This window comes from Streptomyces sp. NPDC059371 (assembly GCF_042751995.1).
Taxonomy (GTDB): Bacteria; Actinomycetota; Actinomycetes; order Streptomycetales; family Streptomycetaceae; genus Streptomyces.
In genome coordinates, this window is sequence record NZ_JBHYXD010000012.1 from 10272 (window position 1) to 104231 (window position 93960).

Consider the following 93960-nt stretch of genomic DNA (forward strand, 5'->3'; position numbering starts at 1 on the left):
GCCCCGCTGCCGCCCGTCCTCCCGCACGCCCGTCGTCTGCCGGACCACCATGTCCGAGAACGTCGTGCCCACCGACGAGACCACCGCGACCGGGCCCGCGCCCGCCCTCCAACTCCCACTCCCGCTCCGGAGGTTGCCGTGCCCGGTACGCAGTCCGTCGCCGTCCCCGCCGCCGGGGCCCGTCTGATCCAGGCCCGCAGGGGGTGGTGGTTCCTGGGCGCCGGCGGATACGCGCTGATGCGCCCCGGCCAGGTGGAGGCCGACGGCGCCCTGCGGCCCTCCGCCGAACGCTATCTCCGCGAGGCGGGACTGTACGACGTAAAGCCCTACAACTCGTACTCGCTGACCGTACTCACCAGCACGGACTGCAACCTCGGCTGCGGCTACTGCTTCCAGAACACCGCGCAGGACCCGAAGGGAGGAAGCCGGCCGCCGCGCATCCAGCACGCCCGGCTGACCCCCGAAGCCGTCGGACAGGTCCTTGACTTCACCCGTGAGCGCATGGCCGCGGCCGGCATGGACAGACTGTCGCTGCTGCTCTTCGGCGGCGAGCCGCTGCTCAACCCGCGAGGCTGCCGCGATCTGCTCACCAGGGCGGCGGAGTTGGGCACCCTCACCGCGTCGATGACGTCCAACGGCACCCTGCTCACACCACTGATCGCCAAGGAACTCAACGCGGCGGGCCTCGGCTCCGTACAGGTGACCTTCGACGGCGACCGCGCCGACCACGACGCCATCCGGGTACGCCGCTCCGGAGGCGGCACCTTCGACGTCATCGTGGCCAACATCGCGCGCGCCATCGAGAAGACCTCCCTGCGCTGGATGCTGCGCGTCAACGTCTCCCACCTGAACCGCCACGGTGTGGACGACCTGGTCGAACGGCTCGGCGCCCACCTCGATCCCGCACGCTGCGGCATCCACTTCGCCCGCGTCGGCGACGTCGGCGTCGGCTACGCCAACAACCTGATGCACGAGAACGGCCTCGTCGACGACTTCGTCCGCTGGCACGCCCGCGCGCTGGAACTCGGCTTCACGGTGGCCCGTCCGCGCGCCCATGTCCCCTGCCAGGCCTGCTCCTTCGCCGACGGCCGCTACGGCGCGGTCGTCAACGCCGACGGTGTGCTCGCCAGTTGCTGGGAGACCGCGGGGAAGCCCGGCATGGAGGTCGGCACCATCGCCGACGGCTACCTCGACGCCGAGCAGACCGAAGGCCGCTGGGTGAGCTGCCACGACCACTACCAGTACGACGAGGAGGCGGCCGTCCGCGCCGTCTTCCAGGACCGGGTCGACGCCGGAGTGCTGGACAGCCTCCACGCCGTCGGGCGACTGGGATGAAGAACGCCGGCATCCTGCGGACCAACGCCGACTTCCGCCGGTACTGGCTCAGCACGACGCTGTCCACCCTCGGCTCGCAACTGTCCCTGCTCGCCTTCCCGTTGCTCGTCCTCTCCATCGGCGGCAGCGCGGCACAGGCCGGTACGGTCGCGACCTTCTCGCTGGTGACCCGGACCCTGCTGCGCCTGCCCGCGGGCCAGCTCGCCGACCGGCTCGACCGGCGGATGATCATGGTCGGGACCGACCTGATCCGGCTCGTGGCGCTGGCCAGCATTCCCCTCGCGTCGGCACTGGGAGACCTCAGTCAGGCACACCTCCTCGGCGTCGCCGTGATCGAGGGCGCGGCCACCGCGCTCTTCGCGCCGGCCGCCACGATCGCCGTCCGCGACGTGGTCCCGGAGAAGGACCTCACCGACGCGCTGAGCCGCAGCCAGGCCGCCATCGCGACGAGCTCGCTCCTCGGCCCGTTCCTCGGCGGCTGGCTGTACACGATGGACCCCATGCTGCCGTTCGCCGCCGACGCCCTTTCCTATGGTGTGTCCGCCGTCCTCCTGCTGCGGATCGCCACCAAACCCCCTCGCCAGGTCGCCGCCACCGACCGCGACAACCGGCTCACGGCCGGGCTCCGGTGGCTGACGCACCAACGGACGCTCCTGGCCGCGCTGTTGTTCGCCGCGGGCATCAACGTCGTCTCGGCGGCGGCCCAGACGACCATGGTCGTCTCCCTGCGGCAGAGCGGCGCCGGCGGGACGGCGATCGGAGCGGTGATGGGCTGCGCGGGCATCGGGGCCATGCTGGGCGCCGCCGCGGCCCCACGGCTGATCAAGAAGATCCCCGCCGCCCGGCTGTTTCTGCTCATCGGCATGGTCTGGGCGATCGGCCTCGCCGTCTTCTCCACGACCACGCACCCCTGGACGATCGGCCCCGTGCTGGTCGTGGTCGTCTTCTTCAGCCCACCGGCCGGCATCGTCGTGGGCCGCGCCATGCTGGTGCTCGCACCGCGGGACATGCTCGGCAGGGTCAGTACCGCGACCGGACTGGTGATGGCCGGTCTCGCCTCCCTCGGACCGCTTCTCGCGGGCTCCTTCGTGGACTCGCTGGGGGCGAGCCACACCTGGCTGGCGCTCGCCGGCACCGCCGCGGTCGTCACGGTGGTGTCGTCGGTGCCTCTGCTGCGCGAGACGAGCCTCGACGCCGTGGCGGGCGACGCGAAGAAGACCGGCCTCGACGGTGTTGCGCGCGAGCGGAGCAAGACTGGGCTCGACGCCGTGGCGGACGACACGAAGGCCACCGCCGGTCCCGCCGGTCTCCTGGACGTGCCCGAGTTCGAGGACGCCCCATCCCCCTCCTCCCTTCCGGATTCTCCGGCCCTCGCAGGCGCGGGCCACGCCGACCGGCCGGCGGTCGAGGCGCACGGCGAGCCGACGTCCGGGGGTGCCGAGCGGCCGGCGGTCGAGGCGCATGGCGAGCCGACCTCCGGGGGTGCCGACCGGCCGGCGGCCGAAGCGCACGGCGAGCCGGAATCCAGCCCTGCCGACCGGCCGGTGGTCGAAGCACACGGCGAACCGAACCCTCCCGGAGACTCCGAGCCACAGGATCCGTCACCGGCGTCCCCCGCACAACGCCCGGGCCCCGGCGGCGCCTGAGCCGCGCGCCCCGCCCACACGCGACCGACGTGATCCGTCCCCCTGGAGCGCCGCGATGACCCAGTCCCCGCCCCGCGACGCCAGGCCGGCGCCCGCCCCGTACACCTACCCACCGGCCCCACGCAGCGGACCGGTGGAGATCCTCCACGGACAGCCGGTGGCCGACCCCTATCGCTGGCTGGAGGATCCGCGGGATCCCGCCACCGCCGAGTGGTGCGTTGCTCAGGACCTGCTCTACGCCGAGGAGGAGGCCCGCTGGCCGGCCCGCGAGGCGTTGTTCGCGCGGATGACCGCCCTGCTCGCCGCAGGCGGGAGCCGTCCGCCGGTGGCGCGCGGCGAGCGCGAGTTCCACACGCGCAGAGAGCCCGGGCGCGAACTCGCCGCACTGGCCGTCCGCGAGGCCGACCGGACGCGGATCCTGCTGGACCCGCTGGACGCCGATCCGTCCGGAACTACGGTGGTCGACGCCTGGGAACCGTCCTGGGAAGGCGACCTCGTGGCCGTCCAGCTCTCCTCGGGCGGCACGGAACACTCGGTGCTGCGTGTGCTCGACGCGGCGACGGGCGAGACGGTCGACGGGCCCGTGGACCGGGTCCGCCGTTCTCCCGTGGCCTGGCTGCCGGGCGGCCGGGCCTTCTACTACGTACGCCGACTGCCTTCCGGGCACAAGGCCGCCGGGGCCGGACCTTGCCGCCGCGTGTATCTGCACCAGCTCGGCACACCGGCCGACGAGGACGTGGAGATCTTCGGGGCCGGACGGTCGGACACCCAGTACTACACCGTCTCGACCGCCCCCGACGGCCGACTCCTGGTCGTCGGCGCCAGCGAAGGCACCTCCCCGCACACCGACCTGTGGACCGCCGACCTGACCAGGACCGGACCCGCCCGGCCCGACCTGCGCCGCCTTCAGCACGCCACCGACGGCCACACCGCCGTCCGTCCCAGACCGGGTGCGGGACCGCTGCTGCTGAGGACCACGGCCGGCGCCCCGCGCGGCCGGATCGCCGCGGTCCCGCGCGACGCCGCGAATCCGCGCCACTCTGATCCGCGCCACTGGCGCACCCTGGTGGCCGAGCAACCCGGCACCGTACTCCAGGACTTCGCGATCCTCGACGGCCCGGCACTGGACCGCCCGCTCCTGGCAGTCGTACGAACCCGGCACGCGGTCGGCGAGTTGACGCTGCACGACGCCCGGACCGGCGTCCGAACCGGAGCCGTACCCCTGCCGGGACGCGGAACGATCACATCACTGACTGCACGTCAAGAACCCGGTCATGAGCTGTGGTTCGCCTACACCGACCACACCACACCCACCCTCGTCCTCCACTACGACGCCGTCGCCGGGCACCTGAGCCCCTGGCCCGGCAGCTCACCGGAAGCGGCCCCCGTCGAGGGCGTACACGTCACCCACGAGGTCGTGCACTCCAGCGACGGCACCGAGGTGCGCATGTTCGTCATGTCCCCCACGGGCCACCCCGACATACCCCGCCCCGCCGTCCTCACCGGCTACGGCGGCTTCGGCGCCTCCATGACCCCCGGATTCACCCCCCAGGCCATGCCCTGGGTGCGCGCGGGCGGAGTGTACGCGGTGGCCTGCGTGCGCGGTGGGGGAGAGGAGGGCGAGGAGTGGCACCGCGCGGGACGCCGCGAGCACAAGTCCAACACGTTCGACGACTTCGACGCGGCGGCGGACCACCTGCTCCGAAACCGATGGGCCGCGCCCGGCCGGCTCGGCGTCCTCGGCAGCTCCAACGGCGGCCTGCTGGCAGCCGCGGCGCTGACCCGCCGACCGGAGACCTACGGCGCCGTCGTGTGCGCGGCGCCCCTCCTCGACATGGTGCGCTACGAGCTGTCGGGCATGGGGGCGAGCTGGCGCGACGAGTACGGAAGCGCCGCGGACCCCGCTCAGTTCGCGCACCTCCTCTCGTACTCGCCCTACCACCAGGTACGCGAGGGCGCGCCCTACCCGGCCGTGCTGCTCGCCGTCTTCGACGGCGACACACGCGTCGACCCCGCACACGCCCGCAAGATGTGCGCCGCCCTGCAATGGGCGGGCACCGGTCACGCGCCCGTCGTGCTGCGTACCGAGCGCGGCGTCGGACACGGCGCCCGCGCCTCCTCGCGCAGCGCCCGCCTCTACGCCGACGTCATGGCCTTCTTCGCCCACCACCTGGGCCTTCAACTGCCGGGAGACGGATGACATGAATGTGCTCCTGTGCCCGCTCGGCGACCCGGGCTACCTGTACCCCGCCCTCGCGGTGGGCCGCGAACTGCGCCGCCGCTCCCACACGGTGCACGTCCTCGCCGGGCCGCGAGCCGTGCCGGTGGTGACCGAGGCAGGCCTCGACCTGTCCGTCGCCACCGACGACACGACCCTGTCCGTGGCCCACTGGACGGTACGCGGCCCCGAGCAGTACACCGAGGTGGCACGGGCGGTCCGGCGGCTGCGGCCCGACGTTCTGCTCACCTCCGTGCTCAACCACGGCGCGCTCGTGGCCGCCGAGGCCGAAGGCCTGCCGGTGGTCGTGCTCGGATTCGCCGCACACCTGTGGCCCTACCGGTCCGGAGGCGCCGGCCCGGCGGACAGGCACGACCGCACGTGGCGGCTGACGGAGACCCTGAAGCACCACCAAGCGGTACGAGCAGCCGCCGGCCTCGCTCCACGGCACGACCGCCACCCCGACACCCCGCTGCTCGGCACCACCTTCCTGCTGCGCGGCCACCCCGCCCTGGAGCCGGACGACGCCGAACTCCCCCCGGCCGTACGACATGTCGGCCCCTGCTGGTGGGAGCCGGAGCCCCCGTCCGCCGAACCGCTGCCGGACTCCAAGCCTCTGGCCTACGTCCACCTCGGCCGTACGTTCGGCGGCTCCTCCCTGTGGCCGCGGCTCAACGCGGCGTTCTCCGGGGGCACTTATCGGGCCGTCGTGGAACTGGGACGCTCGGGTGCCTCCGAAGCCGCCGCTGACGCCGACCTCATCGTCGGCCACCGCCCCTGGATGGGCCCGCTGGTGGAACGGTCCGACCTCGTCCTGACGAACGCGACCTCCGCCCCCGTACTCGCCGCCCTCCTTCACGGCAAGCCCCTGCTGGTCGCCCCCAACGGCTCGGAGCAGCAGGTCCTGGCCGCCGCCTGCCTGCGCGCCGGCGTCGCCCGCAGGCTCCCGGAGCCCGGAACACCCGCCACGGTCCTGAACGCCGCGATCGAGGAGACAGCCCACGACCCCCAACTCAGGGCACGCGCTGAGGAGATCGGCGCCTCACTCGCCGACGGCAAGAGCGAGTCCCGCGCCGCGGACGCCGTGGAATCAGCCGCGGGCTGACCGACTGCGGGCCAGCACGCGCGTGGTGCTGCCGTCATCCTCCTCGATGTCCCGGAGATGCTCGAAGCCGATCCTGCGCAGCAGAGTCAGTGAGGCTTCGTTCGGCGCGGCCACGGTGGCATACACCTTGGCCAGTCCGAGAGCGTCGAAGCCATGGGCGACGACCGCCTCGGCCAGCTCCGTCCCCAGGCCGGACCCCCACGCCACCGGCGCCAGAGCGTAGATGATCTCGTAGCCTCCGACGACGTCGGTCGGCTTGATCTCGGCATGGCCGACCAGGAGTCCGTCGCGGCGGACAGCCCAGACGTCGAACAGGTCCTGGGCATAGACCTTCGTGAAGATCCGTCCGAACAGGGCCCGGTCCGCTGATTCGGAAGACGGGCCGTCGCCCATCCACCGCGACACTCCGGTGTCCTGGAAGAGAGCGACGAAGTCGTCTTCGTCCTCGGGGACGTACGGCTCCAGGAGAAGCCGCTCGGTGCGCAGAGTCGGGGTCACAGCCGGCGACGCTACCCACGCGCCGTCCAAGCCCGCAAACCACTTTCGCCTGCGCGGACCTCGCCCGTCTCAGCGCGATGGCGGGGCGGGGCGACGGGGCTACCGCCTCGAAAGGTACGGCAGCCCCCGCCCCGCCTCACCCCTCCTGCGACGTCTGTGGTGGCACTCCTTCGAGGAGTACGTCCCGTAGCGCGGCCACCAGTTCCAGGCCCCGCGCGCGGACCGCCGACGGTGCCTCCTCGTGGCGCCGGTCGGCGATGACCGCGAGAGCCGCCGCGGCCTGACGGGCGAAGAGTGCGAGCAGGTCGAGTTCGGAGAGGCTGGACCGGGACTGCTCGGCGGGGTCGAGTACTTCGAGCACGCCGAGCACCCGGTCGCGATGGGCGAGCGGTGCCGCCATGAGAGCGTCGGGCACGTAGCCGGTCGACTTCGCGACGTCCTTGGCGAACATGCTCTGTTCCCGGAGGTCGTCCGCGATCATGGGTTCACCCGAGACGAGCACCCAGCCCGCCAGGCCCCGGCCCGCAGGGAACCGCGAGCCCACGAGGGACTCCTCTCCCTCCCCCGCCACGGCCTGGAAGACCAGTTCGTCGGTCTCCTGGTCGTGCAGCAGGACGGAACTGGCCGCGGCACCGAAGATGGCCCGCGCGGTGTCGACGACGGACTGCAGCAGATCGTGCTCCGCGCTGCCGACGCGCGTCGCGGGGTCCACGCCGGTGGCGGGGACGAGGCCGGGAGACTGGGTCATCATTCACCTCGGGTTCCTGGTTCGCCGATGCGCACGTTCGCGGCGGAGAGGTAGAGCGCGTGTTTGATCTGAAAAGGTGTCAGCTTCGGGCGGGTGCCGAGCAGGCGGGCGCACATCCCGCTGATGAAGGGGGTGGCGAAACTGTTGCCCGTGGTGCGGATGGTCTTGCCGCCCGTCCAGGCCACCTGCACGTTCTGGCCGGGGGCGAAGAACTCGACGGGTGGCGCGGGGTTGTAGAGGAAGAGACCGGAGTCGTCCTCGCGGTGTGTGCCGACCGAGATGACGGACGAGAACCTCCAAGGGAAGCTCTCCACAGGTGTGTTGTGGGCGGAGGCCACGAGTGTGGTCCCGGTGAAGAACGCCTGGTCGGCCAGGGCCCGTAGCGTTTCGAGGAACTTCGGACGGGTCGTGGACAGACTGAGGTTGACCACGTCGAAGCCCTGGTCGACGGCCCACCGCAACCCGGTGAGGAGGGCCTCTCCCGTGCCGGTGAAGCCCTCGCCCAGCACCCGCACGCTGTACAGCTCGCATTCCGGCGCCACGCGTCGGACGATGCCGGCGCAGGCCGTTCCGTGCCCGCAGCCGTCACCGGCGCCGTCGGGCAACCGGCCGCTGTCGACGACGTGCAGGCCTCCGTCGGGGGTGGGCGCCACCTCGTAGGAGCCCTGGACGGTGCCGACCGAGGGGTGGCCGCACTCGACCCCGGTGTCGACCACGCACACCCGCACCCCGGCGCCGTCCGACCACGCCGAGGGATCGGCGGGCAGATCCGGCACCGTGTCGGCGAGCATCGTGAGGTCTTCTGGGGAGCGGTCACGCAGACTCCAGGTGAGCCCTGCCGCCGTTCCTGTGGTCATCCGGTCCTGCCTTCCCGTCCGGCCGGGCGTTCCGCGCCCCGGACCGTGACCGTCATCTCGTCGGCGAGCGCGGACGCGCGGTCCGTGCCCGGCCGGTGTCCCTTGGCGGCGAAGTGCTCCCGCGCTGTGCGTGCCTCCCGTGCCGCGTCCGCGGTCTGTCCGAGCGCGCGCAGAGTGTGCGCCCGGTCGAGGGCGGCGGTGCCCCGTACGAGCGGGGAGTCCGTCTCACCGGCGGCGGCGACGGCCCGGTCCGCGCAGGCGCGCGCGAGGTCCGGGTCCCCGGCGAGTGCCAGGGCGCGGGCTCGCAGTCCGTACGCGTCGGCGGACTCCGCAGGAGGCAGGCCGGACGGTTCGGGGTCCGGCAGGGTCTCCGCCTCCGCCGGTTCTCCCTGGTCCAGGAGGATGCGCGCCCGCTCCCGGGCGATGCCGGGCAGGGCGCCCGTGGCGCCCAGTTCGCGGCCGGCGCGTGCCGCCTCCTCAAGGAGGCTCAGACCCCGCGCCGGTGTACCGGTCAGCGCCTCGACCTCCGCGGTGAACAGCGGGATGAACAGCGCGCTCTCCGCGTAGCCGAGGCCGCGGGCCAGGCGCGCCGCCTCGGTCAGCCGCTCGTGTGCCTCCTCGGGGCGGCCCTGCAGGGCCAGGAGCACGGCGAGCGGGCAGCCGAGTGTGGCGCGGACGGTCGGCCGGCCGGCGCCGTGGGCGGTCAGCAGTTCCTCGCAGCGTGCCACGGCACGCGCGACCGGGGTGGGGCCGCGCCACAGGGAGATGGCGACCGCGCCGAGCGCCAGCGCGCGTTCGGGTTCGGCGTCGGCCCGGTCGGCGTGGTCCAGGGCCCGGTGGAGCAGTTCCTCGGCCTCGGCGTGCAGTCCGCGCCGCTGACGGTCCTGGGCGAGACGGACACAGGCACGGGCGATGCCCTGGTCGTCGCCCGCCCGGGTGAACAGCGGGAGCGCGGCCTCGGCGACCTCGGCCGCGGACCCGTGCCGGGGGTCGAGCGCGGTGAGGGCGAGCCGGGCATGGGCGGCGCCGAGCGGATCACCGGCCAGGTCCGCCGTGTCGAGTGCGTCCGCCAGCAGTTCCCGGCCAAGTTCCGGCTCGCCCCGGGCGACCTTCGTCTCGCCGAGCCGGCGGGCGGCCTCGCGGGCGACGGGCTCGCCGGGGGTCGCCAGGGCCAGCGCCTGAGCGAGCAGGTCGTCGGCCCACGGGAGGTCGGAGCGTGCCAGGGCGGCGGCTCCGGCCCGGGTGAGCAGACCGGCGGCGCGAGTACGCAACGTGTCGGTGTCGTCGTCGTTGATGCCCAGTTCGGTGAGCAGACGGTGGGCGCGGGCCAGATGGGAGCCGACAGCGGCGTCCCCCGCGTCGTGGCGGACGAGGACCCGGGCGGCGCCCTCGTGCCGCCGGGCCCGCACCTTCTTGGCCATCCCGCGGTACGCCGTCTCCTGCACCAGAGCGCTGCCGAACCGCAGGAGGGAGCCGGCGGACCGGGAACGGCCGCCGGACTCGATGAGCCGTCGTCGTACGAGGCCGCGCAGCAGACCGCCGGGGGACTCCGTCGGGCCCGCGGGTTCCTCGACGGTGGCCAGTTCGGTCAGGTCGGCGCGCTGGAACTCCCGGCCCAGGACGGCGGCCACCTGCAACAGAGCCCGTTCCTCGGGCGGCAGTGCGTCGATGCGGGCGCCGAGCAGGGCGTGCACGGTCAGCGGCAGGTCGTCGCACTCGGCGGCCATGGCCGTCAGATGTTCCAGGTACAGCGGATTGCCCTCGGCGCGGTCGAGCGCGCCCTCCAGTACGCCCTGCCGGTGGGCCGCCACCTCGACGAGCTCGCCTGCCAGAGCGGCGGCCTCGTCCCGGGTGAGGGGCGTGAGCATCAGTGACGCGGACCGCATGCGCCCGCTGCCCCAGCCGGGACGGGTCTCCAGCAGTTCCGGACGCGCGACGCACACCAGGGCCACGGGGGAGCGGTCGAGCTCGTCCAGCAACCGGTCCGCCATGTCGAGCAGTGGTTCGGACGCCCAGTGGCAGTCGTCGAGGACCAGCACCACGGGCCGTTCACGGGACAGCGCGTCGAGGAGGCAGGCCAGGGCCATGAGGGTGTCGTCGGCCGAGGGACTGGGTGTGCCGTCCGCGAGGAGGCCGGTCCGCAGCAGACGCAGGGCCTGTTCCGCCTCCGTCCGTTCGGCGGTGGGGAGTTGGGCGAGGGCCGCGTCCTCGCCCACGGTCGCGAGGACCTGACGTACGGCTTCCGCGAGCGGCGACAGCGAGCCGGTCTCGCCGTAGGGGCGGCACCGGCCCTCACCGTACGCCGGGGAGTCCCGCAGCCACTCGCGCAGCAGGCGCGTCTTGCCGAGGCCCGCCTCGCCGTAGACGGTCACCAGGTACGAACGGGGGTCCGTCTCCAACTTGCGGGACAGAAGCCGGAGTTCGGCCAGCTCCTGCTCGCGTCCGATGAAGGGGGTGTCGAACCGCCGTACCCGTTCCGGGTCGTCCTCGTGCAGGGCGACCAGGCGGTGGGCCGGGAAGGGAGCCCCGACTCCCTTGAGGGACAGCGATCCCGCCGACTCGGTGACCGCCGTGGGACCGGCGGCGTGCAACGTGGCCGGACCGATGAGGATGTCCCCCGCGTCGGCGTGCTGTTCGAGCCGGGCCGCGATGTTGACGACCTCGCCGGACACCAGAGCCTGCCGGGCCGCGGGATCGACGCTGACCACCACCTCGCCGGTGTTCACGCCGATGCGGACGGCCAGCCGCACGCCGTGTTCCCGCTCCAACTCGGCGTTGAGCCCGTCGAGGCCGGTGACCATGCCCCGTGCGGCGGCGAGCGCCCGGTGGGCGTCGTCCTCGTGGCGCACGGGAACACCGAACACGGCCATCACGGCGTCGCCGATGAACTTCTCCACCGTGCCGCCGTGTTCCTCGATCCGCGCCCGCATCAGCGCGAAATACCGGAGGGTGACCGTGCGCAGCGTCTCCGGGTCGAGCCGCCCGGACAGGGCCGTCGACCCGACGAGGTCGCAGAAGAGCACGGTCACCAGCCGGCGCTCCTCGGCGGTGGCGGCGTCGCCCGCGGCCACGCACGCGGTTCCGCATCGGGGGCAGAACGCCGCGCCGTCCGGCGGGGGTTCGGGGCACTGCGGGCACTTCATGCGCGTACCGCCGGTCATCGCCGCGGTCATCAGAACAGCGCTCCGCCGGCGATCTCGCTGTGCGCCTGCACCTCCGGCTCGGCCGCGTCCAGCCGCTGTTTCAGGTCCAGCAGCAGGGTCAACTCCTGCGCGCTGAGGTCCTGGAGCACCTCTCGCTGCTCGGGGGAGAGGCTGTGCAGCGGGAACCCGGCGTCCTCCAGCGCGCGGAGACGCTCGTGATCGGGTGCGGAGTCAGTCATCGGTGCTCTCCCATTCGGTTGGTGCCGCGGTGATGCGGTCGAACAGCTCGGCTAGGGAGGCGACCGTGTGCAGCGCGCTGACCGCGACGAGGGAACGCTGTGCGGTGTCCAGGGGCAGCCGCTGCAACAGCCGGTCCAGGTCGGCGCTGTGCCCGTCGTCGAGGTCCGCGTGGAGGCGTACGGTCTCGAAGGCGGCGTCCGGCAGTCCGGTCTCGCGCGCCAGCCGGCCGGCCAGGGCGGGCGCGGGCGCGTTGCCCTCCAGGACCGCGATGTAGCCGAGCAGGGCCACCGGATGGCTGTGCTCGAGCCAGTAGTACTGAGCCCCGACCAGGGCGGCCACCTGTGGCGGCGGCACGCTGCCGGTCAGCTCGTCGGGCGGCGCCCCGGTCGCCGCCGCGTCGGCGAGCAGCCAGTCGTCGTGCCCTCGTTCCTCCTCGGCGTGCGCCCGCAGGTACGGTCCGAGCGGCCGCGCCACCGGGTCCCGGGGCAGCGCCTCGCAGCGGGCGGCGGCCCGCTCCATCAACGGAACGGAGGCGCGGATCACCTGATGCATGGCGCGCAGGTAGCGGCGGTAGCGGCCGGGGAGCCCCGGGTCGGAATGCCACATGCGGGCGGAAGCGGCCCACAACACCGGCTGTACGAGGGACAGTTCGAGCCGCAGGCTCGCGACGGCGGATGCGCTCACGTGGCGGCCTCCCCGTCCTCCGGACCACCGAGCAGCACGAGCGGTGCGTACCGGTCGCTTCCGTACCGTCGCAGCAGCGAGGCGGCCCCGGCGTCGTGCTGGAGTCGCGCGCCGAGCATGTCCATCGCGCCGGCCGCGGGGCGCGAACCGGACCGTTCGGCCGCGTCGAGAGCCGCCGGGCGTCGGGCCAGGCTCCGGCAGTCCGTACATGATCCGACTCCGGCGGTACGGATGGTGCGCAGCACCGGCGACTCCACGCACCGGCGCCGTATCGCGGCCCAGTCGTCCTGCGCGATGTGCCCCAGGCGCAGGTGCTCCGGTACGGGGCGGCCGTCCACCACACGCTGGTTGCAGCAGGCCGCGACGGTGCCGTCGAAGGCCACCGTCGGCCAGGCCGCCATCGCGCACGGAGCGGGCGGCACCGCGGAGGGACTCTCGGACTCGGCGCCTCGAAGCGGACTCGGGGCCTCATCAATCCGGAGCGGCACGGTTCGCGCGGCCGCCCAGCCCGCCGCTCGCCCCACGGGTCGTATGTGATTCACGAGAACGGCCGCCTGGTCGTCAAATTCCGTACGAATGGACGCGGTGATGTCAGCGAGATAGTCGTCGTCCGCCGTGGTGCCCGCCACGTGGAAACTCACGGCGATTCCGCTTTCTCTGATGCGGTGCATCGCGCGAAAGACGGCGGCGCGCGGAACTTCACGTTCATGGAACACGTCGATGCTCGCCGAGAAGTGGGCGACGTGCCGCAGGGCGCTCAGGATGCGCGCGGGCACCCGGCCGTCGGCGGCGAAGAACATGCCGCTCAGGACCGACGTCCGCGTTCCGGCCGTCGCGGCGAGCCCCGCGAGGTCCGCCACGAGCGCGGGCCGCAACAGGGGCTCGCCGCCCGTGAGCATGAGGACTTCCGGGCGGTCGGCGGGAGTGAAACCGCCGACGAAGCGACGTAGCGCCTCCGCCGGCGTGTCCTCGCCGCGCGGCCCCGACGAGGTGGAGCAATGCGCGCAGCTCAGCGGGCAGCGCCTGGTGAGGGTGGCGAGGAGCCCGGCCGCCGGTACCGGACGTAGCTCGATGATCTCCGCCAGCCGCATCTCGTCACCTCCGTAGGCCACCTGGACGTGCGGCCCCAGCGTGCGTGGCACCGGTTCGGTCGCGGTTCGCGGGCGGTTCGGCGCCGGTACGCGGGGCGGCCCCGACCGGTGGCACGGACGGTCCTGGCCAGGGCCGATGGATTTACCACCTTTTGTGCTCCTATTCGCCTTCCATCCCGGCGGGTGCGTTGCTGCATGCACCTTGAGCCATCCTCGAGTCCATGGCCCCGGAACCGGCCCGTGCGCATCCTGTGAAGGCCGAAGGAATTCGATCGAATTCCCGAAGGTTCAAGGCTCCTCACGGATTCCCTCACCCCCTGCGGCTCCTCGGAGGCTTTCGTGCACAGAATTCCTTTCCTCTGTCAGAACTCCGACGACCCCGACACCGGCTGGGGAAGGGGCTGAGGGGCCGACATGGCTGATGTCCTCACGGAAAGCCGCGGCGTGGCGTCGGATCCCGGAATTCCGCGAGAGCCCGCCGGGGACATCGGCGGGGAGACCGCCACTGACAGCAGTGGGGAGACCGCCGTCGGCAATGGCAGGGAATCCGCCACCTCCGCCCTGTTACGGCTCACCCTCCTCGGTCCCCTGCGGGCCTCCCGCGGCGGTCTGCCGCTGGCGCTCGGACCCCTGAAGCAGCGCCTCGTCCTGGCGGTCCTGCTCACCCGCCCCAACGCCCCGGTGTCGGTGGAGGAACTGACCGACGCCGTCTGGCCGGACGACCCGCCCCGCACGGCCCGCAAGAACCTCCAGGCGTACGTGTCGACCCTGCGCCGGGTGCTCGACCCCGACGACCTCGGCCGGCTGAGCCACGGTCCCGGCGGATACGTACTGCACCTCACCGCGGAGGAATGCGACACCCTCCGCTTCGACGAACTCGCCCGGCGCGGCGACACGGAGGCACGCGCGGGCGCCCCGAGCCACGCGGCCCGTACGTACCGCCAGGCGCTCGACCTGTGGCGGCACGCCCCCTTCAGCGACCTGGCCCCCCGTGCCGACGTGCTGCGCGCCGCCGTCGAACGGCAGCACGCCCGGCTACTGGCCGTCTACGAGGCCTGGGCGGAAGCACAGCTCGAGATCGGCGACCCGGGCCCCGTCGCGGACACCGTGGACGAGATGGTGAGCCGCCACCCGCTGCGCGAACGGCTGCGCGCCGCCCAGCTCACCGCGCTGCACCACGTCGGCCGCAGAACCGAGGCGCTGGCCGCCTACGACGACTGCCGTCAGCGGCTGTCCCGGGAACTGGGCCTGGAACCCGGCGCGGCACTCCAACGCGCCTACCGCTCCCTCCTGGACGACATGGCCCCGCCCCGGCCGCGCGGCGACACCACCGGATCACGGCTGCTCCTCCCGCCGGACCTCGCCGACTTCACCGGGCGCACGTGGGAACTGGACGCTGTCCGAGCCCGGTTGGAAACCGAGGGCGGGCCCCCGGTCCTGATCACCGGCGCGGTCGGCGTCGGCAAGACCGCGTTCGCCGTACACGTCGCGCACCGCCTCGCCGCGCACTACCCGGACGGCGTGGTCGCCACCCGGCTGTGCGCCGAGGACGGCTCGACGCGCCCTTGGGCGTCGGTGCTGACGGAGCTGGCCCGCTCCCTCGGATGCACCGAGCGGCTGCCCGCCGACCGGGAGGAGGCCGCCACCGTCTGGCGTTCCTGGCTGTCCGGACGCCGCATCCTGCTCCTCCTGGACGACGCGCCCGACGCCACCGCCCTCGGCCCGCTGCTGCCGCCGTCGGGCACCGCCGCCGCACTGGTCACCTCCCGCGAACGGCTGCCCTGTCTGGAGTCCGCGCACCGGGTCGAACTCCCGCCGCTGGCCCCCGAGGACGGCCTGGACCTGCTCGGGGCGATCATCGGGCGGACCCGGCTGACCGCCGAGCACAGCGCGGCCGTACGTATCGTCGCCGCCGCGGGATTCCTCCCGTTCGCCCTGCGAGCGGCCGGAAACCGCCTGTCCGTGCTGCGCCACATGCCGCTCGGTCAGTACGCGGACCGCCTCGAAAATCCTCAGGAGGCCTTGGACGAACTCGCGTCCGGGGGTCTCGGGGTCCGCGCCCGGCTCGCCGGGGCCTGGGCCCGGCTGCCCGCCCCCGCCCGCGATTCCCTCCGCGCGCTGGCCGCACTGCCGGACGCGTCCTTCGCCCTCCCCGCCGCCGCCCGCGTGCTGGGCACGAACGGGCGGGCCGCACAACGCTCCCTGGAGGAACTGATCGACGTCGGCGTCCTGCCCCCGCCCTCCCTGCCCGAGGTGACCGCGCATCTGACGGCGGCCCCGGAGGAGGTGCGCTACGAACTGCCCTGGCTGACGCTGCTGTTCGCGCGAGAACAGGCGGCCGCGTCGGGAGAGCGGTGCTAGGGCGTGCCAGGCGTCGCCGGGCGGGCGAGACTTTGCGGACACGCCCTGAGCCCGTACGCGCTGCCGAGTTGTCAGGGCCCCAGCCGCCCGAGGCGTGCCCCGGCAGGCCGCTCAGGCTCCGCCCGTGGTCGCCGAGGCCGGACCGGAGGACTGCACGCGGGCCAGGTACCCGGCCTGGAAGCGGCTGGCCGCGCCCAACTGCTCCATGATCTCGGCGATGTGCTTGCGGCAGGTGCGCAGCGACATCCCCAGCCGTCGCGCCACCATCTCGTCCTTCATGCCTTCGGCCAGCAGCCGCACGATGGCCTGCTTCACCTCGTCCCGCGCCGAACTCTCCGTCCAGGCGGGGTGATAGGGCTCGGCCAGCGACCAGGCGTGATCGAAGGTCGCGCAGAGATACGAGACCGTGGACGGCTCCTGGATGACGATCGCCGCGTCCAGGTCGTCCTGGTGCGGGATGAACACGGTCTCCCCGTCGAAGGCGACCATCCGGCCGAACAGTTCGCTCAGTGTCCTGATCTCGGCGCCCTCGTCGGTCATGCGCCGCGCGTATTCCTGCGTGGGCAGGTGGTAGCGGGCCGTGTGCTGGTACAGCGTGCGCATGCGTATGCCCCGGCGCAGCATGTCGCGGTCCTGGATGAACGCCTGCTCCAGGAGCGCGGGGGAGCGGCCGCCGCCGGGGTGACAGGTGCGGACCTCCTTCCGGCACCGCATGGTCGCCTCGGTGATCATTCCCACGACGGTCTTCAGGTCCGTGACCTCCGTCAGCGGCGCCCGCCCCTGCCACTGCCGCCGGCCTTCCGCATAGAACGGCGCCAGGAGGGAAAGCTCTGCCCGCAGCCGATCGATCTCGGCGAGTTGCCGGCGCAACCCCGCCTCCCTGGGCGCGACCAGCGCGGCCAGGGCCGCGTCCGGCGCCACCGCCACGAACTGGTCGGGGTTCCCGGGCAGATGGCGCAGCAGCAGAAGCTCGGTCAGGGTCGCCACCGCCGAGGCCGCCCGGCTCTCCGGCAGCCCGAGCTTCGCGCCCAGCGTCCCGGCGTCGCACGACCCCTGGTCGCTCACCCACCGGAACACCCGGACGGCGTCCTCGGACAACTCCGTCTCGTGCGACGGCCACCCAGCCGTCGTACGAAGGTCCGGAACCGTGCCGTCCTCACCGATGCCGCCCACCCAACCCCCTCATCAGCCAGAAGACCTCAACAGCCCGCAACCGTGTCCATTGTTCAGATGTGCGATGGAGTTTCCCAGACCCACCTGGAAGGAATCACTGTGAAACCGGCCAAAGGCGCATTCACCCTGCTCTTCGAACGCTTCACCGTGCTCGGCCAACGGGTGCGGGGGCGGCAGCGCCGCGGCGGTGGCGAAGGAGTCACGGCCCGCGAGATCCTCGACCAGCCTCCGCGCCCGGTGCGCGAGGGCGACGACGACTCGCCGAGCGTGCCGACACCGCACTGGTGAGTGCCCACCGACCCGGGGCCGAGCCTGTTTCGCGTCATGGCGGCTCGGAATTCCCCTCCCGGCGTTCCGTATGCACTGGATGGCGGGTTAAAGTCAGGTTCCGCGAGGATCTTGACACGGAGGGCCCGGGGATGGAGAACAGTGCGCCAGTACGCCGGGGACGACCCCCGGGCGTACAAGCCGTCGAAGGTGAGCTGACCGCCCGCCAGGCGGCCATCGTCCGGTACATCACCGAGGCCGTCGCCCGGCAGGGCTACCCGCCGTCGATGCGGGAGATCGGCCAGGCCGTGGAGCTCTCCAGCACCAGCTCGGTCTCCCACCAACTGGGCGCCCTGGAGAACAAGGGAGTCCTCTACCGCGACCCCCACCGTCCCCGCGCCTACCGCGTACGTCCCTCCTGGGCACCCGACCTCGCCACCCGGAGCTCGGAGCCGGCCGAGGTGCCGCTCGTCGGACGGATCGCCGCCGGCGCGCCACTGCTCGCCGAGGAGATGGTCGAGGACGTCTACTTCCTGCCCCGCCAGGTGGTCGGCGAGGGCGAGCTGTTCGCCTTGACCGTGTCCGGCGACAGCATGATCGACGCGGCGATCTGCGACGGCGACATCGTGACCGTCCGCAAGCAGGACAGCGCCGAACACGGCGACATCGTCGCCGCCCTGCTGGAGGACGAGGCCACCGTCAAGGTCCTGCACCGACAGGACGGCCAGGTCTGGCTGATGCCACGCAACGCGTCCTTCGCCCCGATCCCCGGCGACGGCGCCCGCATCCTCGGCAAGGTGGTCGGCGTTCTGCGTCTGCTCTAGCCGTGCTTGGTGGAGCGATCACGGGGCTTGGACGGTCCAGGTTCGCCTTGCCGACCTCGCTTGGCACCTGACCGCGACAGAGTGCGGGAACGTCAACTGAAGTGTCCAGGAGGCCAGTAGGCGAGATCGCGATCTACGGCTGGAGTACTGGAGGCCCCGTTGTGGCTGGTGCCTGGCGACATCTGGACCTGCGGGGCATGGCGCGGCGGATGAAGCAGAACTGGCCCAGGCATGGGCCCTTGGGTACCGTGTGCCGGACATCAGGGGGGCGCATGGCTTCGTACATCTGCAAGGTCTGTCGTGAAGAAGTGGTGGACGAGCCAGGTCGCGAGAACCAGACCCCGATCGCGCACTCGTGCGGTCGGGCATTCGGATGGCGGTCTCGTGCATCGGCCATCGGGTCGCCCGATGCGCCGCGGCTGACGGTTTGGGAGCGCCGTTCGTGGCGGAAGGGCCGCTCGTCCCGGCCGGGCCCGTGGAGCCGGGTTCCCCGCAGTGTCAGGGTCCTGGCCCTGCTCAGCGCCCTGGCGCTCTCCTTCGCCATTGTTCTGCGGGTCGCGGACGTGGGCGGAGACCGGGTCACGCATTGCCCGGAGAACGTCTTCCAACACGACGTGTGCTGACCGGGTTCGGCCCGGCCGGTGTGTGGGCGTGGGGCCAGGATCACCCCGTCCGTGACCAGCCGCTACGGGGCAGCCCTCAGCAGTGGTAGCCGTCCGGGCACTCGGGGAGCAGCACTCCGAAGATCAAGAAGGCGAGAATCAGCACACTGGACACCGTGGCCATCGTCAAGAATCGCCCGCGCGCCTTTCGCCGGTCCCTGACCTGAGCCACCACCAATCCCGCTGCCGGCGCGAGCACGGCAGTGAACAGCGCCACCAGGCCGAACACCCAGCCGGTGTCTCGTCGCGCGTCCGGCAACCCCATCGCGTGCGCGATCGCCGGAGCGAACAGGAGGAGAGGCGCGGACGCCCACCAGCACGACAGTGCTCTGATGATCCCGTCCGTTCGTGCAGGCACCAGGCCGGTCAACCTCATTGCCCCGCGACGGCTTTCCGGAGCGTTCCCAGACGATGGCATGCCCGCATCGTAGGCAGCGGAGAGGAGCATGTGGCCGTTTCAGGCCTTGGCCTTTCCGGGAACGGATTTTCCAGGCCGGCTCCGAAGTCGTAGTTACGCCAGTCGCCCCAAAGGCATGTTGTTGTGGCCGGGCCGAACTCTTCCTCGCCTCGCCGCCGTCGCCTGCGCCCTATCCGCTACCCCCGGTTCACCAAGTGACGTGACTTCCAAGGGGTGATGGCCCCCCGAGGCCGTTGTCCCTGTTGAACCACCGGCTCAGTCCGACAGCTCCCACAACAGCCGGTAGTACATGATCCGTTCCCGGTCCGGCTCGACCCCGTAGGCATCGAGCAGCGGCTCTTCCCATCCCGGACCGTAGTTCCACTGCGTACTCCGTGTGGCAACCGCGAGGTCGGCCCAGCGGTCCGCGAGGCCGAGCGCGCCGAGGTCGACGTGGCCGCCGCACGTGCCGTCGGCAGCGACAAGGGTGTTGGGAGCGCAGGCATCCCCGTGGCACACCACGAGGCGGTCGATGGGCGGAATGTCGGCGAGGGCGCCGAGTGCGCGCTCGACCGTGCCGAACCTCTGCGTGTCTTGATGCCAGTCCGCCGGGTGCGTCCGGCCCGCCGCCGCTCGCGACCGCGCACGCTCCAGTCGCCTGTCGGCGGACCAGTCGAACGGGCAGTCCGCGACGGGCAGGGTGTCATGGAGAGCCCGGAGCCCGGAGCCGATCGCGCGTACGGCGGTGCCGGGGTCGTGCTTCCAGCGATCGTCCACCGCCATCCACCCGGGCAGGCCCTGGGTGATGATCCAGGACCCAGAGGCGTCGGCGCCCTCACCGAGCACCCGCGGCACCACGGTGAACCGCGCCGCCCATCGCAGTCGTGTCGCCTCGGCCGCGAGGTCGATTCCGCTGCCGGCCGGTGTCCACTTCACGAACTGCCGTGTATCGCCCAGGCCGACTTGGAACGTCAGCCCGCCGAGCTCGTTCTGCCAAACGACTCGTGCCGGCCGCCCCGCCGCGAGCTCGGTGACGATCAGTGGAGTGTCGACATGCCCTGTGGGTGCGCCGGCTGTCATCCGCCCAGTCTCGCCGGCGCGGTCGCTGGGAGGCGAACTGTTTGATCTCGCGGCGCTCGGCGGCTTATCACCGGGCAGCAGGCGAAATCCTCACTTCTGCCGTTTTGATCTTCCTCGGTTCACCCCCTGGAAAGACTTTCGGGGAAGGCGCGTTGGGCGCCCGTCCGGGGCTGTCGCCGGCCCAAGACCCCCTTTCGTTGTTCACCCCCGAGATCCGAGGAAGTAGATGCCCGACACGGTCAACTCACTGGCCGCCCGTGTTCATGAACTGCTGGTGGCGAACGTGGCCAACGCCGCCGCCGCGGTGGTACCAGGGCAGAGCGTGCTGTCCTCGCCGGCGCGTACGTTCCTCGGCGTCCCCCAGCGGGTCGACGTCACCGCGGGATTCCACGACGTCGTCGCGCGCGCCAGAGCGCTCGGCACCGACGGCACCTGGTTGGTCGCCGCCGGCCACGCGGGCCTCGCCGGGCTGGCCGTCGCGCGCGAACAGATCGAGCAGGCACTGTCCCACCTCGACGTAGCGGTGACAGCCGGATTCAACGACTGCGTGGCACTCCACATGGCCGCCCTGCATCCGCTGCACGCTGATCCCCGCTTCCGCGCCCTGTATCAGCGGATGCGCGTCACGCAGGCCGACCTCGACGAACTCCTCTGGCTGCATCTGGAGATGCACGTCATGTCACGGGACGCCAGGAGAGCGAGCATCGACAACATCAGTCGCCGTGACACCGGGGTGGCGCTGTTGCCCCAGGCGCCGATGCCGACCCGCACACCGAACAGCGTCGGCGTCCTGATCACCCGCATCGATCTCGCCGCGGCCCAGACCGCGCTCCAGCAGGCCGCCACGAAATCGGACATGCAGCGCAGCACCGGGAACGTCAGCCTCAGTGTCATCGACGACTCCTGGGACTACGCGCGCGCCAGGCGTGATGGCTGGCGAGCCGACGAGCTGGAATCCCAGCGACGCCAAGCCGCCGCGGCCCGGGCTTTCGTCGAACGCCCAGGCGCCGGCACCCTGCTCGGTCCCTGCCCGCCGCTGGGCTCGATCCCGTACCCGGGCTGAAGGGCCGGCGCCGGCTCGCCGCTCATCGCGGGTGCCGCCGAGTCTCCCGTCGCCGCCCACGCCCGCACGCGCGTGCGGTCCTGGTAACCCACTGTCACAGGATCGTCACCGCTGGTATGCGCGTCGGCCGGGTCTGCCAGCCTGACGGCTGACCACATATCTGGATATTTGGGGGAAACCTGTGTACTACCGTACGATCCCGGCCGTCCTCGCGCTGGCCGCACTCGCGTTCATCACCGGTTGTTCCGGCGATGACACGGCAGACTCGTCCGGTACCGACGGGCGGCAGACGCCGGGCGCCTCGGCCGGTCCGGGACTGCCCGGCTCGTCCGGCGGAAACGCGGACGGGGTGAATCCCGATGCGCCGGACGCTACGGCGGGCCAGGGCCAGGCGGACTCCGGGTACGTCGACCGCGTCGACCAATGCGCCGCCGCGATCGTCCTGCAACCGGACGGGAGCGTGCCCAGCGCATGCGAGGGCCTGTCGTCCGAGCAGTTGCGACAGGCGGCCGAGACCGCCGCGGAGGCCGCGGAGACGGGCGCGGAGCTGCAGGAGAAGGGGGATCAGGCTGCCATCGACGTGATCGGCTGATCCCGTCATCGACCTGATCGGCTGATCTCGCCGAGGGCCGGGCGTGCCGAGAGCCGCCCGGCCTACCGCCGCCCGGCCTACCGTCGGTCACCCCGCCGCGCGGGGACGGAGCCCTGGTGAACCGCCGGCTGAGCCGTCGGCCGTGCGAGAGGTCCACTGGCCCCACGAAGCCCAGCGGAGGCTCCGTGAACCCGTCCGGGAGCACGGACACTCCTTGTCGAGACACCTCTGCCACGCCCCCCGCCGCAGAGATCACCGACCTGAAACGCAGCCAGAAACCTCCGGGAAGACTCGTCGCCAGGCGCTCCACTCCTGCGGTCCACCGTCTCACCGGAAGGTGTCGAGGAAACCCATTGGGCCTGCTCATCCCATCAGCGGCATCATGGACAGATGTCGTCGACCGAACCAGCCGCCCGTGAGCTTCAGGATCGTGCCGTTCTCTGGAGTGTGGGTGAGATCCGCGCAACCGATGTCGTCGCCGCTGCCTGCGAAGCACTCGTTGCCGGCCTCGACACTCCCGCCCTACGGATCTTGGCCGCCTGTACGCGCGCCGAGGCGGACTACGACGTCCGGGACCTGTTGCCCCCAGCACTTGATGAACTGGGGCTCGCCTTCTACTCAGTGGGCAGTGTCGCCGGACAGGAAGCCGCCGCACGGGCACTCGCTGCCCGGATGCTGGCCGGTGAGATGACTCCGCGCGAGTTGGCCTTCCGGATCCACTCGCGCTTTGGACACGAGCTGCCCCTCGTCGAGGGGCTCGCCGAACTGGACGACGATTACGACACCCTCGACTACAGCAACAGAACCCGGGCACAGGTCGACGCCGATGTCACAGCCGAAGCGCTTCGGCTGGGCCGGCATCCAATAGCGCCAACGGAACTCACGGATGCACCAACCTGAACCCTGCCCTCTGTGCGCCGATTCAGCCTGAGGTACCTCGACCCAGGCGGGCGAGCTCGGATGCGGGCGCCGTACGACGGCGGCGCCCGCAGGCATCGTCAAAAGCGCAGGACCTCGACTCCCCGGTGTTCCAGCGACGGCACTTCGGCGTTCACGAACTCGGCCCTGTCCGCCGCTCCGCCGCCGACGACGACGGAGGTCGGAATGATCAACGGCCGCCCCTCCGCGACCACGTGGACGTCCTCATTGGAGAAGACGACGATCTGGGTGACCTGATCACAACGGATCCCCTGATCCTGTTCCGGTCCGTGCCGACCATGCCCTGGCGCGCGGACGGAAGCGGAGACAGCCGGGCAAGTGACGTTCGCAGCAAGCCCACTTGGTGCCGGACTTGTCAGTGACGGTCCATTTGGGCTCACCGGCCGCTTCCCCGGGCGCACCCCTGTCGGCTCTCGGCACCGGGGAAAGGATCGGGGTGGTGATCGCTGATCTCGACTGCGGCGGGGCGCCGGCCGGTTAGGCTTCCGACGGCGAGAACCTCCTCTGCGCCGAAGGCGCGGCTCGCACCGGACGAGGTGAGGCCGGCGGCCTGGCCGAGGGTCGGTTGAACGAAGTAGCCGGACTTGCCAGTTCGATGGTCCGAAGTGCTGGGCAGTGCGTTCTCTCGCGGGGGAGGATGGACGGCATGACGAGCGAAGGCACCTCGATCGACGCCACCAAGCCCAGCATTGCGCGTGTGTACGACTATCTGCTGGGAGGCAAGGACAACTACGCCGTGGACCGGGAGATCGGCGACGTGTTCAAGCGCGATCTTCCCGGCTCAGTGGCGATCGCCTTCGCCAACCGATCCGCGTTGACCCGGGCGGTCGCGGAGATCGCCACGACCACCGAGGTGACCCAGTTCATAGACCTGGGCAGCGGACTGCCCACCGCCGACAACGTGCACCAGGTCGCGCAGCGCCACACCCCGGAGTCCCGCGTGGTGTACGTCGACATCGACCCCCAAGTGCTCGTCCACGGACGCGCCTTGCTGGAGGAGAACGACCGGACCCGGGTCATCGAAGCAGACGTCCGTGACCCCGAAGCCGTCTACAACCATCCCGAAACCCGGGAAATGATCGACTTCGACCGCCCGGTGGCCGTCGTGTTCAGTGCCATCCTCCATCACGTCAACGACGAGGAGGACCCTGCCGGGATCGTCCGCTACTGGCGCGACCGCGTGCCCTCCGGAAGCTACTTCTTCGTCAGCCACTTCCGTTCCGGCAACAACCCGGAGACGGCCGAGGCGGAGAAAGTCCTCCAGCAGACGTTCGGGCGTGGCCGCTGGCGTACCGACGAGGAGATCGCTTCCCTGCTGGACGGTCTGGAGATCCTCGACCCCGGAGTCGTGGCCGCCTCGCTGTGGCGCCCAGCAGCGGTGGACATCGACAGCCCGTGGAACGACGGCGGCGCAAGGGAACTCACGGTCTGGGAACATCTCATCGCCGCGGGCCTGGCCCGCAAGCCCTGACGGCAACAGGCTGTTCGTGCGCCGGGTGCCGCGCGTGGGGTGGTGCCCGTGCCAGGCCTTCTACAGCCACGGCAGAACGACCTGCTCCAACTCCCCACCGCAGTAAGGGGCGGGGCCGCGTCCGCACGCGGGCCCCGCCGGGTTGGTGAGAGGTCAGCGGTCCTGGGCGAGTGCGTACAGCTCGCCCAGGAGGCTTCCCTCGGTGGTGACGAGGGCGTCGAAGGTGCCCTCCTCGCGGATGCGTCCCCGGTCGAGGACGATGACGCGGTCGGCCATTCTCACGTTGTCCAAGCGGTGCGTGACGACCACGGTGATCCGGTCCGGGGCCATCTCGCGGAGCTTGCGGAAGATCAGGTGCTCGCCGCGGGCGTCCATCTCGCTGGTCGGCTCGTCCAGGACGAGCACGGCCGGCTCGCGGTACATCGCCCGTGCGCAGGCCAGGCGCTGCCATTGCCCGCCGGACAGCTCGTGTCCGCCCCATACGGAGCGGGCCAGCAGGGTGTCGAGCTGGTCCGGGAGCCCTTGCAGGACCTTGGCCATGCCCACCCGTTCCGCGGCGTCCCAGACGCGTTCGTCGCCGTGCTCACGGGGCTGGCCCAGGGTGATGTTCTCCCGGGCGCGCAGGGGCCAGTGCCCGTTCTTCTGGGGGACGAGGCCGACGTGCCGCCAGACGGACTCGGCGTCGGCGGTGGCGAGGGCGGTGTCGTCCCACCGGACGGTTCCGCCGGTCGGTACGGTCAGCCCGGTGAGCAGGCGGATCAGGGTCGACTTGCCGGCGCCGTTCTCGCCGACCAGCGCGACGACCTCGCCGCGGTTGAGGGTGAGGGTGATCGGGTGCAGGGCGGGGGCGTCCTTGTTGGGGTAGGTGAACTCCGCCTCGCACAGGTGGATCTGCCGCGGCGCCTTGGCCCGGGTGGTGCCGCGGGCGGTGGTCGTGGAGCGGACTTCGTCGACGAAGGTGTAGTAGTCGCTGAGGTAGAGGCCGTGGTGGAACATCACCGCGCCGTACCGCACGATCGAGTTGAGGGCGCGCCCGGCCGTCTGGGAGGCGACGACAGCGGTGCCGGCGAGGGCCGTCGACATCGCTCCCGAGATGGCCAGCGCAGCCAAGGAGGCCCACATGCCGAGCGTGAACAGGCCCGCCAAGGAGGCCGCCAGGAGTGTCACCAGCAAGTACGGCCGGGCTCCCTGGAGTTCACGCCCCTCGACCCGGTCGCACATCGCCCGGTACCAGGAGTGCAGATAGGGGCGCATCGTGTTGGCGCGCAGTTCGTCGGCGAGCTCGGAGGTGGTGAGCCACCAACGCATCATGCCGCGCACGTTGCGGGCGGAGAGGGTGCGGTCATGGACGCGGTAGTCGATGCGCGCGGCGATGACTCCGCCCAGGCCTCTCGGGACGACCGACAGCAGCAACACGCCCAGGAGCAGGGGGTGGAGGGAGGTGAGGACGGTCGCGGCGGACACCAGTTGGACGAATCCGTTGGTCAGCGTCTTGGCGTCGTCGGCGAGGTCGACCGCGCGCAGCGCCCCGATCTCCGCGGCTTGGCTCCGGTCGGTGAACCCTTCGGTGTCGTACGCCGAGAGCTCGGCTCTCATGTGGAGGTCGACCAGGGTGAGATCCGCGGCCGAGGCGATCTTCGGATTGAGGCGGCGGGTCGCCCAGTCCGCGAGGATCCACATACCCGCGCCCGTGGCCATCGCGACGACCGCGACGGTCAGTGCCGGCCAGGCCTGCCGGAGGCCGGTGCGGGCGTCGGCGGTGGCGAGGTGGGGCAGCGCTCTGGAGACCGCGGTGAGCATGACGGCGGTGCCGAGGCCGGACAGCACCTGGCACAGGAGGATCGTGAGCGTCATGCGTCGGTCGACGGACCAGGCCAGCCGGGCCGACTGGGCGAGCGCCATCGGGATGCGGCGGGCCATCTCCCACAAGGTGGCGTCGTCCATGGCCCGGCGGTGTTTGCGCCCGTTGTAGTCCAGCTCGGGGGGAGCCGAGGGCTGAGGGGCCGCCGAGCGGGCGCCGGGAACGGCCGCCGCGGTGTCCCCGGCGGCGGACAGGGCTTGCGGATCGTCGGCGGACAGGGCCTGCGGCACGGCGGCCGTCGGCGGTCGGCCGGTGCCACGGAGCCGCTTCACGCGAACACCCCTGTCATCAGTCGGTGGAGGGTGCGCCGCCCGCGTGCGGCGAGGCATGGATCGTCGTACTCCTCGCCCCGGTTGAGGGCGCTCACCGCGTACAGGGCGGCCAGGCACTTCAGCACATGGAGCTCCGGTGGTGTCAGCTCACGTCCGTACCCGCTCAGGCAGGCGGTGCGCAGCCGCGGTCTGTCCGGCCACACCTCACAGGCAAGGGCGACGAACTCCTGGACGACGGGCGCGAATCGGGAGCGCTCGAAGTCGACCCAGGCCCCGCGCCCCGACCAGAGCAGGTTCCTCGGCCAGGCGTCGCCGTGGATGAACCCGAGCGGCAACGGCCCTACCCAGCGGAGTTGTTCGGTCAGGGTGCGTACGAGCGTGCGCTCCGCCTCCGTCAGTCGATCCCCGGCATCCTCCAGGCGTCCCTCCACGCCGTGCGCCGTCGCGCGCAAGGCTCCTTCGGCCTCGACACGCCAGGGGCCCCTCAGGTCGCCGGCCGCGTGCAGCCGGGCCAGGAGCAGACCGCCCTGGCGGTGTGCCTCGTACTCCTCGGCCGCCGTGAGCGTGAGCTCCTGCACCGGGCGGCCGGGCACGGCGGTCGTCAGCAGCGCCAAGTGCTCGGCGCTGGACGCCCGGAGCTGAGGCGCTCGGCCGGCTCCCAGCGCGGGCACCGCGTGCCGCAGGGCGAACGTCTCCCTCTCGTACGTCCGTGCCGTGCGGGAGACCTTCAGGTAGAACCGGCAGCCGTTGCCGCGTACGAGCTCCCACACCCGGGAGGTCCGCCGCGGGTGCGAGGCGTCCCGGACCTCGGCGACGGCCCCGATCTCCCGCTCGGCCCAGCCGCGCAGCGCCGTGGGAAGTGTCTTCGCGTCGCTCATGCCCCCCACCTCGGTGACGGTCGTGATGCCGATGCGAACGGGGCGCGGCGCGCGTCCGCCGGGCGCTGGAGCACCACGGGCTTGACGGACACAGCGGGAGGATTTTCGAAAGAGGGGTGGGCGGCGGGAAGGGGACGTACGGGATTCATGGATTTCTCCTCGGTAGGGATCGGGTGGAGCACCCCGGACAACGCGGCAGGTCACGGGGCCGATACGGGTCGGACCGGGCGACGGATCGCGCACAGGTTCGAGATGTGGTGCGGCGGGCAGGCGCGGGTTGCGCTTACGCCCGTTCGATTCACTCGGCCAGGGGACAGTGGTGAAGACGTGACCCGAACGGGGGATTGCGGGAGGGCGTCGAAAGCACCGGTCTCCTCAGGGGGCGTGGATGGGCCGAGGAACGGAACCCTGGGTCACGCCACTGACAATCGGGCGGGTGCGGTGCCGGGATCCGGACAATCCAAGCGGCTGATTCGGCGTGGGACACGAGTCCTTGAGACGGCCGAATGGCCTGGGAAGGAGGCCGGAGAAAGGATTCTCGAACCGGACGACGAATCCCCGGAGTTGAGCGGCCGGCGAGATGGCTTGAACTGCCCGGACCGTGCATGAGGCGTGGTCGGATTCCGGAGTGGCGGACCGCGGTCCGCCACGTCGGCGGCTAGCGTCGGGCCTTATGCGCCGCTGCGGGCCGGACGGTGACGCGTGCGCCCAGCGCCGACCCCGTCGCCTCCGTGCTCCGCGAAGGGTTCGGCCTCGTCGTCTCCGTCCTCCGCGAAGAGTCCGGCCTCGGGTTAACCCCACCCTCGATCCGCCGGCAACCGCCATGGTCCGCGGTGACCGCTATCCGTAGCGTCGAGGTGTCGCTGCGAGAAGATCGAGAGAGGGCGGAACATTGAGGCTGCGCGGGAACAAGCGGCGGACGACGGACGGCCCGGCGGGTGTCCAGGGCATGTCCGCCCTCGCTGTCGAACTGCGCGGCGTACGGCGGCAGTACGGCCGCGGCAACGGCGCCGTGCACGCCCTCGCCGGCGTCGACCTCGCCCTCTCCCGCGGCACCTTCACCGCCGTCATGGGCCCGTCCGGCTCCGGCAAGTCCACGTTCCTGCAGTGCGCGGCCGGGCTCGACCGGCCGTCGTCCGGCTCCGTACGCCTCGGCGGTACGGAGATCACGGGAATGCGGGAGAACGAGCTCACCGAACTGCGCCGCAGCCGCCTCGGCTTCGTCTTCCAGGCCTTCAACCTGCTGCCGTCGCTCACCGTCGAGCAGAACGTGCTGCTTCCGACGCGGCTGGCCGGACAGCGCCGGGACCGCCCCCGCGCCGCCGAGGTGCTGGCGCGGGTCGGGCTCGCCGACAAGGCCGGACGTCGGCCCGGCGAGCTCTCCGGCGGCCAGCAGCAGCGCGTCGCCATCGCCCGCGCGCTGGTCACCAGCCCGGACGTGATCTTCGCCGACGAGCCCACCGGCGCCCTCGACACCAACACCGCGGCCGAGATCCTCGGCCTGCTCCGGCACGCGGTGGACGCCCTCGGCGCCACGGTCGTCATGGTCACCCACGACCCGGCCGCCGCAACCTGGGCCGACCGTGTGCTGTTCCTCGCGGACGGCGTCTTCGCCGGCGGTCTCGACCGAGGCGCGCCGGAGCAGATCGCGGCGCGGATGGCCGCCCTCGCCTCCCCGACGGGCGCGATGGCGAGGGCCGCGGCGTGAGGAGCCTCGCCCCCAACGGCCTCGCCCGCGCGGCCGTGCGCTTCAAACCCGCCTCGTTCGCGGGCACGTTCGTCGCGTTGATGATGTCGGCCCTGATCGTCTCCGCCTGCGGCATCCTCCTGGAGACGGGTGCGCGTGCCTCGGTACCGGCGGAGCGGTATGCGAAGTCCGCCGTCGTCGTGGCGGCCGACCAGTACGCCCACCTGGTCACGGGCAGCGGCGACAGCCGGTCGGACTCCCCGGGACTGCTGCCGGACACCGCGCGCGTGGATGCCGTACTGGCCCACAGGGCGGCCCGCGTGCCACAAGTGAAGGCGGCGGTACCGGACTTCACGTTCCCCGTGCGTGAGGGGGACGGAACGCTGACCGGGCACGGCTGGGGTTCACACGCCCTCACCGATGCCGCGCTCGTCTCCGGGACCGCGCCCCGTACCGGCGAGGTCGTGCTCGACGCGGCGGCAGCAAGGGCCGCGAAGGCCGGCGTCGGTGACACTGTCGCCCTTGAAACCGCCACCGGGCGGGCCGAGTTCCGTGTCTCCGGGCTGGCGAAGGCCGGAGCCGGTGACATGAACTCGGGCGCGACGGGCTGGTTCTCCGACGCTCAGGCGCCCGCGCTCGCCGGGCACCCGGGCAAGGCCGACGCCATCGCCGTCCTGACGAAGACCGGGGCGGACGCCGACGCCGTCGCCGACGGTGTGGAAAAGGCGCTCGCCGGCACCCGCGCCAAGGTGTACTCCGGCGACGATCGCGGCGCCGTCGAGGAGCACGGGCTCGGGTACGCCAAGGAGACGCTCACCGGTCTCGGAGGCTCCTTCGGCGGGATCGCCGCCGTGGTCGCCGTCTTCACTGCGGCCGGCACGCTCGCCCTGTCCGTCGCCCAGCGCGCCCGGGAATTCGCGCTGCTGCGCGCCATCGGAGCCACCCCGCGGCAGATCCGCCGCGCGGTCGCCGCGGAGGCACTGCTCGTCGCGCCCATCGCGGGGCTGGTCGGCTGCCTGCCCGGGGTCGGCCTCGCGCACTGGTGGTTCGGGCAGTTGAAGGACCGCGGAGCCATCCCGGAAGCCGTTGACCTGCATGTGTCCTTCATCCCGCTGGTCGTCGCCGTCGGCCTGGGACTGCTGACCGCGCTCGTGGCCGGCTGGGCGGCCGGCCGCAGGCCCGCGCAGACCAAGCCCGGCCAGGCGCTCACCGACGCGTCGGTGGAGCGGCTGCGGCCGGGCGTGATCCGTACCGGACTGGGCATCGGAGCCCTCGTCGGCGGAGGGTTCCTCACCGGTCTGGCCGCCCGTTCGGCCGGGGACGACGCCGCCAACGCGGCCCTGGGCGTCGTCATGCTCTTCATGCTCGCCGTCGCCCTCCTCGGCCCTCTGGTGGCACGGCTGTGCGCGACACTGTTCGGGCTGACGCTGCGCGACGGCGGCGCCGCGGCCTCACTCGCGGCCGCCAACTCCCGTACGAACGCGCGCCGGATGGCGTCCGCGATCACCCCGATCGTGCTGGCCATGGCGTTCGCCTCGACGCTCGTCTTCATGCACACGAGCGAGAGCCACGTCGCCGCGCAGCAGCTGCGGGCCGGCGTCACCGCGGACCACATCGTCACGGATCCGGCCGGACTGCCCACCGACGCGGTCTCCCGGGCCGCCCGCTCGCCTGGCGTCGACGTGGCCGTCGGCCTTCTCGAAACGCAGGTACTCGTGCCCGTCGGCTCCGGCGGAGACCGATGGCTCGAAGGCGCGGCGACCCAGGGCATCTCCGGCTCCGGCGCGCAGCTCGCGAAGGTGCAGGACCTCGACGTACGCAGTGGCAGCCTCGACCGGGTCGGCCGGGGCCGTATCGCCATCGACAGGACGCTCGCCACCTCGGCGAAGGTCGGGATCGGCGACAGGCTGCCGCTCCACCTCCCCGACGGCACCGGGGTCAGCCCCGAAGTCGTCGCCGTGTACGGGCGCGGCCTCGGCCTCGCGGCGGTGACCATGGACCGGGCGTCGCTGGCCGCCCACGTCACGTCGGGCTTCGACGGCACGCTGCTGGTACGGGGCGGCGACGCCAGGGCACTGGCGCCGCTGGGGAAGGTCACCGACGCCTCCGGCTACGCCGTCGAGCGGAACACCGACGGCGAACTCAACGCCTGGGCGAACTACACGATGGCCGCGGTCCTCGGCGGCTTCGCGGCCGTCGCCGCCGTCAACACGCTCGTGATGACCGTCCTCGACCGACGTCGTGAACTGGGCATGCTTCGCCTCGTCGGCGCCACCCGCATCCAGGTGATGCGGATGCTCCGCTGGGAGGGACTGCTGGTGGCGACAGCGGGCGTGGTCCTGGGCACAATCATCGCCGTGGCCACGCTGATCCCGATGACGCGCGGTCTGACGGGGGAGTCCCCCTACATACCCCCGCTGATGTACGGGGCTTTCGCCGCGGCAGCGGTCGGCCTCGGCCTGCTTGCCGTCAGCCTCCCCGCGCGAGCGGTACTGCGCGAGGGGCGAGCCTGACATCGGTGGCCGGGCCGGGACTTCAGGCGGGTGCTTGAGACAGGCCCCGCTTGCCAGGAGTGACCCCCCTGACGCGACGTCTGCTGATCCCGGTGATCCGCTGGTGTGCAATGACGCATGCACAGTGATGCGGGGGTCAGAGGGAGCCCGGTGGAGGCGTTGAAGCCGACCGATCCGCAGCAGGTGGGCCGGTACCGCATCGCGGGGTTACTCGGGGCCGGCGGGATGGGCCGTACTCACCCGCACGGGGTGCGGCCGCCGGGTCCGAGATCCGCGCCCGCGTCCGCTCCTTGACCGACGGGCCGGTGCGTACCTCGCACCGGCCCGTGAGCCTCGTACAGCCTGGTGAGTTCTGAAGGGAATCCGCCGAACTCGCAAGCCCTCTTGGGTCTTCCGCTACTCGTCGATCGCCGCGCCGAACCGTGCGTTGGCCGTCGGCGCCCCGAGACGCGCTCCGTCATAGGTCCACGAATCCTTGGCGGTGAGGCCCGATGACGACGCGGGAATGACCCATACGAAGCCGTCGTCGGTGTTCTCACCCGGTGCCGCCGCCAGAAGACCGAAGCGGCCGTCATGGTTGGCGTCGAAGAGCCGCACCTGGCCGCCCCAGCGGTCCGAGGCCTCCGCCGCGCCCGGAACGCCCGAGGAGTTCTGGTCGAAGCTGCGCACGCCGGATGCCGTCAGCCCGCCCGGCGCTCCGCGCAGCGTCCAGACCGCACCCGCGTCGGACACGGAACCCACGTCCTCCCCGGGTGCCCCGATGGCGAGGTCCGGGCGGCCGTCGCCGTCGGTGTCACCGGAGGACAGTTCGGCACCCCACCGGTCGCCGGCCTCGGCCGTGCCGGGAACGCCGGGGGAGTCCTGCGTCCACGTCTGCGCCGCGGTCGGGTCGAGGCCGGAGAGGTCGCCCTTGCCCAGATGGACGGAGACGGATCCACCGACGGCCGAGCCGACGCCCGTGTCACCGATGGCCAGGTCGTCCTGGCCGTCGTGGTTGAAGTCGCTGGAGACGACCGCGGGACCGCCTTCGAACACGCCGCCGTCGCCGAGCGCCTCCACGCCGGGTGCGCCGTAAAGCACCTGGGTGGCGCCGACGCCCGGCTGGTCGCCGGTGGTCACACCGGAGATCGCCAGGTCCGCCCAGGAGTCCTCGTTGTAGTTGCCGTGGCTGAGGCTCCGGAAGGCGAAGCCGGTGTCCAGCGGGCTCACGTCCCGAGCGCGGACCCGCGTGTCCACCGCTTTCAGTTGCCGGGCCGCCGCGGTTGGCGCGGAGGTGAAGAACAGCAGAGTGTCGTTCTCCACGACGGCGATGCTGTCGCGCGGGTCGGCGTCGGGGTTCGCCGGGTCCGGGGCGAAGTACCGGGCGGCTTCGATGGCCAGACCGAACTTCGCGCCCGCCCGTAGGTGGTCGGTGTCCTCCAGCCAGGTGCTGTCGGAGCCGTGCAGGCCGCTCGGCGAGCCCCAGAAGACGACGGCACCGCCCGCGTCGGACAGCCCCGCGAGGTCTTCGCCTGGGATGCCGACGATCGCATCGTCGTAGCCGTCATTATTCAGGTCACCGGAGGCCACGGCGCTGCCGAAGCCGTCGCCGGCCTCGGCTGCGCCCGGAACGCCCGAGGTGTTCTGATGGAGGACGCTCTTCTTGGTGGTGCTGAGACCGCTGGACGAGCTGTACTGCACGGAGACGTAGCCGGCGGACCTGGCGCCGCTCACCGTGGCGCCTGGGGCGCCGATCAGCACGTCGTCGAATCCGTTGCCATCGAAGTCGCAGTTGTGCTGTTGCCAGCCGATGGACGGGAAGGGCGTTACGGCTTGAGCCGCGGGGGCCGCGATCACCGCGCCGCCACCGAGAGCGAAAACTGCCGCGGCCGTCAGAGCCGCACGGTTGATGTGACGCACAGGAGCGAACCTCCTTGGGTTCGTGGGCTGCCTGCGGCGTCCTGCTCGGCCGAGGCGGACAGGGTGAATGGGGCTGATGGGGTCGGGGGCCGGCATGACTCCAGGCTCACCGGACAGCGGCTGCGGTCATGCAAGTCCCCCCGTCGGAAGACGCGGTGAGACCGACGCCTTCATCTGCTCACCCAGAAGACACCCGAGGTTCGTCCAGGGTTGTAGTCGGTGCGAGGGACGTGGGTCCTGGGCCCTTGCCGGGCGGGACGGCGCAGTGCGTTGGCGTGGTGAGGCGGAGCGGGACAGCGGGACACAGAGCGGGAGTAAGACGCGGATCGGCGCCGGCGAACGCACGGCTGCCAAACGCTGCGTTCCGGCGTTCCGGCGCACGAAAACCCGTTGGCTGCTCCGCCGCTGAGCTGCGACGATGCCCGCGGTTTCTCTAGCGGAGGACGATTGTTCGTTTTCGTGTGTGCGGGGTGCGGCGCCAGTCTGACCGTCCCGCTGTCCCAGGTCGCACTGCCGAGCCACGCCCGTCAGAAGTACGGGAACGGAATTCAGCTCCCGGTGCTCATGGAGCCGGGCACGTTCGCCGTGGACCCGGAGCCCTGGGGGCCGCCGTGGCGGAGCTGGGAGAACATCGATCTGGACGAGGCGGCGGCCCGCGGCGTCTACGCACCGGTCCACGCCTTGTCCGAGGGCGCGCCCGGCGCAATCGTCATCGCGCCTGGGGAGGTCCGAGGCACAGTGCTCGTCCCGGAGAACGCGGGCGGCTACTGCTGCGGCCTCGACTGAGGTGACGGCCCCAACATGGCCTGCGAGGCGTGCGGACGGCCCGTTGCGAACCGAATCGACGACTGTTCACTCTGGCAGGCGGTCTGGCTCGCGCCGGACGCCGTGCGCCGTGTCCCCGTCGACGACGCCCAAACCGCGACGCTCTCCTGGGCGGAAGTGGTGGCGAAGGGGAAGGGCACGCCCCCGGTCGCACCGGTGGCCAGATGGGGTTCGCTGCGAGCCGGACCACTGGTGGTCATGGAACCCGCAGTGGGAGGCGGCGGCCGGCCGGGCGCTCGCACACCTGCTGGCGGCCTCGGACGGTCGGCCCGTGACGGTCCCGCAGGGCCTGATCGCGGAAGTGTTCCAACATGCCCTCGACGCCCTGCTGCCTGCGGGCCCACAGGCGCGACGCGTCTTCCTCGCCGGACCAGGACTGCCCACCCCCGACACGGACGCCGACATACTCCTCCTGCCGACCCACCCGCAGACAGGAGAGCTCTGGAGCCCGACGGGCCCGGCCGCATCGGCATACCCCGTGCCGCTGCCGTTCGGGGTGTGGAAGTGGCTGGCATCCCCCGAGCCACACCTCCCACTCCCCGCCTCGGGCACCATGCCGGACGGCGTCCTCCGCGACTACCCGCCCCCGCCGCGCCCTCACCGCCTCATCCGCCTCGACCCGATGATCTTCGAGCACACCCTGGTCCGGCTGCCGGCCGTCCGCAGCCGATGGCTGCGCGAGATCCTTGAGGATCGCACGCAGCACATGCGCGCGGGCCTCTACTAGCCAACAAAATGTGCCGCAGGCCGCCGTCGCCTCGAACGGTCTCCGGATGCATGCTCAGATGCCCGGACACTCTCACCGAGCCTTGGAGGTCAGCTCATTCGGCGAGTCTGCGGTGGCAGATGAGGGTGCAGGCGCCGATGTCGGTCGCACCCGATCAGCCGCCCGAAGTGTTCTGTGTCGCCGCGCGTGCCTCGGTGAGGGCTCGCTGCCTGAGGTTGCCGCCGAACAACTGCATCGTGGTGGCGGCCAGGATGTCATCCCTGCGGATGGTCCGCCCGTCCCCCCTGCGGGCGGACATGGCCGCGAGCGAATCGTCGAGGAACGGGTGTGGGGCCGGTTCGCCCGACGTCACTTGGGTGACCGTACCGAAGCGTTTGACCCCGCCCTCGCGGACGACCATGGCCGCATCCCGGGCGAGGTCCGTCAGGAACACGCTCGCGATTCCGTCCAGGTCGCGGACCATCGCCGGGACGGCCGTCGCCCCCTGGCTCCACAGCAGCTTCCTGACCCCGGCCTCGAACCTGTGGGCGCCGACCACAGCACTCGGTTTGCGCGACCTGCTGCGCTTACGAGAAGGCACGATGACACCCTCGGCGTCGTACAGGACACCGGTCAGGCCTTGAAACGTCGGGCTGTGGTCGTACCACTCGGCCCCCACCTCGAGCTCCACGTTCCCGTCGATCGCCGAGAGAAGGTCCCCGGGAATCAGCTTCCTCCGGGCCTTCTCCGCCGCCGCTCTCCTCGCGCCGTCGATGATCTCCGTCAGCACCGTCCGCGTCACCGACGCGGCGGCCCACGCGGCCGGCCGAGAGACGTGCATCGGGGTCACGTCCCTGAACACCGCTTTGACGAGGCAAGGCTTGAACGGCGAGACATCCATGACCGAGGCGGTCCGGGGACCGCTGCGCTCAGGGCGTGCGGGCTGTGCGGTCATCGGAAGAAACGCTCCCTGCTGTCGGAGTCATCAGAGACCCATGCTTCACCACGCAGACCCGCTCTCTTTCCCCTTCCTCCCTCGAGGAGGCACCGGGTCAAGGGCCTGACGGCACAAACCGGCGCGGTCGAAGGACTCGATCACGTCGGCGTATTGGTGGTCGAACGCCGTTGTGTCCCCACGGTACGTAGACCGATCCCCAGGCGGTCCCGGCCGGTGAGATCCTGCGTGTGTACGTGACGCGCGAGGCCGGACCATCGACGGCCGCAGACGTACCCGACCGGATCCTGTCGGCCTCACGGGTTCCGCGGTGACGGCGGGAACCTCCCGTGCTGTTCGCACGGAACCCGGCTCCCATCCGCCCGCGGAAGCAGGGCGGACCCGTGCCCCGCTGTCGGCCGAGGATGCGCGGCGCCCTGTTGCCGTGGAGACTCGGGGTACCGGCGCGAGAAGGAACACCACTCGACGGGAGACGGCCGCGCATGGCGACGCTGATCGCGGTGAACGTGGGGCTGCCCCAGGATGTGCCCTGGAAGGGCCGCACCACCCACACGGGCATCTGGAAGCGGCCGGTCGCAGGACCGCGCATGGTCCGGCGGCTCAACATCGACGGTGACGGGCAGGGTGACCTGGGCGGTCACGGCGGCCCCTTCCGTGCTGTCCTGGTCTACCAATTGGACTCCTACCGGTACTGGCAGGACCATCTGAGGCGGGACGACTTCGTCCACGGTCAGTTCGGGGAGAACTTCACGGTCGACGGCCTGCCGGACGACGAGGTCTGCATCGGGGACCGGTACCGCATCGGGGACGCGCTGTTCGAGGTCACACAGCCCCGTGTGACGTGCTACCGCGTCGGCTTGCGCATGAACGAACCCCGGATGCCCGCTCTGCTCGTGGCCCACGGCCGTCCCGGCTTCTATCTGAAGGTGCTGGCCGAAGGACTCGTGCAGGCGGGCGACGACATCATCAAGATCGCCGACGGCCCGGAGGGCATGACCGTAGCGGACATGGATGCCCTCCTGTACAAGGCCGACCACCCCCAGGCGCATCTCGAACGGGCCCTGCGCATCCCCGCGTTGAGCCCCGGCTGGCGGGCTTCCATGCAGTTGCTCCTCGATGAGGCGCACGGCACCGGGGCGTCCACCGGCAATGCCGGGCTGACCGGCGCGGGGGCGGCTCCACCACCGGCCTGGCAGGGATTCCGGCCCCTCACGGTCACCGAGATCGTCCCGGAGAGCTCCGACGTCTTCTCGCTCTTCCTCGGTGCCCCGGACGGTGATCCGCTCCCTGCCGCCCTGCCCGGCCAGTTCGTCACGGTCCGCATGCTGCCGGACCTGCGGGGCCCTTCCGTCATCCGCAGCTACTCCCTGTCGGGGCAGCCCGGTGACGCGTCGTACCGGATCAGCATCAAGCAGGAACCACACGGCGTCGGCAGCGCCTATCTGCGGCGGCACATCGCCGTCCACGACACCCTGGACGTGGCGGCGCCCCGAGGGACCTTCGTCCTCGGTGAGACCTCGGCGCCGGTGGTCCTGATCTCGGCGGGGGTAGGAGCCACTCCCGTCCTGGCCATGCTGCACAGCCTGGCCAGGAGCAAGCATCCCCACCAGGTGTGGTGGATCCACGGAGCACGCGACGGAGTCGAACACCCGTTTGCTCGGGAGGTCGGCGCCCTGCTTTCGCGTCTGTCCTCGGGCCATCGATACATCGCCTACAGCCGTCCGCGTGACGACGACCGCCTCGGCGAGGACTACAACGGTGTCGGCAGGCTGTCGGGCGCGGTCCTGACCGGCCTGAACCTCCCACCGGAGGCGCAGGCCTATGTCTGTGGGCCGACCGCGTTCATGGACGACATGACCGCGGCTCTGCTGGGCTGCGGGCTGGAGTCGGCGCGGATCCATACCGAGATCTTCGGGTCGGTCTCCGCGATCACGCCCGGCGTGCTGCCGGCCGACGCCCCCGCACCCCACGCGCCCGCCTCCCCGCCCGGGCCGGGCACCGGGCCGTCCGTCTCGTTCGCCCGCAGCGGCCTCACCGTGCCCTGGGACTCCGGTTACGGCGCTCTCCTCGATCTGGCCGAAGCCTGCGACGTTCCCGTCCGGTGGTCCTGCCGCAGCGGGGTCTGCCACACCTGTGAGACCGCCCTCGTCTCCGGCCGGGTCGACTATTCCCCCGACCCCATCGACGCTCCGGCCGACGGCAACGTTCTCATCTGCTGTTCGCGGCCCCACCAGGACGTGATCCTCGATCTCTGACCAGGGGCAGCCACGTAAGCCCCATTCGTCGGGTCGTCCACGCGTATGCGCTCGACGTCGTGGGCCGAAGTCGTTCGGGACCTCGTGGCGATATGAGGGGAGGAGAACCCTTAGGCTCACTGGCCATGAGTCAGAGCGGTTCGCAAGCGGCGGCGTTCTTCCGAGACGTCAGCCGAAGCGGGGTGGTCTGGCTCGTCCGGGATGACGACGGAATGCCGACTCACCTCGCCGCGGACGGCACACGCAGTCTTCCGTTCTGGTCGACCTCGGCCCGCGCCCAGAGGGCAGCGAAGATCTGGGGGAATGGCCTACGTGTTGAATCCCTGTCGCTGGACAGCTGGCGCGATCGCGAATTGCCCGATTGTGGCAGGGACGGCCTCAAGATCGGCATCAACTGGAGCGGGCCACGCTTGGTCGGCTGGGACTTCACCCCCCAGGAGGTTCTCAACCGACTGGCGGTGGCTGGCTAGGTCGATTGCGCTCCGCCATCCTGGGCACGGAAGGGTTCGGAGACCGGCTCCAGCTCAGCAGCCAGTAGTCGGCAAGGGCAGTCACCGCTCCGTTCAGCCGGCCATGGCCGTCGCCACAGCGCCGTACGGACTTGGTCGCTGCGAAGAGGTCAGGTCTCGGCCGATACACCCGGCCTCAGCCGACCCACTCAACCCAGGCCGACCCGCTCGGCGGCGAACCGTCCGCCCTGCTCGACACTGCCGTTGAGGTGGTAGGTCAGATGCGCGGCGCTGTTGCGGCCGTTGCCGCAGACCGGGTCGCCGGCATTGCAGAACTCCTTGGCCTTGGAGCCGAACTGGCCGCCGGCCGAGGCGATCGTGCGACCCGACAACCGCAGCGGGTTGCCGAAGACGACGATCGCCTTGACGCGACCCGCGAGCCCGGCGGGGATGGTGCGGCCCGTGCCCAGCCGGGTCGAGATCCCCAGGGCGATGTCGGTGACGCTGCCGCCCTGCGAATAGCCGCCCAGCACGAAGGAGGTGTTGGGGCAGTTGGCCGCGGTGGACTTGACGCGGTTCGTCATGTCGGTGGCGCCGGGTCCGGCACTCGTCTGGGAGAAATTCGCCGCGTAGTCGACGGCGTACGACGACACGGTCTTCCCCGGCAGGGCGCTCTTGATGCTCCTCACCAGTGGGGTTCCCGTGATTCCGAGCCCGGGGGCTTCTCCGGTGCCCCGGGCGAAGACGACCTCGACGTCGGAGCACGGGGCTGCGGACGCCATGGAGGGCAGCAGGGTGAGGCCGGCAGCGCTGAGAGCGCCGACGCCGGCGAGGGACACGAGAGTGAGACGACGCCGTGACGCATGACGGGACATGGGGTTCCTCTTTCTCGAGCGGTGGTACGAGCGCTCAAGACGGGGGTTCGTTCTCCGAGCGCAACAACACCGTAGGAAGCGCCACGCCCCACACGTATCGGTGGAATCACCGGTCGACCACCAGTGCACCCCTGTTGGATGGACAGTCAGCAATGCCGTAGAACCGGGCCCGCGCCCGTCGGCCGCTCGTTAGCATCGGGCACAGCAAGACCACAGAGAACGGTGGTGCGCGTGGGCCATGAAGCGACTGGCAGGGATCCCGACCAACCGGACGTTCCTCCTGCGCGAGCCGAGCAACTGCCGCCCGCCCAGCCGGAGATGACGCTCGGCCTTCGTCTGTTGCGCGACGGTCCCGTCTCCGACGCCCACAACCTTCTGCTCCTCGCCTCCAGAACCCTGCGAACGACCGACGTGGCCCGCTCGCGCGAGGCGGGCGTCCAGGCCTCCCTGGCCGCCTGGTCGGCGGGCGACCGTGACGGCTACCTCGCGGCGCTCGACGAGCTCTGCCCTCCAGCCGTGCCTCCCGACGAGGAACCTCTCGCCGAGGCCGGCCACGATCCGGTCGAGGTCTTCTGGCGCGCCTACCGAGACGGCATGCACAGGGCCCTGCACGGTGACTTCGAACGCGCCAACACGCTGCTCGGCCCCGTACTGAACGTGCTGAGGGCGCAGGAGGAGGCCTCACGGCTCCTGTCCGCGGGCACGATCGCACTGATGCTGGGCGACCTCGCGACGGCACGACAGGTCCTCGGCCTCGCACTGGCCACCGCCCGCTCCGAGGCGACGCCGACGTTCCTTCCCCGCATCCTGGAACACCTCGCCTACGCCGAGCTGCGGGAGGGCAGATACCACCAGGCCCGTGTGCACGCGGAGGCCGGACTGCAGGCCGCCGCCGAGCACCCGCAGAGCAATGTGACGGCCGGACTGGCCGCGGTCCTCGCCCTGGCCGCCTCCATCGCGGGCGACCCGGCCGAGGTCGCCACGCACGCGCAGTCGGCTCTGCACATCGCCCACGCCCACGGGCCCGGCCAGGCGCGAACGCTCGCCGAGTGGGCCCGGGCCCGCGCGGACCTGGGCCACGGCAACGCCGAACACGCCGCCGCGCGACTGGCCCCGCTCGTTCATGCGGGACCGCGGCAGGGCCATTTCGGTCTGTGGATGATGGCGGTCCCCTGCTACGTCGAGGCCGCGGTTCTCGCCGGCCACGACGTGGACGCGGATGTGGAGCGCCTGATCGGCCAGTACGACCAGTGGGCTTCGCGGGGAGCGGACCCGCCGGCCCCGGCCGTTGTCCTACGCTGCCGGGCGCTGGTGGCGGGCAACGAGGAGAGCGAAGGCCTCTTCATCGCTGCCCTGGCCCGGCACGAGAAGGTCGACAGCCCCTACGAGCACGCCCGGACCCACCTCGCGTACGGGATGTGGCTGCGACGTCGACGCCGTCCCGTGGAGGCGCGTACCCAACTACGCCGTGCCGTCATGGGGTTCGACCAGTGTGGCGCCGACGCATGGACCGAGCGGGCCGACGCCGAGCTCAGATCGGCCGGAGAGGCGCCCACCGCCGTGGCCGCCTCCCGATCCGAGACGGGACCGCTGACTCAGCTCACCCCGCAGCAGCAGCGCATCGCCCACTCGGTGGCTCGGGGCGCCACCAACCGCGAAGTGGCCCGCCAGCTGTCGATCAGCACCCGTACGGTCGAGTACCACCTGCGCAACATATTCACCCAACTCGGAATCCGCTCCCGGGTGGCCCTGGCCCGTCAACTCGAACCGGATCCCCCTGCTGCCCGCACGGGCGGACAACGCCCTTGACCTACGCGACGGCGGCGAACGGCCGTACGGATTCGGTGATGCGCGCTTCCGTCGAATCCCAACACTTCGCGTCCGCCCCGGACATCCGGAGCACGCTCACGCTGCCCCCCGCTCGTGGGCTGCGCAGAACGTGCGGCTAATGGCGGACCGCCAACCTCCTGCGGGCCCACAGGAACCCGATCACGCCACCAACTGACACCAGGTACGCCGTCAGCGGCCCGTCATTCAAGGCAAGGCCCGGTAGCGCGACGACAGTGACGATCAAGAGCCATCCGCTTCCGGCCACGACGAGGTCCGCCGAGTCAGGGCGACGCCGTTCGTTCTCCACCCACTGTCCAATCCTCGAGGACCCAACTCCTGCCGTAGTTGCAGACGAGCAGGTTGAGGGGATGGTTCAGAGATCCTGGCAAAGGAGTCTGGCGAGCGAGGGAGCAAATACTCCGTGGTTGCGGTTCGGGGATATCCAGTTGGGCACTTGGCCAACGAATGACAGGGTGAGGCGCATGCCGTCGCCCACCGTCGAAGAACTCCTCCGGGAACTGCACGCCTCGCTCACGCTGCGCAAGCGTCCGGAGGACGTGGCCCAGCTCATCCAGGATCTGTATGCGGCACAGGGCACCGAAGTCGACGAGCCCACCGAGGCGGCCCTCGCCAAGGCCGCCGAACACTCGCTGCGCAACCTTTGGCACGGCTACACCTCCATGCGGGAGGATTTCGCCCGCCCGGTCGGCGCGCAGCGCCAGCTCGCCCGTGCGGCAACCCTGTTCATGGATGTGCCGGAGCTTCCGGAGAGCGCCGGTGACGATCCGGACCACATCGAAACGGTGATTCGGCGCGCGGGCGAGTCCATCGGCCGGGAGTACGGCCAGAACGACTTCGGGATGGACCGTCTCGACCGGACCGAGCGCATCGCCGCCGGCCTCGGCGAGGTCTCCAAACGCCAGTACAACAAGCGATTCCGTCTTCTGCGCCGCATGGAGTCCAAACTGGCGCGTCTGATCCACGAGCAACGCCGCCGCGAGGTGACGATGACGGGCAAGGGAGCACTCGCGCACGTACTGCCGTACGGTCTCTTCGCCGCGGACCCGGACACGGCGGCCTTCATCGCGTACATCACGGCGCGGGGCTACATGCGCAGCGTCTTCACCAACGGCCGCCAGCGCCAGGCCTACGACGAGGTGGCCGAGGCGCTGTTCCGGCGCCTGCGCGCGCGGCCCGAGCGGACCTGCTGGTCTGCGGTCGCCCATGTGCATCCCACGTCGGAGGTCCTGGCCGCCGTCTCCGACGAGGACCTCACTCAACTGCTGGTCCGGTGGAACGGCTTCCTGCGCCAGGTCGCGGACCTCTTGGAGGATGCGTGGAACCGCCATCCGCTGGAGCGCGAGACCATGATCGTGCGCCGTGGCGACGACTCATCGACGTGGAACCAAGCGGCGCAGGCGTGGAACACGGCCCGAGCTCATTGGTTCGCGATTCTGTCCGAGCTGGGCCAGGAGAAGATTCTGGACCGGCTCTGTCCGGGCAAGGTTCCCCGCCTGATGGCTGCCGATGTGGCGTACTGGCACCGGATGAGCGGTGGCGGGCTGCACCCTGACACCTACATCTGGGCAGAACTGCCGCCGCCCTGGGAAGTACTCCGGGGGGAGAAGGAATGTCCGCGTTCACTGGTCGAGGCAGTATGCGCCCGCCACCGGAGGGATCCCGTCGCCGGCGCCTGGACCGCGCCCCGGCCGACCGCTGAGGCTGTCGCCTTCCGCCGGACGCCCGAACTCGTGCACGGTGTTGCCGTGGCGGACCCTCTCGTGGCCAGTGCCCTCCGGTCGGCAGGAGTGTTCTCCGGCAACGGCAAGCGCGCAGCGGCGAGGGAGTGGCTGTGACCGCATGCTCTGGGTTGGGGTTCCGGGGGAAATAGGTTGCCCGGAACTGCAGCCTCAGCCATGATCGACACGGCGACGAGGAAGCTCTGCGGAGGAGCGCCCGGCTCTGATTCCGGGTGGACGTAGGTTCGAATCCTGCCCTCGTCGCCACTTCGCGGGATTCTGCCGCCGAGCAGCGTTCAGCCCCTGAAGCCGTCCGGCTCTCGGTATCTGCGGAACGACTTCACGGACTTCGCCGCGCTTTTCGGCCCCATGGCCATCCGAGATCGGCCAGCCCGATGTCGGCCAACTCGTCTTCGGCCGATGTGTGAGAGTTGACTCTCATACATTGTGAGAGAAGACTCTCAGGCTATGGACCGTGGCAATCGACTGGGCGATATCGAGATCACCGACCCGAAAGTCATGCGGGCGCTGGCGCACCCCGTGCGGCTCGCCATCCTCGAACGCCTTCAACGGCACGGCCCTGCGACAGCCACACAGCTGGCACCGCACGTCGGAGCGACTCCGTCGGTGACGAGCTGGCATCTGCGTCACCTGGCGGGCTTTGAACTGGTCCGCGACGCGGAGCCCGGAACGGATCGTCGCGAGCGGCGGTGGGAGGCCGCGGCCCGGGGCTTCCGTTTCGAGGTACCCGAGGACGAGGACGGCCGATCGGCGGCGCGCGTACTGTCCCGGGAAATGTTCGCTCACTCCGCCGAACTGCCGCATCGGTGGGTGGCCGAGACCGAACCCGAACTCAGCCCGGAGTGGCGCAGGCTCGCCGGGCTGGCCAACACCCGCGTAGTGGTGTCCGCTGAAGAGCTGGCGGCCATCGAAGACGCGATCGAAGGTGTCCTCGCTCCGTACGTCACCCGCGACCCGGCGAAGCGGCCGAGCGGCGCCCGCGGTGTCCGGCTCTTGCGCTATCACCTCCCGGAGAGCACCGAAGTGCAGACCGGTGAAGCCGAATGACCAGCCCACCGACATCACTTTGGCGGGACCGGCGGTTTGTTCGCCTCTGGGCCGGGCAGTCGGTGTCCCAGTTCGGCGACCGCATCTCCGAACTGGCGTTACCCCTCATTGCCGTAGCGGTTCTGCATGTCTCGGCCAATCAGGTTGCGTGGCTGACCGCGCTCGCCTGGGCGCCGAACCTCCTCGCTATCGTGCTGGGCGCCTGGGTCGATCAGAGAGTTCACAAACGCCGCCTGATGGTCCTCGCCGATCTGGCACGCGCGTGCCTGCTGCTGACCTTGCCGGCCGCATACCTGTTGGGTGCCGTGACACTCACCCATCTGTTCGTGGTGGCGCTGCTGACCGGCGCCGGAGGTGTGCTGTTCAACACCGCCTATCCGCCGTTCTTCGCCCATCTCGTGCCGCGCTCGTCGTACGTCGACGCCAACAGCAAGCTCAGCGCTAGCCGGTCGGCTTCCTACGTCGCCGGCCCTGCCGTGGGTGGTGCGCTCATCCAGGCCGTCACCGCACCCGTCGCCGTGATCGCGGACGCCCTGACCTTCCTGGTCTCCGCCGCCCTCATGACACCGATCCGAGTGGACGAAAGATCCGCTGTCAGTGATGAGCAGCCGAGTTCCTCGCTGCTGTGCCGTGCCAGGGAAGGGCTGGTCTTCATCATCCGGCACCCAGTACTGCGAGCGAGTCTGGGCTGCGCGACGACCGTCAACTTCTTCACGTTCCTGACGGGCACCGGTCTGACCGTGCTGTTCGCCGACCGAGTACTCGGCCTGTCCGCAGGGGTCATAGGGCTGGCTTTCGGTATCGGGTCGACCGGAGCTCTCCTGGGCGCGGTGATCGCCCCGACGATCTCACGATGGATCGGCCTGGGCCGATCCATCGCGGTCGGCGCCGTACTGTTCCCGGCCCCCATCGCTATTGCCTCCGCAGCGAACGGTCCGACCTGGGCCCGCGCGGGGGCTCTGGGCCTCGCGGAATTCCTCGCCGGAATCGGCGTCATGCTGTTCGACGTCAACCTCAACTCCCTGCAAACCGCGGTCATACCAGACGGCATGCGCAGTCGCGTGGCCGGCGCCTTCAGTACGGTCAACTACGGGGTACGCCCTATCGGCGCCCTCGTCGGCGGCATGCTCGCCACCGTCATCGGACTCCGGACAACCCTGATCACGGCCGCCGTCGGAGGAGCGCTGTCGCTGCTCTGGCTACTCCCGTCGCCGATACCACGCATTGGCTCTCTGGCTCACATCGAACCAGTCCTCGCTGACCTCGGCGCCGCGACAGACAGTCAACCGGCGCCTCAATAGCACGTAGGGGTGACGTCCACGGGCGACCTCCTCGACATCGACCGTCCTGATTCGGGTGGCCCCACCTTCAGCCTCTGACCCGTGGAGCGGTGTCGGCGCAGGCGAGCCCGAGAGGGCGATGCGCGGGCTGCCTCCACTCATGCCGGAAAGGAACGCTGGGCGTTCTATGCCGTTGCCCGCTGGACACGGTAGCTCCAGCGGGCGAGTGACCGGATGACGGTTTCGGCGCCGATGGGGTTGGCGCTGTGGACGAAGACCGTTCCGATCTGAAAGGGCCGCGCGTTGAAGGCCGCCTCTTCCATGAGGGTCACCACCGGCATGATGGTGTCGTCGCCGCCCAGATCGTGGTCGAGCCATAGCTCGTCGATGTAGCTGTCGCGATGCTCTTCCAGGAGCTGGATGCCTTCACGGCTGGTGCGGGCGATCGTCGTGCATCTGGGAAGCGGCCGGAGGTCGTCTATCCCGAGGACGACGGGCACTGGCGCGGTGGGGGCTTTGCTCACTGGACCATTGTCACAGCAGGCGGGCGGGCGGCGCCACGGCTGCCGCGCCTGCGCCGGTGAGGCCCGGTCGGCAGGCTCGGGAACGGTGCAGGCGATCTGGCGCCGCCGCAGGTGGGCGCGGATGGCACGGGAGTAACACGCCTTGTCGGCGCGGACCCGCTGAGGCCGGGGCCGCGGTCGGCCACCATCCGGACTCAAAACACGCCCTAGTCGCGCTTGGGCCAGGTGGGGCCCTGGTCGGTCCAGATGACACCCTTGTTGCGGCAGAGGCAGAAGGGGTGGCCGATGGGGTCGGCGTAGACGCGGAAGCCGTGGCCGTCGGGGCCGGTGGAGTCCCGCTGCAGGGTCGCGCCGAGGGCCAGGACGCGGCGCTGTTCGGCCTCGATGTCGTCGACTTCGAAGTCGAGGTGGAACTGCTTGGGGTGCTCGCTGTCGGGCCACTGCGGGGCGCGGTAGTCATCCACCTGGATGAAGGCCAGTTCGACCCCGCCGAACTGGATACCGGCCCAGTTCTCGTTACTGTCCTCCTTGACCGGGAGCCCCATCACCTCGGAGTAGAAGGCCGCCAGCTTCATCGTGTCCGGGCAGTCGATGATGAAGTCGGTTAGTCGCAGCATCCTGTGATCTTGTCATAAGATCAAATGAGCCTGACTTTGTGGCAGGCCATAGGTGGGGCACGAGGCAAGGCAACCGGGCGCCATGAATCAAGACATCCGCTACGCCTTCGGCACCGACCACTCCGCCGGTTTCTCCGGCGTCGTCGAGGTGTACAGCACCCGCACCGGCCGCTGCTTCGCCGGCACCGCGAACACCGTCTTCCCGTGAACGCAGGTGCCTGCCTTCACGGTTGCCATGCGGGGATACTCCGGCCGTGGGAAGTCGTCGTATGTCACGCTGCTCGGTTTGATGCGTGTTCCGTCCGCGTACGCGAGCACCCAGGAATTGCGGGTGACCACGGCGAAGCCGTTCTTCAGGCACGCTTTGATCTCGATGGCGGCCCACGTGTATCCGGACGCGCCGGACTCCTCGTCGGCGGACCGCCGGAAGTGGAACTTCCCCTGCTCGTACCGGAGTGCGGTCATCGCCATCGTCGCCCCGTCGGTCGTGTAGGTGAACGGCCTGCCGAACGCGCGCGGCCCTTCCGGGTCAGGGCGCGGCTTCGCGGAGGTGTTCGTGTCGGCAGCCCGTGTCGTGCCGGGCTTCGTGGTCGGCCTCGCGGTGGCGCCGTCCCCGGTGCAGCCCGTGGCCGCGGCCAGCAGTAGCGCGACGGTGACCGTGACGGTGTTGTTGGTGCTGACGCTGGTGCGCATGGTCCCCCCTGGTCGTGCGAGCCGAGGACGGCATCATCGTGTGCGCGTCGCTCGCTTCAGATCCATGTGTTCAACCTGTGACCCGGCCGCCGCCGCCGCTGACGACGCCGACGCCGACGCCGACGCCGACGCCGACGCCGACGCCGACGCCGACGCCGAGGCGGAGGCCGAGGCCCTGGGCCGGGGCGGCGGCGGGAATCGGTCGCTGGCGTGCCATCCGTCCGTGGCCGTTCATCTCCGGTGCCGTCATCCCACCCACATGACCTTTCCAGGTCGGGCACCCTGTTCGTCCGGCCCGTCCTGCCCGTCCGGCTTCGCCCCGGTATCCCTCCCGCGAGGGCCGCGCCGCCTCTACGATGATGCCGAAGGCGTGGGGGAGCGCGATGCGGCCTGGGGGACGTGGTTGGACGACAGGGCGAAGGCGAACCAACTCAACGCCGAGGCATCGGAGTTGTGGAAACAGTTCCACGGCAGGGGCGCTCCGGCGCTGGAGACCGAAGCCATCCGCTCGGCCCGGCGGGCGGTGGAGCACGCCGATCGTTCGGGCGACTCGGCTGTACGGGGAGCGTGCCGACTGACGCTCGGGGCCATGTGGTTGGAGCGGCACGGCAGAACCGGCGATCCTGCCGAACTGGCCACTGCGGAACGGCACCTCGTCGAAGCTCTCGCCCTCCTGCCGCCCCGCCATGGTGATGTACCCGGAGTGCACGCCATGATCGCGGCCGCACGGTTCCACCGCTTCCAGCGTGACGGGGACACCAGCGCCCTGGACGGGGCGATCGACGCCGGGCGGCTGGCACTCGCCACCGCCCATGAGGATGATCGGCGACTCATCGGCTGGAGATCCAACCTGGGCGCCTTTCTACAGGCACGGTTCGCGGCGACGGACGACGAGGCGGACCTTGACGAAGCCATCGAACTCGGCCGAGCCGTGGCCGGCGTGGCGCAGGGCCCGCAGAGCCCGTTGATGGTGGGCGCGTTCCTCGGCACGCTGGTCCGGCGGGTGGTCCGGAAACAGGACCAGGACGACATCGCGGAGGCCGTGAGCGTCGCGGACCGGGCGCTGGAGATGACGAAGCCCGAATTCCCGCAGCGCTGGTCCGTGCTGGGTACGGTTGTCGCCGCATTCCGCGCACAGCATCAGTTCGGCACGAGCGTGGAGAGCCGAGCCGCGCTGGACAGGGCCATCCCGTTGCAGCGCGAGTTGTGCGACACCCTGCCGGACGGCTATCCGGAGACCGCGCTGCACTGGACGAGCCTGGCCGAGTTGCTGGTGCTGCGCTGGAACGAACTCGGCGGTCGAGACGATCTCGACGAAGCCGTACGCGCCGTACGGAAGTGCGATGGCGCCGCGAGGCACGCGGCACTCGACGGGCAGGCCGCCGCGACGCGAACGCTGGTGCTGATGGAGCTCGCGAAGGCTCTGAACGCGGAGGGGGACCGGGCCGGGGCCGTCCACGCGGCGACGGAGAGCGTCGAGGCGGGCCGCTCACTGCGCTCGGCGTCCGTGGGGAACGCGCTGCTGACCGGCCGCGGACTGATGCTGGAGGCGAACAGCCTGCTCGTACGGCACGCGGTCGCCGGCGATCCGCAGGACCTGGACGCGGCATCACGATGCTTCGACGAAGCGGCCCTGCGGTGTCCGCCGGACGATCCCCAGCGGGCGATCCTCATCGGCAATGCCGCCCAGGCCCGGATCGGTGCACTCCCCGATGACGCACCCGCACCAGTTCTGGACCCGGTGATCGGACAGCTGAGGGAAGCCGTCGACGCGTGGAACGCTCTCGACGCGCGAGGCGGGACGGCGGCGCAGGCCATGGCCAATCTGGGTGCGGCCCTGGCACGGCGGTACGACGTCGGCCGTGATCCGGCGGATCTCGCCGAGGCCGTCGATCTGTGGGACGGCGTGTGCCGCCTGGACGCGGTGCCGCCACGTCAGCGCGTGAGAGTCGCCGCACTGGCGGGTGACGGGCTCATGGCGGCCGGGGATCACCGTGGAGCCGCCGAGCGTTACGCACGCGCGGTCGCGCTCCTGCCGGACGCGGCCTGGCGGGGCGCGGGCCGGACCGGAGTGGAGGCTCAGCTCACCGAGGTCAGAGGCGTCGCCTGCGACGCCGCCGCGAGCAGACTCGCGTACGACGGAGACGCCGAGGAGGCACTCCGCCTCCTGGAGACGGGGCGCGGTGTGCTGTGGACGCGAACCCTCCAACTGCGCCAGCAGACGACCGAACTGCACCGGTGGAAGCCCGAGTTGGCCGCGAGTCTCCGGGACGCGGCCAGGGCTCTCGACTCCCTGGACGACCCGCTGCTGACGGGGACGCAGGACGCGGAGGCGGCGTCCCGGCGGACCGATCGGCGTGCCGCGCTGGCGCGTGAGTACCGGCGCCTCGCCGACGAGGCGATCACCTCGGGGCACGGGGGCTTTCTCGCTCCGCCTTCCCGGGAGGAGATCCTGGCCGCCGCCGCACACGGACCTGTCGTGGTGGTCAATGTCAGCAAGTGGCGATGCGACGCACTCGTGGTGACCGCGCGGGACATCCGATGCCGCCCGCTCCCGAAGCTGTCGTCAGGGGAGACCGAACAGCGGGCCGTGGACCACCTCGCGGCGCTGACCGCGCTGGAAGAGGCCCGGGAGAACCTGGCCATCGCGCGCGCCGCCGTGTCCGTCCGTCCCGGCCTGCCCGCCGTCCGTGCCGAACACGCGGCACGGCGCGCGGTGGCCGAGGCGGCACGGACGGCGGACACCGTGGTCGACGGGACCGTGCGCTGGCTGTGGGACGCGGTCGTCGCCGACATCGTCGAGGACCCGGCCTGGCCCCTGCCGGACGACGAGGCCGCTCCGCGGCTGTGGTGGTGTCTGACGGGTGCCCTGGCGCTGCTGCCCCTGCATGCCGCCGGCCACCACGACTGCGCCGCCGAACCGCGACGCACCCTCCTGGACCGCTATACGTGCTCGACCACACCCACGGTGCTCGCACTGGCCCGCGCCCATCGGGCACAGGCCGCGGCCCCCCGGACGGCGGACGACGCACGCATGCTGATGGTCGCCCTGGCCGACGCGCCGGGACAGCCTCCGCTGCCCGAGGTGGACCGGGAACGTGAACTGCTGTGCTCGCTGCTTCCGCCGGAGCGGCGGACCGTTCTCCGGGGGGCACAGGCCGACCGGGCCTCGGTACGTGCCGCGCTGCGTGAACATCCACGGGCGCACATCAGTTGTCACGGCACGCAGTTCCTCGACTCACCGTCGGCCGGCGGTCTGTGGCTGCACGACGGCCTGTTGACCGTCACCGACATCAGTGCGGGCCTGCACGAAGGGGATTTCGCCCTGCTGTCCGCCTGCAAGACCGTCACCGGCGGACGCGGGCTGCCCGACGAGGTGATCAGCCTGGGTGCCGCACTGCACTTCACCGGTTACCGGCACGTCATCGGCACGGTGTGGTCCGTCGGGGCGCGGGCGGCGGCCGACTTCTGCGAGACCGTCTACACCCTCTTGATCGACGACAACGTCTTCGATCCCGCCGGCTCGGCACGAGCGGTCCGGCAGGCGGCCCTCGGACTCCGCGACGACTCCTCACAACCCCGGTACGGCTGGATCCCGTTCACCCACACCGGACCGTGATCCCGCGGACCGGCAGCGAAAGGCAACCACCATCACCACACCCGACGACCCGACAAACGCACTGCCGTACCAGGGGACCGTGGAGCCCGGCTACTCGAACTCCTTCGTGACGCGAGGCATTCACCATGAGGTGGTGCCCGGGGGGATCACGCTCTACGGCACATGCCCGCGCTGCGGAGCCGCCATCGAGAACTTCCTGCCCTCCGAGGTCGTGAAGAACGGCACCGTCGTCCCTGACACCTCGACGGCCGTTTCCAGCGAGTGGACCGTGATGTGTACGTGCGCCTGCGATCACCCGGGCAGACCCGAGGGCACCGACGAGGGATGCGGCGCCTATTGGCCACTGACGATGGACGGGGACGGGGACGGGGACGGGACATCGTCGTGACGATCGGATTCCGGGCTTCCAACCGCCAGGTCACGCCCGCCGACCTGCACCGGGCACGGCACCGGCAGCACGTGCTGCGGACCGAACTGCCCCGCGTGCGCGCCGCCGCACTGGCGTGGCGCAACGGCCTCGCGGCACTCCTGGCCGGCCTCGTCGGGTTCGGACTCGTCAAGGGCCGTTCGGACGTGTCGGGTCTGGACGAACACTGGGCGGCGGCCGTCGGCGCGCTGCTGCTGACAGCCCTGCTTCTGGGCGCGTCGGCCGCCGTGTGGCTCATGAGCGCCGCTCACGGACTGCCGGAGGTGGTCGCGGTCGACGGGCTGCACTCGCGGACCGCCGCCGACCACGCCGAGGCCGTGCGGTCGGCCAAGCGGCTGCGCCGGGGTATCGGCGCGACGTTCTGCTGCGCGGCGGCGCTCGTCGCCGCGGTGGGAGCGACCTGGTACGGCCCGGCGGCCGCCTCTCCCGGCGTGCGTGTCATCACCCCGAAGGGCGTTCTGTGCGGCTCCTCACTGCGGGTCGGGGCACATGGCCCGGTGCTCACCGCCCCCGACGGGAAGAGCGAACGAGCCGTGCGCATCCCCGCCACCGTGCGGGTGGGCGAGCCCTGCCTCTAGCGGCAGTTGACCTGGACCTCGGACTAATGGGCAGCCCGCCGGCGGCACCGAGAACCCCGCGACGGGCGGCGGGGGAGGGCGCCATTCCGGGTGGAAACTGGGCGGCCTCACCCATTCGAACGCCCAGGTGGAGACGGCCGTCGAACTGGTCGCTGTGCTCAACCCGTGCAGAATTGACGGGAGTTGTGAAAGGCGACAAGAATACGGCTCGCTTCGCTGTGTCTGAAGAGAGCGAAGCGACGCGAGTGACACAAGCGGCCATGTCTTCGTCGGCCATGTCTCATGGCACCCGCCCATGTCGACCGCTCGCACTCTGCCACCTCCCACACCTTGACCTTCACAGAGGCTCATCTTGTCGCGTTCGCAACAAACGAGAATTCTCACGGCCCTCGCCGTGACCGCTTTCGCCGGTGCCGTGGTCCCGCTCGTCGGCGCGAGCGCCGCGAGCGCCGCGACGTCCGGCGACTGTCAGTCCGCCACGGTCCAGTACCGCATCGTCGACGCGGACGGAAAGCCCGTGGGTGCGGACTGGTCCTCCCAGGGCGGCTTCCACCAGTGGGACAGCGTTCCCGGAACGGTGGAGGTCCGGCTGGCGCCGGGCCAGAGCGTCGGCGACGGCTGCAAGTACCCCGTCTCCCTCGCCGAATACACCACCGAGGGGCCGAACTGGTTCGTCTCCGGTCACCAGAGCCTGGTGGACAAGGCCACCGTCTACCTCACCGCCGCGGACGTCGCCGACTCGGCCGACGCGAAGCAGACCTGGCAGAAGCTCGAGGTGCGTACGCCCGACTGCTACGGCCAGATCGATCTGTACGGCGACGACATCTCGTACGACGGCAAGACCGGCGAGGGCCACGGTCCCCTGCCCTACCAGCCAGACAACGTCGCGACCCCGTTCCACCTGATAGCCGCCTGGAACGGCGGGGAGAAGGCGTGCGCCCCCGCGACGCCGGACTCGCCCACCCCGTCGCAGTCGGTTCCGGCCACGCCCGCGACCCCCTCGTCCAGTGAGCCGCCCACCGACGAGACGACGGAGCCGGCCACCCCCAAGCCGTCCAGCACGCCCTCCACGACGCCGGACGTGCCGCCGCTGACCTCGACGCCGCCCGCCACCCCGGCGCCGTCGCCGAGCGACAGCACGCCGCCGCTGGCCGAGACCGGTGCGAGCGGTCCGATCGGCCCGATCGCGGTTGGTGCGGCCCTGGTGATCGTCGCCGGAGCCGGTGCCGTGGTCATGTCCCGCCGCGCACGCCGCTCCTGACACAGGTATCCGGGGCAACCTCCGTGCCCTAGGACTCCAACGGCTCCGCCCGTACGGCATCGACGCTCACCGGCGTCGGCCCACGGGCGGAGCTGTTCCTTTTTTGTCGGCTCCTTCTGCCAGCTCTTTGTGTGTCAGCCGAAACCGATCCCGAGAAGCAGCGTGTCGATGGACGCCAGGGTGAGACCGAGCGGGATCCGGCTGACCCCGATCCCCACGCCGAGACTCTTGCGCTTCGCGAGATATCAGGGCACACCCAAGGAGAGCAGCGCCAGCAGGAGCAGCACCAAGGTCGCCCCGATCGCGGCCTCTGTGCGCCCGCAGGGGTTGGCGGCCGTGCACGAGTCCAAGGCCATCGGGGACATCAGTACCAGGAAAGCGGCCACGAGCTGGACCGGCAGCGCCACCAGTGCACCGGCCGGCGGGGCGATCCACCATTTCCCCCGGGGCTTCGCCGGTTCGGCGGCGAGGGATTCGGCGGCATACGGCGACGGTGGGGTGGACGGCTGCGTGGAGACCCGCGGTCTGGCTGGTGTGCTCATGGGCAGAGCATGACGCCCTGGTGAAGATCCCGTGAATGCCGGTCCGCCTTGGTGGCGTGAGGGTGTGATGCCGGGGCTCGGCGAAGTCGGTTTGGGTGGCGAGGCCGAGTGAAGCGGCGGAATGCCGTCGAGCTCGACGCCATTGCGGATCCGCAACACGACGTGAAGAGAGACCGGTGTCGGACTCCCGTCCTCACCCGGTGGGTTGGACGGGTTGCTCGAACGTTGTTCGGAGTACGTGATGCGGCACACATGTTCCTGCGGTGTATCCCGCGTACCAGCAACTTCGCTCGGTTCATGGCCCGTGACCGACCGTCAGGTTGTCCAATTGCGTAATTAGTACCGGGAGTTACATCTGGGGAGCTGATCTGGCTTGCTAGGGTGTTACTCGTTGGTAGCAATCCGTAGGGGGCTTCGGGGAGTCGGCGCGAGTATCGCCGCTGCTTCCCGGGCGGATTCGACCGAGACGGACGTTCTGGCAAGGGGGCCAGGCGGACGCGGCATCTGCGCGTATGTATGACGCGGCCCTCGAACTCCAGTCTTTTCGCTCACTCATCCGAACAGGTGAGACTCCTCTTATGGTTCGTTCCCTGGTCGATCTTTTAACCATGCACGCTTCCCGGCAACCCGACCGGACCGCGTACCGGTACCTCGTCACGGGCGACTGTGACGGAGAGATCCAGGACATCTCTTACGGGCGGCTCGCCGAGCGGTCCCGTGCCATCGCCGCCTGGCTGCAGGAGCGTGGTCTGGCCGGCTCCCGCGCCATGCTGCTGTATCCGCCCGGCATCGAGTTCATCTGCGGTTATCTCGGCAGTCTTTCGGCCGGGGTCGTCGCAGTACCCGGCGTGCCGCCGCACGGGCGTTCGCAGAACCACCGCGCCCTGCTCCGGATGAAGCGCCTGATCGCCGACGCGGACGCCAAGGTGATCCTGGGCGGCCGCGAGGTGATCGCGGCGCTCGCCACCATGTCGGAACACCTGCCCGAACTTGCCGAGATCACCTGCGTCGCCACCGAGGACATCCCCGACGAGGCGGCCGGTTCCTGGCATGAACCCGACCTCACCGCCGACTCGGTCGCCTTCCTCCAGTACACCTCCGGATCCACCTCCGCCCCACGCGGGGTGATGGTGACCCACGGGAATCTGCTCGACAACGAGCGGGTCATCACCGAACGGATGGGCCACACTCCGGACGTCATCGAGGAGTACGACCATGAACTCTTCGTGAGCTGGCTGCCCGTCTACCACGACATGGGTCTCATCGGCCCGGTCCTGAACGCGGCCTACCTCGGCGTGACCGCCACGCTCTTCTCCCCGCTGCACTTCCTGCAGCGGCCCGAGCGCTGGCTGGCCGCCGTCAGCCGGTACCGTCCGCACACCAGCGGCGGCCCCAACTTCGCCTACGAGCTGTGCCTGAAGCACGCTACGCCGGATCTCGTCGACGGACTCGACCTGAGCCGGTGGAGGGTCGCCTTCAACGGCGCGGAACCGGTGCGGGCCGCGACCCTGCGACGGTTCACCGAGACCTTCGGTGCCGCCGGCTTCCGCCGTGAGGCCCTGTATCCGTGCTACGGCCTGGCCGAGGCCACGTTGATCGTCACCGGCAGTTCGGTACAGGCCCCGCCCACACTCGCCACTGCCGCCGCCCTTGACGAGACCGGGCCACGGGTCACCGCCCTGGAAGCCAGGTCGATGGACGCGGCCGCGGTCGGCTCGGGCCGGCCCGGCCCCGGCATCACCCTGGTGATCGCCGACCCGGAACGGCAGGAGGAGCTCCCCGAGGGCGAGGTCGGCGAGATCTGGGTGTCGGGCGCGAGTGTCGCCAAGGGCTACTGGCGCAACGCACTCGCCACCCGGCAGACCTTCCGGGCCACGCTCGAAGGTCGCGAGGGCCGGTTCCTGCGCACCGGCGACCTCGGATTCCTGCGGGACGGCGAGCTCTTCGTCACCGGACGACTCAAGGACCTGATCGTCATCGAAGGACGCAACCACTACCCGCAGGACCTGGAACTCTCCGCCGAGATGTCCCACTGGGCGCTGCGGCCCGGCTGCACCGCCGCCTTCTCCGTGGACAACGGAGGAGAAGGAGAGCAGCCCGTCGTCGTCGCCGAGACGGCACCGGAGGCGGTGGGCGAGTCCGAGAAGATCGTCGATCTGATCCGCGGCGCCATCAGCGAGGCACACGGCCTGCCGGTACGCGACGTCGTGCTCGTCCACCCCGGCACCATCCCCAAGACGTCGAGCGGGAAGATCCAGCGCCGTGCCACCCGGGCGGCCTATCTCGACGGCACGCTCTCCCTGGTCGGCGGGCCCGCGACGAGTTGACCTCCCCCTCCGGCGGCGTGCGTGTGCGCCGTCGGAGGCTCAAGGGGGGCGTCGGGTAGGCCAGTTCCGCAACTGTCAGCCGTCAGCCGTCAGCCGTCAGCCGTCAGCCGTCAGCCGTCAGCCGTCAGCTTCCGCCCCCGCGCCTGCCGTGCGTCGAGCGCTGTGCGTCGGCGCCATCCGTCGTACGCCGCTGTCCGCGCCCGCCGCGTCAGCCGTACGGAATCCACCTGAGCCCAAGTTCACGAGGACACCAGCCCAGATGCCTGCGAACGAGTCCCCGAAGCGGTACCCCGAGATGTCCCCGACGACCTCCGAGGGCGTACGGGCCTGGTTGACGTCCGCCGTCGCGGAAGCGGCCGGGCTTGCCCCGTCGGCCGTCACGCCGGAGCGCCCGATCGCCGAATTCGGTCTGGGCTCCGTGCAGTTGGTGAGGTTGGTCGCCGGTCTGTCCGAGTGGACCGGGCGGCCCCTCGATCCGTCCGTCGTCTTCAACCACCCTACGATCGCGGGGATCGCCGAAGCCGTCTTCGACGAACGGTCCCCGGGCACGGCCGATCCGGTTCCGGCGTCGGCCTCCGTGCCGGCCGACCCGTCCGTGCGGAACGGCGACGACATCGCGATCATCTCCATGGCCTGCCGGTTCCCCGGCGGAGCCGACGACCCGGAGGCCCTGTGGCGCCTGCTGGCCGCGGGTGAGGACGCCGTGGGCGAGGTGCCCGCGGGCCGTTGGGACACGCACGGGCTCTACGACCCCGACCCGGACGCCTCCGGCAAGGCGTACACGCTGCGCGGCGGCTTCCTGTCCGGCATCGATCGTTTCGACGCGGCCTTCTTCGGGATCTCGCCGCGTGAGGCCGCGGCCATGGACCCGCAGCAACGACTGCTGCTGGAGACCGGCTGGGAGGCGATCGAGCGCGCCGGGATCGTCCCGGAGACGCTGAACGGCAGCCGGACGGGCGTCTACGTCGGCCTGTACGACAGCGGATATCTCGCCTCGGCCCCGCTGGACCGGCTCGACGGGCACGTCGGCACGGGCTCGGCGGCCAGCGTGGCGTCCGGGCGCATCGCGTACAGCCTTGGACTCCAGGGGCCGGCCGTCACGGTCGACACCGCCTGCTCCTCCTCTCTCGTGTCCCTGCACCTCGCGGCCCGGGCACTGGCCGGCGGTGAGTGCGACCTCGCGCTGGCCGGTGGCGCGACGGTTCTCGTGACACCGCGCGGGCATGTCGAGTTCAGCCGGCTGCGCGGGCTGTCGCCGTCCGGGCGGTGCAGCCCGTTCTCCGCCGACGCGGACGGTGTGGTGTGGGCCGAGGGCTGCGGGCTGGTGCTCCTCAAGCGGCTCGCGGACGCACGCCGGGACGGCGACCGGGTCCTCGCGGTCGTCAAGGGGTCGGCCATCAACCAGGACGGCCGCAGCCAGGGCCTGAGCGCGCCCAGCGGTCCCGCGCAGGAACGGGTGCTGCGCGCCGCACTCGACGACGCCGGGCTCCGGCCCGAGGACCTGGACTACGTCGAGGCGCACGGCACGGGTACGCCGCTCGGCGACCCCATCGAGGGAAGGGCGCTCGCATCGGTCTTCGGACCGGGGCGCCCGGCCGACCGGCCTCTGAGCGTCGGCTCCCTGAAGTCCAACATCGGTCACACTCAGGCCGCCGCGGGAATTGGCGGCGTCATCAAGACGGTCCTGGCCCTCGGCCACGACCGCATCCCGGCGTCCCTGAACGCGGAGACCCCGACCGAGCACGTCGACTGGGCGGACAGTGGCCTGCGTGTGCACAGCCGCACCGAGGCATGGCCACGGCGCGCCGACCGCGTACGGCGGGCCGGAGTGAGCGCGTTCGGGATCAGCGGCACCAACGCCCATGTGGTGCTGGAGGAATCCCCGGAGGACCTGACTCGACCGGCCTCGCAGCCGACCATAGTCACCGGTCCGACCATAGTCACCGGTCCGACCATAGTCACCGGTCCGGCCCTGGCCACCGGTCCGGCCCTGGCCACCGTTCCGACGCCGACCGGGGAGCCGACACCGACCACCACTCGGGCATCGACCGAAAAGCCCACCCTGTTCCCCCTGTCCGCCCGCACCCTTCCGGCTCTCCAGGGGCAGGCGGCCCGCCTGCTCGACGCGCTCGCCGCGCAACCGCGACCCGAACTGCCCGACGTGGCCGCAACGCTGACCCACCACCGCACACACTTCGAGCACCGTGCCGTCGTCCGGGCGGCCGACCATGACGAACTGCTCACCGCGCTCCGCGGCCTCGCCGAGGGGACTCCGGACCCCGACCGGGTCGTGGGCCCGCAAGAGACCCTGCCACCGGGCAAGTTGGCGTTCGTCTTCCCCGGTCAGGGCGCCCAGTGGTCCGGCATGGCCCGCGAACTCCTCGACCGATCACCGGTGTTCGTCGACGAACTCGACCGCTGTGACGCCGCATTGCGCCCGTTCACCACCTGGTCGGTGGCCGCCGTCCTGCGCGGCGACGAGGGCGCCCCCTCCCTCGAACGGGTCGACGTCGTCCAGCCCGTTCTCTTCGCCGTGATGGTCTCCCTGGCCGCGGTGTGGCGGGCCCGCGGCGTCCGCCCGGACGCCGTGATCGGACACAGCCAGGGCGAGGTCGCCGCGGCCTGCGTCGCCGGGGCGCTGAGCCTCAACGACGCCGCCGCGGTGGTCGCCCTGCGCAGCCAAGCGCTGCGGGAGGTGTCCGGCACCGGCACCATGGCCGTCGTCGCCCTGCCGCACGGCGAGGTCGAGGCGCGCCTCGCCGGCCTCGGTGGCCGGGTCTCCGTGGCCGCCGTGAACAGCGGCCGCTCGACGGTGATCGCCGGTGACGTGGACCCCCTCGACGCCCTGCTCGCCGACCTCGACCGTGAGCAGGTGTTCGTCCGCCGCCTCGACGTCGACTACGCCTCCCACAGTCCCCGGGTCGAGCCACTGCGCGCGACGATCCTCGACGAACTCGACGGCGTCACCACCTCCCCGACCACAGTCGCCTGGTACTCCACGGTCACCGGCGAGCCGGTCACCCAGGAGCTGGAGGCCGACTACTGGTACACGAACCTGCGTGAACCCGTGCGCTTCGCGCCCACCGTGGAACGCATGGCGGCCGACGGCTACCGCCACTTCGTCGAACTCAGCCCCCACCCCTCCCTCGTCACCGCCCTGCGCACGGTCGCCGAGGAGCACGGCCACGAGGACCTGGTCGCCGTCGGGTCACTGCGCCGCGACGAGGACGGACCCGCCTGTCTGGACCGGGCCGCCGCCGAACTCCACGTCCACGGACGGCGGATCGACTGGCACCGAGTCGTTCCCGACGCGGAAGCGGCCGAACTGCCCACGTACGCCTGGGACCTCCATTCCTATTGGATCGAGTCCGACCCCGGGTCCGGCGCCGTGGCCTCCGGCCTCTTCGACCGTGCCGCGCACCCGTTGCTGGGCGTTCATCTGCAGTCGGCCGACGAGACCCGCTGGACCTTCCGCAACGAATGGTCCCCGGCCACGGCCGACTGGCTGCCCGACCACACCGTCTTCGGGCGGACCGTGGTGTCGGGCACGACCATGATGGAGCTGTGCCGCGCCGCGCTCGCCGTGGCCCGCCCGGACGATCCCGGCGACGTGACGGATCTGCTCCTGCTCGCGCCCCTCGTACTGCCCAGGACCGGCACGGTCGAGGTGTCCGTCGAAGTCGTCACCGCGGGCGCCGCGCCGGAGGTCACCGTGTACAGCCGCCCGCGCGGCGGCGACGCCCCGGGCTGGACTCTTCACGCCACCGCTTCGGCGTCCGCCCCCGCCCCGGTGACGGGGGAGGCGCCACCGGTGTGGCCCGAGGCCGCCGAGTCGGTCTGGAGCGCGGAGACGTACGAACGGCTGGCCGCGCTCGGTCTCGGTTACGGCCCGTCCTTCCAGGGCGTCCGGTCGGCGGTCACGACCACCGCCGACGGCGAGCTGCTGGCCCGGCTGTCGCTGCCCGCCGTGGCCCGCGCCACGACCAATCCCTACCCCCTCCACCCGGCACTGCTGGATGCCGCACTGCACGTGGCCGCGGCACTGGATGCGTCCGACGAGCGGGTGCTGCTGCCGGTCGCGGTGGGCCGCTGCGTCCTGCCGCCCGGCGGTGCGGGCGACCTCACGGCGCTGGTACGGCGGACGGGCGGCTCGGCGACGGACCGTACCCTCGACGTGACCCTGTGGGATGCCGACGGCCTCCTGGCGGGCCGGCTGGAGGACGTACGACTGCGGGCCGCCGACAGGGCGGACCTGAACGCCGTCTCGGAGAACGGCCGTCACCTGTACGAAGTGGCGTGGACGGCCCCGACCGAACTGCCCCCGGCGGAACAGCCTGCCGCCTGGGCCGTCCACGGCGACCCCTCGGACCCGGACGTCGCGGCCACCCTGCGGGGCCTGGCGACGGCAGGCGTCCAGGTGCGCGAAACGGGCGCGGACATCGCCGTACGATTCTGGCCGCGTCCGGCGCCCGATCTCGAACCGGCAGCTGCCGCACACGAGTTGGCCGCCCAGGCGCTGGCCGAACTGCGCGACCTGATCGCTCTCGCGGAGGAACGGCTGCCCGCCCGTACCCTCTGGGTGACCCGGGGCGCGGTCGCGGCCGGTGCCGGGGACACCGTGCCCGGCCTGGCCCAGTCGGTGCTGTGGGGCCTCGCCCGCAGTGCCCGCGCCGAACATCCGCACCTCGGGCTGACCCTGCTCGACCTCGACCTCGACTCCGACGTCGGGAGCTCCGATCCCGCGGACGCTCTGACGGCAGCCGTCGTCCACACCGACGAGCCCGAACTCGCCTTCAGAGACGGTTCCTTGCTCGTACCGAGGCTCGTGCGGGCCCGCCCGTCCGGCGCTCCCCGGACCCCGGACCTCGCCGGCCGCGATGTCCTGGCGCCCACCGACGGCACCGTGCTGATCACCGGCGGACTCGGGGCCGTCGGCCGGCACATCGCCAGGCTTCTCGCCGAACGAGGCGTCCCCCGGCTGGTTCTGACCTCGCGGCGGGGGCCGTCGGACCCGCGTGCCGCCGAGGTCACCGCCGAACTGGCCTCGCTCGGAACCGAGATCGAGATCGCGGAGTGCGATGTCGCGGACGCCGCCGCCCTGGCCGGCGTACTCGCCCGGATCGGCGAAGAGTCGCCGCTGCGCGGTGTCGTCCACTGCGCCGGAATCCTGGACGACGGGGTGGTCGCCGACCTGACGCCCGAACGCCTCGCCCAGGTGCTGCGCCCCAAGGTGGACGGCGCCGCCCATCTGCACCGGCTCACAGCGGACACCCCGCTCGACCTGTTCCTGCTGATCTCCTCGGCCGCCGGCGTACTCGGCAACCCGGGCCAGGGCAACTACGCGGCGGCCAACGTCTTCCTCGACCAACTGGCACACCACCGGCGGGCCTTGGGCCTCCCAGCCGTCTCGGTCTCCTTCGGTGCGTGGGCGGGCGAGGGTCTCGCCGCGGAAAACGCCGACCTCGACCGCATGGCCCGGCTGGGCCACCGCTCCCTCACCCCCGACCAGGGCCGCGAACTCGTGGAACTCGCCCTGCGCCGGGGCGCACCCCACCTGATCGCCTCGGCCCTGGACCTGCCCCGCCTGCGCACGACCACGGCCGCCATGGACGACGGTTCGGCGGCCCTGTGGCGCTCGCTGCTGCCCGCGCGCCGCACCGGTCAGGAGGCCGGCGCCGGTCTGGCGGAACGGCTCGCCCGGCTCCCGGAGGCCGACCGCGCCGCCCGCGTCCTGGCCCTGGTCCGTGAGGAGGCGTCCCGGGCGCTCGGCCTGCCCTCGGTGGAGTCCGTCCGCCCCGATCAGCCACTGCGCGAACTCGGCATGGACTCGGTCACGGCGGTCGAGCTCCGCAACCGCATCGGCACCAGGATCGGCGCCCGGCTCCCCGCGACCCTGCTCTTCGACCATCCCACCGCGGCCCGCCTCTCCGCCCATCTGCTGGCCACCGCACTCGACACGGACGGCCGCACCACGCGACGCGGGGCACCCGAGCCGCGGTCCCACCGCACCACGTCGGCGGCGTCGGACGAGCCGCTGGCCCTGGTGGCCATGGCCTGCCGTCTGCCCGGCGGCGTGAACGACCCCGAGGGACTCTGGCGTCTCGTCGCCGAGGGCCGCGACGCGGTGGGTCCGTTCCCGGCGGACCGCTGGGACCTGGAGTCGCTGTACGACCCCGACCCGGAGGCCCTGGGCACGTCGTACGCACGGGAGGGCGGCTTCCTCGACGACCTGGAGTCCTTCGACGCGGGCTTCTTCGGCATCACGCCGAAGGAGGCGGCGGCCATGGACCCGCAGCAGCGTGTGCTGCTGGAGACGGCATGGGAGGCACTGGAGCGCGCCGGGATCGTCCCGGGCGAGCTGGCGGGCACCAGCACCGGCGTGTACGTGGGCATGTTCGGCAGCGACTACCTCGCGGGCACCCGGCTCGACGAACTGGACGGCTACGTCGGCACCGGGTCGGCGCCGAGCGTGGCCTCGGGCCGGCTCGCATACACGCTGGGCCTGAACGGACCGGCACTGACGGTGGACACCGCGTGCTCGTCCTCCCTGGTCGCGGTCCACCTCGCGGCACAGGCGCTCCGGTCGGGCGAGTGCGACCTGGCGCTCGCCGGCGGGGTGACGCTGATGGTGACGCCGGGGACCTTCGTCGAGTTCAGCCGTCTGCGGGGGCTGTCCCCGACCGGGCGGTGCCGCTCCTTCTCCGACGACGCCGACGGTGCCATCTGGGCCGAAGGTGCCGGCATGGTCGTACTGAAACGACTGTCCGACGCCCGGCGCGACGGCGACGAGGTACTGGCCGTGCTGCGCGGCACGGCCGTGAACCAGGACGGCCGCAGCCAGGGCCTTTCGGCGCCGAACGGTCCGGCCCAGGAACAGGTGATCCGGCGGGCCCTGGAACTGTCCGCTCTCGACCCCGCCGACATCGACTACGTCGAGGCGCACGGGACCGGCACCACGCTCGGCGACCCGATCGAGGCGAACGCCCTCGCCGAGGTCTTCGGCACCTCACGTCCCGAGGGCCGCCCGCTGTATCTCGGCTCTCTCAAGTCCAACATCGGTCACGCGCAGGCTGCTTCGGGTGTGGCCGGTCTGATCAAGGTCGTACAGTCCCTGCGCCACCAGTCCCTGCCGCGCACGCTGCACGCCGGCACGCCCAGCCGTCATGTCGACTGGGACGACAGCGGGTTGCACCTGCTGCGGGAGACGGTCACCTGGCCCGCCTCGGGCGGACGCGTGCGGCGGGCTGGTCTGAGCGCCTTCGGGATCAGCGGAACCAACGCGCACCTGATCGTGGAGGAGGCCGAGCCCTCCGTCGTAGCGCCGGAGAGCGAAACGGCGCCGGGCGCACGGCTGTTCGTGCTGTCCGGGCGTGGCGAGGCCGCCGTGCGGGGGCAGGCCGCGCGGCTGGCCCGGCACCTGGACGAGGACGTCGACCTGCCCGACATCGCCCACACCCTGGCCCGACACCGCAGCCACTTCGAACACCGAGCGGCGATCGTGACCGGCGACCGGGACGAACTGCGTTCCCGGCTCGACGCGTTGGCCATCGGACGGACACCGCTGGCCCCGCCCCGTGTGGAGCACACGGGCAAGGTGGCCTTCGTCTTCGCCGGACACGGCGGACAACGGCCGGGCATGGGAATGGAGTTGGCGGCCGAGTCACCGGCGTTCCGTGAGGAGCTGGCCCGTATCGACGACGCGGTGCGCCGTCAGGTCGGCTGGTCGGTCCTCGACGTGCTGCGCGCTCCGGAGGAGTTCGCCCCGCTCGACCGCACCGAGTACCTGCAACCCGTGCTGTTCGCGGTCAACGCGGCCCTGTCCGCCGCCTGGCGTGCGCTCGGTGTCCGCCCGGACGCCGTGACCGGGCACAGCCTCGGCGAGATCGCCGCCGCGTACAGCGCGGGCTCTCTGGCTCTGGACGACGCCGTGTCCGTGGTGACCGGGCGCGCCCGAGCGGTCGCCCCGCTGGTCGGACAGGGCGGCATGCTGTCCCTCGAGCTGTCGCGCACGGAGGCCGAGAAGGAGCTCGCGCCCTACGCCGACCGGCTGTTCGTCGCAGCGGTCAACAGCGCGCATTCCACGGCCGTCTCCGGCGACACCGAGGCACTGGCCGAACTGCGCGCGCACCTCGAAGCGCGGGACATCCCGGTACGGCGGCTGTCGACACCGTTCGCCTCCCACACCCCCTTGATGGACCCGGTTCGCGCGGACCTGCTGAACCACCTCGCCGGCATCCGGGGAACACGGACGCCGACCCCGCTCTACTCGACGGTGCTGGCCGAACCAGTGCCCGGCGACCGGTTGGACGCCGACCACTGGTACGCGAACCTGGCACGGCCCGTCCGATTCGCCGACACGATCCGGCGGATGCTGGACGACGGCTACCGCTACTTCATCGAGCTGAGCCCGCATCCCACGCTCACCGCGTCGATCGAAGCGGTGGCGGCCGAAGCGGGAATCGACGCGGTCACGGTCGGCTCGCTGAGCCGTGAGCGGGAGGGACGGGGCGTACTGCTGGGCCGGCTGGGGGAGTTGTACGAGGCCGGGCACACCCCCGACTGGCTGGCGCTGTTCCCTCAGGGCCGCCGGGTCGACCTGCCCACGTACGCCTTCGCCCGCGAACGCCACTGGCGCGCGCCCGTCCTGGCCTCCCGGACCGCCAGTGGATCACCCCTGCTCGGCACGCATGTCGAGGCCAGCGACACACCCGGCCGGCACATCTTCCAGAGTGACATCGACCTGCGCGACAGCCGCTTCGCCTACCTCACCGACCACCGGGTCACCGGCGAGGTCTGGATGCCCGGCGCCGCCTTCCTCGACCTGGCGCTCGAGGCCGCTTCCGCGCTGGAGGAAAGCTCCCAGATACGACTGGCCGACGTGAGGTTCGTGCGGCCCCTGGCTCTCGACGCGCAGAGGCCCGTACGGCTGCAACTGGTACTGCGGCCCGCCGGGGACGACGGCTCACGGGACTTCACCATCTCCTCCGCGGCCACCGGGGAGCCGCGCGCGGTCTGGGAGCGGCATGTCACCGGCCGGGTCGTCGACGGCGCCGCCGAACCGACGGTCGCGCCCGACTCCGACGGGGAACTGGCCGCGTTGCGCGACCGGTGCCAGGAGGAAGCCGACCTGTCCGCCGTCTACGCGGGACTCGCGGGCCTCGGCATCGAGTACGGCCCCGCCTTCCGGCTCCTGGAGCAGGGCCGGCGCACGGACACCGACGCGGTCGGCCGACTCACCCGGCAGCCCGCCGCCGGTCATCTGCTGCACCCCGCGGTCCTCGACGCCGCCTTCCACACCGCGGCCCTGCCGGCCGACGCGCCCGCGGGCCGGGCCTTCGTGCCCGCCGGTGTCGGACGGCTGCGTCACACCGGCCTGCGCTCCGCGCCCGCGTGGGCGACCTGCCGGCTGCGCTCCGTGGACGGCGACACCGCTCTCCTGGACGTGCGGCTCTGGGACGAGAAGGAGCAACTTGTCCTGGAGGCGCTGGAGTTCGAACTCACCGCGCTCTCACCGCTGGACGGCGCACTCTTCGAGACGCGCTGGCAGCCGCGCCCGGCCGCACAGGACCGGCCTGCCGACGGCCGCTGGCTCGTCCTCGCCGACGAGACCGGGGTTGCCGACGCACTCGCGGAGCGGCTGGCTGCGGCCGACGTGCCTCATGTGATCGCCCGCAGGGGCGTGGTGTTCGGAGCCGAGAGCCCCGATCGCTATGTCCTCGATCCCGCAGATCCACGGCAGTTGGCCCGCCTGTTCGACGAGGCCTTCTCCGACGGGCCGCCGGCGCGGGTGGTGCAGCTCTCGGCACTCGACGCGCCGGCTGTCGCCGACGCCGCCACGGCCGAAGAAGCCGCGCGGTGCTGCACCTTGAGCACCCTGTACCTCGTACGGGCGCTCGCCGACCGGCCCCGGAGCCGCGCCCCGCGCCTGTTCGTGGTCGTGCGGGGCAGCCAGGCCGCCGGTGACAGCGCACAGGTGACGCACCCTCAGCAAGCCCTCGCCTGGGGCTTCGGACTGTCGGTGGCCCAGGAGTACCCGGAGCTGTCGACCACGCTGATCGACCTGCCGGCCATGAACGGCGACGACGCCTTGTGGACACAGCTCCGGCACGCGGACGACGAACGCCTCGTCGCGCTGCGCGAATCGGGCCGACTGGTGCCACGACTGGCCCGCACGCGCCCGGACGGCAGCGGTCACGACGGCGTCAGCGCCGACGGCACGCACGACGGGATCAGCGGTGTCCGCACGCACGACGGGATCAGCGGTGACGGCGTGCACCTGATCACGGGCGGTCTGGGCGGCCTCGGCCGCGTGGTCGCCGAGCGGCTGGTCCGCAGGGGCGCCCGCCGAATTGCCCTGCTGAGCCGGGGCGGACCCGACGCGGCCACGCAGGGCTGGATCGAAGAGATCCGGGCACGCGGTGTCACCGTCCATCTCGCCCGCGCCGACGTCGCCGACCGCACCTCGCTGACGGCCGCCCTGGACACCGTACGAAGTGAGAACGGACCGATATCCACCGTCGTTCACGCGGCGGGCGTCCTCGACGACGCCACGGTGGCGAACCTGACCGACGAACGCGTCCTGCGCGTGCTCGCCCCCAAGGTCCTCGGCACCACCCTGCTCACCGAACTGGCCCCGGAGGCCGAGAGGTTCGTCCTCTTCGCCTCGGCGGCAGGCGTCCTCGGCTCGGCGGGCCAGAGCCCGTACGCCGCGGCGAACGCCTACCTCGACGCCTGGGCACACCACCTCTCCCTCAGCGGCCGCCGCGCGCTGAGCCTGGACTGGGGCGCCTGGGCGGGGGTCGGCATGGTCGCCGGTTCCGGTACCCGGGCCGCGGAGACCAGCCGTTCGGGTCTGGTCGCCTTCACCCCGGCGGAAGGCGGCGACCTGTTCGAGCGGGTGCTCACCACCTCCCGCCGCCAGCTCGCCCCCCTCGCCCTGGACCTGGCGGCGCTGGAGCTCGACCCGGACGCGGCCCGCACCCGCCCGATCCTGGCAGACCTGATCACCGTCGCCACGGGCCCCGCGAGCACGGACGACCTCGTCGCCCGGGTGTTCGCGGCGACGACGGACCAGGACCGCGCCGCACGGCTCGAAGCGTATGTACGGGTCAAGGTCGGCCAGGTCTCCGGCGGTGTCGTGGAGGTGTCCGCGACCACGGCCCTCAAGGAACTGGGCCTGGACTCCCTCATGCTGGTCCGGCTGCGCAACGCCTTCACCCGCGAGCTGGGCGCCGAACTCCCGGCCGCCGCCGTCTTCTCGGCGTCCGACATCCGGGGCCTCGCGCTGGCCCTGGGCGAGGTGCTGCCCGAACGCGACACCGCTCCACGCAAGGAGGAGCCACAGCCCGACGTCACCTCCGAAGTGCCCGAGAGCGAGCTGCGGCCCGCGACCCGCGACGTCGTACGGCTGTTGCGCAGCGCCCAGCCCGGCATGCCGGACGCGGCACACGCCGTCGGCCTGGCCGTCCGGCTCACCGCACCCACCACCCGCGAGGCTCTCACCGACATCGTCACCCGGATCGCCGGGCGGCACGCGGCCCTGCGCACGGCGGTCGACGGCGGCGACGGACGGAGCCGACAGCTCCGTGTGGAGCGGGAGTCGAGCGATGCGCTGCTGCGCTGGACGGACGTGCCTGACGATGCCGAACCGGACGCCGACGCACGGCTGTCCCGACTGCTGGAGACTCCGTTCGACCTGGCGAGAGCGCCCTTGTGGCGGTTCGAACTGGTCGACGCCGGCGCGCGGGGCCAGACCCTGGTGTTCGGCGCGCACCACGCGGTGAGCGATCTGCAGTCGCTGCTGCTCGTGGCGGGGGAGATCGACGCCGAACTCTCCGGTACCTCGCTCGGCGACGCCGTCACCAACCGTGACATCGACCTGCTCATCGAGGCCCAGCGAGGCGGTGACGGCTCCGGCGCCGCCGACACCGATTGGCGCGAGGCCTTCCACGGCAGCGAGCGTCTCGACCTGACGCTCGCCCGGACCCGCCCGGCGACGCGTTCGTACCGGGCCGGGAGCGTGACCGTCGCGATCCCCGACGGGCTGATGAAGCGGGTGTCGGCGGCCGCGAGCGCGCTCGCTGTCACCCCCGCCGCCTTCTGCCTCGGCACCCTGACCGTGCTGCTGGCCAGGATGCGTGAACGGGAGCGCTTCGTGCTCGCCGTGCCCGTCGACACGCGCATCCACGCCGACGCGTACGACGCCGTGGGCTTCTTCGGCGTACCGGTGCCGTTCCCGGCACAGGCGGCAGCGGGGGAGCGGATCGAGGAGGTACTGCGTCGAACGGACGCGCGCCTGGACCGGGTTCTCGCGAAGGGCGCCATGTTCACGGACGTGCTGGCGACCCTGGCCAGACAGGGACTGCACCGGGCGAACGCCCCGCTCGTGGAGGTGTACTTCAACTACGTACGCTCCTCGGCGGCCAACCTCGGCCGACTGGAGGTGCTGCCGGCCGGAACGGGATACTCCGACCTCGACCTCATGGTCACCATGACCCCGGACGCGGGCCGTATCCGGCTCGACCACAGTCTCGACATCCTGGACGCGGCGACCACCACCGAACTGGCTGAGAATTTCCTGCGGCTGCTCGCGGTGACGGCCGACGACCCGACGGCGGCGGTCCGTACGACGGCACCCGCGGCCGAGCCGGACGCCATGGCGCACCCGCGCCGCTCGCTCGCCCTCGCCGCCACCTTCGCGCTCGGCAATCTGCCGCTGCTGTGCGAGGCGGCGATGGAGGACGACGCCCGGGAGAGGGCGGGGGAGCGAGGGCGGGACGAGTCTCCGACGGTGGCGGAAGCGCCGTACCACCAGGTGCTCGCCGCCTTGCGTGATCCCTCGGGTGTCTTCGCCGATCCGGCGACAGCGGTGGGTGTGGTGCTGCTGCGGGCCGTGGACCTGGAACGGTTCGGACCGGTCACCGACGCCGTCCTGGCCGAACTGCGCACCGCCTACCCGGCCGCGCTACGGGCTCTGTCCGAACGCACCCGCAGACCACTGATCGTCGGCATCCTGCCCTCGGCGCGGCACGACGACCGCTTCGCGCGTTGGGAGAACGACCTCGTCGCCGAACTGGCCGACGCGACCGGCATCGCCGTACTCGCCGCGGACGACTGGACGCGCCAACACGCCGTGGCGGAGCGCTTCGACGGACGGACCGAGCGGCTGGCTCATCTCCCGTTCACCCCGCGATTCCAGGCGGCGATCGCCCTGTATCTGGCCCAGGTGGTACGAGCGGTCCTGCGTCCGGCGCCGAAGGTGATCGCGGTGGACGGGGACGAGACCCTGTGGGGCGGGGTCGCCGGGGAGCTCGGCCCCGAGTCGGTGGATCTGACGGGCCCGCGCGCTCAGTTGGCACGGACGCTGCTGCGGTGGCGTTCCGCGGGCGCGCTGCTGGCCCTGGTCAGCAACAACGACGAGGACACCGTACGAGCCGTCCTGGACCGTCCGGACAGCACGCTGAAGGCGGAACACTTCAGCGTGCTGTCCGCCGGCTGGGGCCCCAAGCCGGACCGGCTCACGGAGGTGGCGCGCACCCTCAACCTGGGGCTGGACAGCTTCCTGTTCCTCGACGACAACCCGGTCGAGATCGGGGGAGTGCGCTCGGTGCTGCCCGAGGTGCTGTCGGTGACCTGTCCCCCGGCGGCCGAACTGGACGACTTCCTGCGCCGGTTGTGGCCGCTCGTTCCGGCGGCGGCGACGGCCGAGGACGAGCTGCGGGCCGGGTTCTACGCGCAGGAGCGCGAGCGGGACGCGGTGCGTGAGCAGGCCGGATTCGAGGAGTTTCTCGCCCAGTTGGAGCTGGAGGTCGGCATCCGGGCCTTGTCCGACGCCGACGTCGAGCGGGCCGAACAACTCGTACGCCGCACCAATCAGTTCACCCTCCATCCCCGCTCCGCCGACGGTGGCGATCTCGCGCGGTGGCGGGAGCACGGCGAGGTCTGGACGGCCGCGGCACGGGACCGCTTTGGCGACTACGGCCAGATCGGCCTGCTCGCCCTGCGCGCGGACGGCGATCAACTCGACGTTCTCGACTGGAAGATGAGCTGCCGCGCGCTCGGCCGGGGCGTCGAGGAACGGCTGTTGTGCCGGCTGGCCGACCACGCCGACCGGCTGGGCTGCGTGAAGGTCCGGCTGACGGCCGAGCGCACCGGCCGCAACGTACCGGCACGGCGTCTGCTGGCCGCGCTCGGCGGCGGCGACCAGGAAGACGAGCAACTGGAGGTCGTGGTGACGCCGGAACAACTGCGGGCCTTCCGCTCCTGGCGCCGGCAGTGAGCGGGCGGGCGCTCCGGCGGGCGGAGGCAGTGCGGAAATGGACAGTGCACACGGGGAAGGTCTGTTATGCGTGATGTGAACGAGGACGCGTCGCCGTCCGCCGGACAGCGGGCGACCGCCGAGGCGATCGAGCGGGGTGACGGAGGGCTGAGCGTGGAGGCCCTGCTGGCCAGGATCGCCCAGGCGGCCCCGGCACCCACGGTGACGAGGTCCGGCACGGATCCGAATGCGGGGGCCGAGGGGGACACCGCCGCGTCGAGCGCCGGGGAGGACCCCGCCCCGGACGCTGGTAGCACGGCCGCGTCCCTGACGGACACCAAGCCGTTTGCTGGTGCTGGAGCGGTGGCAGGTGTGGGCGCCGGCGGCGTCACCGCTACCGCGATGGACCGCGTCACCGCTACCGCGATGGACCGCGTCACCGCTACCGCGATGGACCGCGTCACCGCTACCGCGATGGGCCGCGACGCCGGTACCGCGAAGGATCGCGACCCCGGCACCGCGAAGGACCGTAACGCCGACGTCCTGACCACCCCTGCCACCTCCCCCGCCGGCCCCGACGCGGACGGCCTGGCCGTCGTCGTGGCCGCGGCGGCCGCTCGCTTCGTCCCCGGAGGGCAGCTCTCGCCCGACACCGACTTCTTCGACGCCGGTGGCACCTCCGTAGGCGCCGTGGAACTCGCCGCGGCGCTGGAGGAAGAGCTGGGCATGGAGATCGACCTCGACGAGGTGTTCGCCGACGCCCGGCCACGCAGTCTCGCCCGGCGCTGGCTGGCCGCCGCAGGTGCCACGGCGGTCGTCGCGGACCCGAGTGTGCCGGCGAGCCTGGCGCCCCCGGCGGACGAACGGACCCCGGCCTCGGCGACCCTGGTCCCGGCGACCCCGGCCCCGGCGAGCAACGCGATCGGCGCGATCAGGGTCGCCCCCAGGGCGACGGTCACGGCTCGGACCACCGGTGGCGACACGTCGTACGCCACGGCCCGGCCAGAAGACCTCGACCAGATCCTGGCCGACCTCTCCCTGGCCGACCGCCTTCCCTGGACCGGCTCGCCCGAGCCCGCGCCGCCCCGTCGGATCCTGCTCACCGGTGCCACCGGCTTCCTCGGCAGCCATCTGCTTCTCGACCTGCTCAGGCACAGCGACGCACATGTCCACTGCCTCGTTCGCGCGGCCGACGAGGAGACCGCCATGGCGCGCCTCGCCGAGTCGCTGAAGAGCCATCGGCTGCCCTGGTCGTCGGAGATCCGCCGCCGGGTGACGGTGCTTCCCGGTGACATCAGGCGACCGCGGCTCGGCCTGTCCGACGACGTCTGGCACAAGCTCGCCAACGAACTGGACAGCGTCGTGGGCGTGGCGGCGGCCGTGGACTTCCTGCGCGGCTACCAGTCGCTGCGGCAGAGCAATGTCATCGGCGCGCTGACTCTCGCGGAACTGGCGGCGACCGGCCCACCCAAACCGCTGCACCACATCTCCTCGATCGCGGTCTTCAACGAGGTCGGCATCACCTCCATGGGCGAGGACGACCCGCTCGCCCACGCCGACCGCCTCGTCGCGGGCTACGACCAGACGAAATGGGCCGCCGAGGTCGCCCTGCGGCGGGCCCGCGACCACGGTCTGATCGTCACCGCGATGCGCCCGGGAGGCATCGGAGGCCACACCCGGACGGGCGCGCACAACCCGCAGGACCTCAGCAGCGGCCTCATCGCGGCCTTCGGGCGCTTCCGTACCGTGCCCGCCTTCCACTGTCTGAACGCGGCCCCGGTGGACTGGGTGAGCCGGGTCGCGGCCGCCGTCATCTGCGAACCCGACGCCTGGGGGTTCGACTACAACCTGACCGGCGTGCCCAACACCCTGGACGACGTCGTACGGGACATGGCGTTCGGCGGGATGCATGTGCGCGTACAGGACTGGGACGAATGGCGCACCGACGTCCTGGCCCGCCTGGAGGCCGAACCGGTACCCGAACTCGACTTCCTGACAAGGGTGTTGCGAAGCCCCACCGCCCTCAAGCTGTGCGAGGCGACCCTGAAGGGGCCGGCGGCGTCGGGCGAACGTACCGCGGCCCTCGTCGAAGCGCTGGGGTTGAGTCCCGCCTCCCGCTACGACGCCCAGGCTCAACTCAGGACGTTCGAAAGCCTCGCCCAGGACGGCCTGGCCCGGCTTCCCCACAAGGACGACCAGCCCTACCTGTGGTTCTCCGAGACGACCGAGGGGGCCGTGGGCCCGGTCGGCGCCGCCACGGACACCCCCTGCTCGATGGCGCTCACCCTCTCCATCGCGAGCATGTATCAACTGGTGAAGGAGCGCCGGGTGGACGTGAGCGGCGAGTTGGTGTGCGCCGCGGTCCATCCCGCGGCGCTGCTCGTGGAACGCGGCGACGTCTGGATCCGCCCCGAGGAGGGCATCCCGCAGCGGCACGGGATGCGCCACCAACTCCTGCGCTACCGACTGACGTTGCGCGACGCCGACGGAGGCCGTTGGTGGCTCGAGGGGCACAAGTACGCCCGCGCCCGCCGTGACGTGTGGCGGCAGACCCGCGCGCTCAGCGTCGAGATCGGCCGTGAGGGCGAACCGGCATGCCTCGCGGGCGAACTCGTTGTACCCGCGGACACCTATGTGCGCGACCAGATCGACGGCATCAAGGTCGACCCGCGCCTGACCGGGCGGGAGAAGCGCGCCGCCAAACTGACCTGGCTCGCCTGGTTCGGCGTGGAGATGGGCCGCGGCCTGCTCGGCCCGTTCGCCCGTGCCACCGCGGACCTCCTCGACCTGCGCCGCACCCCGACCCCCTCGGAGCGCCACCGATGATCCTCAGAAGCGCCAACTCCCGTACCAGGCCGACGATCCGCAAGGTCAGGACCGGCACGGCCCTGCGTCCGCTGCGCCATCGCCTCGACCCGTCGCGCGTCGAGGAGATCCCTTTCCGTGCCGGGGACGGCGTACGACTCGGTCTCACCCGGATCGACAGCGGAGAGCGGGACCGGCCCGCCGTGCTGCTCCTGCACGGCCACACCGCGTCCGCCGACATGTTCCTGCTCCCGGAGACCCGCAACCTGGTCGACGTCCTGCTCGACGACGGCTACGAGCCCTGGCTGCTCGACTGGCGGGGCAGTTGCCGACTGCCCTACAACGAGACCGGCCAGAGGTACACCTACGACGACGTCGCCCTCCACGACATCCCCGACGCCGTCTCCCGTATCCGCGAACGCATCGGCGACCGCCCGCTGTTCGTGGTCGCCCACTGCATCGGCTCCCTCGCCCTGTCCCTGAGCATGACGGCGGGACTGGTGCCCGGGCTCGCGGGCGTCGTCTCCCAGGGCGTGTTCCTGACGCCCAAGCTCGCCGGACGCACCTCGCTGCGGATGACGGTGGCGGGCGAGCTGCTGAAGAGCCGGATCGACCACATCCCGGTCGACTTCCGCAAGGTGGGCCTCCGGTCGAGGTACACGCCCCTGTTCGCGCTGGCCTCGCGCGGGGCGGCCTGCCCGGACCCGACCTGCCAGATCCTCCACAACTCGGCCTGGGGCTCGGGCGCTTCGCTGTTCCTGCACGAGAACCTGTCCGAGACCACCCACGACCGGCTCGCCGAACTGCTCGGTCCCGCGCCGCTGTGGATCCTGCCGCACCTGCGCCGTATCGAACTGGCCCGCAGCGTCGTCCGCTGGCACGACACCGACCACCGCTACCGGGCACTGCCGCCCAACGCCCTCGACGCCGCCGGCCGCATCGACGCCCCCGTGCTGCTGCTCGCCGGAAGCGAGAACGGTCTGTGGCTGGACTCGCAGCGGCTCTGTCATGAGGTGCTGGCACACCGCCAGCCGCAGCTCGACGTGTCGTACACCGAGATCCCCGCCTACGGCCACCTCGACACGTTCCTGGGCCGGGGCGCGGCTCTCGACGTCTTCGGCCACATCCTCGAATTCCTCGGCGAACGACGGTGACGGCGGGCCCCCTCGCCCGTTACCGTACCGACCAGTAACCAGACCGCACCCAGGAGGCCCCATGCCGCAGCTCGAAGTCGACGGCGCCGCGCTGACGTACGACGACGAGGGCCCCCGCGACGGCGACGGTGTGCCCCTGGTGTTCATCCACGGCTGGACGGCCAACCGGCACCGCTGGGACCACCAGATGGACCACTTCGCGCAGAAGCGGCGGGTCGTACGACTGGACCTGCGCGGGCACGGGGAGAGCGAGGGGTCGGGGCGGCGGACCGTGGCGGAGCTGGCCGCTGACGTCCTCGCCGTCCTCGACCACCTGGAGCTCGACCGGTTCGTCCTCGTCGGCCACTCCATGGGCGGGATGATCGCGCAGACCCTGACGCTCGCCCACCCCGAACGGGTCGAGCGACTGGTGCTGGTGAACTCGATCAGCAGGATGACGTACAGCCGGGGGAGGGGCCTGCTGATGGCGGTCTCCACCAAGGTGCCGTTCAAGCTGTTCGTGGCCGCCAACATCCAGCGGGCCTTCGCCCCCGGCTACCCGCGCGAGAAGATCCGCGAGTACATCAGCGCTTCGGCGGACACGCCCCGCGAGGTGGTCATGACCTGCTACGGCGCCATGCGGTCCTTCGACGTCCTCGACCGGCTCGGCGAGATCCGTACCCCCACCCTCCTGATCCACGGCTTCCACGACATCCAACTGCCCGTCTCGCAGATGCTCCGGATGGCGAAGGCCTACCCGGACGCCGTGGTGCGGATCGTGGACGCCGGCCACGAACTGCCCGTGGAGAAGCCGGCCGAACTCACCGCCGCGCTGGACCGCTTCGTGACCCACAAGGCGTAGCCGAGCGATTCGGACCCGGCCGGGAGCCGCACATCCTCCACCCGGCCGGGTCGTCCACGGATTGGGCCAACCGGGTGTCGGCGCGGACACGGCACTGGTTATGATCACCACGGCAAGGCTGTAGCGCAGAGGTCGTCGCGCCCAAGCATCGAGCTGGAGGACGTCGGTTCGAATCCGGCCGGTCTTGCCACCCTTTTCGTGGAGGAATGTCGATTGGCGTCGGTTCACCCCCGGAGGGCGGAGGGCGATGCCGCTCTCCGCGCGCCGGGCACCGGCGATGGACCGGTGGAGTGGTGATGACGCAGCCGACGCCCGTACGCTGCCCCGCGATCGAGCACCCCGACATCCCGATCAGCGAGCCAGCCGCCCTGGAGCCGCTGCTCGCCCGACTGCGGTCCGCCCCGCCGGTCGAGGCCGACGAGACGTTCCCGCTCGGCACCGTGCGCGCGGACGGACGGGTCGACCTGTGCAAGCAGGGACTCGGCGCGGGCGGCGCCGCCCGGCTGATGCCCGTGGCGGCCGCCTCCCCGCACGCCGCGCACGTCCTGCTCGGCACCAACGCCATCGGCGACGAGGGAGCCCGCACGGTCGCCGACGCGCTCGCGGGCGACCACGGCCTGCACACCCTCTACCTCGGCTGCAACCGCATCGGCCCCGGGGGCGTCGACGCACTCGCCGACGCGCTGACGACGGACGCCACCGTCCACGCCCTGTGGCTCAAGCGCAACCCGGTGGGCGACCACGGCGCCCACGCACTCGCCGCCATGCTCCGCCGCAACACCACGCTGCGCACCCTCGACCTGGTCAACACCGGACTGACCACCGACGGTCTGCGCGCCCTGTGCGAGACCCTCACCGACCGGCCCAGCCCGGTGGAACGCCTCTTCCTCGGCGGCAACGGCCTGACCGCCGAAGCCGCCCCGCTCCTGGCGGCGTTGATCCGTGAGGCGGGTGTGCGTGAGCTGTACCTCCCCGCCAACCACCTCGGGGACGAGGGCGCCGCGATCCTGGCAGCAGCCGCCGACTCCAGCCGGCCCGTCCGCCTCGGCCTCGGCGGCAACGGCATCGGCCCCGCCGGTGCCCGGGCCCTCGCCGACTCCCTCGGCGGCATCGAGGCACTCGACCTCGGCCGGCCACTGTCGGAACGCAGCCTCGGCGCCCCCGCCAACACCACCGGCGACGAAGGCGCCCACGCGCTGGCCGCAGCCCTGCCCGGAAGCCCGCTGCGCCGACTGGAGTTGTGCCACACCGGTCTGACGGGGCGGGGCGCGAAGACCCTGTTGGCGGCCGTCCCCGACAACTCGCCCCTGGAGTACGTCGGTCTGGGTCCCGGTCTGCCCCGCAAGGTGAAGCGGTCCTTCACCGGGCGCCTGCGGCCCGTCGGCAGGGCGCACCCCGACCTGCGCGCGATAGGGAGCGTCTACCGTTGAGCCCTCGTGGCGAACTCCGCTGCTTCCCCGCGGACGAGGCGTCGAGCCGACGCCGCATCCGCCGGTACGCGGTGCCCCGCTGGATGATCGAACGTGCCACCGCCGCCCGGCAGGCCGGTGACTGGCGGGGAGCCTGCGCCGCGGCGAACGTCGACGTCGCCTTCACGCTGTCCGAGGTGGCCGACCGCTGCGGCGACGATGTCGCCACGGCCTTGGAGAACGACCTCCGTCACCTCGCCCCCGACCTGCTGCGCTGGCATCTGCCGCGCATACTCGGCGGCCGGACCACGCTCGCCACGGACAGGACGGTAGTCCTGGCGCGCCACCGTCCGAAGGCGGCCGACGAAGACCGCCTGACCGCGCCGTACTTGCACATCACCACGCCCGCGATGGTCGACGGACCGCAGCGGATCGCCCTGCGGTTCGGCACGGTCGAGGACGAGCGGGACGGGGCAGTCTTCGGCCCGGGAACCGAGGACTGGCGGCACGCGCGGCACCTGTGGGACGCACGGCATTCCGCCGAACTGCTCGAACGCTGCGGCGGCACCGACCGGCCGCCGTTCTTCCACGCCGACGCGACCCCGCGCGGCACCGGTGAACTGCCCACGGCCGATCCCGGCGCGGGCGATCCGGCGGCGCGGGCCGAATGGGCCACGCTGCTGCACCAGAAGGGCGAGACGCGGGCCGCCCTCGCCGCCGTCGGCATCGAGGCCGACCTGACACCCGTCGAGAACTCGCGCTGGTACCAGGTCGACCTGGAGGAGCTCCTCGGCGGGATCGCGCTCGACCACACCCGCCTGGAGCCGGAGATCCGCCGGCAGATCACCGCGGGCGTCGCCGACCGTTTCGTCATCGCCGCGCACTGGCGGACCTACATCCTGCTGGAGCCCGCGGCCGCCGGCGGACTGCTGATGCGAGCGGTCGACCGGGAAGAGGTCAAGGGCGTTCCCCCGCTCGCCGAGGTCCTGTGGCGCAGACTTCCCGACCTCGACCTCATGCGCGCCGGGGGCATCACGGCGGAGCACCTTCACCCGCTCGTCCGCGAGGCATTGTTCCCGGCTCTCCCCGCCCAGGCGGCCCCGGCCGGCCCACCCGGGCCGAGGCTCCCCGAACCGGTGCGGATCAGGTGCCGCGGGGAATGGCACGAGGTGGCCTTCCGCCCCGGCGGCCTGCTGGCCATGCCGCACACCGACGAGGAGCAGCAGCGCGAACGCGCCCTGCGCGCCTTCGGCGGCGCCGTCGCCGGATGCTTCGCCATGGAGCAGACATGGACCTCCGGAGACGGCCGCCTGCCGAAGGCACTGCGGACACAGCGCAACGAACTCTTCCTGCGCGCCCAGCACGGCGACACCCCCGGCGTGCTCGAACTCCTCGACGCCGGTGTCGACCCGCGCGTACGGGACCCCAAGGGCCGTTCTCTGCTGCACCTGTTGAACCTCCTCGACCACGAGACGCTCCTGCCGAGGCTGCTGGCGGCCGGACTCGACCTCGAGGCACGCGACCAGCGGGAACGCACACCGCTGTACGTGGCCGCCAACGACCTCGGTTCGAAGGCGCTGGTCAAGGCGTTCGTCGCCGCCGGGGCGCGGCTCGACGTGGTCGACGAGTCCGAGCTCTCGCTCGCCCAGATCGTCCGCCGGTACAAGCGGCGCGACCTGGCCTTCCTGCAGAAGCGCGTCCAGACGGAGCACCCCGGCATCGGCGCCGACTGGTGGGACGAATGGATGGAGGAGGAGGCGGAGTCCTACGCCGACGAGCCCGACGACCCTGAGGACGACGTCCAACTCGACGGGCATGGCTACGGGGTCGAGCCCAAAGAGTCGGACGACGGGTCCGAACCCGACGAACCCGCCGACGAGTTCGATCCCGTCGACGAGGACGAGTCCGCCGACGAGGACGAGTGCGACGGCGAGTTCGAGCCCGGCGACAAGGAGAGGCTGCCCTTTTGAGCACCGACGTGACCGCCCCCACCGCGCCGTCCGGCCCGCTGGCGGCCGCGGACGATCTCAACCGCAGGCTGCGTACGCACCGCACCGAACCTGCCGCGAACCCCCAACTGGAGGCGCTGGCGCTCGCCGTGACGGCCAATCAGCCCGTGCTGCTGTGGGGAGAACCGGGAATCGGCAAGTCGGCCGCCCTGGAACAGCTCGCCGGTGGGCTCGGCCTGCCGCTGGAGACGGTCATCGCCAGCGTGCACGAACCCTCCGACTTCGCGGGCCTGCCCATCGTCGGTGACGACCCGGCCGCGACCGGTGTCCCGATGGCCCCGCCGGACTGGGCGGTCCGCCTCGCCAAGGCCGGGCAGGGCCTGCTCTTCTTCGACGAACTCTCCTCCGCGCCGCCCGCCGTGCAGGCGGCCCTGCTGCGCGTCGTGCTCGAACGACGGGTGGGCAGCCTGGTCCTGCCGGAGGCCGTACGTATCGTCGCCGCCGCCAACCCGCCGTCCAGCGCGGCCGACGGCTGGCACCTCAGCCCCCCGCTCGCCAACCGGTTCGTCCACCTCGAATGGACCCACGACCCCCGGACCGTCGCCCGCGGCATGGCCGGCACCTGGCCCGAGGTCACCGTGCCTCTCGTCGGCGCCGCCAAGGTTCCCGGCGCGGTCGCGCGGGCCCGCGGCGCGATCTCCGGCTTCCTCACGGCCAGGCCCGGCCTCGTCCACCACATCCCCGGCGACGCCGAGAGCCGCGGCCGGTCGTGGCCATCTCGCCGCACCTGGGAGATGGCACTCAAGCTGCTCGCCACCGGATACGCGGCCGGTGCCGGCCGCGAGGCGCTGGCCGCCGCGCTCACCGGCGCCGTCGGGGACGGCGCGGGCCTCGAACTGCTGTCCTACCTCGAACACCTCGACCTGCCCGACCCCGACCGCGTCCTCGCCGACCCGGACGCCTTCGCCCTGCCCGACCGAGGAGACCGGCAACTGGCGTTCCTCATCGCCGTGGTCGCCGCCATCCAGAGCGACCTCACCCGGCCCCGCTGGGAGGCGGGCTGGGTGGTCCTGGCGAAGGCCGTTGACGCGGGCGTACCGGACGTGGCCGCCCGGGCCGCCACCGACCTCGCGATGATGCGGCACCTCGACTGGCCCGTACCACCCGGCATCGACGGGTTCCTCGACCTGCTGCAGATGTCGGGGGCGCTGCCCGGCGGCGGCCGGTGACGCCCGCGGGGACCCCGGGGGACACCCGCGGCGTCCTGGACATGACCAAACTGCTCGCCGCCCGCTACCGGGCGGCGAGCGACCGGCCGTATCTGGCGGCCGCGTTGTACTCGCTGACCGTCGTGCCGAGCACCCAGGTGCCCACGATGGGAGTGGACCGGCACTGGCGCTGCTATGTGTCCTCCGCCTTCGTCGAGGCGACTCCGGTGCCGGAGCTCGCGGGCGTGTGGGTGCACGAGGTGGCGCACCTGCTGCGCGACCACCACGGCCGGGCGGACCGGCTCCCCGCCGCCGCCCAGCGCGACGGGCACCGCGTCAACGTCGCCCAGGACTGCGAGATCAACGACGATCTGCTCTCCGACGGTCTGCGACTGCCCGAGGGCCGTATGGAACCCCGCCTGTTCGGCCTTCCCGAGGGCCAACTGTTCGAGGTGTATCTCGACCGGCTGCCACCGGAGGTGCGTACGCCGGACTGCGGATCGGGTGCCCACGGCCGACCCGTGCCCTGGGAACTGCCGGGCGAGGCCGGGACCGCACGGATCGGGGAGATCGAGGCGCAGGCACTGCGCCGGCAGACCGCCGACGCGATGCGCGCCCACCAGCGCAGCCGTGGCAATCTGCCCGGGGGCTGGCAACGCTGGGCCGAGGAGATCCTGGAACCCACGGTGGACTGGCGGCAGGCACTGTCCGGCGCCGTCCGCGAAGCCGCCGCGTGGGCGGGCGGAGCCGTCGACTACACCTATCGCCGCCCGTCGCGCCGCACCCCGGCGCTGCGCGGTGTCGTCCTGCCGAGCCTGCGCCGGCCGCTGCCGAGGGTGGCCGTGGTCATCGACACCTCCGGTTCGATGGGCGACGCCGAACTGGCCGCCGCCCTCGCCGAGGTGACGGGTGTCCTGCGTGAAGTGGGGGTACGGGGCAATCGTGTGACCGTGCTGGCATGCGACGCCGACGTGCAGGCCGTGTCCCGGGTGGTGGCCACCGAACAGATCACCCTGGGCGGCGGTGGCGGCACGGACATGCGTGTCGGCATCGAGGCCGCGCTCGCGACGCCGGACCGCCCGAACATCGTCGTGGTCCTCACCGACGGGCTCACCCCCTGGCCCGACGAGAACCCGCCCTGCCGCGTCATCGCGGCCCTGATCGGCTCCGCCTCACAACAGCCCCCGAGCTGGGTGGAGACGGTGCGCATTCCCGCCGACTGAGCCCGTCCGGTCAGCCGAAGTCGGGGATCGGGTGCTCGGGAGCCAGGGCCGCGGCGATGCGCTGCGTGATCGTGTGGGCGGTGTGGCCGCCCGGGGTGTCGGGTCCCTGCGTGGTCGAGACGGCGATGGCCAGGCGCTGGGACGACAGGTACGCCATGGAGGCGGAGTAGCCGAAGAACAACGGATGCTGAGACACCCAGTCGCCCAGGACGAGCAGGCCCATGCCGTAGTGGGTGGCCTCGGTCTGGGCGATGCAGACCGTCGCGGGGCACTTGGCGGTGGGCGTGCCGAGACCCACCGTCCCCGGGTTCAGCAGCTCCCGGTAGGCGGAGGCGGAGAGCAGCTCGCCCGAGCCGATGCCGGACGCCGAGCGGGCCAGGTCGCAGATGTCGGTGGTCTCCACCGCGCCGGGGGCCGTCGTCCACGAGGGGTTCCAGAAGCTGGACTCCTCGTACGTGCCCCGGTCGGAGGTGAAAGCGTGCAGGACGGGCGAGGGGATGTCGGGTGTGAAGCCGTTGCGGGTCTCGTGCAGTCCGAGGGGGTCCAGCACCTCTCGCTGGAGCAGGACGTCCAGCCGCGTCCCGGTGATCTTCTCCAGGGCGGCGCCCAGGAGAACGAAGTTGGCGTGCGAATAGCTCCAGTTGGTGCCCGGCGCGTACCACCGCGGCAGGCCGGTGGAGACGGCCACGAGTTCCTTCGCCGTCCACTGGCGGAACGGGTTCGCGTAGACCGTCTCGCCGAAGCCGGGCGCGGTGACGTAGTCGACGAGGCCCGTGGTGGAGGCGCCGAGCATCCGCAGAGTGATCCGCCTGCCGTCCGCGAGGCCGGGCAGCCAGCGCGCGACGGGGTCGTCGAGGTCGACCTTGCCCTGATCGACCAACCGCAGGAGCGCCGTACCCATGTAGCTGATGGCCACGTTGCCGTTGCGGAAGTGCATGGCGGGGTCGGCCGGGACCCCGGTCATCGACTCACCGAGCGCGGTGGTGGCGATCTCCCGGCCGTCGAGGGTGACCCGCAGGGTCACCGACTTGAGGCCCATTTCCTTCTTGGCCTGCTCCGCGACCCGCAGGACGTCGTGCGCCCGGCCATGGTCGGGAATCCGGGAAGCGGTGCAGGGCCGCCGGTGACCGCCGTCGCCCGCGACGCTGCCGGCGGCCACGGCCGGTGTGCTCAGGGCGACGAAAGCGGTGAGTGCGGCGGCGACGACAAGACGCGACCGCGTCTGGGACCGGGCTGATGTCATGGCCGGAGTATCGGCCGGGCCCGCCACGAGGACGGCGATGCCGGCACGGACCCGCACGAAGATCACCCGTTGGCGGAGACAATCGACGAGCCGACGAGCCGACGGCTCGGGTTCGAGGGCTTGGGGGAACGGGATGCTGACGGGGATCGTGATCGACGCACTGGACGTCGTGCGCGTGGAGCGCTTCTGGCTGGACGCGACCAAGGGCCGCACGGGCGGTCTGGAACTGCGCTTCGTACCGACCGCGAAGCCGAAGCCGCCGTCGGGCAAGAACCGGCTCCACCTCGACCTGGCCGGGGGCCCCGGATGGGAAGCCGAGGTGGAACGCCTGGTGGCGCTCGGAGCGAAGCGGGTCGACATCGGCCAGGGGGACGCCCCGTGGGACGTACTGGCCGATCCGGAGGGCAACGAGTTCTGCGTGCTGCGTCCAGGTCACCCCGGTGTGCTCGCCGACTCCGGCCTCGTCGCGATCTGCCTCGACGTCGCCGAGACAGATCGCCACGCGCAGTCGGCGTTCTGGCAGTCCGAGGCAGGCTGGCACACGGTCGAGTACCACGAGTGGGGCGTCCGGCTGCGCCGGAGCCCCTCCAGCACGGTCTCGCTGGTGATGGGACCGCCCGCGGCGCCGAAGGCGGGACGGAACAGGCTGCGCCTGGAGGTCGTTCAAAGCGACTGGGAGCCGGGCGAGTTCCGCGACGCCGGCGGGAACGAGTTCCACGTCGCGCACTGACCGCCGGCTGTCCCGGCAGCCCTGACCACCGACCGCCGCGCGCCACCCGTGAACGGGGCAGGAGCGCGGTGGACGGGTCGGTGAACCGATGCGCATGCTGGACGCCGACCTTCGTTCACTCACCCTCACTGACTGGCGTCCACCGGTGCCGGTGCCGGTGCCGGTGCTCGTGCCCGTCCCGGTTCGCTCGCTCGCTCGGCGTCGGGCCCGGTCCGCCAACACGCTCGTACGACGCGGTCCTTGTCGGACGGAGGGCCGTCTGCCGTTCCGGCGCGAGGGCGCCTAAGATCGCGGGCATGGCCCTGAGCATGAGTGACGTGGACCGGTTCGAGGCGGCCAGGCCCCGGCTGGAGGCCATCGGCTACCGGCTGCTCGGCTCGGCGGGCGAGGCGGAGGACGCCGTGCAGGAGACGTTCCTGCGCTGGCAGGCGGCCGACGTCGGCCGGATCGAGGTGCCCGAGGCCTGGCTGACCAAGGTCCTCACCAACTTCTGCCTCAACCAGCTCACTTCGGCCCGCGCGCGCCGCGAGACGTACGTGGGGCGATGGCTCCCCGAGCCGCTGCTCGTCGGGGACGCGATGCTGGGCCCCGCCGACACCGCAGAGCAGCGCGAGTCCGTCTCGTACGCCGTCCTCGTCCTGCTGGAGCGCCTTTCGCCCAAGGAACGGGCGGTGTACGTGCTGCGGGAGGCCTTCGACTACCCGCACCGGGAGATCGCCGAGATCCTGGACATCACCGAGGCGGCCGGCCAGCAGATCTACCACCGGGCCAAGAAGCACGTCGCCGAGGGCAAGGCGCGCACCGAGGTCGACGAGGCCGCCGCCCGGCAGATCGTGGAGGAGTTCCTGGCGGCGGCGACCAGCGGCCGCACCGAACCCCTCGTCCGCCTGCTCACTCAGGACGCCGTCTCGGTCGGCGACGGCGGCGGCAAGATCCCGGCCCGCGCGAAGGCGTTCGAGGGCGCGCACGCGGTCGCCACCTTCCTGCGCGGTCTGTTCAAGCCCAGCGACGCCAAGCGGAAATACATCGGCGGCGCGCCCGACATGTACGCCACTACCGCCAATGGCGGGCCCGCGATCGTCGCCGTCGTGGACGGCAGGGTCGTCGGGATCACCTGCCTGGAGGTCACCGCCGACGGCATCGTGGCCGTCCGGAGCCAGGTCAACCCCGACAAGCTCGTCCGCGCCACCCGGCAGTGGGCCGCCGTGGACCACGGGGAGGGGCCGCTCTACACCCTCTGATGCGATGTGGCGCAGGTCACATTCCGATCCTGTCAGGAAACGCCGGGCTACCCGGTTCAAGGGGCGAGACCACGCCGGACAACGGCGGACCCGCCCAGACAGGAGTACGGACATGCAGCACCGCATCGTCGTCCTCGGAGCCGGATACACCGGAGCCATCGCCGCCGGCCGCCTCGCCAAGCGGCTGCACCGCGAGGACGTCACCATCACTCTGGTCAACCCCGAGCCCGACTTCGTCGAGCGCGTCCGGATGCACCAGCTCGCCACGGGCCAGGACCTCAAGCCCCGGCCGTTCAGCGAGATGTTCGCCGGTACGGGCGTGGAGCTGAGGCTCGCGAGCGTCGCCGCCGTGGACGTGGACCGCAGGACGGTCGCCCTCACCGGTGCCGACGGTCCGGCCGAGCTCCCGTACGACACCCTGGTCTACGCCCTCGGCAGCGGCTGGAACGACGGAGACGTCCCCGGCGTCGCCGAACACGCCGATCAGGTGGCGAGCCGACCGGGTGCCCACCGTCTCCGCGAACGCCTCGACGCCCTTGACGCGGGCAAGCCGGTGGTCGTCGTGGGCGGCGGCCTGACCGGTGTGGAGGCCGCGACCGAGATCGCCGAGGCCCGCCCGGACCTCGCCGTCTCGCTGGCCGCCCACGGCGCCCTCGGTGACTGGCTCTCGGCGAAGGGCCGTGCCCACCTGCGGAAGGTGACCGACCGGCTCGGCATCGAGGTCCACGAGCACGCGACGGTCACCGCCGTGACGGCGGACGGCGTGACGACCGGCGACGGTCGGATCCTCCCCGCCGCGGTCACCGTCTGGACCACCGGCTTCGCCGTCCACCCGATCGCCCGGGCCACCACCCTGGAGGTCACCGAGCGCGGCCAGATCGTGGTCGACAGCACCATGCGCTCGGTCTCCCACCCGGATGTCTACGCCGTGGGCGACGCCGCGATGGCCATCGGTCCCGAGGACAAGCCCCTCCGCATGTCCTGCGCCTCGGGCGTCCCCATGGCCTGGCAGGCCGCCGACGCCATCGCCGCCCGGCTCGCCGGCACCAAGATCCCCCACGTCTCCATCCGCTACTTCCAGCAGTGCGTCTCCCTCGGCCGGAAGGAGGGCCTGATCCAGTTCGTCACCGCCGACGACCAGGCGGTGGACCACGCCCTGACGGGCCGCACGGCCGCTCTCTACAAGGAGCTGATCTGCAAGGGCGCGGCCTGGGGCGTCGCCAACCCGACGGTGGGCCTGCCGTCCCGACGGCGGCGGGTCGTACGGCAGGCGGCCCAGGACCCGGCCCCCGCGGAGGTGACCGCCTGACCCGCCCCCGGCCGAACCGACCGACGTCCCGGGCCGAAAACCCGGGGCTCGGACGTCCCGGGCTCCCTCACCCGTCGGAGGTGGGGAGCCCGCTCAGTTCTTGCGTGCCGTCACCAGCGCGAACGAGAGCAACTCCCCGCCGTCCGTGGTCAGCATGTCGATGACGGGCTGGTTCGCGCTCCGGCCGTCCGGATGGTGTTCGGCCCCGGTCCGGGCCCACAACAGCCAGTCCCGCCAGGCGTCTTGCTGCAGCCGTGCGGACGTGACCTCCACCAGTTCGGTGATCTCCCACTGGAAGCGCCACCAGTCCGCGGTGTGCCAGGCGATCGCCTCCCAGCCGACCACTTCCTTGATGTGGGGCGGGATCACCCCGAGTTCACGGACCTCCCGTGTCAAGGCGGGCGTCGCCACGCCCAGTTGGCCGCCGGGCCGCAGGAACCGCACCAGGTAGGGCAGATAGCTGTCCGCCGTACCGAAGTACTCGAACGCGTCCACGCTCACGACGGCGTCGAAGCTCGCCTCCTCGAACGGCAGGGCGTGCGCCTCGGCCCGTACGGCCTGCACCTGGTCGCCGACACCCGCTTCCGCGAAAACGGCTGCCGCGTCCTCGGGAGCGATCCACCAGTCGGCCGCGACGACCTGGACCCCGTACTCGCGGGCCAGGAACACCGATGTGGCGCCCTTGCCGGAACCGAGGTCGAGAATCCGCATCCCGGGGCGCAGATCAAGGTTCTGGGCCAGGTCCTCCAGCAGCCACAAGGGGTTGGGTCCCATGTCGAGGCTGAGCAGCCAGGCGGGGTCATAGCGAGAGGAGCGCGGATAGCGATCGGGACGTACGAGTTCACTGAGGTCGGCCACGAGCACGAACCCAAGTCCATAGTCGGGCCGGGGCGCAACTCGATTTCACGGCGGTCGATCAACGACGCGAACCGGATCGGGCCGGGAGTCACGGAGGCCACCCGGCCCGGTGGTTTCGGCGGCGGTTTCGCCGGTGCCGTCGGTCAGTTGTCGGCCGCCGCGGTGAACCGGGCCGTCACGTCTTCCCAGTCGACCAGGTCCCACAGCTTGGTGACGTAGTCGGGGCGGACGTTCTTGTACTGCAGGTAGTACGCGTGCTCCCAGGCGTCGAAGACGAGCAACGGGGTGCTCCCCTGGCCGACGTTGCCGTGGTGGTCGTAGACCTGCTCCACGATCAGGCGCCTGCCGAGGGGCTCCCAGGCGAGGACACCCCAACCGGAACCCTGGACGCTGCTGGTGGCGACGGTGAGCTGCTTCTTGAACTGCTCGAAGCCGCCCAGGTGTTCGTCGATGGCGTCGGCGAGGGCGCCTTCCGGTCGGTCGCCGCCGTCGGGGGAGAGGTTCTGCCAGAAGATCGAGTGCAGGACGTGGCCGGAGAGGTTGAAGGCGAAGGTCTTCTCCAGCCCGATCAGCGAGGTCGGCGTGATCTGGTCCTTGTCGCGGATCTCGGCGATCTGGTCGAGGGTGTCGTTGGCGCCTTTGACGTAGGCGGCGTGGTGCTTGGCGTGGTGCAGCTCCAGGATCTCTCCGGTGATGGCCGGATCCAGCGCGGCGTAGTCGTAGGGCAGGTCGGGAAGCGTGTAGGTGCCCATCGGGCAGGTCCCCTTTCCGGGTGAGTGATCGTCCCGGGACACCCTATGCCTTTATTGCGAACAACTTGCAACAGCGAGATCCATGCAGCAGCATGGTCCGTGGCGGGGTCGGCCCGTCAGTCTTCGGTGTCCGAGCGTCGTTCCGTCCGTCCGGCGCGTCCTTCCCGAAGAGTGATCGTCTTCTCACCCGGCACCCGCCGGTCCCGGCCGGCCCCGCTCAGACACGCCACTACCTCACGCGTCGAGACCGGACATCACCGCGGCACCTCTTGCCGGACGACGCGGGGGAGGGAGGGTCCCTCTGGTCGGTGCCTGCCTCGATGAACGGCCGCGCACAGGTCAGTCCCGCTCCGGCACTCCAAGGATCGTGCACACCGTCCGCGCAACGTGGAGCGGAGTCTCCCCCGGGTCGTGGGCGGGCAGCAGCATGTGGCTGACGGTGAGGCGTACGGCCAGATCGGCGGCAGCCGCACGACGGTCCTCGGCGGCTTGCGGTACTGCTTCGCCGAGCCACGCGCACAGCAGCCGTCGCGTGCTGGAGAAGACCGGCTCGGGTCTGCTGGTCAGGAAGGGCAGCAGGGCGTCGGTGCCCCCGCGCGTGGCGGTCAGTACGGCGCCGACGAACGGGTTGGCCACCGCCTGTTCCAGGGCGTGGGCCACGGCCGCCTCCAGCGCCGGGGCCGGGTGACCGCGGTGGCCGTCCAGTACTGCGGCGAGGCCGATGAGGAACTCGTCCGTCTCACGCTCCACCAGAGCGCGGCCGATCCCCGCGCGGTCCCCGAATTCCTTGTAGATCGAGGGGCGCGACACATCGGCCCGCAGGGCGAGATCGGCCACCGGGACACGGTCCCAGCCGCTCTCGGCGGCGAGCGACCTGGCCTCGGCGATGAACCGCTCGCGCATCTCCTTGCGCCAGGCCACACGGGGTGGATCCGGCCGGAGTCGTGGCGTCGCGGAGGCGTGGCCGTCAGGCATGGCCGCAGTGTGCCATGAGGGGCACGCTTCCGCCGGTCCCGCCCGGGAGCCGGCGGAAGCGTGCCTGGTGACGAGCGTGCCACCCTCGGTGCGCTTCGACAAAGGGCGCTCGGCGTAAACGTTCTGATGGATCGTCAAGCCGAAGTGAGTCAGTTGGAGACCATCGGCTCAGCACCCTGGGGCGCGGCTTGCGGTGGTCGGGTCAGGGCTGGTCGTACCAGGCGACCGCCGTGATCCGCCAGCCCTGTGAGGTGCGCACGAACTGGATGGTCTTGGTGCCGCCTCCCTCGAACCGCCGGCCGTCCAAGGTCCCGGACTTGCGGTATCCGCTGAACCGGGACGCGATGTCGCCCGCGATCTCCGTCCGTTCGGAGGTCTCCCACTCGGCGAACTCGACCAGGCGGCCGTCGGTCAGCAGTTGCCGGCGGGGCTCGATGAACTCGTCCACCGTGTAGACGGTGAATTCGGGGCCGGTCTTGACGATCACCCCGCCGGGGAGAACGAGTCGCCTGATCCGGGCCACGTCGGCGGCCTTGCCGCCCCGGTTGTCGAAGGCACCGAAGAACTCGGTGGTCAGGGCGTCTATCTCGGTCTTGGACATGGCGCGACGGTAACAGCCGGGAGGGGACGGCTCAGGGGTAGTACGGGGTGTACGTGATCGCGGAGACCTTGAGGTAGCGGGCGCCGTCCGCGGTGGCCCAGGTCGAGGAGTTCGGGTTGCCCGGCCAGTCGCCGCCCACCGCGGTGTTGACGATGAAGTGCATGCCGACGCCGGGAGCGGTGGTGTACCACTTGGTCCCCTGGAAGGCGCCGTCCACCCAGAAGTCGATGTGGTCGGGCCACCAACTGAACGCGTAGACGTGGAAGCTGTTGGTCCAGCCCCCTGGGTTGTTCACGGCCCACTGGGTCTGCGTGTTGCCGGTGTCGTGGAAGGTCTGGTAGACGGTGTTGGGATTGGATCCGACGATCTCGGCGGCGTCGAACTCGGGGAGCCAGGGGTTCAGATAGGCCGCCCATACCGCGGGAAGCAGCCCCTGTCCGCTGGGCATGTTCGCGGTGAAGCTGTACGTGCCGTAGCCGTAGAGGGCCTTCGACTCCACACGGCCGGAGTAGTAGACCCCGCCACCCGCGTTGTACGTCTTGATCATCAGGGTGCCGCCGTCGTACCAGACGCAGTCCGGCGTGTACGTCTCCAACTCGTTGTTGGCCGTCCACCTGCCGCTGATGACGTTCCAGGAGTTGACGGTCTGCGGCGCGCCCCAGGAGGCGGCGTGCGCGGGTTGCTGCGCCGCGATGAGCATCACGCAAGCGGCGAACACGGCGCCCAGGAACCACTTGGGCCGTACGAGGCCTGCGAACCACCTGGGCCGTACGAAGATTGTCGTCATCGGAGCTCCGTTGCTCGATGGGTGAGACGACGCGTGGGAGCGATCCCACGCACTCATTCGGAACGTAGGAGTTTGTTCAGGACCTGACAAGAGTTGCGGCACGGCTTGCTTCGTTCGTTCCGGAAATGAACGAACAGCCAGGACGGCGGGGCCGTGAACGGGGTGCGCGCCGCCCGCCGGACGGACGCGCACCTGCCCGGCCCGGTGTCGCCGTCGTCCCGGCGACGGTGTGGCGCCCAAGTGGTTCCCGGGCGAGGCGAGTTCCGCAGGGCGTTACCGGACGGTGGTGGCCCGTGGATCGACCTCGCAGTGATCGATCTGGTCCACGCCGCCCCCGGCGCCGGCGACGGGCACCCGGTAGGTCGTCTTGTCCTTCGCGGGCACCGAGACCTGATCGCCACTCTCGATGATGGTGACGCCGTTGCGGTCCTTGAAGCTGATCTTCAGGGCGAAGATGCCGTCGCGTCCGTTCGGATTCCTGATCTCGACGGTCGCGTACGGGTCGTCCGTGCTCGCGCAGTGGACGAGCACGGCGGTGCCGTCCTTCAGGGGCTGGGCCGTACGGCTGGGGGAGGGTGCGGTGGTGGTCGAACGGTCGGTGGGGCGCGAACGGTACGTGGCCCCGCCGCTGTCGTCCGTACTCGTTCCGGAGCCGTCGCCGCTGCCGGACGAGCCGCCGCTGCCCGACGTGGACGAACTGTCGTGGTCCTGGCTGGAACTGCTGCAACCGCCCCCGCTGTGATGGCTGCGGCTCCCGTGACGACCCGACGAGAACCCGGTCAGGGCCAGCACGACCAGTGCCGACACCGCGGTGAATCTGAGCCTGCGCCCCCGTATGTGCATGTCACCACCCTACTGACAGGAGCCGCGCCCACCCTCGCAAGGGTCGGCCGGGGGCGTCCCGGGGGGCTTTGGTGACCTCAGCGGCCCGCGACGGCCTCGCTGGGCACCTGGGCCGCGCGGCGGGGTGGTCAGACGGTTTTGACGATGGTGCCGCCCCTTTCGAGCGCGGCCAGTTCCTCGGCGGGTGCGGTGGTGTCGGTGACGAGGGTGTGCACGAGCGTGGAGGGGCCGACGTAGGCGTAGGCGGTGCGGCCGAACTTGCTGCCGTCCGTGGCGAGGACGAGGCGACGCGATGAGGTGATGCCCGCCTTCTTCACCGCGGCCTCGTCGAGGTCGTAGGCGGTCAGGCCGTCGGCGGCACTCAGTCCGCAGCAGCCCATGACGGCGGTGTCGAAACGCAGGGCTGCCAGGGAGGCGAGAGTGAGCGGGCCGGTGAGGGCTCCCTCGGCGGCGCGGGGCTGTCCGCCGGGCACCACCAGCGTCGCCGGGCCGGGTGTCTCGCCGAGCAGGTGGATCGCTTGCAGGGACAGTGGCATCACGGTGACGGGGCGCTCGCGCAGGAGGCGGGCGACCTCCAGGCAGGTGGTGCCGCTGTCCAGCAGGACGCTCTCGCCGTCGGCGATGAGCGCGGAGACCTCGGCGGCGATCCGGCGCTTGGCGTCGACCGACTCGTTGGTGCGCAGCGCGAACGGGGGCTCCTCGCCCCTGAGCAGCAGGGTGCGTGCGCCGCCACGGACGCGTTCGAGGACACCCTGGCCGGCCAGGGCGTCGAGGTCGCGCCTGATGGTCATCTCCGAGGCGCCGGTCAGCTCCGCGAGCTCCTGGACCGTCGCGCCGCCGGAGTCCCTGACGGCCTTCGCGATCAGCCCGTGGCGCTCTGCGTTGCTCATACCGGGATTGAACACCACGACACAATGAACATGCAATGTGTTCAAGACTCGGACTTTCGAACATCGAAATCGTTCGTTACGGTGTGCGGCATGCAACCTTCGCTTCGAGCCGCCCGCGTGGCGACCTACGTCTACTTCGTCCTGTGCGGCACCCTCATGGGCGCCTGGGTGGTGCACATTCCCGCCGCGGAGGAGCGCGTGGGCGTCAGCCACGCGACGCTGGGCGGCCTGCTGGTACTGCTCGGGCTCGGGGCCTTCGCCGGGATGCAGGTGGCAGGCCCCCTGGCCGACCGCCTCGGCGCACGCGTCGTGGTCCCGGTCAGTGGAGTGCTGTGTGGCGCGGCCCTGATTCTGCCCGGTCTCGCCCAGACCCCCTGGACGCTGGCGGGAGCGCTGCTGGCCTTCGGGTTCTGCAACGGCTGCCTGGATGTCAGCATGAACGCCCACGCCGTCCACGTGGAGAAGGCGTACGGCCGGCCCGTCATGTCGGGCTTCCACGCCACGTTCTCCGTCGGCGGTGTCATCGCCGCCCTCGTCGCGGCAGGAGCCGCGAGTGCGGGCCTGAACCCGGTCCCGAGCATGGCCGCGCTGGGAGCCGTGGGCATCGTGATCGCCCTCGCGTCGGCGCGCGCCCTGTTGCCGATCGCCCCCGCCCCTGTCGCTGCCGACTCCCACTCCCACTCCGACTCCGACGCCCACTCCGACTCGGGCTCCGTGGAGGCCGCGCAGACATCACCGGCCGGCTCGCCCCGCGGCAGCAACGGGCGCGTCTGGCTCCTCGCCGTCCTGGCGTTGATGGTCATGCTGTGCGAGGGCGCCGCCAACGACTGGAGCGCCCTGCACCTCAAGGACGTCCTCGGCGCTCCTGCCGGCACGGCCGCCTTCGCCTACGGCACGTTTGCCGCGGCCATGACCATCGGCCGGCTGCTCGCCGACCGCCTCGTGGCCCGGTTCGGCTCCATGGCGATCCTGCGCCACGGCGCGGCCATGGCCGCCGTCGGCATCACGCTCGTGGCTCTCGGCCCCTGGCTGTGGGCCGCGTTCGCGGGCTGGGCGCTGTTCGGCCTGGGCCTGTCGGGTACTGTCCCCCAACTGTTCAGCGCGGCCGGGCACGCCGATCCCGCGGCTGCCGGCGCCAACGTCTCCCGCGTCGCCGGACTCGGCTACGTCGGCATGCTCGCCGGTCCCGCCGTCATCGGCTGGCTGACCCACCTAGTCGCCCTGAACCACGCCTTCGTCCTGCTGACCCTGCTGTGCGTGACCACCGCCGCGGCCGCCGGGATCCTGCGCACCGGATCCGACAGCACGCCCCGGAACGATCTGGCACCCGTCGGCCAGTGACCGCGTGTGCGGCCCACCGGACGGGGTGAGGTCGAGGCAGGCACGTATCCGTGGCCGCGCGGAACGGCCTGCTCGAGGCGGTGCTCGGAGGCAGAGCCGACTTGCGCTGGAGTGCGCTCCAGGTCGTAGCGTCGCAGACACCACGGCGCACGAAGCCTGTGGCCCCGGCCCCTCACGGGATGCCCGGCCGTGGAAATCGTCGCTAGATGGATGAAGGGCTTCGCCGCCCGACGAACGACATGACGAGTGTGCAGAGAAAACTGGGAGACGGCATGCAGAAGCGCAGTCTGCGGGACCTTCAGGTATCGGCCATCGGCTTGGGATGCATGGGCATGTCCGCCTTCTACGGATCCACGGATCAGGAGGAGGCGGTCGCGACCATCCGGCATGCCCTCGACCTCGGGGTGAACTTCCTCGACACCGCGCAGATGTACGGGCCGCTCACCAACGAGTCGCTCCTCGGCGAGGCGATCCGGGGGCGCCGCGAGGAGTACGTGATCGCGACGAAGTTCAACTACCGGATGGACGATGCCGTACCCGGTGACATCAGCACGGTCGGCCCGCAGGACGGCTCGGCCGAGCACGTCCGGAGCTCGGTCCACGGCTCCCTGCAGCGTCTGGGGACCGACCACATCGACCTGTACTACCAGCACCGGGTCGACCCGAACGTGCCCATCGAGGAGACGGTCGGCGCGCTGGGCGAGCTGGTCGCCGAGGGCAAGGTGCGGGCCATCGGTCTGAGCGAGGCGAGCGCGGAGACCATCCGGCGCGCCCATGCCGTACACCCGGTCACCGCGGTGCAGAGCGAGTACTCGCTGTGGTCGCGGGACGTGGAGGCCGAGGTGCTGCCCGCCTGCCGTGAGCTGGGCATCGGCTTCGTGCCGTACTCGCCGCTCGGCCGTGGCTTCCTCGCCGGCCGGTTCACCTCGCCGGACGAGCTGGACGCGAACGACTGGCGCCGCCAGAACCCGCGCTTCCAGGACGCCAACATCGAGGCGAACATGCGGCTGGCGGCGAAGGTGAAGGAGATCGCCGCCGAGAAGGACGTGTCCCCGGCCCAGCTCGCCATCGCCTGGGTACTGGCCCAGGGCGAGCACCTGGTGCCGATCCCGGGCACCAAGCGCCGCACCTACCTGGAGCAGAACGCCGCCGCGGTCGACATCGAGCTGACCAAGGACGACCTGGCCCGCATCGATGCGGAGCTGCCCGAGGCGGCGGGGGAGCGCTACGACGAGGCCGGTATGCGATCCGTCAATCGCTAGCCGGGCCGTCGGCAGCCACTGCCACGTACGGTCCTGCCGTCACCGGAACCGCCGCCCTCGCGGGGGGGGCCGGGGGCCCCCCCCACCCCCCGCCGCGGGCAGGGCCGCCGCGCGGGGCGGGCGGGGGGGCGGGGGGCGGGCCCCCCCCCCCCCCCGCGACCGGCTCCGGCCTCGTCCTTCACCGAGGGGGACGTCCTGGTGACCGTCG

General features: G+C 71.5%; 65 protein-coding genes, 2 tRNA genes and 1 pseudogene. 40 read left to right on the plus strand and 28 right to left on the minus strand.

Going from position 1 to position 93960, the window contains the following annotated elements:
* The first annotated feature begins 138 nt into the window (after positions 1–138).
* From ACFXGX_RS09795 to ACFXGX_RS09810, 4 genes are read left to right on the plus strand one after another with little or no spacing between them, the layout of a single operon-like run.
* On the plus strand, positions 139–1335 hold the full coding sequence (locus tag ACFXGX_RS09795; protein ID WP_384787304.1) for a radical SAM protein: 1197 nt from the start codon (positions 139–141) through the stop codon (positions 1333–1335).
* A complete protein-coding gene (locus ACFXGX_RS09800) occupies positions 1332–2981 on the plus strand; it encodes an MFS transporter (protein ID WP_384787307.1) in 1650 nt (549 codons plus the stop codon). Before ACFXGX_RS09795 ends, ACFXGX_RS09800 begins: the two co-directional genes overlap by 4 nt.
* 55 nt (positions 2982–3036) lie before the next feature.
* Complete coding sequence (locus ACFXGX_RS09805; RefSeq protein ID WP_384787311.1) at positions 3037–5181, plus strand: prolyl oligopeptidase family protein; 2145 nt, start codon at positions 3037–3039, stop codon at positions 5179–5181.
* A gap of 1 nt (position 5182) precedes the next feature.
* A complete protein-coding gene (locus tag ACFXGX_RS09810; RefSeq protein ID WP_384787314.1) occupies positions 5183–6304 on the plus strand; it encodes a glycosyltransferase in 1122 nt (373 codons plus the stop codon).
* Here ACFXGX_RS09810 and ACFXGX_RS09815 read toward each other — a convergent pair.
* The 7 genes from ACFXGX_RS09815 to ACFXGX_RS09845 form a co-directional block, all read right to left on the minus strand.
* Entirely contained in the window at positions 6290–6802 is a 513-nt protein-coding gene (locus ACFXGX_RS09815; protein WP_384787317.1) for a GNAT family N-acetyltransferase, read from the minus strand. The two genes, ACFXGX_RS09810 and ACFXGX_RS09815, sit on opposite strands and share 15 nt — an antisense overlap.
* Before the next feature lie 136 nt (positions 6803–6938).
* A complete protein-coding gene (locus tag ACFXGX_RS09820) occupies positions 6939–7550 on the minus strand; it encodes a GAF domain-containing protein (protein ID WP_384787574.1) in 612 nt (203 codons plus the stop codon).
* A complete protein-coding gene (locus ACFXGX_RS09825) occupies positions 7550–8407 on the minus strand; it encodes a S8 family serine peptidase (protein WP_384787320.1) in 858 nt (285 codons plus the stop codon). Before ACFXGX_RS09825 ends, ACFXGX_RS09820 begins: the two co-directional genes overlap by 1 nt.
* Positions 8404–11550 carry an AAA family ATPase gene (locus ACFXGX_RS09830; protein ID WP_384787577.1) on the minus strand — a complete coding sequence of 1049 codons (3147 nt, stop codon included), beginning with the start codon at positions 11548–11550 and terminating at the stop codon, positions 8404–8406. The genes ACFXGX_RS09825 and ACFXGX_RS09830 overlap by 4 nt, the downstream gene beginning before the upstream one ends.
* A 29-nt stretch (positions 11551–11579) precedes the next feature.
* Complete coding sequence (locus ACFXGX_RS09835) at positions 11580–11789, minus strand: aroma-sacti cluster domain-containing protein (RefSeq protein WP_369480547.1); 210 nt, start codon at positions 11787–11789, stop codon at positions 11580–11582.
* Positions 11782–12474 (minus strand): iron-containing redox enzyme family protein, encoded by a 693-nt coding sequence (locus ACFXGX_RS09840; RefSeq protein WP_384787323.1) that lies wholly within the window; start codon positions 12472–12474, stop codon positions 11782–11784. The genes ACFXGX_RS09835 and ACFXGX_RS09840 overlap by 8 nt, the downstream gene beginning before the upstream one ends.
* Entirely contained in the window at positions 12471–13565 is a 1095-nt protein-coding gene (locus ACFXGX_RS09845) for a radical SAM protein (protein ID WP_384787580.1), read from the minus strand. Before ACFXGX_RS09845 ends, ACFXGX_RS09840 begins: the two co-directional genes overlap by 4 nt.
* Positions 13566–13979: 414 nt before the next feature.
* On the opposite strand from ACFXGX_RS09845, the gene ACFXGX_RS09850 reads away from it, so the two are divergent.
* Positions 13980–15926, plus strand: coding sequence for a BTAD domain-containing putative transcriptional regulator (locus ACFXGX_RS09850; protein WP_384787326.1), 1947 nt, complete (start codon positions 13980–13982; stop codon positions 15924–15926).
* Positions 15927–16037: 111 nt separating this feature from the next.
* Here ACFXGX_RS09850 and ACFXGX_RS09855 read toward each other — a convergent pair whose 3' ends face one another.
* Positions 16038–17099, minus strand: a complete 1062-nt coding sequence (locus tag ACFXGX_RS09855; protein WP_384787329.1) for a LuxR C-terminal-related transcriptional regulator — start codon at positions 17097–17099, stop codon at positions 16038–16040.
* Between the two features lie 99 nt (positions 17100–17198).
* Here ACFXGX_RS09855 and ACFXGX_RS09860 point away from each other — a divergent pair, with 99 nt between their 5' ends.
* Together ACFXGX_RS09860 and lexA are read left to right on the plus strand one after the other, a co-directional pair.
* Complete coding sequence (locus ACFXGX_RS09860; protein ID WP_384787332.1) at positions 17199–17387, plus strand: hypothetical protein; 189 nt, start codon at positions 17199–17201, stop codon at positions 17385–17387.
* A gap of 131 nt (positions 17388–17518) precedes the next feature.
* On the plus strand, positions 17519–18190 hold the full coding sequence (lexA, locus tag ACFXGX_RS09865) for a transcriptional repressor LexA (RefSeq protein WP_384787334.1): 672 nt from the start codon (positions 17519–17521) through the stop codon (positions 18188–18190).
* 699 nt (positions 18191–18889) lie between these two features.
* Here lexA and ACFXGX_RS09870 read toward each other — a convergent pair.
* A complete protein-coding gene (locus ACFXGX_RS09870; RefSeq protein ID WP_384787337.1) occupies positions 18890–19222 on the minus strand; it encodes a hypothetical protein in 333 nt (110 codons plus the stop codon).
* A gap of 303 nt (positions 19223–19525) precedes the next feature.
* The gene (locus tag ACFXGX_RS09875) at positions 19526–20329 is read right to left on the minus strand and encodes a phosphotransferase (protein WP_384787340.1); all 804 of its coding nucleotides are present in this window, start codon (positions 20327–20329) and stop codon (positions 19526–19528) included.
* 226 nt (positions 20330–20555) lie between these two features.
* On the opposite strand from ACFXGX_RS09875, the gene ACFXGX_RS09880 reads away from it, so the two are divergent.
* The 4 genes from ACFXGX_RS09880 (at position 20556) to ACFXGX_RS09895 (ending at position 24394) form a co-directional block, all read left to right on the plus strand.
* Positions 20556–21392 carry a hypothetical protein gene (locus tag ACFXGX_RS09880; protein WP_384787343.1) on the plus strand — a complete coding sequence of 279 codons (837 nt, stop codon included), beginning with the start codon at positions 20556–20558 and terminating at the stop codon, positions 21390–21392.
* 181 nt (positions 21393–21573) lie between these two features.
* Positions 21574–21984, plus strand: coding sequence for a hypothetical protein (locus ACFXGX_RS09885; protein ID WP_384787346.1), 411 nt, complete (start codon positions 21574–21576; stop codon positions 21982–21984).
* 390 nt (positions 21985–22374) lie between these two features.
* The gene (locus tag ACFXGX_RS09890; RefSeq protein ID WP_384787349.1) at positions 22375–22884 is read left to right on the plus strand and encodes a hypothetical protein; all 510 of its coding nucleotides are present in this window, start codon (positions 22375–22377) and stop codon (positions 22882–22884) included.
* Between the two features lie 685 nt (positions 22885–23569).
* Entirely contained in the window at positions 23570–24394 is an 825-nt protein-coding gene (locus ACFXGX_RS09895) for an SAM-dependent methyltransferase (RefSeq protein ID WP_384787352.1), read from the plus strand.
* A gap of 153 nt (positions 24395–24547) precedes the next feature.
* On the opposite strand, the gene ACFXGX_RS09900 is transcribed toward ACFXGX_RS09895, so the two are convergent.
* Positions 24548–26314, minus strand: coding sequence for an ATP-binding cassette domain-containing protein (locus tag ACFXGX_RS09900; protein WP_384787583.1), 1767 nt, complete (start codon positions 26312–26314; stop codon positions 24548–24550).
* Between the two features lie 209 nt (positions 26315–26523).
* On the minus strand, positions 26524–27405 hold the full coding sequence (locus ACFXGX_RS09905) for a phosphotransferase enzyme family protein (RefSeq protein ID WP_384787355.1): 882 nt from the start codon (positions 27403–27405) through the stop codon (positions 26524–26526).
* A gap of 892 nt (positions 27406–28297) precedes the next feature.
* Between ACFXGX_RS09905 and ACFXGX_RS09910 the strand changes: the two genes are divergently transcribed.
* Both ACFXGX_RS09910 and ACFXGX_RS09915 read left to right on the plus strand, forming a co-directional pair.
* Positions 28298–29113 (plus strand): ABC transporter ATP-binding protein, encoded by an 816-nt coding sequence (locus tag ACFXGX_RS09910; protein WP_384787358.1) that lies wholly within the window; start codon positions 28298–28300, stop codon positions 29111–29113.
* The gene (locus ACFXGX_RS09915) at positions 29110–31605 is read left to right on the plus strand and encodes an FtsX-like permease family protein (protein ID WP_384787361.1); all 2496 of its coding nucleotides are present in this window, start codon (positions 29110–29112) and stop codon (positions 31603–31605) included. The genes ACFXGX_RS09910 and ACFXGX_RS09915 overlap by 4 nt, the downstream gene beginning before the upstream one ends.
* A gap of 396 nt (positions 31606–32001) precedes the next feature.
* Here ACFXGX_RS09915 and ACFXGX_RS09920 read toward each other — a convergent pair whose 3' ends face one another.
* On the minus strand, positions 32002–33504 hold the full coding sequence (locus ACFXGX_RS09920; protein ID WP_384787364.1) for an FG-GAP repeat protein: 1503 nt from the start codon (positions 33502–33504) through the stop codon (positions 32002–32004).
* A 447-nt stretch (positions 33505–33951) separates the two neighbouring features.
* Between ACFXGX_RS09920 and ACFXGX_RS09925 the strand changes: the two are divergent.
* Positions 33952–35056, plus strand: a pseudogene (locus tag ACFXGX_RS09925) (hypothetical protein).
* Positions 35057–35210: 154 nt separating this feature from the next.
* On the opposite strand, the gene ACFXGX_RS09930 reads toward ACFXGX_RS09925, so the two are convergent.
* Complete coding sequence (locus ACFXGX_RS09930; protein ID WP_384787367.1) at positions 35211–35990, minus strand: hypothetical protein; 780 nt, start codon at positions 35988–35990, stop codon at positions 35211–35213.
* A 482-nt stretch (positions 35991–36472) separates the two neighbouring features.
* Between ACFXGX_RS09930 and ACFXGX_RS09935 the strand changes: the two genes are divergently transcribed.
* Both ACFXGX_RS09935 and ACFXGX_RS09940 read left to right on the plus strand, forming a co-directional pair.
* Positions 36473–38245 carry an MOSC domain-containing protein gene (locus tag ACFXGX_RS09935; protein ID WP_384787370.1) on the plus strand — a complete coding sequence of 591 codons (1773 nt, stop codon included), beginning with the start codon at positions 36473–36475 and terminating at the stop codon, positions 38243–38245.
* 125 nt (positions 38246–38370) lie between these two features.
* Positions 38371–38715: a DUF2750 domain-containing protein gene (locus ACFXGX_RS09940; RefSeq protein ID WP_384787373.1), complete on the plus strand. Its 345-nt coding sequence runs from the start codon at positions 38371–38373 to the stop codon at positions 38713–38715.
* Positions 38716–38903: 188 nt separating this feature from the next.
* On the opposite strand, the gene ACFXGX_RS09945 is transcribed toward ACFXGX_RS09940, so the two are convergent.
* The gene (locus ACFXGX_RS09945; protein WP_384787376.1) at positions 38904–39569 is read right to left on the minus strand and encodes a cutinase family protein; all 666 of its coding nucleotides are present in this window, start codon (positions 39567–39569) and stop codon (positions 38904–38906) included.
* A gap of 318 nt (positions 39570–39887) precedes the next feature.
* On the opposite strand from ACFXGX_RS09945, the gene ACFXGX_RS09950 reads away from it, so the two are divergent.
* From ACFXGX_RS09950 to ACFXGX_RS09970, 5 genes are all read left to right on the plus strand, one after another.
* A complete protein-coding gene (locus ACFXGX_RS09950; RefSeq protein WP_384787379.1) occupies positions 39888–41378 on the plus strand; it encodes a LuxR C-terminal-related transcriptional regulator in 1491 nt (496 codons plus the stop codon).
* A gap of 503 nt (positions 41379–41881) precedes the next feature.
* Positions 41882–43255 carry a hypothetical protein gene (locus ACFXGX_RS09955; RefSeq protein WP_384787382.1) on the plus strand — a complete coding sequence of 458 codons (1374 nt, stop codon included), beginning with the start codon at positions 41882–41884 and terminating at the stop codon, positions 43253–43255.
* A gap of 74 nt (positions 43256–43329) precedes the next feature.
* Positions 43330–43405: transfer RNA gene (locus tag ACFXGX_RS09960), tRNA-Gln, on the plus strand.
* Positions 43406–43606: 201 nt separating this feature from the next.
* Positions 43607–44206, plus strand: a complete 600-nt coding sequence (locus ACFXGX_RS09965) for an ArsR/SmtB family transcription factor (protein ID WP_384787385.1) — start codon at positions 43607–43609, stop codon at positions 44204–44206.
* Positions 44203–45507 carry an MFS transporter gene (locus tag ACFXGX_RS09970; RefSeq protein ID WP_384787388.1) on the plus strand — a complete coding sequence of 435 codons (1305 nt, stop codon included), beginning with the start codon at positions 44203–44205 and terminating at the stop codon, positions 45505–45507. Before ACFXGX_RS09965 ends, ACFXGX_RS09970 begins: the two co-directional genes overlap by 4 nt.
* Before the next feature lie 164 nt (positions 45508–45671).
* Here the strand turns inward: ACFXGX_RS09970 and ACFXGX_RS09975 are convergent, their stop codons facing one another.
* The 4 genes from ACFXGX_RS09975 to ACFXGX_RS09990 all read right to left on the minus strand — a co-directional run bounded on the left by ACFXGX_RS09975 (position 45672) and on the right by ACFXGX_RS09990 (position 47570).
* Positions 45672–46010 (minus strand): cyclic-phosphate processing receiver domain-containing protein, encoded by a 339-nt coding sequence (locus tag ACFXGX_RS09975; RefSeq protein WP_384787390.1) that lies wholly within the window; start codon positions 46008–46010, stop codon positions 45672–45674.
* Between the two features lie 206 nt (positions 46011–46216).
* Complete coding sequence (locus ACFXGX_RS09980; RefSeq protein ID WP_384787393.1) at positions 46217–46627, minus strand: VOC family protein; 411 nt, start codon at positions 46625–46627, stop codon at positions 46217–46219.
* Positions 46628–46726: 99 nt separating this feature from the next.
* A complete protein-coding gene (locus ACFXGX_RS09985) occupies positions 46727–47320 on the minus strand; it encodes a hypothetical protein (protein WP_384787396.1) in 594 nt (197 codons plus the stop codon).
* Between the two features lie 70 nt (positions 47321–47390).
* Positions 47391–47570, minus strand: coding sequence for a hypothetical protein (locus ACFXGX_RS09990; protein WP_384787398.1), 180 nt, complete (start codon positions 47568–47570; stop codon positions 47391–47393).
* Positions 47571–47690: 120 nt separating this feature from the next.
* On the opposite strand from ACFXGX_RS09990, the gene ACFXGX_RS09995 reads away from it, so the two are divergent.
* The 4 genes from ACFXGX_RS09995 (at position 47691) to ACFXGX_RS10010 (ending at position 53205) form a co-directional block, all read left to right on the plus strand.
* The gene (locus ACFXGX_RS09995) at positions 47691–50939 is read left to right on the plus strand and encodes a CHAT domain-containing protein (protein WP_384787401.1); all 3249 of its coding nucleotides are present in this window, start codon (positions 47691–47693) and stop codon (positions 50937–50939) included.
* A gap of 133 nt (positions 50940–51072) precedes the next feature.
* Positions 51073–51327 (plus strand): hypothetical protein, encoded by a 255-nt coding sequence (locus ACFXGX_RS10000; RefSeq protein ID WP_384787404.1) that lies wholly within the window; start codon positions 51073–51075, stop codon positions 51325–51327.
* A complete protein-coding gene (locus ACFXGX_RS10005; RefSeq protein WP_384787407.1) occupies positions 51324–51944 on the plus strand; it encodes a hypothetical protein in 621 nt (206 codons plus the stop codon). The genes ACFXGX_RS10000 and ACFXGX_RS10005 overlap by 4 nt, the downstream gene beginning before the upstream one ends.
* 394 nt (positions 51945–52338) lie before the next feature.
* On the plus strand, positions 52339–53205 hold the full coding sequence (locus tag ACFXGX_RS10010; protein WP_384787410.1) for a hypothetical protein: 867 nt from the start codon (positions 52339–52341) through the stop codon (positions 53203–53205).
* 245 nt (positions 53206–53450) lie between these two features.
* Here the strand turns inward: ACFXGX_RS10010 and ACFXGX_RS10015 are convergent, their stop codons facing one another.
* Positions 53451–53747, minus strand: a complete 297-nt coding sequence (locus tag ACFXGX_RS10015; RefSeq protein WP_384787413.1) for a hypothetical protein — start codon at positions 53745–53747, stop codon at positions 53451–53453.
* Positions 53748–54325: 578 nt separating this feature from the next.
* Between ACFXGX_RS10015 and ACFXGX_RS10020 the strand changes: the two genes are divergently transcribed.
* From ACFXGX_RS10020 to ACFXGX_RS10065, 10 genes are all read left to right on the plus strand, one after another.
* Positions 54326–56074 carry a fatty acyl-AMP ligase gene (locus ACFXGX_RS10020; protein ID WP_384787416.1) on the plus strand — a complete coding sequence of 583 codons (1749 nt, stop codon included), beginning with the start codon at positions 54326–54328 and terminating at the stop codon, positions 56072–56074.
* A gap of 259 nt (positions 56075–56333) precedes the next feature.
* Positions 56334–70352 (plus strand): SDR family NAD(P)-dependent oxidoreductase, encoded by a 14019-nt coding sequence (locus ACFXGX_RS10025; RefSeq protein ID WP_384787419.1) that lies wholly within the window; start codon positions 56334–56336, stop codon positions 70350–70352.
* Between the two features lie 66 nt (positions 70353–70418).
* On the plus strand, positions 70419–73157 hold the full coding sequence (locus tag ACFXGX_RS10030; protein WP_384787422.1) for a thioester reductase domain-containing protein: 2739 nt from the start codon (positions 70419–70421) through the stop codon (positions 73155–73157).
* Positions 73154–74290, plus strand: a complete 1137-nt coding sequence (locus ACFXGX_RS10035; protein ID WP_384787425.1) for an alpha/beta hydrolase — start codon at positions 73154–73156, stop codon at positions 74288–74290. Before ACFXGX_RS10030 ends, ACFXGX_RS10035 begins: the two co-directional genes overlap by 4 nt.
* A gap of 61 nt (positions 74291–74351) precedes the next feature.
* The gene (locus ACFXGX_RS10040) at positions 74352–75131 is read left to right on the plus strand and encodes an alpha/beta fold hydrolase (protein WP_384787428.1); all 780 of its coding nucleotides are present in this window, start codon (positions 74352–74354) and stop codon (positions 75129–75131) included.
* A 114-nt stretch (positions 75132–75245) separates the two neighbouring features.
* Positions 75246–75321 (plus strand) — tRNA-Arg (locus ACFXGX_RS10045).
* A gap of 106 nt (positions 75322–75427) precedes the next feature.
* Positions 75428–76561 (plus strand): gala protein, encoded by a 1134-nt coding sequence (locus ACFXGX_RS10050; protein WP_384787431.1) that lies wholly within the window; start codon positions 75428–75430, stop codon positions 76559–76561.
* Complete coding sequence (locus ACFXGX_RS10055) at positions 76558–78510, plus strand: ankyrin repeat domain-containing protein (RefSeq protein ID WP_384787434.1); 1953 nt, start codon at positions 76558–76560, stop codon at positions 78508–78510. Before ACFXGX_RS10050 ends, ACFXGX_RS10055 begins: the two co-directional genes overlap by 4 nt.
* Entirely contained in the window at positions 78507–79718 is a 1212-nt protein-coding gene (locus tag ACFXGX_RS10060; protein WP_384787437.1) for a sigma 54-interacting transcriptional regulator, read from the plus strand. Before ACFXGX_RS10055 ends, ACFXGX_RS10060 begins: the two co-directional genes overlap by 4 nt.
* Positions 79719–79759: 41 nt before the next feature.
* A complete protein-coding gene (locus ACFXGX_RS10065) occupies positions 79760–80920 on the plus strand; it encodes a VWA-like domain-containing protein (protein WP_384787440.1) in 1161 nt (386 codons plus the stop codon).
* 10 nt (positions 80921–80930) lie between these two features.
* Here ACFXGX_RS10065 and ACFXGX_RS10070 read toward each other — a convergent pair whose 3' ends face one another.
* Positions 80931–82163, minus strand: a complete 1233-nt coding sequence (locus ACFXGX_RS10070) for a serine hydrolase domain-containing protein (RefSeq protein WP_384787443.1) — start codon at positions 82161–82163, stop codon at positions 80931–80933.
* Positions 82164–82296: 133 nt separating this feature from the next.
* On the opposite strand from ACFXGX_RS10070, the gene ACFXGX_RS10075 reads away from it, so the two are divergent.
* The 3 genes from ACFXGX_RS10075 (at position 82297) to ACFXGX_RS10085 (ending at position 85443) form a co-directional block, all read left to right on the plus strand.
* Positions 82297–82893: a VOC family protein gene (locus tag ACFXGX_RS10075; protein WP_384787446.1), complete on the plus strand. Its 597-nt coding sequence runs from the start codon at positions 82297–82299 to the stop codon at positions 82891–82893.
* A 296-nt stretch (positions 82894–83189) separates the two neighbouring features.
* Entirely contained in the window at positions 83190–84134 is a 945-nt protein-coding gene (gene sigJ / locus ACFXGX_RS10080; RefSeq protein ID WP_384787450.1) for an RNA polymerase sigma factor SigJ, read from the plus strand.
* Positions 84135–84246: 112 nt separating this feature from the next.
* The gene (locus ACFXGX_RS10085) at positions 84247–85443 is read left to right on the plus strand and encodes an NAD(P)/FAD-dependent oxidoreductase (protein WP_384787453.1); all 1197 of its coding nucleotides are present in this window, start codon (positions 84247–84249) and stop codon (positions 85441–85443) included.
* A gap of 93 nt (positions 85444–85536) precedes the next feature.
* On the opposite strand, the gene ACFXGX_RS10090 is transcribed toward ACFXGX_RS10085, so the two are convergent.
* The 7 genes from ACFXGX_RS10090 to ACFXGX_RS10120 form a co-directional block, all read right to left on the minus strand.
* Entirely contained in the window at positions 85537–86307 is a 771-nt protein-coding gene (locus ACFXGX_RS10090) for an SAM-dependent methyltransferase (RefSeq protein ID WP_384787457.1), read from the minus strand.
* A 137-nt stretch (positions 86308–86444) separates the two neighbouring features.
* Positions 86445–87053 (minus strand): superoxide dismutase, encoded by a 609-nt coding sequence (locus tag ACFXGX_RS10095; protein WP_384787460.1) that lies wholly within the window; start codon positions 87051–87053, stop codon positions 86445–86447.
* Positions 87054–87392: 339 nt separating this feature from the next.
* A complete protein-coding gene (locus ACFXGX_RS10100; protein WP_384787463.1) occupies positions 87393–88028 on the minus strand; it encodes a TetR/AcrR family transcriptional regulator in 636 nt (211 codons plus the stop codon).
* A gap of 202 nt (positions 88029–88230) precedes the next feature.
* Complete coding sequence (locus tag ACFXGX_RS10105) at positions 88231–88629, minus strand: DUF4440 domain-containing protein (RefSeq protein ID WP_384787466.1); 399 nt, start codon at positions 88627–88629, stop codon at positions 88231–88233.
* Between the two features lie 31 nt (positions 88630–88660).
* The gene (locus tag ACFXGX_RS10110; RefSeq protein WP_384787469.1) at positions 88661–89416 is read right to left on the minus strand and encodes a family 16 glycosylhydrolase; all 756 of its coding nucleotides are present in this window, start codon (positions 89414–89416) and stop codon (positions 88661–88663) included.
* Between the two features lie 273 nt (positions 89417–89689).
* Positions 89690–90259 carry a hypothetical protein gene (locus ACFXGX_RS10115; RefSeq protein ID WP_384787472.1) on the minus strand — a complete coding sequence of 190 codons (570 nt, stop codon included), beginning with the start codon at positions 90257–90259 and terminating at the stop codon, positions 89690–89692.
* A 128-nt stretch (positions 90260–90387) separates the two neighbouring features.
* Positions 90388–91149: a DeoR/GlpR family DNA-binding transcription regulator gene (locus ACFXGX_RS10120; protein WP_384787474.1), complete on the minus strand. Its 762-nt coding sequence runs from the start codon at positions 91147–91149 to the stop codon at positions 90388–90390.
* Between the two features lie 90 nt (positions 91150–91239).
* On the opposite strand from ACFXGX_RS10120, the gene ACFXGX_RS10125 reads away from it, so the two are divergent.
* Together ACFXGX_RS10125 and ACFXGX_RS10130 are read left to right on the plus strand one after the other, a co-directional pair.
* Positions 91240–92490 carry an MFS transporter gene (locus ACFXGX_RS10125; protein WP_384787477.1) on the plus strand — a complete coding sequence of 417 codons (1251 nt, stop codon included), beginning with the start codon at positions 91240–91242 and terminating at the stop codon, positions 92488–92490.
* Positions 92491–92762: 272 nt separating this feature from the next.
* Positions 92763–93752 carry an aldo/keto reductase gene (locus ACFXGX_RS10130; protein WP_384787480.1) on the plus strand — a complete coding sequence of 330 codons (990 nt, stop codon included), beginning with the start codon at positions 92763–92765 and terminating at the stop codon, positions 93750–93752.
* Positions 93753–93960 lie beyond the last annotated feature (208 nt).

Excerpts from the sequence above, each read along its gene's own strand:
- ACFXGX_RS09800 (WP_384787307.1), top strand. The coding sequence starts at position 1,332 with ATGAAGAACGCCGGCATCCTGCGGACCAACGCCGACTTCCGCCGGTAC.
- ACFXGX_RS09805 (WP_384787311.1), top strand. The coding sequence starts at position 3,037 with ATGACCCAGTCCCCGCCCCGCGACGCCAGGCCGGCGCCCGCCCCGTAC.
- ACFXGX_RS09810 (WP_384787314.1), top strand. The coding sequence starts at position 5,183 with ATGAATGTGCTCCTGTGCCCGCTCGGCGACCCGGGCTACCTGTACCCC.
- ACFXGX_RS09820 (WP_384787574.1), bottom strand. The coding sequence starts at position 7,550 with ATGACCCAGTCTCCCGGCCTCGTCCCCGCCACCGGCGTGGACCCCGCG.
- ACFXGX_RS09825 (WP_384787320.1), bottom strand. The coding sequence starts at position 8,407 with ATGACCACAGGAACGGCGGCAGGGCTCACCTGGAGTCTGCGTGACCGC.
- ACFXGX_RS09830 (WP_384787577.1), bottom strand. The coding sequence starts at position 11,550 with ATGAAGTGCCCGCAGTGCCCCGAACCCCCGCCGGACGGCGCGGCGTTC.
- ACFXGX_RS09835 (WP_369480547.1), bottom strand. The coding sequence starts at position 11,789 with ATGACTGACTCCGCACCCGATCACGAGCGTCTCCGCGCGCTGGAGGAC.
- ACFXGX_RS09845 (WP_384787580.1), bottom strand. The coding sequence starts at position 13,565 with ATGCGGCTGGCGGAGATCATCGAGCTACGTCCGGTACCGGCGGCCGGG.
- ACFXGX_RS09850 (WP_384787326.1), top strand. The coding sequence starts at position 13,980 with ATGGCTGATGTCCTCACGGAAAGCCGCGGCGTGGCGTCGGATCCCGGA.
- lexA (WP_384787334.1), top strand. The coding sequence starts at position 17,519 with ATGGAGAACAGTGCGCCAGTACGCCGGGGACGACCCCCGGGCGTACAA.
- ACFXGX_RS09875 (WP_384787340.1), bottom strand. The coding sequence starts at position 20,329 with ATGACAGCCGGCGCACCCACAGGGCATGTCGACACTCCACTGATCGTC.
- ACFXGX_RS09880 (WP_384787343.1), top strand. The coding sequence starts at position 20,556 with ATGCCCGACACGGTCAACTCACTGGCCGCCCGTGTTCATGAACTGCTG.
- ACFXGX_RS09890 (WP_384787349.1), top strand. The coding sequence starts at position 22,375 with ATGTCGTCGACCGAACCAGCCGCCCGTGAGCTTCAGGATCGTGCCGTT.
- ACFXGX_RS09895 (WP_384787352.1), top strand. The coding sequence starts at position 23,570 with ATGACGAGCGAAGGCACCTCGATCGACGCCACCAAGCCCAGCATTGCG.
- ACFXGX_RS09900 (WP_384787583.1), bottom strand. The coding sequence starts at position 26,314 with ATGGCCCGCCGCATCCCGATGGCGCTCGCCCAGTCGGCCCGGCTGGCC.
- ACFXGX_RS09905 (WP_384787355.1), bottom strand. The coding sequence starts at position 27,405 with ATGAGCGACGCGAAGACACTTCCCACGGCGCTGCGCGGCTGGGCCGAG.
- ACFXGX_RS09930 (WP_384787367.1), bottom strand. The coding sequence starts at position 35,990 with ATGACCGCACAGCCCGCACGCCCTGAGCGCAGCGGTCCCCGGACCGCC.
- ACFXGX_RS09935 (WP_384787370.1), top strand. The coding sequence starts at position 36,473 with ATGGCGACGCTGATCGCGGTGAACGTGGGGCTGCCCCAGGATGTGCCC.
- ACFXGX_RS09940 (WP_384787373.1), top strand. The coding sequence starts at position 38,371 with ATGAGTCAGAGCGGTTCGCAAGCGGCGGCGTTCTTCCGAGACGTCAGC.
- ACFXGX_RS09945 (WP_384787376.1), bottom strand. The coding sequence starts at position 39,569 with ATGTCCCGTCATGCGTCACGGCGTCGTCTCACTCTCGTGTCCCTCGCC.
- ACFXGX_RS09950 (WP_384787379.1), top strand. The coding sequence starts at position 39,888 with ATGACGCTCGGCCTTCGTCTGTTGCGCGACGGTCCCGTCTCCGACGCC.
- ACFXGX_RS09955 (WP_384787382.1), top strand. The coding sequence starts at position 41,882 with ATGCCGTCGCCCACCGTCGAAGAACTCCTCCGGGAACTGCACGCCTCG.
- ACFXGX_RS09965 (WP_384787385.1), top strand. The coding sequence starts at position 43,607 with ATGGACCGTGGCAATCGACTGGGCGATATCGAGATCACCGACCCGAAA.
- ACFXGX_RS09970 (WP_384787388.1), top strand. The coding sequence starts at position 44,203 with ATGACCAGCCCACCGACATCACTTTGGCGGGACCGGCGGTTTGTTCGC.
- ACFXGX_RS09980 (WP_384787393.1), bottom strand. The coding sequence starts at position 46,627 with ATGCTGCGACTAACCGACTTCATCATCGACTGCCCGGACACGATGAAG.
- ACFXGX_RS09985 (WP_384787396.1), bottom strand. The coding sequence starts at position 47,320 with ATGCGCACCAGCGTCAGCACCAACAACACCGTCACGGTCACCGTCGCG.
- ACFXGX_RS09990 (WP_384787398.1), bottom strand. The coding sequence starts at position 47,570 with ATGACGGCACCGGAGATGAACGGCCACGGACGGATGGCACGCCAGCGA.
- ACFXGX_RS10015 (WP_384787413.1), bottom strand. The coding sequence starts at position 53,747 with ATGAGCACACCAGCCAGACCGCGGGTCTCCACGCAGCCGTCCACCCCA.
- ACFXGX_RS10020 (WP_384787416.1), top strand. The coding sequence starts at position 54,326 with ATGGTTCGTTCCCTGGTCGATCTTTTAACCATGCACGCTTCCCGGCAA.
- ACFXGX_RS10025 (WP_384787419.1), top strand. The coding sequence starts at position 56,334 with ATGCCTGCGAACGAGTCCCCGAAGCGGTACCCCGAGATGTCCCCGACG.
- ACFXGX_RS10030 (WP_384787422.1), top strand. The coding sequence starts at position 70,419 with ATGCGTGATGTGAACGAGGACGCGTCGCCGTCCGCCGGACAGCGGGCG.
- ACFXGX_RS10035 (WP_384787425.1), top strand. The coding sequence starts at position 73,154 with ATGATCCTCAGAAGCGCCAACTCCCGTACCAGGCCGACGATCCGCAAG.
- ACFXGX_RS10040 (WP_384787428.1), top strand. The coding sequence starts at position 74,352 with ATGCCGCAGCTCGAAGTCGACGGCGCCGCGCTGACGTACGACGACGAG.
- ACFXGX_RS10050 (WP_384787431.1), top strand. The coding sequence starts at position 75,428 with ATGACGCAGCCGACGCCCGTACGCTGCCCCGCGATCGAGCACCCCGAC.
- ACFXGX_RS10065 (WP_384787440.1), top strand. The coding sequence starts at position 79,760 with ATGACCAAACTGCTCGCCGCCCGCTACCGGGCGGCGAGCGACCGGCCG.
- ACFXGX_RS10070 (WP_384787443.1), bottom strand. The coding sequence starts at position 82,163 with ATGACATCAGCCCGGTCCCAGACGCGGTCGCGTCTTGTCGTCGCCGCC.
- ACFXGX_RS10075 (WP_384787446.1), top strand. The coding sequence starts at position 82,297 with ATGCTGACGGGGATCGTGATCGACGCACTGGACGTCGTGCGCGTGGAG.
- sigJ (WP_384787450.1), top strand. The coding sequence starts at position 83,190 with ATGGCCCTGAGCATGAGTGACGTGGACCGGTTCGAGGCGGCCAGGCCC.
- ACFXGX_RS10085 (WP_384787453.1), top strand. The coding sequence starts at position 84,247 with ATGCAGCACCGCATCGTCGTCCTCGGAGCCGGATACACCGGAGCCATC.
- ACFXGX_RS10095 (WP_384787460.1), bottom strand. The coding sequence starts at position 87,053 with ATGGGCACCTACACGCTTCCCGACCTGCCCTACGACTACGCCGCGCTG.
- ACFXGX_RS10100 (WP_384787463.1), bottom strand. The coding sequence starts at position 88,028 with ATGCCTGACGGCCACGCCTCCGCGACGCCACGACTCCGGCCGGATCCA.
- ACFXGX_RS10105 (WP_384787466.1), bottom strand. The coding sequence starts at position 88,629 with ATGTCCAAGACCGAGATAGACGCCCTGACCACCGAGTTCTTCGGTGCC.
- ACFXGX_RS10110 (WP_384787469.1), bottom strand. The coding sequence starts at position 89,416 with ATGACGACAATCTTCGTACGGCCCAGGTGGTTCGCAGGCCTCGTACGG.
- ACFXGX_RS10115 (WP_384787472.1), bottom strand. The coding sequence starts at position 90,259 with ATGCACATACGGGGGCGCAGGCTCAGATTCACCGCGGTGTCGGCACTG.
- ACFXGX_RS10120 (WP_384787474.1), bottom strand. The coding sequence starts at position 91,149 with ATGAGCAACGCAGAGCGCCACGGGCTGATCGCGAAGGCCGTCAGGGAC.
- ACFXGX_RS10125 (WP_384787477.1), top strand. The coding sequence starts at position 91,240 with ATGCAACCTTCGCTTCGAGCCGCCCGCGTGGCGACCTACGTCTACTTC.
- ACFXGX_RS10130 (WP_384787480.1), top strand. The coding sequence starts at position 92,763 with ATGCAGAAGCGCAGTCTGCGGGACCTTCAGGTATCGGCCATCGGCTTG.